At 62.0% G+C, this 102,808-nt stretch carries 88 protein-coding genes, 5 tRNA genes and 2 pseudogenes (1 of these 95 running past the window's edge); 75 read left to right on the top strand and 20 right to left on the bottom strand.

Translation table 11 applies throughout. The annotated features are described in order from the left end of the window. From VFG26_RS09285 to VFG26_RS09250, 8 genes and pseudogenes are all read left to right on the top strand, one after another. Positions 1-931, top strand: a 931-nt coding sequence (locus tag VFG26_RS09285; RefSeq protein WP_325024539.1) for a hypothetical protein, incomplete at its 5' end; no start/stop codon positions are given. After that, a complete protein-coding gene (hpnK, locus tag VFG26_RS09280; protein ID WP_325024537.1) occupies positions 928-1,794 on the top strand; it encodes a hopanoid biosynthesis-associated protein HpnK in 867 nt (288 codons plus the stop codon). The genes VFG26_RS09285 and hpnK, both read left to right, overlap by 4 nt. 94 nt (positions 1,795-1,888) lie before the next feature. After that, positions 1,889-3,100, top strand: a complete 1,212-nt coding sequence (gene hpnI, locus VFG26_RS09275; RefSeq protein ID WP_325024535.1) for a bacteriohopanetetrol glucosamine biosynthesis glycosyltransferase HpnI — start codon at positions 1,889-1,891, stop codon at positions 3,098-3,100. Next, positions 3,097-4,122, top strand: coding sequence for a lysylphosphatidylglycerol synthase domain-containing protein (locus tag VFG26_RS09270; protein ID WP_325024534.1), 1,026 nt, complete (start codon positions 3,097-3,099; stop codon positions 4,120-4,122). Before hpnI ends, VFG26_RS09270 begins: the two co-directional genes overlap by 4 nt. A gap of 210 nt (positions 4,123-4,332) precedes the next feature. Further along, positions 4,333-4,875, top strand: a complete 543-nt coding sequence (locus tag VFG26_RS09265; protein ID WP_325024532.1) for a DsbA family protein — start codon at positions 4,333-4,335, stop codon at positions 4,873-4,875. Positions 4,876-4,916: 41 nt separating this feature from the next. Then, the gene (gene selA, locus VFG26_RS09260; protein ID WP_325024529.1) at positions 4,917-6,344 is read left to right on the top strand and encodes an L-seryl-tRNA(Sec) selenium transferase; all 1,428 of its coding nucleotides are present in this window, start codon (positions 4,917-4,919) and stop codon (positions 6,342-6,344) included. After that, positions 6,341-8,173 (top strand): annotated as a pseudogene (gene selB / locus VFG26_RS09255) (selenocysteine-specific translation elongation factor); the annotation flags it as partial. The gene selA and the pseudogene selB, both read left to right, overlap by 4 nt. Positions 8,174-8,290: 117 nt before the next feature. Next, positions 8,291-8,386 (top strand) — tRNA-Sec (locus VFG26_RS09250). Between the two features lie 30 nt (positions 8,387-8,416). On the opposite strand, the gene selD is transcribed toward VFG26_RS09250, so the two are convergent. Next, positions 8,417-9,463 (bottom strand): selenide, water dikinase SelD, encoded by a 1,047-nt coding sequence (gene selD, locus VFG26_RS09245; RefSeq protein WP_325024527.1) that lies wholly within the window; start codon positions 9,461-9,463, stop codon positions 8,417-8,419. Positions 9,464-9,609: 146 nt separating this feature from the next. Between selD and VFG26_RS09240 the strand changes: the two genes are divergently transcribed. Then, complete coding sequence (locus VFG26_RS09240; protein ID WP_325024524.1) at positions 9,610-10,683, top strand: permease; 1,074 nt, start codon at positions 9,610-9,612, stop codon at positions 10,681-10,683. A gap of 7 nt (positions 10,684-10,690) precedes the next feature. On the opposite strand, the gene fdhE is transcribed toward VFG26_RS09240, so the two are convergent. From fdhE to fdnG, 4 genes are read right to left on the bottom strand one after another with little or no spacing between them, the layout of a single operon-like run. Then, complete coding sequence (gene fdhE, locus VFG26_RS09235) at positions 10,691-11,620, bottom strand: formate dehydrogenase accessory protein FdhE (protein WP_325024522.1); 930 nt, start codon at positions 11,618-11,620, stop codon at positions 10,691-10,693. Beyond that, positions 11,617-12,306, bottom strand: coding sequence for a formate dehydrogenase subunit gamma (locus VFG26_RS09230; RefSeq protein ID WP_325024520.1), 690 nt, complete (start codon positions 12,304-12,306; stop codon positions 11,617-11,619). Before VFG26_RS09230 ends, fdhE begins: the two co-directional genes overlap by 4 nt. Next, a complete protein-coding gene (fdxH, locus tag VFG26_RS09225; protein WP_325024518.1) occupies positions 12,303-13,238 on the bottom strand; it encodes a formate dehydrogenase subunit beta in 936 nt (311 codons plus the stop codon). The genes VFG26_RS09230 and fdxH overlap by 4 nt, the downstream gene beginning before the upstream one ends. 16 nt (positions 13,239-13,254) lie before the next feature. Beyond that, positions 13,255-16,332: a formate dehydrogenase-N subunit alpha gene (fdnG, locus tag VFG26_RS09220; protein WP_325024517.1), complete on the bottom strand. Its 3,078-nt coding sequence runs from the start codon at positions 16,330-16,332 to the stop codon at positions 13,255-13,257. Positions 16,333-16,800: 468 nt separating this feature from the next. Here fdnG and tig point away from each other — a divergent pair, with 468 nt between their 5' ends. The 10 genes from tig (at position 16,801) to VFG26_RS09170 (ending at position 27,234) form a co-directional block, all read left to right on the top strand. Next, on the top strand, positions 16,801-18,159 hold the full coding sequence (tig, locus tag VFG26_RS09215; RefSeq protein WP_325024516.1) for a trigger factor: 1,359 nt from the start codon (positions 16,801-16,803) through the stop codon (positions 18,157-18,159). Between the two features lie 98 nt (positions 18,160-18,257). Then, positions 18,258-18,908, top strand: a complete 651-nt coding sequence (locus tag VFG26_RS09210) for an ATP-dependent Clp protease proteolytic subunit (RefSeq protein ID WP_325024514.1) — start codon at positions 18,258-18,260, stop codon at positions 18,906-18,908. Between the two features lie 343 nt (positions 18,909-19,251). Further along, the gene (clpX, locus tag VFG26_RS09205; protein ID WP_325024512.1) at positions 19,252-20,502 is read left to right on the top strand and encodes an ATP-dependent Clp protease ATP-binding subunit ClpX; all 1,251 of its coding nucleotides are present in this window, start codon (positions 19,252-19,254) and stop codon (positions 20,500-20,502) included. A gap of 278 nt (positions 20,503-20,780) precedes the next feature. After that, the gene (lon, locus tag VFG26_RS09200; protein ID WP_325024510.1) at positions 20,781-23,207 is read left to right on the top strand and encodes an endopeptidase La; all 2,427 of its coding nucleotides are present in this window, start codon (positions 20,781-20,783) and stop codon (positions 23,205-23,207) included. A gap of 244 nt (positions 23,208-23,451) precedes the next feature. After that, positions 23,452-23,730, top strand: a complete 279-nt coding sequence (locus VFG26_RS09195; RefSeq protein ID WP_045835607.1) for an HU family DNA-binding protein — start codon at positions 23,452-23,454, stop codon at positions 23,728-23,730. A gap of 93 nt (positions 23,731-23,823) precedes the next feature. Next, positions 23,824-23,898, top strand: a tRNA-Val gene (locus VFG26_RS09190). Between the two features lie 184 nt (positions 23,899-24,082). Beyond that, on the top strand, positions 24,083-24,589 hold the full coding sequence (locus VFG26_RS09185; protein ID WP_325024507.1) for a DUF1993 domain-containing protein: 507 nt from the start codon (positions 24,083-24,085) through the stop codon (positions 24,587-24,589). 129 nt (positions 24,590-24,718) lie between these two features. Further along, positions 24,719-24,795, top strand: a tRNA-Asp gene (locus VFG26_RS09180). Between the two features lie 334 nt (positions 24,796-25,129). Next, positions 25,130-25,693 carry a hypothetical protein gene (locus VFG26_RS09175; protein ID WP_325024506.1) on the top strand — a complete coding sequence of 188 codons (564 nt, stop codon included), beginning with the start codon at positions 25,130-25,132 and terminating at the stop codon, positions 25,691-25,693. After that, positions 25,690-27,234, top strand: coding sequence for a PepSY-associated TM helix domain-containing protein (locus VFG26_RS09170; protein WP_325024504.1), 1,545 nt, complete (start codon positions 25,690-25,692; stop codon positions 27,232-27,234). The genes VFG26_RS09175 and VFG26_RS09170 overlap by 4 nt, the downstream gene beginning before the upstream one ends. Before the next feature lie 48 nt (positions 27,235-27,282). On the opposite strand, the gene VFG26_RS09165 is transcribed toward VFG26_RS09170, so the two are convergent. Continuing rightward, positions 27,283-28,179 carry a MurR/RpiR family transcriptional regulator gene (locus VFG26_RS09165; protein ID WP_325024502.1) on the bottom strand — a complete coding sequence of 299 codons (897 nt, stop codon included), beginning with the start codon at positions 28,177-28,179 and terminating at the stop codon, positions 27,283-27,285. 459 nt (positions 28,180-28,638) lie between these two features. Here VFG26_RS09165 and VFG26_RS09160 point away from each other — a divergent pair, with 459 nt between their 5' ends. Then, a complete protein-coding gene (locus tag VFG26_RS09160) occupies positions 28,639-29,397 on the top strand; it encodes a TorF family putative porin (protein WP_325024500.1) in 759 nt (252 codons plus the stop codon). A gap of 142 nt (positions 29,398-29,539) precedes the next feature. Here the strand turns inward: VFG26_RS09160 and VFG26_RS09155 are convergent, their stop codons facing one another. Then, complete coding sequence (locus tag VFG26_RS09155) at positions 29,540-30,439, bottom strand: LysR family transcriptional regulator (RefSeq protein ID WP_325024498.1); 900 nt, start codon at positions 30,437-30,439, stop codon at positions 29,540-29,542. 124 nt (positions 30,440-30,563) lie between these two features. Between VFG26_RS09155 and VFG26_RS09150 the strand changes: the two genes are divergently transcribed. Then, positions 30,564-31,430 carry an NmrA family NAD(P)-binding protein gene (locus tag VFG26_RS09150; protein ID WP_325024496.1) on the top strand — a complete coding sequence of 289 codons (867 nt, stop codon included), beginning with the start codon at positions 30,564-30,566 and terminating at the stop codon, positions 31,428-31,430. 16 nt (positions 31,431-31,446) lie between these two features. Here VFG26_RS09150 and VFG26_RS09145 read toward each other — a convergent pair whose 3' ends face one another. Continuing rightward, positions 31,447-32,565: a DUF2778 domain-containing protein gene (locus VFG26_RS09145; protein ID WP_325024494.1), complete on the bottom strand. Its 1,119-nt coding sequence runs from the start codon at positions 32,563-32,565 to the stop codon at positions 31,447-31,449. Positions 32,566-32,849: 284 nt separating this feature from the next. Between VFG26_RS09145 and VFG26_RS09140 the strand changes: the two genes are divergently transcribed. Beyond that, on the top strand, positions 32,850-33,299 hold the full coding sequence (locus VFG26_RS09140; protein WP_325024492.1) for a YaiI/YqxD family protein: 450 nt from the start codon (positions 32,850-32,852) through the stop codon (positions 33,297-33,299). 57 nt (positions 33,300-33,356) lie between these two features. Here VFG26_RS09140 and VFG26_RS09135 read toward each other — a convergent pair whose 3' ends face one another. Then, complete coding sequence (locus VFG26_RS09135; protein WP_325024490.1) at positions 33,357-33,683, bottom strand: hypothetical protein; 327 nt, start codon at positions 33,681-33,683, stop codon at positions 33,357-33,359. Positions 33,684-34,197: 514 nt separating this feature from the next. On the opposite strand from VFG26_RS09135, the gene VFG26_RS09130 reads away from it, so the two are divergent. From VFG26_RS09130 to lpxB, 40 genes are all read left to right on the top strand, one after another. Further along, positions 34,198-34,563: an NADH-quinone oxidoreductase subunit A gene (locus VFG26_RS09130; protein ID WP_325024488.1), complete on the top strand. Its 366-nt coding sequence runs from the start codon at positions 34,198-34,200 to the stop codon at positions 34,561-34,563. Then, positions 34,554-35,147, top strand: a complete 594-nt coding sequence (locus VFG26_RS09125; protein WP_325024486.1) for an NADH-quinone oxidoreductase subunit B family protein — start codon at positions 34,554-34,556, stop codon at positions 35,145-35,147. Before VFG26_RS09130 ends, VFG26_RS09125 begins: the two co-directional genes overlap by 10 nt. A gap of 29 nt (positions 35,148-35,176) precedes the next feature. Then, on the top strand, positions 35,177-35,782 hold the full coding sequence (locus tag VFG26_RS09120) for an NADH-quinone oxidoreductase subunit C (RefSeq protein ID WP_325024484.1): 606 nt from the start codon (positions 35,177-35,179) through the stop codon (positions 35,780-35,782). A 151-nt stretch (positions 35,783-35,933) separates the two neighbouring features. Beyond that, positions 35,934-36,233: a hypothetical protein gene (locus VFG26_RS09115; RefSeq protein ID WP_325024482.1), complete on the top strand. Its 300-nt coding sequence runs from the start codon at positions 35,934-35,936 to the stop codon at positions 36,231-36,233. A gap of 12 nt (positions 36,234-36,245) precedes the next feature. Further along, positions 36,246-36,695: a thioesterase family protein gene (locus VFG26_RS09110; RefSeq protein ID WP_325024480.1), complete on the top strand. Its 450-nt coding sequence runs from the start codon at positions 36,246-36,248 to the stop codon at positions 36,693-36,695. 1 nt (position 36,696) lies between these two features. After that, positions 36,697-37,887, top strand: coding sequence for an NADH-quinone oxidoreductase subunit D (locus VFG26_RS09105; protein WP_325024478.1), 1,191 nt, complete (start codon positions 36,697-36,699; stop codon positions 37,885-37,887). 129 nt (positions 37,888-38,016) lie between these two features. Further along, positions 38,017-38,496, top strand: a complete 480-nt coding sequence (locus tag VFG26_RS09100; protein WP_325024477.1) for a hypothetical protein — start codon at positions 38,017-38,019, stop codon at positions 38,494-38,496. A gap of 232 nt (positions 38,497-38,728) precedes the next feature. After that, complete coding sequence (gene nuoE / locus VFG26_RS09095) at positions 38,729-39,922, top strand: NADH-quinone oxidoreductase subunit NuoE (RefSeq protein ID WP_325024475.1); 1,194 nt, start codon at positions 38,729-38,731, stop codon at positions 39,920-39,922. Positions 39,923-39,927: 5 nt separating this feature from the next. Further along, the gene (gene nuoF / locus VFG26_RS09090) at positions 39,928-41,214 is read left to right on the top strand and encodes an NADH-quinone oxidoreductase subunit NuoF (protein ID WP_325024473.1); all 1,287 of its coding nucleotides are present in this window, start codon (positions 39,928-39,930) and stop codon (positions 41,212-41,214) included. 13 nt (positions 41,215-41,227) lie between these two features. Further along, positions 41,228-43,324, top strand: a complete 2,097-nt coding sequence (gene nuoG / locus VFG26_RS09085) for an NADH-quinone oxidoreductase subunit NuoG (RefSeq protein WP_325024471.1) — start codon at positions 41,228-41,230, stop codon at positions 43,322-43,324. 6 nt (positions 43,325-43,330) lie between these two features. Further along, the gene (gene nuoH, locus VFG26_RS09080; protein WP_325024469.1) at positions 43,331-44,401 is read left to right on the top strand and encodes an NADH-quinone oxidoreductase subunit NuoH; all 1,071 of its coding nucleotides are present in this window, start codon (positions 43,331-43,333) and stop codon (positions 44,399-44,401) included. Then, positions 44,398-44,886 carry an NADH-quinone oxidoreductase subunit NuoI gene (nuoI, locus tag VFG26_RS09075; protein WP_045835622.1) on the top strand — a complete coding sequence of 163 codons (489 nt, stop codon included), beginning with the start codon at positions 44,398-44,400 and terminating at the stop codon, positions 44,884-44,886. The genes nuoH and nuoI overlap by 4 nt, the downstream gene beginning before the upstream one ends. An 11-nt stretch (positions 44,887-44,897) precedes the next feature. Further along, positions 44,898-45,548 carry an NADH-quinone oxidoreductase subunit J gene (locus VFG26_RS09070; RefSeq protein WP_325024466.1) on the top strand — a complete coding sequence of 217 codons (651 nt, stop codon included), beginning with the start codon at positions 44,898-44,900 and terminating at the stop codon, positions 45,546-45,548. Further along, positions 45,545-45,853 (top strand): NADH-quinone oxidoreductase subunit NuoK, encoded by a 309-nt coding sequence (gene nuoK, locus VFG26_RS09065; RefSeq protein WP_092867593.1) that lies wholly within the window; start codon positions 45,545-45,547, stop codon positions 45,851-45,853. Before VFG26_RS09070 ends, nuoK begins: the two co-directional genes overlap by 4 nt. A gap of 7 nt (positions 45,854-45,860) precedes the next feature. Further along, the gene (gene nuoL, locus VFG26_RS09060; protein WP_325024462.1) at positions 45,861-47,819 is read left to right on the top strand and encodes an NADH-quinone oxidoreductase subunit L; all 1,959 of its coding nucleotides are present in this window, start codon (positions 45,861-45,863) and stop codon (positions 47,817-47,819) included. Beyond that, complete coding sequence (locus VFG26_RS09055; RefSeq protein ID WP_325024460.1) at positions 47,816-49,315, top strand: NADH-quinone oxidoreductase subunit M; 1,500 nt, start codon at positions 47,816-47,818, stop codon at positions 49,313-49,315. Before nuoL ends, VFG26_RS09055 begins: the two co-directional genes overlap by 4 nt. Beyond that, positions 49,315-50,769 carry an NADH-quinone oxidoreductase subunit NuoN gene (gene nuoN, locus VFG26_RS09050; RefSeq protein ID WP_325024458.1) on the top strand — a complete coding sequence of 485 codons (1,455 nt, stop codon included), beginning with the start codon at positions 49,315-49,317 and terminating at the stop codon, positions 50,767-50,769. Before VFG26_RS09055 ends, nuoN begins: the two co-directional genes overlap by 1 nt. 6 nt (positions 50,770-50,775) lie before the next feature. After that, positions 50,776-51,549, top strand: coding sequence for a biotin--[acetyl-CoA-carboxylase] ligase (locus VFG26_RS09045; RefSeq protein WP_325024456.1), 774 nt, complete (start codon positions 50,776-50,778; stop codon positions 51,547-51,549). Further along, entirely contained in the window at positions 51,546-53,258 is a 1,713-nt protein-coding gene (locus VFG26_RS09040) for a ribonuclease J (RefSeq protein WP_325024454.1), read from the top strand. Before VFG26_RS09045 ends, VFG26_RS09040 begins: the two co-directional genes overlap by 4 nt. A 49-nt stretch (positions 53,259-53,307) precedes the next feature. Further along, complete coding sequence (gene mce, locus VFG26_RS09035) at positions 53,308-53,712, top strand: methylmalonyl-CoA epimerase (protein ID WP_325024452.1); 405 nt, start codon at positions 53,308-53,310, stop codon at positions 53,710-53,712. 39 nt (positions 53,713-53,751) lie between these two features. Further along, the gene (locus VFG26_RS09030) at positions 53,752-53,976 is read left to right on the top strand and encodes a DUF1467 family protein (protein ID WP_325024450.1); all 225 of its coding nucleotides are present in this window, start codon (positions 53,752-53,754) and stop codon (positions 53,974-53,976) included. Positions 53,977-54,234: 258 nt separating this feature from the next. After that, complete coding sequence (gene proS / locus VFG26_RS09025) at positions 54,235-55,767, top strand: proline--tRNA ligase (RefSeq protein ID WP_325024448.1); 1,533 nt, start codon at positions 54,235-54,237, stop codon at positions 55,765-55,767. Between the two features lie 181 nt (positions 55,768-55,948). Then, positions 55,949-57,172 carry a lipoprotein-releasing ABC transporter permease subunit gene (locus VFG26_RS09020; RefSeq protein ID WP_325024548.1) on the top strand — a complete coding sequence of 408 codons (1,224 nt, stop codon included), beginning with the start codon at positions 55,949-55,951 and terminating at the stop codon, positions 57,170-57,172. A gap of 5 nt (positions 57,173-57,177) precedes the next feature. After that, the gene (locus VFG26_RS09015; RefSeq protein ID WP_325024446.1) at positions 57,178-57,888 is read left to right on the top strand and encodes an ABC transporter ATP-binding protein; all 711 of its coding nucleotides are present in this window, start codon (positions 57,178-57,180) and stop codon (positions 57,886-57,888) included. 90 nt (positions 57,889-57,978) lie between these two features. Then, positions 57,979-61,524, top strand: coding sequence for a DNA polymerase III subunit alpha (gene dnaE / locus VFG26_RS09010; protein WP_325024444.1), 3,546 nt, complete (start codon positions 57,979-57,981; stop codon positions 61,522-61,524). Between the two features lie 135 nt (positions 61,525-61,659). Then, positions 61,660-61,905: a hypothetical protein gene (locus tag VFG26_RS09005; RefSeq protein ID WP_325024442.1), complete on the top strand. Its 246-nt coding sequence runs from the start codon at positions 61,660-61,662 to the stop codon at positions 61,903-61,905. A gap of 104 nt (positions 61,906-62,009) precedes the next feature. Continuing rightward, positions 62,010-62,354, top strand: a complete 345-nt coding sequence (locus tag VFG26_RS09000) for a hypothetical protein (protein ID WP_325024440.1) — start codon at positions 62,010-62,012, stop codon at positions 62,352-62,354. Positions 62,355-62,727: 373 nt separating this feature from the next. After that, positions 62,728-63,717, top strand: coding sequence for a 30S ribosomal protein S2 (locus VFG26_RS08995; RefSeq protein ID WP_325024439.1), 990 nt, complete (start codon positions 62,728-62,730; stop codon positions 63,715-63,717). A gap of 108 nt (positions 63,718-63,825) precedes the next feature. After that, entirely contained in the window at positions 63,826-64,749 is a 924-nt protein-coding gene (gene tsf / locus VFG26_RS08990) for a translation elongation factor Ts (RefSeq protein WP_325024437.1), read from the top strand. Between the two features lie 151 nt (positions 64,750-64,900). After that, on the top strand, positions 64,901-65,632 hold the full coding sequence (pyrH, locus tag VFG26_RS08985; protein WP_414653274.1) for a UMP kinase: 732 nt from the start codon (positions 64,901-64,903) through the stop codon (positions 65,630-65,632). Between the two features lie 82 nt (positions 65,633-65,714). Further along, positions 65,715-66,278 carry a ribosome recycling factor gene (gene frr / locus VFG26_RS08980; RefSeq protein ID WP_325024433.1) on the top strand — a complete coding sequence of 188 codons (564 nt, stop codon included), beginning with the start codon at positions 65,715-65,717 and terminating at the stop codon, positions 66,276-66,278. 73 nt (positions 66,279-66,351) lie between these two features. Then, positions 66,352-67,110, top strand: a complete 759-nt coding sequence (locus VFG26_RS08975) for an isoprenyl transferase (RefSeq protein WP_325024431.1) — start codon at positions 66,352-66,354, stop codon at positions 67,108-67,110. 11 nt (positions 67,111-67,121) lie between these two features. Then, positions 67,122-67,994, top strand: a complete 873-nt coding sequence (locus tag VFG26_RS08970; RefSeq protein WP_325024429.1) for a phosphatidate cytidylyltransferase — start codon at positions 67,122-67,124, stop codon at positions 67,992-67,994. 3 nt (positions 67,995-67,997) lie between these two features. After that, complete coding sequence (dxr, locus tag VFG26_RS08965; RefSeq protein WP_414653273.1) at positions 67,998-69,248, top strand: 1-deoxy-D-xylulose-5-phosphate reductoisomerase; 1,251 nt, start codon at positions 67,998-68,000, stop codon at positions 69,246-69,248. Positions 69,249-69,308: 60 nt separating this feature from the next. Then, positions 69,309-70,451: an RIP metalloprotease RseP gene (gene rseP, locus VFG26_RS08960; RefSeq protein WP_325024426.1), complete on the top strand. Its 1,143-nt coding sequence runs from the start codon at positions 69,309-69,311 to the stop codon at positions 70,449-70,451. 269 nt (positions 70,452-70,720) lie between these two features. Next, positions 70,721-73,099: an outer membrane protein assembly factor BamA gene (gene bamA, locus VFG26_RS08955; protein WP_325024424.1), complete on the top strand. Its 2,379-nt coding sequence runs from the start codon at positions 70,721-70,723 to the stop codon at positions 73,097-73,099. 187 nt (positions 73,100-73,286) lie between these two features. Then, positions 73,287-74,348, top strand: a complete 1,062-nt coding sequence (gene lpxD / locus VFG26_RS08950) for a UDP-3-O-(3-hydroxymyristoyl)glucosamine N-acyltransferase (RefSeq protein ID WP_325024422.1) — start codon at positions 73,287-73,289, stop codon at positions 74,346-74,348. A gap of 63 nt (positions 74,349-74,411) precedes the next feature. Next, a complete protein-coding gene (gene fabZ / locus VFG26_RS08945; RefSeq protein ID WP_325024419.1) occupies positions 74,412-74,915 on the top strand; it encodes a 3-hydroxyacyl-ACP dehydratase FabZ in 504 nt (167 codons plus the stop codon). Next, positions 74,908-75,714 carry an acyl-ACP--UDP-N-acetylglucosamine O-acyltransferase gene (lpxA, locus tag VFG26_RS08940; protein WP_325024417.1) on the top strand — a complete coding sequence of 269 codons (807 nt, stop codon included), beginning with the start codon at positions 74,908-74,910 and terminating at the stop codon, positions 75,712-75,714. The genes fabZ and lpxA overlap by 8 nt, the downstream gene beginning before the upstream one ends. 20 nt (positions 75,715-75,734) lie before the next feature. Further along, positions 75,735-78,185 carry a lipid-A-disaccharide synthase gene (lpxB, locus tag VFG26_RS08935; protein WP_325024415.1) on the top strand — a complete coding sequence of 817 codons (2,451 nt, stop codon included), beginning with the start codon at positions 75,735-75,737 and terminating at the stop codon, positions 78,183-78,185. Here lpxB and gltA read toward each other — a convergent pair. Together gltA and gltX are read right to left on the bottom strand one after the other, a co-directional pair. Then, a complete protein-coding gene (gene gltA / locus VFG26_RS08930) occupies positions 78,146-79,456 on the bottom strand; it encodes a citrate synthase (protein ID WP_325024413.1) in 1,311 nt (436 codons plus the stop codon). The genes lpxB and gltA overlap by 40 nt on opposite strands. Before the next feature lie 171 nt (positions 79,457-79,627). Further along, positions 79,628-81,169: a glutamate--tRNA ligase gene (gene gltX / locus VFG26_RS08925; protein ID WP_325024411.1), complete on the bottom strand. Its 1,542-nt coding sequence runs from the start codon at positions 81,167-81,169 to the stop codon at positions 79,628-79,630. Positions 81,170-81,282: 113 nt separating this feature from the next. Here gltX and VFG26_RS08920 point away from each other — a divergent pair, with 113 nt between their 5' ends. Next, entirely contained in the window at positions 81,283-83,658 is a 2,376-nt protein-coding gene (locus VFG26_RS08920) for a ComEC/Rec2 family competence protein (RefSeq protein ID WP_325024408.1), read from the top strand. Here the strand turns inward: VFG26_RS08920 and lexA are convergent. After that, a complete protein-coding gene (lexA, locus tag VFG26_RS08915; RefSeq protein ID WP_325024406.1) occupies positions 83,652-84,410 on the bottom strand; it encodes a transcriptional repressor LexA in 759 nt (252 codons plus the stop codon). The two genes, VFG26_RS08920 and lexA, sit on opposite strands and share 7 nt — an antisense overlap. Positions 84,411-85,226: 816 nt before the next feature. On the opposite strand from lexA, the gene VFG26_RS08910 reads away from it, so the two are divergent. Further along, positions 85,227-85,358, top strand: coding sequence for a hypothetical protein (locus VFG26_RS08910; protein ID WP_325024404.1), 132 nt, complete (start codon positions 85,227-85,229; stop codon positions 85,356-85,358). 616 nt (positions 85,359-85,974) lie between these two features. After that, positions 85,975-87,045, top strand: a complete 1,071-nt coding sequence (locus VFG26_RS08905; RefSeq protein WP_325024402.1) for a hypothetical protein — start codon at positions 85,975-85,977, stop codon at positions 87,043-87,045. Here VFG26_RS08905 and VFG26_RS08900 read toward each other — a convergent pair. Both VFG26_RS08900 and VFG26_RS08895 read right to left on the bottom strand, forming a co-directional pair. Beyond that, the gene (locus VFG26_RS08900; RefSeq protein ID WP_325024400.1) at positions 87,020-87,277 is read right to left on the bottom strand and encodes a hypothetical protein; all 258 of its coding nucleotides are present in this window, start codon (positions 87,275-87,277) and stop codon (positions 87,020-87,022) included. The genes VFG26_RS08905 and VFG26_RS08900 overlap by 26 nt on opposite strands. A 252-nt stretch (positions 87,278-87,529) precedes the next feature. Then, the gene (locus VFG26_RS08895) at positions 87,530-87,970 is read right to left on the bottom strand and encodes an RT0821/Lpp0805 family surface protein (protein WP_325024398.1); all 441 of its coding nucleotides are present in this window, start codon (positions 87,968-87,970) and stop codon (positions 87,530-87,532) included. A 224-nt stretch (positions 87,971-88,194) separates the two neighbouring features. Here VFG26_RS08895 and pdxH point away from each other — a divergent pair, with 224 nt between their 5' ends. Continuing rightward, complete coding sequence (pdxH, locus tag VFG26_RS08890; protein WP_414653275.1) at positions 88,195-88,836, top strand: pyridoxamine 5'-phosphate oxidase; 642 nt, start codon at positions 88,195-88,197, stop codon at positions 88,834-88,836. A 51-nt stretch (positions 88,837-88,887) separates the two neighbouring features. Further along, a pseudogene (locus VFG26_RS08885) lies at positions 88,888-89,691 on the top strand (DUF1499 domain-containing protein); the annotation flags it as partial. Positions 89,692-89,779: 88 nt separating this feature from the next. Here VFG26_RS08885 and VFG26_RS08880 read toward each other — a convergent pair. The 3 genes from VFG26_RS08880 to VFG26_RS08870 all read right to left on the bottom strand — a co-directional run bounded on the left by VFG26_RS08880 (position 89,780) and on the right by VFG26_RS08870 (position 92,954). Continuing rightward, a complete protein-coding gene (locus VFG26_RS08880) occupies positions 89,780-90,688 on the bottom strand; it encodes an MBL fold metallo-hydrolase (RefSeq protein ID WP_325024394.1) in 909 nt (302 codons plus the stop codon). An 80-nt stretch (positions 90,689-90,768) separates the two neighbouring features. After that, positions 90,769-92,055, bottom strand: coding sequence for an FAD-dependent oxidoreductase (locus tag VFG26_RS08875; protein WP_325024392.1), 1,287 nt, complete (start codon positions 92,053-92,055; stop codon positions 90,769-90,771). Next, positions 92,052-92,954 (bottom strand): AraC family transcriptional regulator, encoded by a 903-nt coding sequence (locus VFG26_RS08870; protein WP_325024390.1) that lies wholly within the window; start codon positions 92,952-92,954, stop codon positions 92,052-92,054. Before VFG26_RS08870 ends, VFG26_RS08875 begins: the two co-directional genes overlap by 4 nt. A 178-nt stretch (positions 92,955-93,132) precedes the next feature. Here VFG26_RS08870 and VFG26_RS08865 point away from each other — a divergent pair, with 178 nt between their 5' ends. Beyond that, positions 93,133-93,909, top strand: a complete 777-nt coding sequence (locus tag VFG26_RS08865) for an SDR family NAD(P)-dependent oxidoreductase (RefSeq protein ID WP_325024388.1) — start codon at positions 93,133-93,135, stop codon at positions 93,907-93,909. 592 nt (positions 93,910-94,501) lie between these two features. Here the strand turns inward: VFG26_RS08865 and VFG26_RS08860 are convergent. After that, a complete protein-coding gene (locus VFG26_RS08860) occupies positions 94,502-95,509 on the bottom strand; it encodes an NAD-dependent epimerase (RefSeq protein WP_325024386.1) in 1,008 nt (335 codons plus the stop codon). A gap of 393 nt (positions 95,510-95,902) precedes the next feature. Beyond that, positions 95,903-95,979 (bottom strand) — tRNA-Pro (locus VFG26_RS08855). A gap of 289 nt (positions 95,980-96,268) precedes the next feature. On the opposite strand from VFG26_RS08855, the gene VFG26_RS08850 reads away from it, so the two are divergent. The 3 genes from VFG26_RS08850 to VFG26_RS08840 all read left to right on the top strand — a co-directional run bounded on the left by VFG26_RS08850 (position 96,269) and on the right by VFG26_RS08840 (position 97,559). Further along, positions 96,269-96,343, top strand: a tRNA-Gln gene (locus VFG26_RS08850). A gap of 282 nt (positions 96,344-96,625) precedes the next feature. Further along, on the top strand, positions 96,626-96,958 hold the full coding sequence (locus VFG26_RS08845; protein WP_325024384.1) for a hypothetical protein: 333 nt from the start codon (positions 96,626-96,628) through the stop codon (positions 96,956-96,958). Between the two features lie 310 nt (positions 96,959-97,268). Continuing rightward, on the top strand, positions 97,269-97,559 hold the full coding sequence (locus tag VFG26_RS08840; RefSeq protein ID WP_325024382.1) for a hypothetical protein: 291 nt from the start codon (positions 97,269-97,271) through the stop codon (positions 97,557-97,559). A gap of 38 nt (positions 97,560-97,597) precedes the next feature. Here the strand turns inward: VFG26_RS08840 and VFG26_RS08835 are convergent, their stop codons facing one another. Further along, on the bottom strand, positions 97,598-98,254 hold the full coding sequence (locus tag VFG26_RS08835) for a ParA family protein (RefSeq protein WP_325024380.1): 657 nt from the start codon (positions 98,252-98,254) through the stop codon (positions 97,598-97,600). Positions 98,255-98,529: 275 nt separating this feature from the next. Between VFG26_RS08835 and VFG26_RS08830 the strand changes: the two genes are divergently transcribed. From VFG26_RS08830 to VFG26_RS08815, 4 genes are all read left to right on the top strand, one after another. Further along, positions 98,530-99,954, top strand: a complete 1,425-nt coding sequence (locus tag VFG26_RS08830) for an aldehyde dehydrogenase family protein (protein ID WP_325024377.1) — start codon at positions 98,530-98,532, stop codon at positions 99,952-99,954. A 499-nt stretch (positions 99,955-100,453) separates the two neighbouring features. Then, positions 100,454-101,572 (top strand): NAD(P)/FAD-dependent oxidoreductase, encoded by a 1,119-nt coding sequence (locus tag VFG26_RS08825; RefSeq protein WP_325024375.1) that lies wholly within the window; start codon positions 100,454-100,456, stop codon positions 101,570-101,572. A gap of 348 nt (positions 101,573-101,920) precedes the next feature. Next, positions 101,921-102,670: a WecB/TagA/CpsF family glycosyltransferase gene (locus tag VFG26_RS08820; RefSeq protein ID WP_325024373.1), complete on the top strand. Its 750-nt coding sequence runs from the start codon at positions 101,921-101,923 to the stop codon at positions 102,668-102,670. A 135-nt stretch (positions 102,671-102,805) separates the two neighbouring features. Next, a protein-coding gene (locus VFG26_RS08815) for a glycosyltransferase family 2 protein (RefSeq protein ID WP_325024371.1) crosses the window boundary here: on the top strand, positions 102,806-102,808 show its 5' end (the start). It continues 1,194 nt past the right edge of the window; 3 of the gene's 1,197 nt are visible here — the first part of the coding sequence; the start codon lies at positions 102,806-102,808; its stop codon lies off the right edge, out of view.

Below are 102,808 nucleotides of genomic sequence, written 5' to 3'. Positions count from 1 at the left end.
CGGTGACGTCACAGGTTTTCGCGAGTTCATCGTCGCGGGCTTCGGCAACGCCGTCGCCGACCGCTTCCTCATTCCGCAAAACGAAAAGACCATGGCGACGCCGCTCAGCCGGCTGTCGATCGGCGCGGTGAAACGCTTTTTTCCGTTGCCGGACGAGAAGCGCATCCGCGCCGGCTTCGCGAATGAGGCTTTAGACACCCAAGAGTATAACAGCAAGTTCTGGTATCCCAAGCGCGGCGGGATCGACGTTCTGACCCGCGGACTTGCTCAGGGCTTGAAAAGCGTCGCGACGAACGAAGAAATAGTGGCGATCGACCTAGACCGGCGTGCGGTCACGACGAGTGCCGGCCGGACGATTGCCTGGGAAAAGATGCTGCCCAGCATTCCGCTGAAGATGCTTTGCAAGCTGACGGGTGATGGCGATCTTGTGGCCGCAGCCAATCAGCTGAGCCACAGCGCCACCGTCAGCTTCAACTTCGGCGTTCGTGGGAATTTACCGCCTGAGGTGAAAGATGCGCATTGGGTCTACGTGCCGGACCGCGCCATCCCGTTCTATCGGTTCGGCTGCTATTCCAACATCGGCCCGGCCATGGCCTCGAGCGGGTACAATTCCGTCTACGTCGAGGTCGGTGTGCCGGGCGACGATATCGACCGGACGGACATCGTCAGCAAAGTGCAGCCCGGCGTCATCGCCGCGCTCGAAAACCTCGGCTGGGTGAAAAGCGAAGATATCATCTGTACCGTCGCGCACGTAATACGCTGCGCCTATGTCCACCACACGCCCGAACGCGATCAGCTTGTGGAAGACATTCTTGCGCGCCTGAACGCGGCAGGAATTCATCCCATCGGCCGTTATGGGCTGTGGGATTATGTGGGCATGGAAGATTCGATCAGCTCGGCTTTCACAACTGTCGAGGCGTTGACCGCATGAGGGGAGACCGCCGCGCGAAAAAGTTGATCGTGACCGCCGACGATTTCGGCATGTCGATCCCCGTCAACGAAGGCATTGAAGCATCCCATAGAGACGGCATCCTCTCGGCCACGAGTTTGATGACGGGAGGCGAGGCATTCGCCGACGCCGTGGAACGCGCGAAGCGGCTGCCAAAGCTCGGCGTCGGCCTGCACATCCATCTGGTCGATAGCCGCCCCGTGCTGCCGCCAGAAAAAATTCCGCTGCTCGTCGGCCCTGACGGAAGCTTCTCGAACAACCCGGAGCGTTTCGGCTTCAATCTTTTCTTCTCGAGCGAGATGCGCAAGCAGGCGGAAGCCGAGATCGCCGCGCAATTTGAACGCTTCGCCGCGACGGGCCTTGTGATGGACCATGTCAACGGCCACCATCATTTCCACATGCATCCTGTCGTGACGGATGCGATCGCCAAATATGCGCCGCGCTACGGATCGCCGCCGGTGAGATTTCCGGTCGAGCCGTTCGGACCCTCCTGGCGAGCCGGCGCCGACAAGCCCGTTCAGCGCTTTTTCAATTGGACCTTCTACGCGGCCCTCACGCGCCGCATGCGCCGGAAGATCACGGCCGCAGGTCTGGCGCTCAATGATCAAGTATTCGGCGTGAGCGATACCGGCGCAATGACCGAACGGCGCATCCTGTCCTATCTCGATCATCTGCCGGACGGTGTGACGGAGCTTTACGCACACCCCGCAATGCGCAAGGAAGGCCAGCCGCAAACCTACGGCTCGGCCGAGGAATATCATGGGCTCGTCAGCCCCGTTGTCCGCGCCAAGGTTGCAGCCCTTGGGCTACAGCCCCTGACATTCAAAGCTGCTTTCGCGGCGTGAGGTCGTCGAAAGCGGCCGCATGTGGTAGGGCGACGAAAAACCATCATAGCCTCGCGTGAGCCCGAGGCTCGCCGCTCAAGGGAACGCCTGCCGCATGGACTTGCCGCTTCTGATCCTTAATCCGTTCGTGATCGCCGGTATCATCCTCGGCCTTGCGGCATTGGCCTATCTCGTGCTCGCGCTCTATTTCACGGCGCGCTTTCGTGAGCGGCCCGTTATTCCCGTCGAAGGATGGCGCCCGCCGGCCTCAGTGCTGAAGCCTGTCCACGGTTCGCAGCCCTTCCTATACGATTGCCTGCGCACCTTCTGCGAACAGGATTGGCCCGAGTACGAGATCATTTTTGGCGCGCATTCCGAGACGGACCCCGCCGTCGCCGTCGTCAAGCGCCTGATCGCGGAATTTCCGGATCGCAATCTGCGCCTCGTCATCGACGCCAATTTTGCCGGACCCAATCCACGCGCGTCCAACCTTGCCAACATCTACAAGGCGGCGCGCTACGACATTCTGCTCGTCGCCGATGCCGATCTGATAGTTGACCGCCACTGCATCGCCTCGATGGCCGCGCCCTTCATCAATCCGAAGGTCGGCGCGGTCGCCTCGATCTACAAAGGCAAGCCCTACGGCGGCGCTGCGGCCGCTGATTTTGGCGCGCTCAACATCAGCGATTGGTTCGCGCCCTCCGTGCTCGTCGACGTGGGCCTGCGGGGCATCGACTTCGCATTCGCCATGTGCGCGGTGCGCCGGGAAGCGCTCGACTCCTTCGGCGGCTTCAATCATCTGTCGAACTTCTTCCCCGACGATTTCGCGCTGGGCAACCTCACGGCTCAAAAGGGGTACGAGGTGGTGCTGTCGCCATACTGCTGCGACACCATCGTGGCCGAGACGAGCTTCAGCGAACTTTTCAGGCACGAGATCCTCTGGCAGCGCATGGAGCGGTTCTGCCGTCCGGGCGACCACTTCATGTCGGTCATCACCTGGCCGCTGCCGTTGCTTCTAATCCTGTTGCTTCCGTGGCCCTCCGTTATCGGTCTGGCAATCATCGCGCTCCATCTCACGCTCCGCATAGCGCTTCACTATCAAGTGCGCCGCAGCTTCCGGATGAACACGCCAGCTCAGCCGTGGCTCGTGCCGGTGCGCGAATGCGTCTGCTTCTTTGCCTGGGCTTTCGGCCTCTTCGGCAACAAAGTACGCTGGGGGAAGAATATCTTCACCTATCAAGCCTTCCGTAAGCTGCTCGCGGACGGCCGCAACGCAACGCCCATCGGCGACGGGCGAGCCGCCACCCCGGCCGGAGACAAGGGATGAGCGCGGAGCCCGCGGCCAGTTCGTCGAATTCGCGCGCCGCGTTCTTCCTTGCCGCGATGGCAGGAATTACGTTCGCGATCGGCCTTCTGTTCTATTTCGGCATCGCGGGCGTCTGGGACGCGATCGCGACGGCAGGGTGGCAGGGCATGGCGGCGATCATCGGCGCCTACCTGGCATCGCTCTTCTTCTGTGCCTGGGGCTGGCGCGTGCTCGTTGTCGAAAAGGATTCCTTGCCGCCGGGCGTGTCGTTCCTGTGGGCGCGCTGGATGCGCGACAGCATCGGCAATCTGCTCGCCATTATACCGGGCGCCGGTGAAGCGGCGGGCGCGCGCGAGTTGAGCAAAGGCGGCATGAAAGTGAGCATGGCGGCCGCCACGACGATCACCGACATGACGACCGAAATGATGAGCCAGCTCATCTACACCTTCATGGGGCTCGCGATCCTCTTCGTCTATCACCCCGACGAGGCCGCCGCCTGGTGGGCTGCAGGCGGCCTCGCCATCGCCACCATCGCTGTTGTTGGTTTCCTCATTGCGCAGAATAAAGGTCTGATCCTCTTCCTCGAAACGCTGCCAGCCAAGCTCGGCTTCACACGCGCCTGGGAGGGGCTGTCCGATGCCGACAGCATCCACGAGGCGATCCGGTCGATCTACCGGGACAAGCGAGCGGTCTTCAACTCGACGGTCCTGCATGTGTTCGGCTGGCTCGCGGGCGCCGCCGAGACCTGGATTGCGCTCTGGTTCATGAACCAGGCGCTTTCGGCGGGCGATGTGCTGTCCCTTGAAAGCCTCGTCTTCGCGCTTCGCACGGCGGCCTTCATCGTGCCATGGGCTGCGGGTGTCCAGGAGGGCGGTTACGTGGTCGTGGGCGGCCTGTTCGGACTAGGGCCCGATGTGGCGCTCGCGCTCTCCTTGCTCAAACGTGCCCGCGAGTTGATTACGGGCTTGCCTGGGCTCCTGGCATGGCACTTCTCGGAAGGCCGGCGCTTCTGGCAAAGCCGCCTCGCAGCTTCCCGCAAATAGCGCAACGATAGATCGCCAAGCTGTTTCGCCGGCACGGCCCCAAGGGGCACGCCGCAGCGTTAACACGCGTTTGCGGACGGCTCGAAGCTCCTCCAGCGAGGGGATTCGCACGAGCGATGATCTGTTGTCATCGGCCCTGTAACGCGCTTTAGTACCGAAACGGGGGTAAACGGAACGTCGCAATGCCGAATATCACCCGGAGGTAAACTGATGAGCCAATTATGGGTACCGGTTTCCCAGGCCGATCATATCGACGGCCCGCTCGATGCACCTATGACCTTGGTCGAATACGGCGATTTCGAATGCCCGTACTGCGCGGACAATTACGTGGTCATCAAGGCGCTGCAGGACACGATGGGTCAGGACCTGCGCTTCGTCTACAGGCATTTCCCTCTGACGCGTCTTCATCCCCACGCGGAGCATGCGGCAGAAATTGCGGAAGCCGCCGATACCATCGATCGCTTTTGGGACATGCACGACATTCTCTTCGAGAACCAGAGGTCGCTCGACGACAACCATCTGCTGCTCGACGCCCGCGCCATCGGCCTCGACGATGACGTCGCGCGCTTGGCATTCGAAGGCGCCTTCTCGGATCGCATCAAGCGCGATTTCCGCGGCGGCGTTCGCAGCGGCGTGAAAGGCACGCCGTGCCTGTTTGTCAACGGTCAGCTCTATAATGGCCCTCGCGATGTCGAAACCATCGCGGCAGCCCTTGAAGATACGATGCCGGACTCGTCTGAACTCGACGCATGAGCGAAACTTTGCGGCAATGAACGCCTTTCCCTGAGGTCCAGGTGGAAATCTCGAGAGCTGCTCTGCGCGATCTTCCCTCTGTCGACGCCGTTCTGAGTAGCGAGGCAGCGCCCTCTCTCATCGAGCGGTTCGGACGCGTTGCCGCCATTGACGCCATACGCGCTGTGCTCGCCGATACGCGCGCCGCTATCAAATCTGGCATGCCCGCCGTACCGGGCATCGACCACGTTGCCTTGCTGGCGCTGTCCCGCCTCGCCGAAGAGGATCGCTCAGGCCTTCGCCCGTTGTTCAATCTCACGGGCGTCGTTCTTCACACCAATCTCGGGCGCGCCGTGCTCGCGGAGGCCGCCATCGAAGCCGCAGTGGCGGCGATGCGAGACCCGGTCGCTCTCGAATTCGACTTGGAAACCGGCACACGCGGCGAGCGCGATGATCATGTCAGAGATATTCTCTGCGCGTTGACGGGCGCCGAAGACGCAACCGTCGTCAACAACAATGCTGCTGCGGTTCTCCTGTCCCTCAACACGCTCGCTGCTGGACGCGAGGCGATCGTCTCGCGCGGCGAATTGATCGAGATCGGTGGTGCGTTCCGCATGCCCGACATCATGGCGCGCGCCGGGGCAAAGCTCGTTGAAGTCGGAACGACGAACCGTACCCACACGAAGGACTATATCAACGCAATCAACGAAGCGACCGGCGTCATCCTGAAGGTTCACACCTCGAACTACCGCATCCTGGGCTTCACCTCCGAAGTTGCCGCACGCGAACTCGCGCGCATCGCGGCCGAGAGAAATATCCCGCTGATGAACGATCTGGGATCGGGCACGCTCATCGATCTCTCGCGCTATGGCTTGAAGAAAGAGCCGACCGTCCGGGACGCGGTAGCCGAAGGCGCCGATGTCGTGACCTTCTCAGGCGACAAGCTTCTGGGCGGCCCGCAGGCGGGTTTCATCGTCGGCAAGCGCGCTGCAATCGCAGCCATCAACCGCAATCCGATGAAGCGCGCGCTTCGCGTTGATAAGATCCGCTTGGCCGCGATAGAGGCCACCCTGAAGCTCTATCGCGATCCGGATCGTTTGGCCGAACGTCTGCCGACTCTGCATTGTCTCGCGCGCACACGCGACGAAATCGAGGATCAGGCCCTCCGGCTGTTGCCGGCCGTTCAGCACGCCATAGGCCGCGACTTCGCAGTGAACCTTTGCGAATGCGAAAGCCAGATTGGTTCGGGAGCGCTGCCGCTCGACACGATCCCGAGCGCGGGCCTCAGCATCACCTCGAACAGCGGCGGCATCGCGCTTGAACGATTGGCCGTCGCGCTGCGCGGACTGGGGCGCCCCATTATCGGCCGTCTCGAAGCGGGCAGTCTCATCCTCGATGTCCGATGCTTGACCGATGACGCCGCATTTCTATCTGTCTTAAGTACGCTCGATACATCGAGCGCGGGAAATCCGGCCGATAGAAACAAATGATCATCGGCACCGCTGGCCATATCGATCATGGAAAAACGGCACTGGTCAAAGCCCTGACCGGAGTCGACGCGGACCGCCTGAAGGAAGAAAAGGCACGCGGAATAACAATCGATCTCGGCTTCGCCTATCTGCCTACAGAGGACGGACAGATCCTCGGTTTCATCGATGTGCCGGGGCACGAACGCCTCGTCCACACGATGCTGGCAGGCGCAACCGGCATTGACGTTGCGCTGCTGACGGTCGCTGCCGACGACGGCGTGAAGCCGCAGACGCGCGAGCATTTGGCGATCCTCGATCTTCTCGGCATCGGCAACGGTGTCATGGTCATAACGAAGACCGATCTTGTGAGCGGCGAACGCATCGCCGAAGTCAAAGACCAAATCAAGAAAGTATCGTCAGGCACGGTGCTTAGCGAGGCCGATATCCTGACCGTCTCCGCGGTGACGGGGCAGGGCGTCGACGAACTTCGCGATTATCTAAACGTTGCCGCGTCACTCATCGAAGCGCGACCGGCGGAAGGGCGCTTTCGTCTCGCTGTCGACCGCGTCTTCACGTTGTCCGGCGTCGGCGTGGTTGTGACGGGAACAGTTCTCTCCGGATCCGTTTGCATCGGCGATCACGTGCAGCTGAGCCCATCGGGCCTCGCGGCACGCGTGCGCTCGATCCACGCGCAGAACAGGCCAGCTGAGACGGGACGAGCCGGCGACCGCTGCGCGCTCAATCTCGCCGGACCCGGTATTTCAAAAGATGCGATCCATCGCGGCGATCTCGTGCTCGATCACGAGCTGCACGCGCCAACCGCCCGCATCGATGCGCAATTGCGGATCTTGCCGTCGGAAGAGAAAGCCATAGGACAATGGTATCCGGTGCGCTTGCACCATGCGTCGGCCGAGGCCGGTGCGCGCATCGTTCTGCTCGGCGATAAATCGCTGCAACCCGGCGCCTGCGCCGACGTACAATTGGTCCTCGATCATCCGATTGCGGCGGCCGTGTCCGATCGCTTTATCCTGCGCGATATCTCCGCGCAGCGCACGATCGGCGGCGGCAAATTCATTGATCTGCGCGCGCCATCGCGAAAGCGGCGGACACCCGAGCGGCAAGCTCAACGCGCGGCAATGGCAATAGACGATCCCCACGCAGCGTTGTCGGTCTTGCTCGACACGCCGCCGTTCTGGATTGATCTGACCGCGTTCGCGCGAGATCGCACGCTCTCCGCGAAGCAGTCCGCACAACTGAAATCGAGACTTTCCCTGACGGTGCTGGACGCACGCGACGCGCGAACCGCTCTTTCGCCGCAACGATGGACGTCTTTTACGGAAAGCCTGCTTGAGCGCGTCTCCGCATTTCACGCCGAGAACCCCGATCTGCAAGGTATCGGACGCGAGCAGTTGCGGCTCACGCTCGAGCCACGCTTGAGCAAGCCGGCGTTCGTAGCCGCCCTACAGACGTTGTCCGATGACGGCAGCATCGCGCTCGAAGGCGCCTTCGTTCGCCTCGCGTCGCATCGCGTGCGTTTCGCGCCAGAGGACGAAGCCGCATGGAAGGCGATCGCCGCGCTGCTCGGCGGCAAAGAGCGATTCCGTCCTCCACGCGTTCGCGACATTGCAGCTGGCACCGGCCGCGCCGAACGCGACGTTCGCCGCATTCTGAAGCTCGCCGGCCGTCTCGGATGGGCCGATGAAGTTGCGCACGACCACTTCTTTCTTCGCGAAACCATCCGCGAGATCGTCGGCATCGCGGCCGGCATTGCCGCTCAGTCGGAAGCGAATACGTTCAACGCCGCCGATCTGCGCGATCGCCTCGACAATGGCCGCAAGGTCGCCATCCAGATCCTGGAATTTCTCGACCGGCATGGCGTAACATTGCGCAAAGGCGATCTTCGCCGCATGAATGAGCACCGGCTGGACTTGTTCGGAAGCTCCGTGCTTTCGCCGGCTGCTGCAGATGGAGGTGAATCGTCCCCGGTGGGACGTTCGGACTTCAAATCCGAGTGGGGCAGCGAGCCTGTCCCAGGTGGGTTCGACTCCCATTCGCCTCCGCCAAGCCTTCCCAAGAGACGCGCGTGACGATTGCTAGAAAATGTTGATCCGCGGCTCGCCGGTGCGCACGGAACCGATGATGCGCGCGCTCGGATATCCCGCTGCCTCGATGCTGCTGCGCACGTCTTCACCATGCTCGGGCGAGCAGGCGATCAGTAGTCCGCCAGACGTTTGCGGATCTGTGAGCAGCACGCGCCCTGTTTGCGGAATGCTACTGGGTAAAATCACGTCGTGCCCGTAGCTGGCCCAGTTGCGCCCCGATGCACCCGTCGCAAATCCGGCATCTGCGAGCGCTTCAGCGGAAGCTAGAAACGGCACGCGATCATAAGCGATGTCGATGCTGACACCGCTTGCCCGCGCCATTTCGAGCGCGTGGCCCAGAAGGCCGAAGCCCGTGACGTCAGTGATCGCGTGAACGTGTGGGCTCTCGCCGAGCGTCGCGCCGATGCGGTTGAGCAAAGTCGCGGACGCCATCATCTCGGCATACGCATCCTCAGGCAGCGAACGCTTTTTGAACGCGGCCGAATAGATGCCGACGCCAATGCCCTTCGTCAGAATGAGGTCGTCGCCCGGCTGCGCGCCGGCATTGCGGCGAATATGCTGCGGCTTCGCAAGGCCGATCACCGCAAGCCCATAAATCGGTTCCGGCGTATCGATCGAATGACCGCCTGCGACGGGAATTCCGGCTTCCGCGCACACCGCGGCGCCGCCCGCGAGGATGTCCCGCACTGTTTCGATGGGCAGCTTGTTGAGCGGCATGCCGAGGATCGCAAGCGCTAGGATCGGCCGTCCGCCCATCGCGTAGATATCGGAAATGGCGTTGGCAGCGGCGATGCGCCCGAAGTCGCGCGCGTCATCCACCATCGGCATGAAGAAGTCGGTCGTCGCAATGACGCACTGATCATTGTCGATGTGCCAGACCGCAGCGTCGTCTCCCGTTTCCGTGCCGACCAGAAGCTGCGCGAACGGGCCGGCGCCCGGCTGCCCGGCAAGCAATTGCTGCAGCACAGATGGGGCAAGCTTGCACCCGCAGCCGCCCCCATGCGCCAAATCTGTCAAACGAATAACAGGTCCAAGCATCGTTCGAAGGCCTCGTGGACGAGCCGCGTCACGCGGAGAGTGGGATAATCGTAGTACAATCCGTCGGCGGTTCTCAGCAATATAGGTGGACGATCCGCGTGCGCCATTGCAGATTGGTTTTGCCTGAGCTGCCGTTGGAGGAATGCATGAACGCTGCTCGTCCTCGTCCATCCGATGCGACGCTGAAATGGGCAGTCTTCCTGACGTTGGTGGTCGTCGGGCTCTTTTACGTGAAATGGTTTCCATATTTTAACCGCGCCTTCGTTGCGGCCGACCAGCATTCCATCGGCAATTCGATACTGATGGGCACGGCTTCAGCCCCGCCGGCGCCCTCATGGGACGCGGCGATTGGCTATGCCTGGGCGTACGGCAAGGCGATCTGGCAAGCGATGGTGCTCGGCTTGCTTGTCGGCTCAGGCGTTCAGGCGTTGCTGCCGGCTGATTGGATCGCCCGCATACTGGGCAAGACCGGCTTCGGCACGGTGGCAACCGCCGGCATACTTTCCGTGCCCAGCATGATGTGTTCGTGCTGTGCCGCTCCGGTGGTGGTCGGATTGCGTGAGCGGCAAGCGTCGCCCGGCGCGGCCATCGCCTTCTGGCTCGGCAACACCGTTCTCAATCCCGCGACGCTCGTGTTCATGGGGTTCGTACTCGGCTGGCATTGGACAGCCTTGCGCATCGCCCTTGGCGTGCCGATGGTGTTTGGCCTGGGCTATCTCGTGAATCTGATGGTGACGCCGAAGGAAGCGGCAGCAGCCGAAGCAAAAATTGCGGCGTTGACAGCTGAAACCAAAACGTCTGAAGCGACAGCGTCGAATGCGTTCATGCGCTGGATTGAGATCTTCGTTCGCATGTCGGTGCGTCTCATCCCCGAATACATCGTGCTCGTTTTGCTGCTCGGCGCCGCGCGCGCATTCCTGTTTCCCGAAATCGGCCCGGCCGTTGACAACAGCATCATCTGGATCGTCGCGTTCGCGATCGCCGGAATGCTGTTCGTGATCCCGACGGCGGGCGAGGTGCCGATCATCCAGGCGATGCTTGCGCTCGGCATGGGCGCAGGACCCGCAGGCGCGCTCTTGCTCACCTTGCCGCCCGTGAGCTTGCCGTCGCTCGTCATGGTCGGAGGATCGTTCCGCACGACAGTGCTTCTGATGGTGGCAGGTGGCGTCGTGGTGTTCGGCATCATTGCCGGACTGATGGCGGCCGGACTAGGGCTTTAGAGCTGAGCTAACCGATCATCAGCATCGGGTTGGCGGCATGCCGGGCCCAGCCGGCTTCGCCGATCATGATGTCGAGCCCGAGCGAAGCCAGATCATCGGCATAGGGATCGGCGTTTCGATCCTTAGCCTGATAGATCATCTTCGCGTAGGTTTGGCAGTCATCGCAGGTCTCGGCCTTGACGACGCCCGGTCCGCCTTCGATCTCCTTCAGCGAGACCCGCCGGGTGCTTTCGCATGTGATGCAGATGGCGCGCGTGTGGTTCCACGCGGTCGAGCACAGCGAACAATAGAGGTAGCGAATTCCTGGCGCATCGCCGGCGGCCATGATCATGCCTGAGACCGGTGTCGAGCCGCAGCACGGACAGAGCCCACGCTGCGGCAGCAGGCGCAAGGTCGACGCATCGAGAGTGCCGGCGAGCTGAGTGAAGTAAACCTGAAGCGCCGCTGCAACATAGAGGCAGGCCGCGGCATCGCCGCTGCCGGTCGATCCGCGCAGAAAGCCGTCCGCCAGATCCTCGATCTGGTCCGTCGAAGCGTCGCGCAACCGCGCGATGGCTGAGAGGGCAGGGGAGGGAAGCGTACGAGCCTCGAGCTCATCGAGGATGATGGCGAGCCCCTCGCGCCAAGCCGGATTGCGATGATGGCCATCCGCCGCAAGAGGCGGCATTCGTCCAGCCACCGATCGATCGACCAGGGACCGGTCGATTGCAGGCAAGGGCGGCGAGGTCATCGCTGCTTTGTGCTGCGCCTCCGACACGTCCGCCAGGAAAATCAGCCATTCCGATATGGGCTGATTGCTGGCAAGCGATCTCAGCCGCGCGGCGGTGTTTGAAAAGCGCGTCAACCGATCGGGCAGGAAGAGCGCTTCCGGCGCGCCGACGCCGCCTTGCGGATTGCCGATCCATTTGCCTGTCGGAGGTGCGCCGCCCTGCTTCATTCACCCGCTCTCGGTTGTTCGTCTCTCGTCTCGACGGGGTTCGGTCTCGGCCCAGGGGAACCTGTCGTCACGAGCGAGCGGAACCACTTGCGATGATGCCGCCAAGCCCAACCGGGCGTCACGTACCCTTGCGTCATCGAACGCATCGATCCCCTGATCCAAATGGCAGCATAAACGTGCGTGATCCAGACAAGGATGACGGCAATCGCGCACAACGAATGAATGAGGAGCGCGAGGCGCTGCGTCGGGATGGAAGTCCAACTCGAAAAATAATGCTGCCAAGCGATCAGTCCCGTCAGCAAGAGAATTGGAATCAAGATCACCATCGCCCACAGGACGAACTTCTGACCGGCGTTGAAGCGCCCGACCTCCGGTACGCCTTCTTCCTCATTTGCAAGCACCTGCCTGATCGACATCATCCATCTGAGATCGTCCTTGGCCCAGGGATTGTCGCGCCAAAGCTGAATGACCAAACCTGCATAGCTGACGAACAGCACGATGCCGATCCACGGATGAATTTGGGCCGCCCACTGGCCGCTGCCGAAGAAGGCAGACATCCAGTAGAGAAGCGGATGGAACATCGAGAGGCCGGAGAGTGTCAGCAGCACGAAGCACAGCGCCGTGATCCAGTGGTTGATCCGTGTTGCCAGATCGGCTCGTATGAATGTTCCGCGCGGCCGTGTCATATCGTGTGCTCCGGCGGCGATTTCGGCGCGGTCTTGCCCTCGATGAAACGCTCGGCAGCTTCGTCATCTTCCGGCTGCACTTCATTGGGACCTGCAATCATCCAATGCATGAAGCCTGCGATTGCGGCCGCCGCTATTCCAACGAGCGAAACCGGTTTGATGAGGCCCTTCCAGAAATCGACCGTCGGGCTGATCGTGGGATTCTTCGGCAGGTCCGAGTAGATCTCCGGCTTGTCGGCATGCTGCAGAACGTACATGACATGCGTACCGCCGACGCCGGGCGGATCGTAGAGGCCCGCATGTTCATACCCGCGTTCTGTTTTCAGTTCCTCGACGCGCTCGGCCGCCCAATCTGTCATGTTCTTCTTCGTGCCGAATAGGATGGCGCCGGTGGGGCAGGCCTTCACGCACGCCGGCTCCAGATTGACGGCGACGCGATCCGAGCACAGCGTGCATTTGTAGGACTTGTAATCGGCCGTGCTGATGCGTGGGATATTGAACGGGCAACCCTTCAGGCAGTAGCCGCAGCCGATGCAGTTCTGACTGATGAAATCGACGATGCCATTCTCATACTGGACGATGGCGCCGGGCGCGGGACAGGCCTTGAGGCAGCCCGGGTCCTCGCAGTGCATGCAGCCGTCCTTGCGGATCAGCCATTCAAGATCGCCTTTGTCGTCTTCGTATTCCGCAAACCTCATGAGCGTCCAAACTTCAGGATCGAGGTCCATGGGATTCTTCAAGGTGCCTTCAAACGATCCGACCGGCTGCCGGAGATTGTTCCATTCCATGCAAGCCGCCTGACACGCCTTGCAGCCGATGCACCGCGAAACATCGATCAGCTTCGCCATCGAAGCCTCATCGTTGCGCGCGGCGGGCGGCGTCAGCGTCGTGGCCGATATGCGGATGTAGTTCTGCGACTGATAATTGGTCATGGACTAGACGACTCCGTCAGACCTCGCCTTCAGGCCCGTTGCTCGGTTCGATATTGACGAGGAACGCCTTGAATTCTGGCGTTTGCGTATTGGCGTCGCCGACTGACGGCGTGAGCAGGTTCGCGCCGTAACCCTTCTTCGCCAAACCGGTGAAGCCCCAATGGATCGGAATGCCGATCACGTGTGTCGGCTTGCCCGCAACCAGCATGGACCGGACGCGCTTCGTCACCAGCGCTTTGCAGATCATGGTGCCGCGCTTCGAACTCACGCGAACCCAGCTGTCGTCTGCGATGCCTTTTTCCTTCGCCAGCGCTTCGCCGACTTCCACGAATTCCTGCGGCTGCAGGATCGCATTGATCAACGCGTGTTTGGTCCAGTAGTGGAAGTGCTCGGTCAGCCGGTACGTCGTTCCGACGTAAGGGAACTGCGCGGAGGTCCCGAAATCGGCGCGATCATCGGCGAACACGCGCACCGCCGGATTGTTCTGAACCTTTGGATGCAGCAAGTTCTCAACCGGGGATTCCATCGGCTCGTAGTGCTCGGGGAATGGTCCGTCCACCATTTGATCGAGCGCGAAGAAGCGCCCCGTGCCTTCCGAGTTCATGATGAAGGGGCCGACGCCGTCCGACGGCTTGATGGTAGGGCCATAATCGGGCACGTCGATGCCGACCCAACGGCTGCCGTCCCACTGGATGATCGGCTTGGCGGGGTTCCACGGATTGCCCTGAACGTCCGCACTGGCCCGATTGTAAAGAATGCGCCGGTTGGCGGGCCACGCCCACGCCCAATCCGGCGTGATGCCCTGGTCGCGCGGATCGTACGTTCCGCGCCGGGCCATCATGTTGCCCTTCTCAGTATAGCAACCCGTGAAGATCCAGCATCCGCTTTCGGTCGTGCCGTCATCGCGGAGCTGCCCGAAACTGTCGAGCTGCTGGCCAGCCTTAAGAACGACCGCTCCGGTCTCATCCTTGATGTCGGCGCGAGCCTTACCGTTCAGCTCTTTCGCCAACTGATCGGGACTGGGATCGACAAAGTTCGTGTAGTTCCACGTGAGATTGAGAATGGGATCAGGGAATGCCCCGCCTTCCTTCCGGTAAAGCTCGCGGATGCGATGGAAGAGACCGGACATGATCCAGATGTCCGACTTCGCCTGGGCCGGCGCTTCGGCGGCTTTCCAGTGCCATTGCAGCCAGCGTGCCGAATTGACGAGAGAGCCGTCTTCCTCGGCAAAGCACGTCGTCGGCAGCTGGAAGACTTCCGTCGGGATGTTGGCGGGATCGGACGGATTGAGCGGGCCGACATCTTCCCAGAAACGCGCAGTCTCCGTGTCGAGCGGATCCATCACGACGAGATATTTGAGCTTGCCCAAGGCGCGCCGGATTTTCACCTTCTCGGGAAAAGCCATCAACGGATTGAAGCCCTGGCAGATGTAGCCGTTGATCTCGCCGTGCACCATCATCTCGAAGGCGCGGAGGATGTCGTACATCGGTAGATTGAGCTTGGGCAGATAGTCGTAAGCCCAATTGTTTTCCGCCGTCGCGGCGTCGCCGAACATCGTCTTCTGGAAGCTGACGAAGAACTTGCGGTAGTTCTGCCAGTAGCTCATCTGGTTGGGCCGCAGCGGCTTGAACTGCCGCGTGCTCATGTACTGATCGAACGTCTGCTCCTCGTCCTTGGGCATCGTCAGATAGCCGGGCATCTGGTTCGACAGGAGCCCGACGTCCGTCAGACCTTGAATGTTGGAATGCCCGCGCAGCGCGTTCATGCCGCCGCCGGCCACGCCGATGTTGCCGAGCAGAAGCTGCACCATCGCCATGGTGCGAATGTTTTGCGAACCGATGGTGTGCTGCGTCCAGCCGAGCGCGAAGAGGCTGGTCAGCGCCTTATCGGGCGCGCTCGTGCTGGCGATCAGATTGCAGACGAACAGATACTTATCGATCGGCGTGCCGCAGATGCGGCTCACCATCTCCGGCGTGTAGCGGTCGACGTGCTGCCGCATGAGATTGATGACGCAGCGCGGGTTCTGCCACGTATCGTCGATCTTGGCGTAGCCCTGTTCGTCGAATTCGTATTGCCAATCCGTCTTGTCGTAGCTGTGGGTCTCCGGGTCGTAGCCGTTGAAGAGACCGTCCTTAAAGCTGTAGCCCTCTTTGACGATCAGGCTCGCGTTCGTGAAGGCGCGAACGTATTCGTGCTGGATCTGATCGGTTTCCAAAAGATAGCGGATCACGCCCGACAGGAACGCGATGTCCGTTCCCGGCCGGATCGGAGCGTGATAGTCCGCAACCGCGGCGGTCCGCGTGAATCGCGGATCGACAACGACGAGCTTGGCGCCGTTCTGAATCTTGGCTTCGATCGCCCACTTGAAGCCGCAGGGATGCGCTTCCGCGGCATTGCCGCCCATGACAAGGACCACATTGGCATTCTTGATATCCTGCCAAGTGTTGGTCATTGCACCGCGACCGTATGTTGGAGCCAGACTGGCTACCGTCGGCGCGTGTCAGACACGCGCCTGATTGTCGAAGACAAGCATCCCGAATGATCGGGCCACCTTCCACGTCAGCAGTGCGGTTTCATTCGATGTGGCAGATGCCGCGAGCATGCCTGTCGTCAGCCAGCGATTGACGGTTCCGCCGTGCTCGTTCTTGGCGATGAAGTTGGCGTCGCGATCGTCCTTCATCAGCCGGGCGATGCGGTCGAGCGCAAACTCCCAGGTGACTTCCTTGAACTCGTTGGTGCCGGGAGCGCGGTATTTCGGAACCTGTAGCCGTCCGGGTGAATGCACGTAGTCGAGAAGCGCCGAGCCCTTGGGGCAAAGCGTGCCGCGGTTCACCGGATGATCCGGATCGCCCTCGATATGCATGATGTTCGAGTGCGCGTTCTTCGATCCATCGCCGCTGGAGTAGATCAGGATCCCGCAGGCGACCGAGCAGTAGGTGCAAGTGTTGCGGGTCTCTTTAGCGGCGGCGAGCTTGAAAGGCCGAACCGACTCGGCAAGTGCCGCCCCGTTGCCGCCGAACCCCATCGCGCTCAAGCTCGACGATGCGAGCGTCGCGCCCGAGAGCTTGATGAACCCTCTCCGAGACAGTGTCATCGTGCAGGCCACCCCTTTCGCATTAGCGAACCGGTATATGCATGCAACAAGTATAGGCGCGGACGGTTGCCTGGGAAACTGTTAGTTTCCTCCGAGGGTTGGCTAGTCTGAATGGCCGTTGCGCCGGCCTTCGCGATGTGGAAGGCGGACCGGCAAGGGGACTGCGAGCGGCGAGGCGCCGCTCCATTTCGATGCAATCGCAACAGCGTATTGCCAATCCGCCTGAAAGGCTGTTTAAGGCCCGGTATAGGCTCCCAGGCGCGCGATGCCGGCAATCCATTCATGGTTTGTTCTAAATCGGCGACACGCGGTAGCTAAAACGTAGCAAATTCAACGCAATAGCTGCAAGGACACCTTCTGTCCGAACCGGCGGCCAGGCGGCGTTAGCGCTTTACAGACGCGCCGGCGTCTCCCCACATAGTTTGAGCGGCAAGGTGCTAAGATGGCACCGGCAATAGGAATACGGCGATGCAAGTCACGGAAACGGCAAGAGACGGATTGAAGCGCACTCTCGAGGTGGTTGTCCCTAAGGCAGAGCTCAACAAGCGCTTCACGTCTCGCCTTGATGAGCTCAAGGATCGCGTGCAGATCAAGGGCTTTCGCCGTGGCAAGGTCCCGCTGACGCACCTGAAGAAGCTGTACGGCAAGTCCGTCATGCAGGAAGTGATGGAGCAGACGCTCAACGATACGAGCGTCCAGGCCATCAAGGACCGCAATGAGCGCCCGGCGCAGCAGCCGAAAGTCGAACTCGTCGATTTCAACGAAGAAACGTTCGAGAAAATCGCCAATGGCGAAGGCGATCTCGCCTACAAAATGTCGTTCGAGGTTCTGCCGCCGATCCCCGTCGCAGACCTGAAGTCGCTGAAGCTTGAGCGGCTCGTCGCCGAAGTCGATGACGAAGCCATCACGAAGGCGCTGACGAACCTCGCCGAGCGCAACACCGCCTACGATCCGGAAGAGGGCCGCGCCGCTTCCGAAGGCGACCTCGTGACAATGAACTTCGTCGGCCGCATCGATGGCGAAGCGTTCGAAGGCGGCGCCGCCGAAGGCCAGAGCCTCGTCATCGGCAAAAAGCAGTTCATTCCGGGCTTTGAAGAAGGCTTGGTCGGACTGAAGGCCGGCGACGAGAAGGTCATCGACGCGACGTTCCCAGAAGACTACCCGATGCAGACGCTGGCCGGCAAAACGGCGCAGTTCGAAGTGAAGGTGACGGCGGTCGCAAAGCCCCGGACACCGGCCATCGACGAGGACTTCGCCAAGGGCCTCGGCACTGAAAATCTCGAGCAATTGCGCGGCTTTGTTTCCGAGCAGATCAAGCGCGAGTATGACCAAGCGTCGCGCACGAAGCTGAAGCGTGAGATCCTGGATGCGCTCGATAAGGCGCACGCCTTCGAGCTTCCCCCATCCCTTGTTGATTTCGAATTCAACAATATATGGACACAGCTCGAGAACAATCTCAAAGCCACGAACAAGACGCTCGCCGACGAAGGCAAGACCGAGGACGAGGCTCGCGCCGAGTACCGCGGTATCGCTGAACGCCGGGTTCGCCTTGGGCTCGTGATCGGCGAGATCGGTGAGAAGAACAATCTGCAGGTTTCGCAGGATGAGCTGCGCCGGGCGCTCGTTGAGCAGGCCCGCCGCTACCCCGGCCGTGAAAAGCAGGTGTACGAATATTACGAGAAGACCCCCGGCGCGCTTGCTGAGCTTCGCGCTCCGATCTTCGAAGACAAGGTCATCGACTACGTGATCGAAGAAGCAAAGCCGGAAGAGAAGAAGGTCTCGCGGGACGAATTATTGAAGGCCGTCGAAGAAGCGACCGAACGCTGATTGCCTTCATCTGCAGAGCAGTGAAAGCTAGAGACTGAAGCGTGCGAGTTGGGCCGGCGTGCTGGACCCGCCGGCCGAGATGAGGAAAGACGAAGGCGATGCGCGATCCGGTAAACACCCTGACAAACACATTCTGGCCGATGGTCGTCGAGCAGACGACCCGCGGCGAACGCGGCTATGATCTGCCTTCGCGCCTGCTGAAGGAGCGCATCATCTTCGTGACGGGTCCGGTCGAGGACCACATGGCCGCATCGATCTGCATGCAGCTCTTGTTCCTCGAGTCCGAGAACCCGAAGAAAGAGATCTCCATGTACATCAACTCGCCGGGCGGCGTGGTGACGGCGGGCATGGCGATCTACGACACGATGCAGTTCGTGAAGCCGCAGGTGGCGACGCTCTGCATCGGTCAAGCTGCGTCTATGGGCTCGCTGCTCCTCTGCGCCGGCGCTAAGGGAATGCGCTACGCGCTCCCGAACGCCCGCGTCATGGTCCACCAGCCCTCGGGCGGCTTCTCGGGCCAGGCATCCGACATCGAGCGGCACGCCGAGGACATCATCAAGATGAAGCGGCGCCTCAATGAGACCTATGTGAAGCACACAGGTCAGACATACGAGATGATCGATAAGACGCTGGACCGCGACTACTTCATGACGGCCGACCAGGCCCGCGATTTCGGCCTTATCGACAAGGTCCTCGAAACCCGCGACGAAGTGGATGCTGGCGTATTCGAGACCAAAACGTCAGGCTGACGAGTGTAAGCACAACAAATAAGGCCGTTCGCAGCGCGGGAGCACAAGCTCTGCGCCACCGCGCGCGGACGGTTCGAGAACAAACGCTGCACGTGGCGTACGTTAGGTAAATTTCGCAGTTATATCGCGGTGTTGCCTACCAATTATCGAGTGTGGCAATAGCGCCGCTTGCGACCTAAGGCTGGGTGGGCTCCATTAATCCAATCTTGATCTGCTGAACGCTAGCGTGCTCAGATTGGTTATGGAGTTCACGTCGCCGCAGTATCGGCTCCGCGCCGGACGTGAACGGCGGGCCAAAGCAAGAACATCGCTTTGATGTGGCTTGCACGGAAGGTGAGAACATATGGCTCAAGAGAAGAACACTCTCTACTGCTCTTTCTGCGGCAAGAGCCAGCATGAGGTACGCAAACTTATTGCTGGTCCGACCGTGTTCATCTGCGATGAATGCGTCGAACTCTGCATGGATATCATCCGGGAAGAGAACAAGAACACTCTGGTGAAGTCTCGTGACGGCGTGCCCACGCCGCAGGAGATCTGCAACGTGCTCGACAGCTATGTCATCGGGCAGTTCCACGCCAAGCGCGTTCTCTCCGTGGCGGTCCACAACCACTACAAGCGCCTCAACCACGCTTCGAAGAACAATGACGTCGAACTCGCGAAGTCGAACATCCTGCTGGTCGGCCCCACGGGCTCCGGCAAGACGCTGCTCGCGCAGACGCTGGCGCGCATCCTCGATGTGCCCTTCACGATGGCCGACGCGACGACTCTTACCGAAGCCGGCTATGTCGGCGAGGACGTCGAGAACATTATACTGAAGCTCCTGCAGTCGGCCGACTACAACGTCGAGCGCGCGCAGCGCGGCATCGTCTATATCGACGAGGTCGACAAGATCAGCCGCAAGTCGGACAATCCCTCGATTACCCGTGATGTATCGGGCGAGGGCGTCCAGCAGGCGCTGCTCAAGATCATGGAAGGCACGGTCGCTTCCGTACCGCCCCAGGGCGGCCGCAAGCATCCGCAACAGGAATTCCTGCAGGTCGATACGACGAACATCCTGTTCATCTGCGGCGGTGCGTTTGCCGGTCTCGAAAAGATCATCTCGCGCCGTGGCAAGGGTTCCTCGATCGGCTTCTCGGCGCGCGTCAACGGACCCGACGAGCGCCGCACGGGCGAAATCCTGCGCAACGTCGAGCCGGAAGATCTGCTGAAGTTCGGTCTCATTCCCGAGTTCATCGGCCGTCTCCCCGTCATCGCGACGCTGGAAGACCTCGATGAAACCGCACTCGTCCAGATCCTGACCGAGCCGAAGAACGCCATCGTCAAGCAGTACCAGCGCCTCTTCGAAATGGAGGACGTGAAGCTCACGATCACGCTCGATGCTTTGAAGGCGATCTCCCGCAAAGCCATCGAGCGCAAGACGGGTGCTCGCGGTCTCCGGTCGATCATGGAAGGTATCCTGCTCGACACGATGTACGATCTGCCGACGCTGAAGGGTGTCGAAGAGGTCGTCATCGGACCCGAAGTCGTGGAAGGCTCGGCAAAGCCGCTCCGGATCTACTCGGATCGTGCCGAGGAGAAGGGATCCACAGCCTAACCCATCGCGACAATAATGGCCTTCCGGGGGCTTGGTCCCGGGACTTGTTTGCGGGGCGCCGGTCCCCATTTGTTCGGAGGGAGTGGCGTCAAGCAGCCAGCCGAGGAAATCCGTGGAACCGGTGTCTTGAGCTTGGGTCTCACCCCGCGCTCGCGCTCACGAGCATGTCGACCGTCGCCACAAAAAGGGGCGGGAAACGTGGCTCTTAAGTGGAACGAGTGTGGAATGCGTCAGTAGGCTGTGACAAGCTTCCGGCGCACGGCGAATAGGTAAGTGAAATGAGCGAAGACAAAAAGTCCAAAGACAAAGCCGGCGGCAAGGAGCTGTTTCCGGTCCTGCCGCTTCGCGACATCGTTGTGTTCCCCTACATGGTCGTTCCCCTCTTCGTCGGTCGCGAGAAATCGATCGCGGCGCTCGAGGAAGTGATGCGCGCCGACAAGCAGATCTTGCTTGCCGCGCAGAAGAACGCCGGGGACGATGATCCGGCTCCCGACGCCATCTATGAGATCGGCACGCTGGCGTCCGTGCTCCAGCTTTTGAAGCTGCCCGACGGTACCGTGAAGGTTCTCGTCGAAGGCAACGCGCGCGCCAAGATCAGCCGCTACACCACGAACGCCAACTACTTCGAAGCCGAAGTCGAGCGCGTCGCGGAGGTGCCTGGCGCCAAGGACGAGCTTGAAGCCCTCGCGCGCTCCGTCGTGACGCAGTTCGAGAGCTACGTGAAGCTCAACAAGAAGGTCTCGCCCGAAGTTCTGAGCAACGTCGGCCAGATCGAAGATTATGCGAAGCTCGCCGACACCATCGCCTCGCACCTCGCAGTGAAGATCTCCGAGAAGCAGGACGTTCTCGAAACGGCCAGCATCTCCGAGCGTCTTGAGCGCGTCTACACGCTCATGGAGAGCGAGATTTCCGTTCTCCAGGTCGAGCGCAAGATCCGTTCGCGCGTGAAGCGCCAGATGGAGAAGACGCAGCGCGAGTACTATCTGAATGAGCAGATGAAGGCCATTCAGAAGGAGCTTGGCGATTCCGACGAACGCGATGACATCGCCGAGTTCGAGGAAAAGATCGAGAACACGAAGCTGTCGAAAGAGGCCAAGGACAAGGCGCTGGCTGAGCTGAAGAAGCTCAAGCAGATGTCGCCCATGTCGGCCGAAGCGACGGTCGTGCGCAACTATCTCGACTGGCTCCTGTCGATCCCGTGGGGGATCAAGGGCAAGGTCAAGAAGGACATCGCCGAAGCGCAGACGATCCTCGATCAGGAGCACTATGGCCTCGAGAAGGTCAAAGAACGCATCCTCGAGTATCTCGCGGTGCAGGCGCGTACGAACAAGCTGAAGGGCCCGATCCTTTGCCTCGTCGGACCTCCGGGCGTCGGTAAGACGTCGCTCGGCAAGTCGATCGCCAACGCGACCGGCCGTGAGTTCGTGCGCATGTCGCTCGGCGGCGTTCGCGACGAAGCAGAAATCCGCGGCCATCGCCGGACCTACATCGGCTCCATGCCGGGCAAGGTCATCCAGTCCATGAAGAAGGCGAAGCGGACCAACCCGCTCTTCCTCTTGGACGAGATCGACAAGATGGGTCAGGACTTCCGCGGCGATCCGGCAGCGGCATTGCTCGAGGTTTTGGATCCTGAGCAGAACGGCTCGTTCAACGACCACTATCTGGAGGTCGATTACGATCTCTCGAACGTGATGTTCGTGACGACGGCCAACACGCTCAATATCCCGCCGGCCCTGATGGACCGTATGGAGATCATTCGTCTCGCGGGTTACACCGAAGACGAGAAGCTCGAAATCGCCAAGCGCCACTTGATCCCCGAGCAGTACACGGCTCACGGGCTCGAGCCGGGCGAGTGGTCCGTCGAAGACGGTGCGTTGAAGGAAGTCATTCGCCGCTACACGCGCGAAGCCGGCGTCCGCTCTCTAGAGCGCGAAATTGCCAAGCTCGCCCGTAAGGCGGTGAAGGAGATCCTGACGTCGTCGAAGACCTCGATCGTCGTCACGGCCGAAAACGTCCGCGACTTCCTCGGCGTGCCGAAGTACCGCTTCGGTGAAGCCGAGCTCGAGGATCAGGTCGGCATCGTCACGGGCCTCGCATGGACCGAAGTCGGCGGCGAATTGCTGACGATCGAAGGCGTCATGATGCCGGGCAAAGGCAGAATGACGGTCACGGGCAACCTGCGCGATGTTATGAAGGAATCGATCCAGGCTGCGAACGCCTACGTGCGCTCGCACTCCATCGATTTCGGAATTCATCCCTCGCTGTTCGAGAAGCGTGACATCCACGTGCACGTGCCGGAAGGCGCAACGCCGAAGGACGGACCGTCAGCAGGCATCGCGATGACGACGGCGATCATCTCGGTTCTGACAGGCATCCCCGTTCGCAAGGACGTGGCGATGACGGGCGAGATCACGCTTCGCGGTCGCGTGCTCCCGATCGGTGGCCTCAAGGAAAAACTCCTTGCTGCCCTGCGCGGTGGCATCAAGACGGTCATCATTCCGGAAGAGAACGCCAAGGACTTGGCGGAAATTCCGGCCGAGGTGCAGACCAAGATGGAAATCATCCCGGTTTCGCGTCTTGATGAAGTCTTGAAGGTTGCGCTCGTTCGCGTACCCGAAGCCATCACCTGGGACGAAGCCGCCGAAGCCGAAGCGCTTGAGGCGAAAGAGTCCGGAAAAGCCGGTGCGCGGATTACCGCTCACTAGTTTCCTGAACGGAAAATTTAGCGAAATAGATGCCCCTGCGCAGTAACTGTGCAGGGGCATTTTCTTTTGCAACCGAAGAGCACTTTAGGAGCGATTTTGTCCGGAAATACGGGCTTTTCCGCTTGACGGAAGGGGCGATTGGGCGCTTCTACCCCAGCATGCGCGGCTGGCTACCCCCCATGTGGCCGCCCCGGGCGCCACGCCCTGGAGCTAAATCCATCTCCCACATTAGAGGAAAGACGAGATGAGCAAAAAAGATTTGATTGATGCCGTTGCCCGAGATTGCGAATTGACGAAGGAGAAGGCGAGTGGCGTGGTGGATGCCGTTCTTGCGCATATTCGTGCAGCAATGAAGGACGGCCACGAAGTCCGCATTCCCGATTTCGGCACCTTCAAAGTCGCAGCCCGCAAGGCGCGCGAAGGCCGCAACCCGGCAACCGGCAAGACCATTCAGATCCCCGCTTCGCGCGTGCCCAAGTTCACGCCGGCGAAGGGGCTGAAAGACGCACTGAACCTGAACTAAGCCGATTTCATCTGTTTTTCCGCGCGCGCTGCGAAAGTGGCGCGCGTGTTTGTTTTTGACAGCCCTTGGAAGACCGATTAGCAAGGGCGCGTCGGGCGGTTAGCTCAGTGGTAGAGCGCCTCGTTTACACCGAGGATGTCGGGAGTTCGACCCTCTCACCGCCCACCATTTTCCAATATGCACATTGAGGCCTCAGGGCCATTCGCTCGAGCCTTCAACTGCTCAGGCTCGCATGAGCCAATTCAGGGCGATGCGTGAGCACGCTCGGCCGCAGACTTCAGCGTCGCTATGGCCTAGAAGAGCGCTCGCGACCCCACGCGAACACGTCTCATTTAGCGAAGAAAGAAATCCCATGGCCGTATCGATGTACGACATCGCAATCCCGACATTTCAGAAGCAGCTGGCCGCCCTCGACGCAATTCTCGATAAGGCCGAGGCCTACGCCACGGCAAAGAAGATCGACATGGCCGTACTGCTGGCCGCGCGACTCTATCCCGATATGTTCGACCTCATGCGCCAGGTCCAGCTGGCGACTGACTTCGCCAAGGCGGCGCCGGCACGGCTTGCGGGTCTTGAAGTGCCAAGCCTTCCCGATACGGAAAAGACGCTTCCCGAACTGAAGGCGCGCATCGCGAAAGTTCAGGCGATGCTCGCGGCCTATACGCCGGAGCAGCTCGAAGGCTCTGACGCCAAGCAGCTGACGCTCAAGCTCGCAGGAAAAGATGTGGTGATCAGCGGTCGCGAATATCTTCTCCACGTCTCGCTGCCGAATTTCTATTTCCACTGCGCGACGGCCTATAACATCCTGCGACACAACGGCCTGGAAATTGGCAAGCTGGACTTTCTTGCGCGCCGTTAGTGGAGAATGCGGCCGCTGCGCGATTTTTCTTTTCGTTCCAGTGCGATCTCTGGCTTGACGACTGCGCAGCCTTCACGTATTCCCAGCGTCGTGACGGCGGGCGCTTCGGCGCCCGTCACTTTCTGAATTGCGGGAGTAGCTCAGTTGGTTAGAGCGCCGCCCTGTCACGGCGGAGGCCGCGGGTTCAAGTCCCGTCTCTCGCGCCATTCAGACCTTTGACGCACGGGGCCTGAGGGCAGCAACAAGCTGCACCTAGGCAGCGTCGCTCCTCAAGCTTCCACGACGTTTTCTACGCCATTCGGCGTATGCGCGATTGATCCGAGCGCAGCTAAGCGCTGCCCTCAGCAGCGCTTCTAAAATCCGCCTGCTACTTTACAAAAATTGTAGACTTTCTTTTATGCCCCCATGATCATCGCGGGGACGCCACAAGCGACCCGCAGCGCAGCGCTGTGCCGCGATCAAAAGGATCGAGGCACGAGGCTGGCCGCGGATTTGCGAGAAGTTCAATCGCAGGGGAACGTTCCGATTCATACGCCTTCGATGACGCTGCTCGTCATATGCGCAATCGCCTTGATCGTTGCCGGTGTCCTGCTGCTGCGCGCCAGCTGGCGAGGCGCGCGCCGGCATAACCTGATCGTCGCCTTCGGCTGGCTCTTTATCGCAGCAAGCTTTGTCGTGATGAGCCACACGATGAGCGCAGAGCGAGCCGCTGCGTATGGAATCCTGGCGGTATCGCTCGCGGCCTACGCGATCGTCGCGATATCGAGCGAAGTGCGGAAACCCAATTCAAGATCATCAGCACAGCTCTCACTTGAGCCCGAAGCGCGCCCGACGAATTGGAAACGCGCCATCGCCAAAAGCTTGCTCGCCATCGTGCTGGCCGGCGTCGCTGCCATCGGTATCGGCGTTGCCTTCGCCGTCGCGATGCCCATGGGCCCGCACGACCGCATTGTGATCGGCGCGCTGCTTGTGCCCATCCTTTGGGGAGGCGGTATGGCCTGGACGCTCGCCGACGCCAAGCTCGGCCGGGCCACACTTATCCTTCTTGCGATTTCGGCGCTGAGTTACGCCATCGCCTTTCTCCCGAAAGTTCTCGCAGCATGAACGAAATGACGTCGAGCGCCGGCCGCCAGCCATCGCAAGTGCGCAAACGCCCGCTGCTGCCGCCGAAGTTCGTCCAGGCGATGCTGGCGGGCCATTCGGCACTGGGGCTCGCGTTCGCGGCGTTGATCTACATTGTGTGCCTAACCGGCACGCTGAGCGTGTTCCTCCACGACTTCCATCGCTGGGAACAGCCAGACGCGCCCCTTGCGTCCGGCCCGATCAAGACTGAGGCAATCGCGGAAGCAACGCGCGCCGGTCACGCGCAGGCGGTTGCCGACAATGTTGCTCAGGATCTTTTTCTCTTCCTTCCGAGCGCTCTCAGTCCGCGATTCCTCGTCACGTATTTCAATGACGCGGGCAAGGAGGGCGAATGGGTCGCCGACAACGACGGCCGACTGGTAACGCGCGTAGTCTCGCCGTGGTCCGAGTTTCTGGCGCACCTCCATATGGAGCTTCATCTGCCGCGCACCTGGGGGCTTTTCATCGTCGGCTTGACCGGCGTTGCGCTGCTTTCCTCGTTGATCTCGGGCCTGCTCGCACATCCGCGCATTTTCAAAGACGCCTTCGCTCTGCGTTGGGGACGATCAAAGCGCCTCCAGCAAGCGGACCTGCATAATCGCCTCGGCGTATGGGCACTGCCCTTTCACGTCGTCGTTTCATTGACCGGCGCGTTACTCGGACTGGCGACGTTGATCATCGGCGTCCTGGCTCTTGCGGCCTACAACGGCGATTCCGAGAAAGCGTTCGCGACGATTTTGGGCCCGCGCGCCGCGGTAACCGAAGAGCCGGCGCCGGTACCCGACGTTGCGCCGATGGTTGCGAGCGTGCAGAGCAAGGCTCCAAATGCCGAACTCGTAGCGGTGCACTATCAGCGCATCGCCACAAGTGGGCAGCACGTCAATTTGACGATGCGCACACCCGGGCATCTTGCGTTTGGTAACACCTATTACTTCGACGGCAACGGCAAGCCTCTCGGCGACGGCGGCCTGGAAGTGGGCGGTATCGGCCAGCAAATTCTGGGCGTGCTGCAGCCGTTGCACTTCGGTTGGTTCGGCGGCCTTGGGACGAAGGTCATCTATGCGCTACTTGGGCTGGCGATGACGATCGTCACGCAGACCGGCGTCGCTATCTGGCTGTCGCGCCGTCGCGATAAGGGCCTCCCCGCTGAGAAATGGGAGCGCTTGTGGTCAGCCGTGACCTGGGGGCAGCCCCTGGCGCTTGCGGCGTGTGCTTTCGCGTCTCTCTTCATCGGCGAAGAACTTCTCGTAGTGGTCTATCTTGCCGTCACCCTTGCCACGCTGGTGCTGGCCGCGGGAGTGCGCGAGGCGGCAACGGTAAGGCGTGCGTTCCAGGGATTGTCGGCCGTAGCACTTGCCGCTGTCGCCGTGCTCCACTTCAATCGCTGGCATGGATTGGCGTCGGATCCGGCGTCCGCTTGGATCGATGGCAGCTTGCTTCTAGCAGCCTTGCTATTCGCCTTGCTCGCGTTCCAGCCAAACGGCGAGGCCACCCGCAATCAGGCGGCCAAGGCGGCACTTTAGCTCCCTGCTGCAGGTCAGCGTGACGGAGAACGGCTCGTAAGTTCGGCTTTAACGGCCGCCTTCGTCCAACGGAATGCCGTCGCCGCGCGGCTGCTGCGCACCGTCGATGCTCGACGCGCCGTCTTCGCGGGACGTTATCATGAACGCGATGATGGCCTCGAGAAGTGCAATCAGTCCCAGACTCGAGGGAAAAACCGGCCGCGGCCGTATGGGCACCACAAACCGGTGAATTGCGCTCGTCATGATGGGGGAGGCGGGACTGTCGGACACGCCAATGACCCTCAGTCCGCGCGCTCCGGCGAGGGACACGGCCTCTACGACTTCATGCTGATACGGCTTGAATGCCATGGCGACGAGAACGTCGTCACGGGCGGCCCTTTGCAGCCCCTCTGCAGGGGACAGGCCATCGCGCGGGATGGCTATGACCTTCGCTCCCGCCATTCCAACGAGATAGGCAAAATAGGCGGCGATGGAGTTCACCATTCCCGTTCCCAGAACGTAGGTGGCCGGCGCTTGGGCGATAGCGTCCGCTGCGGCCTTGATTGCGGGCGATGTCGTCTCCGAAAAGAGGCGTTCCAGGCTCCCCAAAGACGCGGTTGCCAGATCCGCATAAAGGCTGGATCGCGTGTCCTCTGACGGGTGCGATTGGAGCCAGCTATCCCGCACGTGGGCATCGTCCCGGCCTTTGATGACCTCTTCCCGGAAGGGCTTGCGGAAATCCTCGTAACCCTCAAAGCCGATGGCGCGCGCCATCCGCACGAGCGTGTTGGGCTTCACGTCGGCCTGCTGCGCCATCTCTCGGACGGACGTCACGCTGATGAGGTTCGAATGCTCCAGAACATGGGTGGCAGCCTTCTTCAGCTCCGGGGTCAGCGTCCCAAGACTCCGGGTCAGTAGCCCCAGAACTTCGGCCGCCGATCGGGTCCGATTGAATGAATCGCTCATCTGTTCTCTTGGCAATAAGGCCGGAGCTAATTGAGCGCGCATATGCAAGTCGCGCAACGAGACGGAAAACGAGGTCAAAGAATTCGCGAAATCAGGGAAGCGAAACGGCCCCCCGATTCTATTTATCCGTACACACTCCAACACATTGACCGAATGTCATCAAGCCGACGCTGATGATAATTCAGGCGCTTATTGCGCAGGAGCCTCAATAAACAGCGGCGCGTACGAGGCAGCGCGTTCCCACCGCCCGATCAAAGCGAACAGTATTTAGGCAGATAAGCAATGTTTGTTGCCCCCGCGCCACAGCGAGACCGGGGAGGTACAAACATATGTACAATTAGATTGAATGACACGTCCGTACCATTGCACAAAAACATTCGCCTGACGTCGCCATGGGTTGACGCGGCTGAGGGGTCAGAGGGCGCTTGGGGGCGCCGCTCTGCAAGATAGGGGATTGAAATGTTGGGACGGAAAGTTACGGGCGGCGTTTTTGCGGCAGCCCTGGCAATGTTCGCCGGCGCGAACGTAGCGACAGCAGAAGACAGACAGTTTGGCTACGCGCTGACGATCACGGGTTCGTCGGACTATCTGTTCCGCGGCATTACGATGACGGATCACAAGCCGACGGCCAACGTGTACACCGAAGTCAGCTACGGCATTTTGTATGGTGCATTGTGGACCTCGACGCTGGACACCGGTTCCCTGGGCCCGTGGGAGCAGGATATCATGGTTGGTATCCGTCCGGTCACCGGTCCGGTCAGCTGGGATCTGCAGGCACTGTGGTATGTCTTCGGTAACCGCGATCACGGCCCGTACGGCTCGGTCTCCGATACCGATTATTTCGAATTCAAGATCGGCGCGACGACCGAGATCCGCACGGGTCTGACGATCGGTGCCAACGTCTACCTGACGCCTGATCAGGGTTATGCCGCCACCGACAACATCTCGGTCGAAGGCACGATCTCCTACGATCTGCCGAAGTTCGGTATTTTCGCGCCGCAGTTCAGCGGCTTGGTCGGCTACTCGGATTCTGGCACGAACCGTTACTTCGAGACGGGCTATTGGCTCGGCGAGCAGTCCTACACGTATTGGAACGCTGGCATTAAGGTCAACGTCGACAAGTTCTTCATGGACTTCCGCTACTCGGGCACGGACCTCAACCACGCAGATGCTGACGACCGTTTCGTCTTCTCGGCTGGCGTGAACCTGCTTCCGTAATCAGAACATTCCGGCCGCCCCTCTCAGGCGGCCGGAAGACGCTGGAGTTTGATCTCTCTCAAGTTCCCAGCTGATCGGCCGCTGCACACCCCCGTGCGGCGGCTTTCGTTTGTGAAATGCCGATTGAGGTGCGCCGCAGGTTTCAGCGCACCGCATCTAAAATGAAATCCACGAACGCCCGGACCTTCGCCGCGGGATGGTGCCGCGAAGGATAGTAGGCAAAGAGCGGGAATGTCTCATCCGCCCAAGCCGGAAAGAGTTCGACGAGCTTTCCGCTCCGGATGAGATCGCCGGCCGCGACCGCGAAGACTTGGGCAATACCCGAGCCCGCCAGCGCTTCCGTCAGCATCGTCCCCGCATCGCTCAACAGCAGCCGGCTATTGGTCTTCACAGTCACGATCTTCCGGCCCTGGTGAAACTCCCACTCATAGGCCCGCCGCGTCTGCGGATCGCGCAAGTCGATGCACGTGTGCCGGACGAGATCCATCGGGCGCTTCGGCTGTCCGTGGCGCTTCAAGTAACTCGGCGCCGCTACGGTGATTATTCGCAGCTCGGCGAGCTTCCGAACGATGAGCGCGGAGGGGGGAGGCTCGCCGAATCGCACCGCTACGTCGATGCCGTCGCTGACGAGGTCGCCGATCTGCTCACGCGTCACGCAGTCGAGTTCGAGCTCCGGATAAAGTTCCAGAAAGCGGCCAAGCCGCCCCGGTAGGATGAGCTGGGAAACGACCGGATCGATATTCACCCGCAATCGCCCGCGCACGCTGTTGGCTGCGCCCGAAGCGATGATCGCCGCATCCTCGATGTCCGCGAGGCTCGGTTTGACGCGTTCGTAGAACCGGCGGCCCTCATCGGTCAGCGCAACCGACCGCGTCGTGCGGTCGAGAAGGCGCACGCCGATCCGCTCTTCCAGCCGAGACACTGCCCGGCTGACGCCAGAGGTGGTGATGCCGAGCGCCTCGGCCGCGCGCACAAAGCTTCCGCCTTCGATCACCGCCGACAGGACCGTCACGCCGGAAAGCAGTCGTCCGTCGAAAGCCATTTTCGGTACGCCGCAAACATTGAGTTTCAGTCATTAATGATTGGACAAAACGAAAATTCAGTCAACGGTACGATCTAGGCAAAGTACGCGCTGTGCAAACGTTCTGACAGCGAGGAAGACGAAATTGTATGCGATCACAGGAATAACCGGTCAGGTCGGCGGCGCCGTCGCCCGCACGCTATTGGAGGGCGGCTACCCGGTCCGCGCCGTCATGCGAAACGCCGCAAAGAGCGAGAGGTGGGCCAAGCTCGGCTGCGAGATTGCCGTCGCGGAAATGACGGATGGCGCCGCGCTCATGGAAGCCTTTTATGACGTAGACGGCGCATTCATCCTGCCGCCGCCCGAATTCGATCCGCAGCCGGGCTTCCCCGAAGCCTTGGCCGTGATCGAGGCCGTCAAAGACGCTCTCCACACCGCTCGCCCCCGCAATGTCGTTTGCCTATCGACGATCGGCGCGCAAGCAACGCAGCCCAATCTGCTGACGCAGCGAATGCTAATGGAGGAGGCGCTTCGCAAATTGCCGGTGCCGGTCACGTTCTTGCGCCCGGCCTGGTTCATGGAGAACTTCGCCTGGGATGTCGCGTCAGCCCGCGCGAAGGGTGTGATCGCGTCATTCCTCCAGCCGCTCGACAAACCCGTTCCGATGATCGCGACGGAAGACGTCGGCCGGCTCGCGGCAGAACTACTGCGTGAGAACGAGAAACGTAGCCGCGTCGTCGAGCTGGAAGCAGCTAGGCGCTATTCGCCCAATGACGTCGCAGGAACCTTTGCAAAGATACTAGACCACTCGGTGCGAGCAGAAGCCGTGCCGCGCGAGACGTGGGCGTCGCTATTCGCTTCGCAAGGGATGAAAAATCCCACACCTCGCATTCAGATGCTCGACGGCTTCAACGAAGGATGGATCGAATTTGAAGGCGCGCCAGAAACAATTGTGAAAGGCGTAACCGGGCTCGAAACCGTGCTGAAGGGCTTGGTCGAAGCTGCGCCGTAGACGCGGCCTCTTGCGGTCACTTGAACAGCGACGTCAGCGAGAATGACGACGCCACGACGACGGGCGGGTTCTCGGCCACCTGCGGATAAGGCTCATCGATATAGACGCTGACGCCCGTCGCCCTGCGATCCTTGATCAGGGAGGCGACATACGCCCAGCCCTTCGCCTCGAGCCCGAGGCAGGCTTCCGACATCTCGCCCTTCAGCCGCTCGTGAATGGCGATGTTGCCGCGCGCCAGGATCGCAGCGGTCTGTTGAGGTGTGAACCGGTCCCGGTTCCACAACTTCCGCAAATAGATACCGGCGACGTTTCTCTTCGTCTTAGGACCCCACGTGATGCGCGGTCCGCTCTCCGATCCGAAAGAGTATTCGCCCGGCGGCAGCGGTCCGACCGCGCGCGCCGCGAGGCAATCGGGATCGGGGTTGTTCCGGCAGACGTCGCGGCCGGAGATGGCCCAGGCAATCGTTTTGCCGCTGACCGAAGCGTTATCCGAAATGACGAACAGGCGGCCGGTGCGGATGGTGTAGCCGAGGCGGAACGTCGGAACCGTCAGCGGCACTTCGTAGACGACGTCGTCGTACGGATTGCAGATTTCGCCGCCCGTCAGCTTACGCGGAAAGCCGTTGAGATGAATGGTGACGTAGTCGACGCCGGGCGCGCAATCCCATTGCGGCAACGGCTTCCGGGCAGCAAGCGAAGCCGCCGACGGCAGCGGCTTGGGCGCCGGCGCTGGGCCGGCAGAGATCGTGGGCTTCTCAACGATCGGCGGCGGAACTTTGATCGCCGGTGCGATCACCTTCGGCATATGCCGGATCTGCTCGCACTTCGGAGAGACCTTCGGCGGCTGGATCTGCTTCACCGCGAGCTTGCGGGCAACGGAGCTTTCCGCGCCCGCTTTGATGTAGGCCGAAATCAGCGCCTGCTGAACCTCGATCTGCTCCTGCGAGAGTTCAAAAATGCACTCCTCATAGATCTGATCGCCAACCTGGCTGAAGAAGTCGGCGATCTGCCCGGCAGCCGCCGCGCCTGCTGCGGCCTTCGCATCGATCTTTACGGGCTGCTGCGCATGGCCGAGGTGAGCCGTGAGCAGGAGGCTCGCAACGGCCATGAAAAATGCGGAGTGCAATCGAAGCATGCGTTTTCTGAAATTGGCCGAAGAGAGGATCGGGGCCTGCGGCTCTTCGATCGCCCACACCCCGCCCAAAGGCGTGCGATGGCACAGCCTGTACATCCCTTCGTTCCCCGTCGCGCAGCCATAGCCCATGAGCCTTTCCTAACCTAAAACTCTGGGCAAGAGAGTGGCTATCTGAAAGCTGCGTTCATTTCCTCAACCAGTCACTGCGCGGGCCGGGGTAAGCTCGCGGCGTGAATAAGGAATAGCCACGCGCGAGCGGCACATGCGGGAGAGATAATTCCGAAATGCAAATCTACGTCGACGCGGACGCCTGCCCGGTGAAAGCCGAGGTCGTGCGCGTTGCCACCCGGCACGATATTCCCGTCCATATGGTCGCCAACAGTTGGATGCGGATCGACGCGAACCCGCTGGTCAAGCTCGTCATTGTCCAGGAAGGGCCTGACGCGGCAGACGATTGGATCGCCGAGCGGGTGGGCCCGTCCGACATCGCGGTGACGGCGGACATCTTGCTGGCAGCGCGGTGCTTGAAAGCCGGCGCCCAGTGCATCGGGCCCACGGGCAAAGCATTCAGTGACGCCAACATCGGCATGGCCCTCGCAATGCGCGATATGCAGCGGCATCTGCGCGAAACCGGGGAAAGCCGGGGTTTCAACCCGGTGTTTACGCCGCGCGACCGCTCGCAGTTCTTGCAGGCGCTGGAAAACGCGGTCCAGGTGTCGAAGCGAAAAGGCTAGGCCGCGATCTCCATGCCGCCCGCAACCGGCATGGAGAAAGCGAATCCGTACGAGGGATCAGCGCCAGCCGCGATGACCGCCATGGCCATGCCAGCCTCGGCCCCAGCCGCGGCCGCCGCCATACCATCCGTGGCGCCAACGAGGGCCATAGCCCCAGCGATAAGGATAGTACCCGGCGTAATAGGGATAGGGACGATAGAAGCGCGGGCGGTAATACGCAGGACCGTAATAGCGCGGGCCCTCGTAAACCGGGCCCTCGTATTCTTCCTCGATGACGGCGCCGCGACCTGCGCAGCAATCAGGACCAAGATCCGCCGCCTTGGCTGTGTGAGGCGCGAAACTCGCTGCCGCGAGAACGGGAATTGCAAATAGTAGATTACGCATGAGACGCTCCCTGCCAAACCGCATTCAAGAGACGCTTTGAGCCGTGAATGGTTGCTGAACAATCGGGACGATTCGAGCGAGTTAATCCGCACAAAGAAAATGCTCAAAGCCGAGGTAATGGAAGTCGAATTGGAGATTGCATCTCGGCATTCGCCAAAGAGCGAAATGCAGGCTTCAGCGAAGAGCAATGGGCCTTTGGAAAGGATGCCGGGCAGCTTTCTGAGGTGCGGTCGTACCACTCGATGATTCGTACCAGTCGCCTGAGCCAGACCAGCTATCGAGCAACCGCATAGTTGCGTCTCGAATTTCGCAAAGCCCTCGGCGTCGGCCCGGATGGGCCGTGTGACAGATTGCCATGCCGGGTGCAAAAGGATGCCTTGCCTCAACACTTCTTTGGGTGAGTAATTCTCGCCGGGAGCAGGGGTGTTGCGCGGGGCAACGGGCTGAGTTAACACCGGGGCTCTGGCGACAGCGTCGAGACGTTGAGCTCAGCCGTGTTAACGGATTGACGGCGATGATTGATCTTACCTCGCAGTACCTGCCGATCGCGATTTTCATCGGTGTCGCGCTGTTCATCGGCGCTTCTTTGATGATCGCGCCGTTCCTCGTGGCCGTCCGGAACCCGGACCCCGAGAAAGTCTCCGCTTACGAATGCGGCTTCAGCGCCTTCGACGACGCGCGCATGAAGTTCGATGTGCGGTTCTATCTCGTGTCGATCCTCTTCATCATTTTCGATCTCGAAATCGCCTTCCTCTTTCCCTGGGCCGCAGCCTTCCGGGACATCGGCGTGTTCGGCTTCTGGTCGATGATGGTGTTTCTCGGCGTGTTGACCGTCGGCTTCATCTACGAATGGAAGAAGGGCGCGCTGGAATGGGATTGATCCTGAACGACGAGCGTCCGGGCGGCCTGATCTTGGATCGGGCCTTTGAACGCGCACAGGAAGGCGCACCGGGCGCAGTCTCGCGTGCCGCCGACCCCTTCTTCACCGACGTTTCCAACGAGCTGGCCGACAAGGGCTTTCTCGTCACCAGCCTCGACGATCTGGTCACCTGGGCCCGCACCGGCTCGCTGATGTGGATGACCTTCGGGTTGGCCTGCTGCGCCGTCGAGATGATGCAGGCGTCGATGCCGCGTTACGACGTCGAGCGCTTTGGCTTTGCGCCACGCGCTTCGCCTCGCCAGTCCGACGTCATGATCGTCGCCGGTACGCTGACCAACAAGATGGCCCCGGCGCTCCGCAAGGTCTACGACCAGATGCCGGAGCCGCGCTACGTCATCTCGATGGGAAGCTGCGCCAACGGCGGCGGCTACTATCACTATTCATACGCCGTGGTCCGTGGCTGCGATCGCATCGTGCCGGTCGACGTCTATGTGCCCGGATGCCCGCCGACCGCCGAAGCGCTGCTGTACGGAATTTTGCTGCTGCAACGCAAGATCCGGCGCACCGGCACCATCGAACGCTAACAGAGCCGATTTTTGGAGATCGTCACGCGATGACGGAGCTGATTGCGCTGCAGGAGACCGCCAAGGCGGCAGCGGGCGATGCCCTACGGCACGCAATCATTTCCTATGATGAGCTGACGATCACCGTTGCGCGCGAGAATATCGTCCAAGTTCTGACGCGGCTCCGCGACGACCCGAAGTGCCAGTTCGAAGTCCTGATCGATATCTGCGGTGTCGATTATCCCGAGCGCGCAGAACGGTTTGACGTCGTCTATCACCTGCTGTCGATGCGCCTCAATCAGCGCCTCCGGGTCAAGATCTCGACTGACGAGGCGACCCCGGTGGCCAGCGTCAACGACGTCTACCCCGCCGCCAACTGGTACGAGCGCGAAGCCTACGATCTCTACGGCATCCGCTTCACGGGCCATCCGGACCTGCGCCGCATCCTCACCGACTACGGCTTCCAGGGCCACCCGCTGCGCAAGGACTTCCCGCTCACCGGCTACGTCGAAGTGCGCTACGACGATGAAAAGAAACGCGTCGTCTACGAGCCGGTGAAGCTCACGCAGGAATTCCGCGAGTTCGATTTCGAAAGCCCTTGGGAAGGCCCGAGTCACGTGCTTCCCGGCGATGAGAAAGCCGGCCGGACGTCGTGAAACACGGGCCTGCCGTCAACTCCGGCTTCCCGGCGCAAGGCCGTCCCCTTGAATTCCGCACGTTGGGCGGTCCTTCGCTTCCAATTGGGGCCCGCACGGTTCAATAGTCCTTTCACGGGAGACTGGCGTGATTCGTGAGGGCAGGGTTGGAATGCAGTTCGAGACCAGTGTCGCGCTAGCGGCAACTCTCATGATAGGCGCTTTCATCCTGGACTGGCCGCGCGCCGTCGCCGGCCTGATACTCGGAATGGTCTGCCGCTACCTGCCCTACGGTACGATCACGGTTCCAGCCGGCGTCGTCGTCATCTCCGCGCTGGCAGAACTGGTCTATCCCTGGTTCGGACGCTCCACAGGGCCGCACTTCTGGGGGTTTTTCTTCGGGATGTTCGCGGTCGCAGGCACAGCGTCAAGCCTCTATATTACGATACGCAACTTAAAAGACCGGCTCTGAGGGGCGAGGACCGTGAAAGACACGCTTCGCGCTGGCGAGAAAACGTCCTTTTCCTTCCGCGTGCCCGCCACGAAGACCGTGCCGCATCTCTATCCGGAAGCGCACGAGTTCCAGCTGATGCCGACCGTTTTCGCGACCGGCTTCATGGTCGGACTGATGGAATGGACGTGCCTCAACATCATCGCGCCCCACCTCGACGAGGGCGAGGGCTCGCTCGGCATTCACGTCAATGTTTCGCATGTCGCAGCCACCTTGCCCGGACAGACGGTGACCGTGGACGCCGAGTGCACGAAAGTCGCAGGCCGGCGCTTATTCTTTCATGTCAAAGCACATGATGGGATTGATTTAATCGGCGAGGGCGAGCATCAGCGTATGATCGTGAGCTGGGACAAGTTCGAGAAGAGAGTGAACCACAAGGCGAAGCTCGCCCGGGTGGCACCGATTAGCCGCGGGACCGTTTGAAATGGCCGAGACTGAGATCCGCAACTTCAACATCAATTTCGGGCCGCAGCACCCGGCCGCGCACGGCGTGCTGCGCTTGGTGCTCGAGCTCGACGGCGAGGTCGTGGAGCGCGTCGATCCGCATATTGGCCTTCTGCATCGCGGCACCGAAAAGCTCATCGAGCACAAGACGTACATGCAGGCGATCGGCTATTTCGACCGGCTCGACTACGTCGCGCCGATGAACCAGGAGCATTCCTTCTGCCTCGCGGCAGAAAAGCTGCTCGGCCTCGAAGTGCCCTACCGTGCGCAGCTCATCCGCGTGCTCTATTCCGAAATCGGCCGTTTGCTGTCGCATCTTCTGAACGTCACGACCCAGGCAATGGACGTCGGCGCGCTGACGCCGCCGCTCTGGGGCTTCGAAGAGCGCGAAAAGCTGATGGTGTTCTACGAGCGCGCCTCGGGCTCGCGCATGCACGCCAAGTATTTCCGCATGGGCGGCGTCCATCAGGATCTGCCGGAGCAGTTGATCGACGACATTTACGCCTGGTGCGATCCGTTCCTGAAAGTCGTTGACGACATCGACGGCCTGCTGACCGAAAACCGCATTTTCAAGCAGCGCAACGTCGACATCGGCGTCATTTCGCTCGATGAGGCGTTCGCCTGGGGCTTCTCCGGCGTCATGGTGCGCGGCTCGGGCGCCGCCTGGGATCTGCGCAAGTCGCAGCCCTACGAATGCTACGCCGACCTCGATTTCGATATCCCGATCGGCAAGAACGGCGACTGCTACGACCGCTACCTCATCCGCATGCAGGAGATGCGGGAGTCGGTGAAGATCATGAAGCAGTGCTGCGAACTCTTGAAGTCGCCGCGCGGGAAGGGCCCGCACGTGGCCGACAACAAAAAGGTCGTGCCGCCGAAGCGGGGTGAGATGAAGCGCTCGATGGAAGCGCTGATCCACCACTTCAAGCTCTATACCGAGGGTTTTCACGTGCCGCCCGGCGAAGTCTACGCCGCGGTCGAAGCGCCCAAGGGCGAGTTCGGCGTCTATCTCGTGTCGGACGGCTCCAACAAGCCCTACCGCTGCAAGATCCGCGCTCCGGGCTTCCCGCATCTGGCCGCGATGGATCACATGAACCGCGGCCACATGCTGGCCGACGTTTCAGCCATCCTGGGGTCTCTCGACATCGTCTTCGGCGAAATCGATCGCTGATACGCGAGACGCGTACCGGGGAGGCTGTTCTCCTGGCCCCCGAAGCCCACGAAAAAAACTTATCCCCGCGCCTCCCGGGTTGGGTACGATGCGTCGGTGAGTTGAGTAACGATGGGCAAGGAGCCGCGTATGCTTCCCGGTGCAGCGCCAACGGTGGATAACCTGTTTCTGCTTGCCGTGGCCGCGGTCGGTTGGGGCTTGAGCTTAGCGACCTACCGGCTTTTCGCCCGCTCGCGCAGCTGGCCCATGGGCACGTTGCAAACCGATGTGCCGTTCATCCCAGTTTTGATCGGGCTCGCGGGCCTGTTCGCCGGTTTGCTCTTTGCAACGGTGCGCGGCGCCGAGGATGGCGGCTGGCTGATCATCGTGCTTGGCCTCTTGTTTGCGGCGCTGTGGACGGGATTGTTGCGTGTCGCCTCGCAACTCTCACTGTTTCTCGCGCCAGTCGCCACGTTTCTGCTGCTGCTCGGATGGCTGGCTTTGCCGCTTGGATTCTCTGAACGCCGATGGGCATTGGAAACGCCCGGCGAGACGCTTCAGCGTCGCGGAATTCTCACGCCGGATGCAGCTCAGGCTGTACCGGCGGTTCCCTCGAATCGCGCGCGGTAGCCGCGAGCTTTTCGTCGCACCCGAATTCACGCGAATATCGTTGCCACACCACCCAAATGGCTAGGCAAATACTTGCCTTGTCGTCGCATTCCTCGTACTTGGACCGCGTAGCGACCGAGGGGTTGATGTCGCTCAGCGAGTCGACATTGGGGCGAGACGGGCCAAAGCGCTTTCGTGACTTTGGAGACGTTGGGAATTCGGCGCCACACGACTGAAGTTCGAGGAGCCTTGGATGGCCGTTCGCCGACTGAATCCGGTGCAGCCTGCGCACTTCGCCTTCACGCCCGAAAATCTGGCGTGGGCGAACGAGACGATCGCAAAATACCCTGAAGGCAAACAGGCATCCGCGATCATCCCGCTTCTTTGGCGCGCTCAGGAACAGGTGGGCTGGCTCCCGGAACCCGCAATCAGGCTCGTCTGCGATATGCTGGGCATGGCCTACATTCGCGGCCTGGAAGTCGCGACTTTTTACACGATGTTCCAGCTTTCACCTGTCGGCACGAAGGCCCATATACAGGTGTGTGGCACGACGCCGTGCATGCTGCGGGGTTCGGGCGAACTCATCTCCGTCTGCAAGAGCCGGATCCATGACCATTCGCATACGCCGAACGCCGACGGCACGCTGTCGTGGGAAGAGGTCGAGTGCATCGGCGTCTGCGCGAACGCTCCGGTCGTCCAGGTCGGCGCAGATACGTACGAAGATCTGACGCCCGGTGAGTTGAACAAGATTATCGATGCCTTCGTGGCAGGCCGGCAGGTGAAGCCCGGCTCGCAGATCGGCCGCGTCGCATCGTGCCCGGCAACGGGGCCGACGACGTTGAGCGATCCGGCGCTCTACGACGGCTCGACGATCGGCGCCTGGAAGAAGCGTTTCGAAGAGACGTCAGGTGGCGCTGCCGACAAGGCGCAGGAAACCGCGCCCGCATCCGCGCTTGCCTCGCCCGAACATAAGGCTGAGGTCGCCGCGGGGACGTCGCCATCTTCACCAGGTGGAGCAGGCGCCAAGGCTACGCAGCTCCATCCGGCAGCGCTGACGGCAATGGCGAACGCCGGCCTCGTGAAGGAACTCGAGGAGCGCAGCGGCGGCAAGGCGCTCACCGCCGGCGAGCTCGACAGGATCAAGGCGGACATGCTCCGCGATCGGGCGATTGCAGGCGCAGCAGGCCGGAACGTCGAGCCAGAGCTTTTGAAGAAGCCGCGCGGCGGCAAGGCCGATGATCTGACGCTGATTTCGGGCGTCGACAAGGATGCCGCCGATAAGCTCCACGCAATCGGCATCTGGCATTTCGACCAGATCGCCAAGTGGACGCCGCAGAACGTCGCTTGGTTCGAAGTCCAGGTGGATGGTTTCATGGGCCGGGTTTCGCGTGACAAATGGATCGAGCAGGCGCAGAAGCTCGCATCCGCCAAAGGGTCGAAGGGGTAGCGCACATGCTGCATGATCGCGACCGCATATTCCGCAATATTTACGGCTTCCACGATGTCGGCCTCAAAGGCGCGATCAGCCGTGGCGCGTGGGACGGCACGAAATTCTTCATCGATAAGGGTCACGACTTCATCATCGATGAGGTGAAGAAGTCGGGCCTTCGTGGCCGTGGCGGCGCCGGCTTCCCGACGGGCCTCAAGTGGTCGTTCATGCCGAAGGCCGACGTGCGGCCGAGCTATCTCGTCATCAACGCCGACGAGTCCGAGCCCGGCTCCTGCAAGGATCGCGAGATCCTGCGCCACGATCCGCATCTGATGATCGAAGGTGCGCTGCTAGCCTCGTTCGCGATGCGCGCCCACACCTGCTACGTTTACGTGCGCGGCGAATACATTCGCGAGCGCGAAGCGCTCCAGCGCGCCATCGATGAAGCCTACGCGGCCAAGCTCATCGGCAAGAACAACGTCCACGGCTGGGACTTCGACATCTACGTCCACCACGGCGCCGGCGCCTACATCTGCGGCGAAGAAACCGCGATGCTCGAAAGCCTCGAAGGCAAGAAGGGCCAGCCACGCCTGAAGCCGCCGTTCCCGGCGAACGTCGGCCTCTATGGTGCGCCGACCACGATCAACAACGTCGAAAGCATCGCGGTGGCGGGCGAAATCCTGCGTCGCGGCGCGGCCTGGTTCGCAGCACTCGGCAAGCCCAACAACACCGGCACGAAGCTCTTCCAGATCTCGGGCCACGTCGAACGCCCGTGCGTCGTCGAAGAAGAGATGGGCATTCCGCTCAAGGAACTCATTGACAAGCATTGCGGCGGCATCCGCGGCGGCTGGGATAATCTGCTCGCCGTCATTCCGGGCGGCTCGTCCGTTCGTTGCATCACGGCCGAACAAGCCGAAGCCGTGACGATGGACTTCGACGCGCTGGGCAAGCTCGGCTCGGGTCTCGGCACCGCCGCCGTGATCGTGATGGACAAGTCGACCGACATCATCGCCGCGATCCGGCGCATCGCCTACTTCTACAAGCACGAGAGCTGCGGACAGTGCACGCCGTGCCGCGAAGGCACCGGCTGGATGTGGCGCGTGCTCGAGCGTATGGAGCGCGGCGAAGCGGAGAAGCGCGAGATCGATCTGCTGTTCGACGTCACGAAGCAGGTCGAAGGCCACACCATTTGCGCGCTCGGCGACGCAGCGGCCTGGCCCGTTCAAGGTCTGATCAAGAACTTCCGTCCGGTAATCGAAGCACGTATCGACGATTACACGGCAAAGCACGCCCGCGTGGCGGCAGAGTAGGCGGCAGGAAACCATGCCCAAGCAACTGATTGTCGACGGCATACCGATCGAGGTCGAAGACGGCACGACGCTGATGCACGCCTGTGAAATGGCGGGCTCGGTCATTCCGCGCTTCTGCTATCACGAGCGCCTGTCGATCGCGGGCAACTGCCGTATGTGCCTCGTCGAGGTCGAAGGATCTCCGAAGCCCGTCGCGTCATGCGCGATGCTCGTCAACGATCTGCCGCCCAACAAGGATGGTTCGCCCAAAGTCGTGAACACCGGCTCGCCGATGGTGAAGAAGGCGCGCGAAGGGGTGATGGAGTTCCTGCTCATCAATCACCCGCTCGACTGCCCCATCTGCGATCAGGGCGGCGAATGCGATCTGCAAGATCAGGCGATGGCCTTCGGCATGGGCGGCTCGCGCTATCACGAGAACAAGCGCGCCGTCGAAGAAAAGCACATCGGCCCGCTCATCAAGACGATGATGACGCGCTGCATCCACTGCACGCGCTGCGTCCGCTACATGACGGAAGTGGCCGGCGTCGAAGAGCTGGGCCTCATCGGCCGTGGCGAAGACGCCGAAATCACGACCTATCTCGAGCGCGGCATTCTCTCTGAGATGAGTGCCAACGCCGTCGATCTTTGCCCGGTCGGCGCGCTCACCCATCGTCCGTGGGCTTTTGCTGCCCGCCCGTGGGAAATGGAAGCCTTTGAAACGATCGACGTGATGGACGCCGTCGGCTCCTCGATCAGCGCCGACGTGCGCGGCGCCGCCGTCATGCGCATTCTTCCGCGCAACAACGACGCCGTGAACGAGGAATGGATTTCCGACAAGACGCGCCACGTCGCCGACGGCCTGAAGACGCAGCGTCTAGATCAGCCCTACATCCGCAAGAGCGGCCGCTTTGAGCCGGCAAGCTGGGATGAAGCGCTGAATCTCGTCGCCGCGAAATTGAAGGCGGCATCCGCTGCTAAGATCGGTGCCGTTGCAGGCGATCTCGCGGGCGCCGAAGAAATGTTCGCGCTGAAAGATCTCTTGACGAAGCTCGGCGCAACGTCGCTCGATTGCCGCCAGGCCGGCGACAAGCTCGACCCGAAACTCGGCCGCGCCAGCTATCTCTTCAATTCCGGCATCGAAGGCATCGAGCAGGCGGACGCGATCCTCATCGTCGGCGCCAACCCGCGTCTCGAAGCGGCCGTCCTCAATGCTCGCATCCGCAAGCGCTGGCGCAACGCACCGACCAAGATCGCGCTTGTCGGCGCCAAGGTCGATCTCGCATACCCGTACGAGTATCTGGGCGCAGGTCCCGAGACGCTGGCCGACATCGCGAACGGCAAGCATCCCTTCGCCGAAGTCCTGAAGACGGCGGCAAAGCCGATGGTCATCGTGGGGCAGGGCGCATTCGCCCGCGCCGACGGTCTCGCTTCGCTGTCGCTGGCGGCACGCATCGCGCTGGCCGCCTCGGCCGGCAAAGACGCAAGCTGGAATGGCTTCAACGTCCTGCACACCGCGGCGGCCCGCGTCGCCGGTCTCGATCTGGGCTTCGTGCCGGATAAGGGCGGCAAGGACGTCGCTGGAATTCTCGGCCCCGACATGGAGTTCGTCTATCTCCTCGGCGCCGACGAATGCGATGTCTCGAAGCTGAGCTCCTCCGCGTTCGTCGTCTACCAGGGAACGCACGGCGACAAGGGCACCGAGCGCGCCGACGTCATCCTGCCGGGCGCAGCCTATACCGAGAAGAGCGCAACGTTCGTCAACACCGAAGGCCGCGCGCAGCAGACGCTCCGGGCGGTGTTCCCGCCCGGCGCCGCCAAGGAAGACTGGACGATCATTCGCGCGCTCTCCGAACGCGCCGGCGCCAAGCTGCCCTACGACACGATCGAGCAGCTTCGCGCCGCCATGTACCGCGCGAGCCCGCAGCTCGCAGCCATCGACACGATCGAGACGCGCGCCGTCTCCGGTCTCGAGACGCTGGCCAAGCTGTCGGGTCAGCCCTCATCGGAGCCCTACGCGCCGGTGATCGCAGACTTCTATATGACGAACCCGATCGCGCGCGCATCCGCCGTCATGGCGGGCATGAGCGCGCTCCGGGCCTCCCATGAACAGAAACTCAACGCAGCGGAATAGGGACACATGCTCGAGTCGCTGCAGACATTTATGAACGACTACGGCTGGAACGTGCTGATCATCGTCGGCTTCTCGCTGCTGATGCTCGTCGTGCTCCTCGTCATCATCGCCTTCCTGCTCTTGATGGATCGCAAGGTCTGGGCCGCCGTGCAGATGCGCCGCGGTCCGAACGTCGTCGGGCCCTTCGGCCTGTTGCAGTCGTTCGCCGACCTTCTGAAGTTCGTCCTGAAAGAGCCGATCATCCCGTCGGGATCCGATAAGGCCGTCTTCCTGCTGGCGCCGCTTGCCACGGCAACGTGCGCGTTGGCGTCCTGGGCCGTCATCCCGGTGAACGAGAACAGCTGGGGCCGTTGGGTGATCTCCGACATGAACGTCGGAATCCTCTACTTGCTCGCGATCTCCTCGCTCGGCGTCTACGGCATCATCATGGGCGGCTGGGCGTCGAACTCGAAATACCCGTTCATGGGCGCGCTTCGCTCCGCCGCGCAGATGGTGTCCTACGAGGTCTCGATCGGCTTCGTCATCATCTCCGTGCTGCTCTGCGTTGGCTCGCTCAACGTGACGGACGTTGTGAACGCGCAGAAGGCGGGCATCGGCACCACGGTCGGAGCTCCAAACTCGTTCCTCGATTGGTACTGGCTGCCGCTCTTCCCGATGTTCGTGATCTTCTTCATCTCAGCATTGGCTGAGACGAACCGGCCGCCGTTCGACCTCGTCGAAGCTGAATCCGAACTCGTCGCCGGCTTCATGGTCGAGTACTCCTCGACGCCGTATCTGCTCTACATGCTGGGAGAGTACGTCTCGATCGTCGCGATGTGCGCGATGACAACGATCCTCTTCCTTGGAGGCTGGCTGCCGCCGGTTGACATCTGGCCGCTCAACGCCATGCCGGGGCTCTTCTGGTTCCTGCTCAAAGTCGTGTTCGTCTTCTTCATGTTCGCCATGGTGAAGGCGATGGTGCCGCGGTTCCGCTACGATCAGTTGATGCGCCTCGGATGGAAGGTGTTCCTGCCGCTGTCGCTCGTCATGGTCGTCATCACGGCCGCCGTGCTCCAATTCGGAGGTTTCCTCTCATGAGTGTAGCGCGCGCTGCAAAGTCGCTTTTCCTCTTGGAGTTCGTCTCGGCGTTCTTCCTGACGATGCGCTACTTCTTCTCGCCGAAGAAGACGCTGAACTACCCCTACGAAAAAGGCCCGCTGTCGCCGCGCTTCCGCGGTGAGCACGCGCTGCGCCGCTATCCCAATGGCGAAGAGCGCTGCATTGCGTGCAAGCTTTGCGAAGCGATCTGCCCGGCGCAGGCGATCACGATCGAGGCCGGCCCCCGCCGCAATGACGGCACCCGCCGCACGACGCGCTACGACATCGATATGACGAAGTGCATCTATTGCGGCCTGTGCCAGGAAGCCTGCCCGGTCGATGCGATCGTCGAAGGTCCGAACTTCGAGTTCGCGACCGAGACGCGCGAAGAACTTTTCTACGACAAGGACCGGCTGCTCGCGAACGGCGACCGCTGGGAACGCGAAATCGCAAAGAACATCGCGCTCGACGCGAAGTACCGATAGAAGGCAAGGCGATGGCATCGGCGCTCTTTTTCTATCTCTTTGCAGTGCTCGCGGTGGCATCGGGCGCGGCCGTCATTCTGGCTAAGAACCCTGTCCACGCTGTCCTGTTCCTGATCCTGGCGTTCTTCAACGCGGCGGGACTCTTCGTGCTGCTCAACGCCGAGTTCCTGGCGATGCTGCTCGTCATCGTCTACGTCGGCGCCGTCGCGGTGCTCTTCCTGTTCGTTGTCATGATGCTCGACGTCGACTTCGCGCAGTTGAAGGCAGGCTTCGTCAAGAATGCGAAGATCGGCGCGCTCATCGGCGGTATCGTTCTGCTCGAGCTGATCGCGCTCTTTGGCTACCGTGGGCTGTCGCTATCGCCGGCCATGAGCCCGGCCGCACCCATTCCGGCTGCGGACTCTGGCGTTACCAACACCCAGGCGCTGGGCCAGCTGCTCTACACGCAGTACGTCTATTTCTTCCAGAGCGCGGGCCTCATCCTGCTCGTCGCGATGATCGGCGCGATCGTGCTGACGCTGAAGCACCGGTCGGCCGTCAAGCGCCAGTCGATCGCAGCGCAGGTCGCGCGCGGTCCCGCAACCGGCCTCGAAGTCATCAAGGTTCCGAGCGGCGGCTCCGTCATCCCGCCTGCCGCCAAGCATCCGGAGGTCGCCGAATGACCATTGGTCTCGGGCACTATCTCGTCGTTGCCGCGTGCCTTTTCACGCTCGGCATCTTCGGCATCTTCCTGAACCGTAAGAACGTCATCGTCATCCTGCTCTCGATCGAGCTGATGCTGCTTGCGGTGAACATCAACCTCGTCGCGTTCTCTCATTTCAACGGCGACCTCGTCGGCCAGATCTTCGCGCTCTTCGTATTGACTGTCGCCGCGGCCGAATCCGCCATCGGTCTCGCGATCATGGTCGTCTACTTCCGCAACCGCGGCTCCATCGCGGTCGAAGACATCAACATGATGAAGGGGTGAGGCGGGAATGATTTACGCCGCCATCGTTTTTCTGCCGCTTGCAGGCGCGCTGATCGCGGGCTTCTTCGGCCGTGCCATCGGCGACAGGCCGAGCGAGATCGTCACGACCGCGTTCCTGATGATCGCAGCCGTGCTGTCGTGGGTCGTCTTCGTTCAGGTCGGCTTCGGGCATGAGACGCGCGAGATCACGCTTCTGCGCTGGATCACCTCGGGCGAACTCGACGTCTCATGGTCGCTGAAGATCGACACGCTGACCTCTGTCATGCTCGTCGTGGTCACGACCGTCTCGTCGCTCGTGCATCTCTATTCCATCGGCTACATGCACGAGGATCCCTCGCGGCCGCGGTTCTTCGCCTACCTCTCGCTCTTCACCTTCGCGATGTTGATGCTGGTGACGAGCGGCAACCTCGTGCAGATGTTCTTCGGGTGGGAAGGCGTCGGTCTCGCATCCTATCTGCTCATTGGCTTCTGGTATCAGAAGCCCGAAGCCAATGCCGCGGCGATGAAGGCCTTCATCGTCAACCGCGTCGGCGACTTCGGCTTCTCGCTCGGCATTTTCGGCCTGTTCTTCGTCTTCCACACGGTGAACCTCGACGCGCTCTTCGCGGCTGCGCCGAGCGCCGTCGGCAAGAGCTTCAATTTCGCGGGCTACGAAGTCGACATCCTGACCACGCTCTCGCTCCTGCTGTTCGTCGGCGCGATGGGCAAGTCCGCACAGTTCCTCTTGCACACGTGGTTGCCGGACGCGATGGAAGGCCCGACGCCGGTCTCCGCGCTGATCCATGCCGCGACGATGGTGACGGCCGGCGTGTTCATGGTCGCCCGCCTGTCGCCGATCTTTGAACTGGCGCCGAACGCGCTCGTTGTCGTGACGTTCATCGGCGCGATCACAGCGTTCTTCGCAGCAACCGTCGGCCTCGTGCAGAACGACATCAAGCGCGTCATCGCGTATTCGACGTGCTCGCAGCTCGGCTACATGTTCGTCGCCTGCGGTATCGGCGCGTACGGCGTCGCCGTGTTCCATCTCTTCACACACGCCTTCTTCAAGGCGCTGTTGTTCTTGGGCGCGGGCTCGGTAATTCACGCCATGCATCACGAGCAGGATATGCGCGCGATGGGCGGACTGCGGAAGAAGATCCCGTACACGTTCGCGGCCATGCTGATCGGCACGCTCGCCCTGACCGGCGTCGGCATCCCGCATCTCGTGGGCTTTGCAGGCTTCTATTCAAAGGATGCCATCATCGAGGCGGCGTACGCAGCCAACACGCCCAACGGCTACGCGTTCTGGCTGCTCGTTGTCGCGGCGCTGATGACGTCGTTCTACTCCTGGCGTCTGATCTTCATGACCTTCTACGGCCAAACGCGCGCCGATCATCACACCTTTGATCACGCGCATGAAAGCCCGCCAACCATGATGGTGCCGCTCGTCGTGCTCTCGCTCGGCGCGGTCCTGGCCGGCATTCTCTTCGCGCCCTACTTCATGGGCCACGACGAGAGCGCGTTCTGGGGCGCTGCAATCTTCCGCGGCGAGCACAATCACATCCTGCACGAAATGCATCAGGTGCCGGGATGGGTCCCTTACTCGTCGCTGATCGCCATGCTCGCGGGCTTCGGCATCGCCTGGGTCTACTACATCGGAGCGCCCTGGCTGCCGGCAGCAACGGCTCGGACCTTCCGTCCGCTCTACCTGTTCCTGCTCAACAAGTGGTACTTCGATGAGCTCTACAATCTGATCTTCGTGCGGCCTGCGTTCGCGATCGGCCGCTTCCTCTGGAAGGACGGCGACGGTGCCGTCATCGACGGCGCAATCGACGGCACGGCAGCAGGCGTCGTCCGTATCACTGACCGCGTCGTCAAGATGCAGACGGGCTACATGTACCACTACGCCTTCGCGATGCTGATCGGCGTCGCGGCCATCCTGACATGGCTCACCTATAACGGGCTCTTTGGCGGGGTGCTCAAATGAGCAACATTCTCTCTGTCGTCACCTTCCTGCCGCTCGTCGGCGCGCTGCTCATTGCTACGCTCAACGCTGAAGCCAAGGGCAACGCGCGCTGGATCGCGCTCTGGACGACGCTCGTCACCTTCGCGGTATCGCTGCTGATCTGGATCAACTTCGATAACAACACCGCGGGCTTCCAGTTCGTCGAAGAGCACGCCTGGCTCGGGCCGCTGAAATACAAGATGGGCGTCGACGGCATCTCAATGCTGTTCGTCATCCTGACGACGTTCCTGATGCCGATCTGCATCCTGGCGAGCTGGGTGTCGATCGAGAACCGCGTCAAGGAATACATGATCGCGTTTCTCGTCCTGGAAACGCTGATGCTGGGCGTCTTCTGCGCGCTCGACATGGTCCTCTTCTACCTCTTCTTCGAGGGCGGCCTGATCCCGATGTTCATCATCATCGGCGTCTGGGGCGGCAAGCGGCGCGTCTACGCGAGCTTCAAGTTCTTCCTCTATACGTTGCTCGGTTCCGTGCTGATGCTGCTCGCCATGATGGCGATGTACTGGCACGCCGGCACGACCGACATCCCGACGCTGCTGCAGACGAAGTTCCCGCCTGAAATGCAGTGGTGGCTATGGATCGCGTTCTTCGCATCCTTCGCGGTGAAGATGCCGATGTGGCCGGTCCACACCTGGCTTCCCGACGCGCACGTCGAAGCGCCCACCGCCGGATCCGTCATCCTCGCCGGCATCCTCCTGAAGATGGGCGGCTACGGCTTCTTGCGCTTCTCGCTGCCGATGTTCCCGAACGCGTCCGCCGATCTGGCGCCGCTCGTCTATACGCTCTCGATCGTCGCCATCATTTACACCTCGCTCGTCGCGCTGGTGCAGGAAGACATCAAGAAGCTCATCGCTTACTCGTCCGTCGCCCACATGGGCTACGTGACGATGGGCATCTTCACGGCCTCGCAGCAGGGCATCGACGGCGCCATCTTCCAGATGCTGTCGCACGGCCTCATCTCGTCGGCGCTCTTCCTCTGCGTCGGCGTCATCTATGACCGCACGCACACGCGCGAGATCGCGGCCTACGGCGGCCTTGTCGAACGCATGCCGAAGTACGCCGTCGCCTTCATGGTGCTCACCATGGCGAACGTCGGCCTGCCTGGCACGAGCGGCTTCATCGGCGAATTCCTGACGCTGCTTGCGGCCTTCAAGGCCAACACCTGGGTCGCGATCCTGGCGACGACCGGCGTCATCCTGTCGGCCGCCTACGCGCTTTACCTCTACCGTCGCGTGGTGTTCGGCGTGCTCGATAAGCCGGCGCTCAAGAAGCTTCTCGATCTCTCCCCGCGCGAGATCGCGATCCTGGCGCCGCTGCTGATCTTGACGATTTTCTACGGTGTCTATCCCGCTCCCGTCCTCGACGTGACGGCGACATCGGTGAAGAACCTCGTCCAAAACTATCAATCCGCACAGGGGACGGCGGCCGCATCGGCGGCGCCTGAAGGAACCCAATAATGGATAGCTCGGTCCTACATGTCGTTCTGCCGGAGCTGATACTCGCGATCGGCGCCATCGCGCTGCTGATGGTCGGCGTCTTCTCGAAGGACGGCGAAGCGGCCGGCCGCACGGTGACGTGGCTGGCGATCGCCGTGTTGATCGTTGCTGCCTTCGCGGTTTTCGAAGGCAGCGGCTCGTCCGCCATCTTCGGCGGCGCCTTCGTCTCCGACGGATTCACCCGCTTCCTGAAGATCGTCATCCTGATCGGCGCGGCGTTGACGCTGCTGATGACGTTCGACACCTTCGGCCGCGCAAAGCTCTTGCTGTTCGAATATCCGGTGCTCGTGCTTCTCGCGACGCTCGGCATGCTGATGATGGTCTCGGCCAACGACCTCATCGCGCTCTATCTTGGCCTCGAGCTGCAGTCGCTCGCGCTCTACGTCGTCGCCGCCTTCAAGCGCGAAGACGTGCGATCGAGCGAAGCGGGCCTGAAGTACTTCGTCCTCGGCGCGCTGTCGTCGGGCATGCTGCTCTACGGCGCTTCCATGCTCTATGGCGTCACCGGCTCGACGAGCTACGCCACGATCGCCTCGGCCGCGAGCATGCCGGAAATGGCATCGAACATCGGCCTGACGTTCGGCCTCGTGTTCGTTCTCGTGGGATTGGCGTTCAAGGTCGCCGCCGTGCCGTTCCACATGTGGACGCCGGACGTCTATCAAGGCGCGCCGACACCCGTGACCGCCTTCTTCGCGGGAGCGCCCAAGATCGCGGCCATGGCACTTCTGTTGCGCTTTACGCAGGTGGCGCTGCCGGGCATCGCCTCGCAGTGGCAGCAGATCATCATCTTCGTCGCCATCGCCTCGATGGCGCTCGGCTCGTTCGCGGCGATCGGCCAGAACAACGTCAAGCGCCTGCTCGCCTACTCCTCGATCGGCAACGTCGGCTTCGCCCTGATCGGGCTTGCGGCCAACAACACCGAGGGCACCGCCGGCGTTCTAATTTACCTCGTGATCTACGTCGCCATGACGCTCGGCGCCTTCGCCTGCGTTCTCGCGATGCAGCGCGATGGCCGCAACGTCGAAAGCATTTCCGACCTGTCGGGACTGGCCAAAACCAACCTGACGTTCGCGACGGTCCTGGCCGTGCTGATGTTCTCGCTGGCCGGCATCCCGCCGCTCGCGGGCTTCTGGGCCAAGTGGTACGTGTTCCTGCCGGCGATCAAGGCGGGCCTTTACCCGCTCTCGGTCATCGGCGTCGTCACCAGCGTCGTCGGCGCCTACTACTATCTGCGGGTCGTGAAGATCATGTTCTTCGATGAGCCGGCAGAGCGCTTCTCGCCGACCGAAGGCCGGACCTTTGCAGTCATGGCGCTGTCGGCGGCCTTCGTCGTGGCATTCGTTCTGCCCTTCGTCGGCGGCACCGTGGTGGATGCAGCAACAGCCGCAGCTTCGGTGCTAGTGCCCGCAAAGTAGCTCTAGATGAACGGCTCTTCCGTGCCTCGCATCGTCCATCTCCCTGAGACCGGATCGACGAACGCGGACGCCATGCGGCTGGCCCTCTCCGGCGAGGAGCTGCCGCTCTGGGTCTTAGCCGACCGCCAGACCGGCGGCCGGGGCCGCTCCGGCCGGGCCTGGGCTTCGGAACCGGGTAACCTTCACGCCAGCGTCGCCTTCCGGTGCGAGGCGCCGCTGGAGAAGGCGGGCCAATTGTCACTACTCGCTGGAATTGCGGTGATAGACGCCGTTCGGGCCACAATGGACCTTGCGCCCGGAACCGATCTTCGCCTCAAATGGCCGAACGATATTTTGATAGGTCGTGCCAAGGCGGGAGGAATTCTGGTCGAAAGCACGTCCGCTCGTGCAGGCTCCGGCTTTTTAGCGGTTTTAGGTTTTGGCTTGAATTTGATCACCTCTCCCGGCGCGCTCGGCCGTGCCGTAACGGCCCTCGGCCAGTACGGCAAACCTCCAGAGCCGCTCGCTTTCACCGAGACGCTGTCAGAAAAAATCTTCTCTTGGCTTGACAGCTGGCGGGGAGGGGAGGGCTTTTCCGAAATCCGCGAAGCCTGGCTGCAACGCGCAGGCGCCGTTGGCGAGCCCATCGTCATCAATACGGCCGCCGGACCTTTATCTGCAACTTATCAGGGTCTTTCCGAAACGGGCGCTCTGCTGGCAGACGTTGACGGCGAGATCAAAGAAATCAGCTACGGCGACGTCATGCTCGTCAGCCAGGTTGCGGGTGATGAAACGTCATGAGCGATCGCATTTCGCCTTCGCAACGGACGAACTCGCGTCCCGACGAACTCGTGTTTGCCGCCCTGGGCGGGCTCGGCGAGATCGGCATGAATGTCTATCTCTACGGCTTCGGCCCGCCGAAAGCGCGCAAGTGGCTGCTCGTGGATCTCGGCGTCACGTTCCCGCATGAGAGCGAGCCGGGCGCCGATGTCGTGCTGCCCGATCTTCGCTTCATCGTCGCTGAGCGGCAAAACCTCGTTGGCCTCGTTCTGACGCACGCGCACGAAGACCACGTCGGCGCCATCATCGACCTCTGGCCGTCGCTCGAATGCCCGATCTACGCAACGCCCTTCACGGCGGGAATGCTGAAGATCAAAGCCGGCGAGTTCGGCGGCACCATCACGCTGCCGATCAAGGAAGTGCCGCTCGGAGGCCGCTTCGACGCAGGTCCCTTCAACGTCGAATTCGTTTCATTGACGCATTCGATCCCGGAGCCGAACGGGTTGGCCATCCGCACGCCCGCCGGTCTCGTCTTCCACACCGGAGACTGGAAGCTTGATCCGACGCCCGTGGTCGGCAGGCCCCACGATGCAGCGCGGCTCGCCGCGATCGGCGACGAGGGCGTCCTCGCCATCATCGGCGACTCCACGAACGCATTGCGCGAAGGTCGCTCGGCATCGGAATCGGACGTCGCCGCCACGCTGCACAAGATCATTGCCGACGCGCCGCGTTGCGTCGCCGTCACGCTCTTTGCTTCCAACGTCGCCCGTGTCGCCTCTATCATCTCCGCGTGCAATGCGGCCGGCCGCACGCTTGTCGTGGCTGGCCGCGCGCTTCATCGCATCATCGAGGTCGCGATCGAGACCGGCTACCTGCCGCAAGGCTTCACCTACCTAGATCAGCAGCGCTTCTCCGATCTGCCGCGCGACAAAGTCGTCGTCCTTTGCACCGGAAGCCAAGGCGAATCGCGCGCAGCGATGGCGCGTGTCGCCGAGGACGAACATCCCGATATCTCGCTCGACAAGGGCGATCTCGTCATCTTCTCCTCGCGCACCATCCCGGGGAACGAGCGCGCTGTAGCCCGCGTCCAGAACGGCTTGGCGCGATTGGGTGTCGACATCATCACAGACGCGGAGGCCCTCGTGCATGTCACCGGCCATCCGCGCCGTGATGAGCTCAAGGACATGTATTACTGGATCCGTCCGAAGATCGCGGTTCCGATGCACGGCGAGGCGCGCCACCTCAAGGCGCACGGCAGGCTCGCCCGCGAATGCGGCGCCAGCGAAGCCCACGTGATCGGCGACGGCGACGTCCTGAAACTTTGGCCGGGAACGGCCGGCGTCATCGACAAGATCCCGGTCGGGCGGCTTTATCGCGATGGCAATCTGATCGTCCCAGACGTCGAAGGCCCCGTTAAGAGCCGGCGCAAACTATCTTATGTCGGCATCGCCGTCGTCTCGCTCGTGCTGACGCGCCGCGGCGAAATCATCGCCGAGCCAGGCGTTGTGCTCGAAGGCATTCCGGCCGCCGATCGCGACGGGGATTCGATGCGCGAGATTGTGCTCGATGCGATTGACGGCACCCTGCGCTCAATTCCGCCCAAGCGCCGCGCCGATCACGGCATGGTGCAGGACGCGGTGCTGCGGTCCGTGCGCGCTGCCATTAACGAAGCATGGGGCAAGAAGCCGGTTGTCAAAGTGCTGGTGTCCGTGGTGGATGGCAAAACCTGAAGTTCGCCCTTAAAAAGTGGCTCGATTTGCTCCATCGGAGACGGAAAGCATGATTGGACGCCTTAACCACGTCGCCATAGCTGTCAAAGATCTCGCAAAGGCTGCCGCGGTCTACAAAAACGCGCTTGGAGCGCAGGTCGGACCGCCGCTCGCCCAGCCTGAGCATGGTGTCACGGTTGTCTTCATCGAGCTTCCCAACACCAAGATCGAGCTGCTGGAACCGCTGGGCGAAGGCTCGCCGATCGCGAAATTCCTGGAAAAGTCCCCCGACGGCGGCATCCATCATGTATGCTACGAAGTCGAAGACATCATCGCCGCGCGCGACCAGCTGAAAGGCCAGGGCGCCCGCGTTCTGGGCGACGGCACACCGAAGATTGGCGCGCACGGTAAGCCCGTGCTGTTCCTCCATCCGAAGGATTTCTGCGGCACGCTCGTCGAACTCGAGCAGGTCTGAAGCAGACCCGGCGCAGCTTGAAGAATTGAGGTCAGTGCAATGCGTACGTCAGTAGCTTTGGCAACGTTCTTCTGCCTGTGGTTCATCACGCTCTTCGCCGTGCTGCCCTTCTTCGCGAAAACGCAGGACGAGGCTGGTGAGATCGTTCCCGGCACGTCCGAAAGCGCTCCGCACAAAATGAACGTCTTCAAGCTTTTCTGGGTGAATACGCTTGTCTGCGGGGTCACCTTCGCCGGCGTCTATGCCGTGATCGCCAATCTCTGAGATCTGCTCGCGCGTTACCCACAGCCGAATGCCGCAAAGGTGCTTGGCCAAGCGAGCAAAGCCCCCGGACGGGCGGCTTTGCGCCGTTGCAACGCCAGCATGAAAAGGCTATTCGGCTGGGGCTCAATTCCTGATTTCGTAGAGACTTAAGGCGCGGCTCGCCCGCGCGGATTTAACGAGCGAGCCCGCAATGCGCATCACAGACGTCTTCCCCTGCCGCCCCGATTTCTCGCGCCATGCCGCGCCGGAGGCCGCACGATGAGCAAGCGCGCCCTCTCCGTCACCCGCGAACAGAATTTCCCCGAGTGGTACCAAGCGATTGTGCGCGACGGCGACATGGCCGAGACGAGCCCCGTCCGCGGCTGCATGATCATCAAGCCGTGGGGCTGGGGCGTCTGGGAACGCATCCAGGCCGAGCTCGACGCCCGCATCAAGGATACGGGTCACGAGAACTGCTATTTCCCGCTTTTCATCCCGATGAGCTTCCTCGCCAAAGAGGCCGAGCACGTCGAAGGCTTTGCCAAGGAAATGGCGGTCGTCACGCACCATCGTTTGAAGAACGAGGGTGGCAAGCTGGTGGTCGATCCCGACGCCAAGCTCGAAGAGCCGCTGATCGTTCGCCCGACGTCCGAGACGATCATCGGCGACGCCTTCCAGCGCTGGGTGAAGAGCTATCGCGATCTGCCGCTGCTGATCAATCAGTGGGCGAATGTCGTGCGCTGGGAAATGCGTACGCGTCTCTTTCTGCGGACGGCGGAATTTCTCTGGCAGGAAGGCCACACCGCCCACGCCGATCGCGAAGATGCGGTCGCCGAAACGCTGAAGATGCTCGAAGTCTACCGCACCTTCGCTGAGAACGTGCTGGCGATGCCGGTCATCGCGGGCGAGAAGCCGGCGAACGAGCGCTTCCCCGGCGCCGACAACACCTATTCGATCGAAGCAATGATGCAGGATGGTAAGGCCCTTCAGGCGGGGACCTCGCATTACCTCGGCACGCATTTCGCGGAAGCGCAGAACATCCAGTTCCAGAACGCCAAGGGCGAACTGACCTTCTGCCATACGACGAGCTGGGGCGTCTCCACGCGTCTTATCGGCGGCGTGATCATGACCCACGGCGATGACGACGGCTTGCGTCTGCCGCCGGCAATCGCGCCGCGTCAGATCGTGCTCGTTCCGATGCTGCGCGAAAAGCCGGAAGACGCCGAACTCATCGAATATTGCGCGTCGCTCGAGAAAGAACTGAAGGCTGCAGGCATCCGCACGCTCGTCGACGTGAAGCCCATCAAGTCGGCCGAAAAACGTTGGAACTGGGTCCGCCGTGGCGCGCCCGTCATCGTCGAAATCGGTGGCCGCGATGCGAGCGGCGGCAACGTCACCTTCATGCGCCGCGACCGCCTGCGCGACGGCGACAAGGTCGTCTCGCAGACGATGCCGCGCGCCGACTTCGTTGCAGGTGCTTCCGCGCTCCTCGCCGACATCCAGGCGAACCTCTACAACGAGGCGAAGGCGCGGCTTGATTCCAACATCATCACCAGCATCAAATCGTTCGAGGAACTCGAAGCCTACTTCGGCCCGGGCGAGGGGGACGAAGAGGCGGGCGCCTTCAAGGGCTGGGTGCGTGTGGCATGGTCGCGTCCTGAAGGGGCAGCACTCGAGAGCATTGCGGACCGGCTGAAGGCACTGAAGTTGACCATCCGCAATGCCCCGCTCGAACAGGAGAAGGCCGCAGAAGCCTGCTTCTTCACCGGGGAACCGGCGAAGGAGTACGTGCTCATCGCACGGGCATACTAAATCGGCTGAAATGCGGTCCCGTGGCCTTAACTGCGACACAGGGAGCTGCGATTCGGCGCGCGATTGGGGTAACGGGGGTGAGGCCACGATGACTGTTTCAGGGCACAGTGAAGCCTCGGCTGGGTTGGGCGGCGAACGCACGGCGTCCGGCAGCACGGCACCATTCTCCGCTTTCGAGTGGATGATCGCGGGACGCTATCTGCGCGCGCGGCGCAAGGAAGGCTTCATCTCGGTCATCGCCGGGTTCTCGTTCCTTGGCATCATGCTGGGCGTCGCGACGCTCATCATCGTCATGGCCGTGATGAACGGCTTCCGCCACGACCTCTTCTCCAAGATCATGGGCCTCAACGGCCACGTCATCGTCCAGAAACTCGGCGATCCGTTCACGGACTACAGCGAGGTCTCAGACGAGATTTCGAAAGTGCCAGGCGTCGTCATTGCCATGCCGGTCATCGAAGGCCAGGTAATGGTCTCCTCCAACACTCAGGCGCTGGGCGGCCTCGTGCGCGGCGTCAGAGAAAGCGATCTCAAATCGCTGAAGCTCGTATCGGGTAACATCCGCGCCGGCACGCTCGATGGCTTTGACCAGCAGACGGGCATCGCGATGGGCGTGCGGCTTGCCAATCAGCTGCGCGTCGGCCTCGGCGATACCGTGACGCTCGTCTCACCGCGCGGAGCAGCAACGCCGTTCGGCAACGCGCCCCGGTCCAAGGCGTATCAGATCACCTCGATCTTCGAATTGGGCATGTCCGAATACGACCGCATGATGATCTTCATGCCGCTGCCGGAAGCGCAGAAATATTTCTCGAAGAACGGCGAGGTCGACGTCGTCGAAGTCGTCGTCGATGATCCCGAAGCGGTCGATCACTACAACAGTGCCATCCGCGATGCCATCGGTCCTTCGATCACCATCAACGACTGGCGCCAGCGCAACGAGACGTTCTTCAACGTGCTCGCCGTTGAGCGGAACGTGATGTTCATCATTCTTTCGCTCATCGTGCTCGTCGCCGCATTGAACATCATCTCTGGCCTGATGATGCTCGTGAAGGACAAGGGCCGCGACATCGCCATCCTGCGAACGATGGGCGCTACCAAAGGCGCGGTGATGCGAATATTCCTGATCACCGGCGCCTCCATCGGCGTCGTCGGTACGCTCGCGGGCCTCGTCCTCGGCATCGTCTTCTGCTGGAATATCGAGACCATCAAGAACTTCGTCTCGTGGGTCTCAGGCACCACGATCTTCGATCCGAGCGTCTACTATCTGACGAAGCTGCCCGCTGAGATCGATGTTCACGAGACAGGCGGCATCGTTCTGATGGCGCTCCTGCTCTCCGTGCTGGCGACGCTCTATCCATCCTGGAAAGCGTCGAAGCTCGATCCCGTCGAAGCGTTGCGGTACGAGTGAGATCCATGGACACCACATCCGTTTCGCCGATTTTGCAGCTCGAGAACGTCACGCGCTCCTTCCGCCAGGGCGAAAAGGAGATCGTGGTTCTGCAGGGCGTCGATGCCGTGCTCTGGCCCGGCCAAGCCGTGGCGCTCGTAGGCCCATCCGGCGCCGGTAAATCGACGCTGCTCCACATCACGGGGCTGCTTGAATCTCCGACCAGCGGCCGCGTCGTCATCAACGGCCGCGACTGTGCCACGCTGGCGGAAGCCGAGCGCACGAAACTGCGGCGCAAGGAAATCGGCTTCGTCTATCAGTTCCACCAGCTGCTGCCGGAATTCAGCGCGCTCGAAAACGTCGTCATTCCGCAGCTCATCATGGGGACGAGCCGGAAGGCCGCCGAGGCGCACGCGCACAAGCTTCTGGCGAGCGTCGGCCTGGCCGGACGCGAACGCCATCGCCCTGCCGAACTGTCGGGCGGCGAACAGCAGCGCACCGCGATCTGCCGTGGCCTTGCCAACAGCCCGAGGCTTCTGCTCGCCGACGAGCCGACAGGCAACCTCGATCCTCATACGTCGGAGCATGTCTTCCGCCAGCTGATCGATGTTATTCGCGGGCAAGGCGTGGCCGCGCTGATCGCGACGCACAACATGGAACTCGCAGCCCGGATGGACCGCGTTCTGCAGGTTCATGAAGGCCGTCTCGTCGAAATCTCCCTGGCGCACGTCCGCTGAACGTTTCTGCTTCGCCACGGCTTGTGCTCGCACTTGTGCGCATCGGATCGTTTGGCTTGCGGCGGCCCGTCGCCTACATAACCTAGCGATATGGCACACCCGATTCGGCTACCCGCACGAAACCCGAAGTTCGTCCACCTCAAGGTGCATTCGGCTTACTCGCTGCTCGAAGGCGCGCTGCCGATTGCGAAGCTCGCCAAGCTTGCGACCGCGATGAACCTGCCCGCGCTCGGGCTGACCGATACGAACAATCTCTTCGGCGCGCTCGAATTTTCCGAGAAGCTCTGGGGCGCGGGTGTTCAGCCCATTTCGGGCACGACGCTCGATATCGACTTCGGCGACAATCGCGACAACGGCACCATCGCGCTCAAGGCCATGAGCAACGAGCCGCGCGTGAAGCCCGCGGGCAAGCTCGCGCTGCTTGCGATGAACGCTGAGGGTTTCGCCAACCTCATGCGCCTTTCGAAAGCGCTGAACTTCGAGTCGGCCGCAGACGAGCCTTTGCACGTCAAGATCGCGCGGTTGGAGGAGCTGTCGGGCGGCCTCATCGCGCTGACGGGCGGTCCGCAAGGCCCGATTGATGCGGCGCTCCGCGATGGCCAGCACGAGTTGGCAGTCGAGCGGTTAAAGACGCTGGAGAAGATTTTCGGGGATCGCCTCTATATCGAGCTGCAGCGCCACGGGCTTCCTGAAGAAGCAGAGGTCGAACCGCAGCTGCTTGAACTCGCCTACGCGCGCAGTCTGCCCATCGTCGCAACGAACGAATGCTATTTCGCCGTGCGCGGGGATTATGAGGCGCACGACGCGCTGCTCTGCATCGCCGACGGCCGCTACGTCGTCGAAGACAATCGCCGCCGCGCCAGCCCCGAGCACTACCTGAAGAGCGAAGACGAGATGGCGGCGCTCTTTGCCGACCTTCCCGAGGCGCTCGAAAACACCATCGAAATCGCCATTCGCTGCGCGTACCGGCCCGAAGGCCGCAAGCCCATTCTGCCGCGCTTCGTCGCCGGCGACGCCAATCTGAGCGACGCGGAAAACCTCGCCCTCGAAGCGGCCGAGCTGAAGCGGCAGGCGATCGAGGGACTGAAGCGCCGCCTCGATGCGCACGGGCCCGCGCAAGGCTTCACGGTCGAGGACTACGATAAGCGCCTCGCCTACGAGGTGGACGTCATCACACAGATGAAGTTCCCCGGCTACTTCCTCATCGTCGCCGACTTCATCAAATGGTCGAAGGCGAATGGCGTGCCGGTCGGTCCGGGCCGTGGTTCGGGTGCGGGCTCGCTCGTCGCTTACGCGCTCACGATTACGGATCTCGATCCGCTGCGCTTCGGCCTGCTGTTCGAACGCTTTCTCAATCCCGAACGCGTCTCGATGCCGGACTTCGACATCGACTTCTGCCAGGAAAAGCGCGATCGCGTGATCGACTACGTGCAGAAGAAGTACGGTGACGATCGCGTCGCGCAGATCATCACGCACGGTAAGCTGCAGGCGCGCGCCGTGTTGCGCGACGTCGGCCGCGTTCTGCAAATGCCATACGGTCAGGTCGATCGGCTGTGCAAGCTCGTGCCGAACAATCCCGCCAATCCGGTTACGCTGCGAGAGGCGATCGACGGCGAGCCCAAGCTGCAGGAAGAACGCGACAGCGAGCCGATCGTCGCCCGCCTGCTCGAAATCGCTGAGAAGCTCGAAGGTCTCTATCGCCACGCCTCGACGCACGCCGCCGGTATGGTGATTGGCGACCGGCCGCTCGAAGAGCTCGTGCCGCTTTATCGCGATCCGAAATCGCACTTCCCGATCACGCAATACAACTGGAAAATGGTCGAGGCGGCGGGCCTCGTGAAGTTCGACTTCCTTGGCTTGAAGACGCTGACGGTTCTCGCCAAGGCAGTGGAATTGATCAAGCGCGGCCGCGGCATCGATATCGATCTGGCGGCGCTCCCGCTCGACGATAAGCCCGCCTACGAGATGCTCGCCAAGGCCGACACGGCCGGCGTGTTCCAGCTCGAAAGTACGGGCATGCGGGAAAGCTTGAAGCGGCTGAAACCCGACCGCTTCGAAGACATCATCGCTATGGTGGCGCTCTATCGCCCCGGTCCGATGGACAACATCCCGACCTACATCAACCGCAAGCACGGCGAAGAGCCGGTCGACTGCCTCCATCCGATGCTCGAAGGCATTTTGAAGGAAACCTACGGCGTCATCATCTATCAGGAGCAGGTCATTCAGATCGCTCAGGTGATGGGCGGCTATACGCTCGGCCAAGCTGACTTGCTGCGCCGCGCGATGGGTAAGAAAGACAAGGCCGAAATGGCCAAGCAGCAAGCGCGCTTCGTCGAAGGCGCGCTCGCCAATGGCGTCAAGAAAGAAGACGCAATCTACATCTTCGAATTGGTCGATAAGTTCGCGGGCTACGGCTTCAACAAATCGCACGCGGCGGCCTATGCCCTCGTCAGCTATCACACGGCCTATTTAAAGGCGAATTTCCGCGAGGAATTCTTCGCCGCGTCAATGACGCTCGATATGGGCAATACCGACAAGCTCGCGATGTTTGCATCGGAAGCCCGAAAGTCCGGCATCAGAATGCTGCCACCGTGCGTCAATCAATCGGGCGTCGATTTCGGCGTCGAGCCGCCCTCAGGCAATTTCAAGACGGGCGCCATCCGCTATTCGCTTGCGGCGTTGAAGAATATCGGCGCCGGTGCCGTCGAAGCGATCGTCAGCGAGCGGACGGCGGGCGGTCTCTATAGCTCGCTGGGCGATTTCGCAGCTCGCGTCGATGCCAAGGCACTGAACAAACGCGCCGTCGAAACGATGGCCAAGGCCGGCGCATTCGATGGGCTGAATTCCAATCGCGCGCTCGTCGCCGCCAATGCCGATACAATTCTTGCGTCCGCGCAGCGGCGAACCGCCGACGCGGCGCAAGGCATTTCCGATCTTTTTGGCTCCGCTGGAAAGCCAGCCGATCTTGTGCTCCGCGCAACGCCCTCGTGGACGAGCATGGAGAAGCTGTCGGCCGAGTTCGAAGCCATCGGCTTCTACCTCTCTGGCCATCCGCTCGATCAGTATGACCGCGTGCTCGGAAAGCTCGGTGTAAAGAAGGTCGGCGAATTCGAAGCGCTCGTCATGCGCGGCGCTAGCGCGGGCCGCCTCGCCGGTATCGTCATCGCAGCGCGCGAACGGCGCTCCCAGAAGGGCAACAAGTTCGCGTTCGCAACATTTTCTGACGCGACCGGCCAGTTCGAGGCGATCATCTTCTCCGACACCTTGGCCGCGAGCCGTCATCTGCTCGAGCCCGGAACGCCCGTGATCGTCTCGGTGGAAGCCGAGCGCGACGGCGAAACAATGAAGCTGCGTGTGCAATCCATTGAAGAATTGGACAAAGCCGCCGCCGCGGTCCCGCGCAATCTCAAGTTGGTTCTCGATCGAAAGTCCGTTGTCGCAAAGGCGGCGCCGGTTTCCGACGTCGGCAAATTCCTGAAACCCAATGCGCGCGGCGGGGAAATTCGCATTGTCCTTGCACTGGATGATCGAAATCGGGAAATGGAATTTCTATTACCGGGCCGATACGATGTTTCTCCGCGTGAAGCGCTTCGCATAGAGGCACTGCCAATCGTCTCGGAAATCATCGAGATTTAAAACCGGCGGTTGCGGATCGGCGGCTGATTCTCCACGCATCAAATTTTTATTGTCATCACCGACGGCTTTTTCTCGCGATAGACGTTATGGCTGCAGACGTGAGAGACGCGTCTGATTTTCGATAGGAGCCTATCCATGAAAAAGAGCTTGATCGCTGCAGCAGTCCTCGCAGCCGTCACCCTCGGCGCTGCCGGCGGTGCAAATGCCGGAATTGCCGGTGCCGGCCTCAACGGCATTGGTGCTCACGCTGATAAAACCGTGGCTGAACAGGCCGGTTACAAGAAGCACCGTCACCACAAGCGCTTCCATCGCCACCACCGTCACGGCAAGAAGTGGATCTGCCGCTATCGTCACGGTCATCGTCACTGCTTCTGGCGCTAAGCGCCTGCAAACCGGGTGAAGGTAGCGCTCCAGCGCTGCCTTCTTCTGACACAGTTTGCGTCCATAGCTCCGCTCCTTTGAGCTAGCCAAATAAGAGGCACAACATGTCCAAATTCTACGCCGCTCTGGTCGTCGGTTTGCTGCTCGCTCCGGGCGCTCACGCTGCTGACAAAAAATTGAGCGCGGCTGAAATCAAGACCAATCTCGAGGCAGTGGCGTCCGATCCCGCGAAGGTCAAAGCCTATTGCGCAATGTCGAAGAAGATGGACGAGATCGGCGACGACGAGAAGAAAGCTGAAGCCGCTGGCGATGAAATCGACGGCTACTTCGAAACCTTGGGCGATGATTTCGCTGATGCTTGGGACTCGGCTGAGGAAGCCGCCGACAATTCGCCTGAAGCTAAAGCCATGGACGAGGCTCTCTCAACGCTCGACAGCAAGTGCCAATAAGTACGCGCACGATGCCGCTGGACCCTGCCTGAGGGTCGAGAACCAAATCTCGAATAAATCTCGGAAAAATCTGAAACGCACTGCGGGCCGAACTAAAGCACGGCAGCCGCGGTGCGTTTTCTGTTCTTCAGTGAATGTTAGGGGCAGGGGGGAAAGCCGCCGGCCGAGCGCCTGGGGCGATCTAACCTCGTCTACGGGTTGCACAATATCCCGATCCCCCGTATATAGCCGCCATCTCACACGCGAGACGCTCGCGCAATGCGGATGAAAAGCCCCGCATCGCGCTCCGGTGGAGATCAGCTAAGCTTTTGAAATGGCTGGCGGATTTCTTCTCAAGTCTCGCGGAGGTCTAACCGGAAAAGGAAAGATTACGATGGCACTTCCTGCCTTCAACATGCGTCAGCTATTGGAAGCTGGCGTTCACTTCGGCCACCAGGCTCACCGCTGGAACCCCAAGATGGCACCGTTCATCTATGGGTCGCGCAACAAAATCCACATTCTCGACCTCACGCAGACCGTGCCGCTGTTGCACCAGGCTCTGCTCAAGGTCTCCGACACGGTCGCCGGCGGCGGCCGCGTGCTCTTCGTCGCCACGAAGCGTCAGGCTTCCGACGGCATCGCTGAAGCTGCAAAGCGCAGCGCCCAGTACTTCATCAACCACCGTTGGCTCGGCGGCACGCTGACCAACTGGAAGACCGTTTCGCAGTCGATCCGCCGTCTGCGCCAGCTCGATGAGATCCTTGCCGATCCGCAGGGCCGCACGAAGAAGGAAGTCCTGAACCTCACGCGCGAGCGCGACAAGCTCAACCAGTCGCTCGGCGGCATCAAGGACATGGGCGGCACGCCCGACCTCCTCGTCGTCATCGACACGAACAAGGAAGCGATCGCGATCCAGGAAGCGCGCAAGCTCGGCATCCCGATCGTTGCGATCGTCGATACCAACTGCGATCCCGACGGCATCGATTACCCGGTTCCGGGCAACGACGACGCCGGTCGCGCGATCACGCTCTATTGCGATCTGATGGCACGCGCCGCTCTCGATGGTCTCGAGCGCTCGCAGGGTGCTTCGGGCGTTGACATCGGTGCCTCCGAGACGCCGCCTGCTGAAGATCTGCCGAAGGTCGTCTTCAAGGGCATCGAAGCGCCGCGTGGCGAAGCCGATGACCTGAAGCGCATCGCCGGCATCAACGCCAAGGTCGAGCAGCGCCTCAACGACGCTGGCGTCTACCACTTCTGGCAGATCGCCGATCTCACGCCCGACTACGCTGAGTCGCTCGATCGCCAGCTGAAGCTCAAGGGCCAGATCGCCAAGGAAGACTGGGTCGCCCAGGCCAAGAAGCTCGTCGAAGCAGCCGCCGTTTGATCGGCAGAGGCGGCGCTCGGGCATTGAACTGAGCGCTGCCACGCACGACTGTGAATGAACTGATATGAGGCGCCCGTCGTGGCGCCTCGAACCTCATAGGTGACACAAATGACGACGATCACCGCTGCAGATGTAAAGAAGCTGCGCGACATGACCGGCGCCGGCATGATGGATTGCAAAACGGCGCTGACGGAAACCAACGGTGACATCGAAGCCGCTGTCGACTGGCTCCGCAAGAAGGGCCTGTCGAAGGCTGCCAAGAAGTCGGGCCGCGTCGCCGCCGACGGCCTCATCGGCATCGTCGCGAAAGGCCGCGAAGGCGCCGTCGTCGAGGTGAACTCGGAAACCGACTTCGTTGCCCGCAACGAGCAGTTCCAGACGCTCGTCCGCGAGATCACGTCGCTTGCTCCGGCCGCGAAGGGCGACCTCAAGGCGCTTTTGGCTGCAACCTATCCCGGCAGCAAGAACACGGTCGAGACGACGATCCAGGAAGCCGTCGCAACGATCGGCGAGAACATGACCGTTCGCCGGACCGCGGCTCTCGCCGTCAAGGAAGGCGTCGTCGCCGACTACGTCCATAACCGCGTGGCTGACGGCCTCGGCAAGATCGGCGTGCTCGTCGCGCTCGAAAGCGCCGGTGATGAGCCTTCGCTGTTCGAACTCGCACGCATGATCGCGATGCACGTTGCAGCCGCGAGCCCCGTCGCACTCGACATCTCCGACGTGCCCGCCGAAGTCATCGAACGCGAGAAGGCCATTCTCGCCGACAAGAACCAGGGCAAGAAGCCCGACGTTCTCGAGAAGATCATCGCCGGTGGCGTCAAAGCGTTCGCCAAGGAGAACTGCCTGCTCGAGCAGCAGTACATCCACGACACCGGCAAGACGGTCGCGCAGGCCGTCAAGGAAGCCGAAGGCAAGGTTGGCGCCCCGATCAAGGTCGCAGGCTTCATCCGCTACGCTCTCGGCGAAGGCATCGACAAGAAGGAAGAGGACTTCGGCGAGGAAGTCCGCAAGCTCGCGAGCGGCAGCTAAGCTTCACGCCCGGCCATGCGGCCAAAGCGGCGTGGACCGGAGGCGCTGGCCGGAATCGCCAGAGCGGGTTAGGTATCAGCCGGCCGGTCCTCGCGACCGGCCGGTTTTTTCTTCGCCAATTTAGATTGTCGTGCTGATGGGAGTGATGCGGATGCCTGGAGCTCAGGGTCTCAAGTACAAGCGGCTACTGGTGAAGCTCTCGGGCGAAGCTTTGATGGGCTCCCAACCCTACGGCATCGACATGTCGGTCGCTGACCGGCTTTCAAACGACATCGCCGGCGCAGTCGCGGAGGGGGCCGAAATTGCGGTGGTCGTCGGCGGCGGCAACATCTTCCGCGGCTTGAGCGGTGCGGCCAAGGGCATGGATCGCGCGACGGCCGACTACATGGGCATGCTGGCCACGGTGATGAATGCACTCGCGCTGCAGAATTCGCTCGAACATCGTGGCGTCCAGGCACGCGTTCTGTCGGCCATTCCGATGCCGACCGTCTGCGAGAGCTACGTCCGGCCGAAGGCCCTCTCATACCTTGGCCGCGGCAACGTCGTCATCTTCGCTGCCGGTACCGGCAACCCATTCTTCACGACCGATACGGCAGCCGTCCTGCGCGGCATCGAGATGAACTGCGACGCCGTACTGAAGGCGACACAAGTCGACGGCGTCTACTCGGCGGATCCCAAGAAGCACAAAAACGCGGTCCGCTACGACACGCTGACGTATTCGGAAGTTTTGGCCAATGATCTCAAAGTGATGGATGGCGCGGCCATTGCCCTTGCCCGCGATAACGGACTTCCGCTAATTGTGGTCTCGATCGAAGAACCGGGAAATCTCTTGAAAGCTCTGCGCGGAGAAGCTCGCCAGACTCTTATCGAGGGAGCCGGCTGAAAGCCGCTGAAAGCCCGTCGTCGCGCCACTCGCTTTGCGGCGGCGATGATTTGGGGCTTCGCGCGCTTGGAGGAACAGGAAAATGGCACTAGCAGTCCACGACATCAAAGAAATCGAAAAGCGCATGCGCGCTTCCATCGACGCCCTGAAGCGCGAGTTCTCCGGCCTTCGCACCGGCCGCGCCAGCGCCAACCTTCTCGATCCTGTCCAGGTCATGGTCTACGGCTCGCGTATGCCGCTGAATCAGGTCGCAACGGTTTCAGTCCCTGAGCCGCGCATGATCACGGTTCAGGTCTGGGACCGCAGCAACGTGATCGCCGTTGATAAGGCGATCCGCGAAGCCAACCTCGGTTTGAACCCCATCACCGACGGCCAGATCCTCCGTCTCCCGATCCCGGCGCTGACGGCCGACCGCAGACAGGAGCTGGTCAAACTCGCTCACAAGTACGCCGAGCAGGCCAAGGTTTCGGTCCGCAACGTGCGCCGCGATGCCATGGATCTTCTCAAGAAGCTTGAGAAAGACGGCAAAATGAGCCAGGACGACCATCGGGGCAATTCCGAGAAGGTCCAGGAGTTGACAGATCGCCTCATCAAGGAGATCGACTCCACTCTGGTCACAAAAGAAGCGGAAATTCAGAAGGTTTGATGGGCTGGCCCTTTTCGGGGGCAGGACGTCAAAACATCAATTTTGAGATCTTGAGCCCAGGGGCCATTCGACAGTGGCGGCAGCAGCGAAGCCTACCGACGACCGATCGGCAGTCCTGGTCCCGCCGCGCCACGTCGCTATAATCATGGACGGTAACGGCCGGTGGGCCCGCGAACGGGGCCTGCCGCGCGCGCTCGGCCACCGCCAGGGCGTGGAGGCTGTCCGCCGCGCCGTCCGCGCCGCGATCGAGCTGAAGATCACATATCTGACGATCTTCAGCTTCTCGTCCGAGAACTGGAAGCGCCCGGTCGAAGAGATTGATGATCTCATGGGCCTGATGAAGCGATTCATCCGCCGCGATCTCGCCGAGCTGCACGAAGCCGGCGTCTGCATCCGCGTGATCGGCCAGCGTCAACACGTCGACAGTGAGCTGACGACGCTGATCGACGAAGCCGTCGAGCTGACGCGCAACAACGATGTTTTGACGCTCGTCATCGCCTTCAACTACGGCTCGCGGTCGGAAATCGCAGGCGCCGCCCGCAAGCTCGCCGAAGAGGTAGCGGCAGGCACGCTGGCGCCGTCCGACATCACGGTCGAACGCATCGCCAACGCGCTCGATACCTCCGGCATCCCCGATCCGGACCTGCTGATCCGCACGTCCGGCGAGATGCGCCTGTCGAACTTCCTGCTCTGGCAGACCGCCTATTCCGAGTTCGTTTTTCTCGATTGCTATTGGCCGGACTTCGACAAGGCCGCATTTGAAGTGGCCATAGACGAATTCCGCTCGCGTGAACGCCGCTTCGGCGGCCTCACCAAACGCTCGACCGCTTGAGGGCAAGACCAATGCCGCCCGAAGGTCCAGACGATCAGCGGCCGCCTCTCGGAGGCGCGCTCGATTTCATTCCGCAAGAGCTGAGGCTGCGCATCGCCTCGGGCTCCGCCATCGCCGTTGTCGCCCTGGCCATGCTCTACTGGAGCCCCGCGGCCTTCATCGTGCTGACGTTTCTCGTCGCCGTGGCAATGACATGGGAGTGGGGACACATCGTCCGGGATGAGATGCCCGACCCTGCGTTCGTTGCGCACGCCGCCGTAGTGCTCATCGCCACGGTCCTGGTGCTGAATGATATGCCGGGATGGGGCGTCGCCGCCGCCATCGCCGGTGCCGCCGCCGTTGCCGCTCTTTCAGCGAACTCGGGCCGCGCGCAACTGTCGGCCGCGGGCGTCCTTTATACGGCTCTGCCTGTGGTGGCGCTGGGCTGGCTTCGCTCGGACGAGCCCTTGGGATTTCTCGCGACGCTCTACGTCGTGCTGGCCGTCGCGGTGACCGATATCGCAGCCTACTTCAGCGGCCGCACCATTGGCGGCCCGAAGCTCTGGCCGGCCGTCTCACCGAACAAGACGTGGTCGGGCCTGATCGGCGGTGTGACTGCAGCAGCACTGGCCGGCCTGCTTTTCGCGCTTTTCACGGGGAGCGGCAGCCCCGGATGGCTCGCAAGCCTCGGTCTTGCCATAGGATTGGTTGCCCAATGCGGTGACTTGGCCGAATCAGCGCTGAAGCGGCACTTCGGATTGAAAGACTCAGGCGGCTTGATACCCGGCCACGGCGGGTTCATGGATCGCATGGATGGCCTCGTAACGGCGAGCATCCTGGCCGCCCTGGTCGCTTTCAGCATCGATGCATTTGCGCCCGCTCGCGCACTTCTCTACGGGTCATAACGAATGGCAGTGACAGCAAGCGTTCCTTCTCGGTCGACTGGGCGAGGCTTGGCCGCGCGCCCCGGGCCGGCGGACGCGTCACGGCCGATGCGCCTGACCGTGCTGGGCGCCACGGGTTCGATCGGAACGAGCACGCTCGATCTCGTCTCGCGCACGCCTGACCGCTTTGAGATCGTCGCGGTGACGGCGCAGTCCAACGCCATCGAACTTGCCGCCATCGCGCGCCGGCATAAGGCCAAGCTTGCGGTCATCGGCGATGAAAGCCGCTTGGGCGAGCTGAAGGAAGCCCTTTCCGGAACCGGCATCCGGGCCGCGGGAGGAGAGGCCGCTCTCGTCGAAGCCGCGCTCGAGCCCGCAGATTGCGTCATGGCGGCGATCGTCGGCGCAGCCGGGCTGAGACCCACGTTTGCAGCGGCGTCCCAGGGGGCCCGCGTGGCGCTCGCCAACAAGGAATGCCTCGTCTCCGCCGGGCACGTCTTCACGGCCGAGGTCGCCCGCGCAGGCGCCGAACTGCTGCCCGTCGACAGCGAACATTCGGCAGCTTTCCAGGCTCTGGCCGGCGCCGACCCGGCCTCCATCGAGAAAATCGTGCTGACCGCCTCCGGGGGCCCGTTCCGCACCTGGACCTACAAGCAAATTGAGGCCGCGACGCCCGAACAGGCGCTGAAACATCCCAACTGGTCGATGGGCGCCAAAATCACGATCGACAGCGCCAGCATGATGAACAAGGGCCTGGAGCTTATCGAGGCCTTCCACCTCTTCCCCGTCACCGTCGATGCGCTCGACTGCATCGTCCACCCTCAATCGATCGTCCATTGCCTCGTGAGCTACGTGGACGGCTCCGTCCTCGCCCAATTGGCGCCGCCCGACATGCGCACGCCCATCGCCGTCGCGCTCGCCTGGCCTGACCGGATGGTCGCACCGACCGAGAAGCTGGACCTTGCCCGACTCGCCACGCTGACGTTCGAGGAGGCCGATGAGACCCGCTTCCCCGCCCTCCGCGTCGCCCGGGCGGCGATGCGGCGAGGCGACACGGCCCCGGCCGTGCTGAACGCCGCCAACGAGGTGGCGGTCAAAGCCTTCCTCGAACGGCGCATCAAATTCCTGGATATGGCCGCCCTCGTGGAGGAAACCCTTGATGCGGCAGAGCGGCAGGGCGCGATTTGCCCCGCAGAAACCCTGGACGATATACTGGCAGTGGACGCTCGGGCTCGCTATCTCTCGGAAGAGAAACTCGGTAGTTATAGTTACTAGAGCCGCACGCGTTCAGCGGTCGGATTTTTCGCTGTTCAGTCAGCACACGAAGGATTTCAAATGGACTTCTTGACGTCGGTCGCGGGTGGGATCTGGCAATACGGGATCATGTTCCTGCTCGTGCTGACGCTCGTCGTGTTCATCCACGAGCTCGGGCATTTTCTCGTGGCGCGCTGGTGCGGCGTCACCGTCAAGGCCTTTTCGATCGGCTTTGGCCCTGAAATCTTTGGGTTTTACGACAAGCACGGCACGCGCTGGCGCTTCGCCTGGATCCCGCTCGGCGGCTACGTCAAGTTCATCGACGATGAGAATGCGGCTTCGTTTGGCGGCGAGAAGAAGCTGGCGCCGGAGCATCAGGCGGGGTCGTTCCACGGCAAGTCCGTGAGCAAGCGCGCCGCGGTCGTCGCCGCCGGTCCGATCGCCAACTTTTTGCTCGCCATCGTGATTTACGCCGGGCTCAACGCCACGGTCGGCGTGCACATTCTGCCGCCGCTCGTCGATGCCGTCATTGCCAACTCGCCTGCCGATAAGGCTGGCTTCAAGCCCGGCGACATGATCCTCGCCATCAACGGCAACAACATCTCGAAATTCGATGACCTGCAGCGGATCGTCGGCTCCAGCGCCGGCGAGGAACTCAAGTTCAAGGTCGAGCGCGGCGGCGAGACGATTGTGCTCAACGCGACGCCAAGCATCGATGAGCAGAAGGACGCCATGGGCCGGACGTTCCGGCGCGGCCTGATCGGCATCCAGCGCGCGATCTCTCCCGACAAGGTCAAGACCGTTGAGGTGAGCCTGCCTGAAGCGATCGCGCTTGGCGTGTCCGAGACTTATGTCAATCTGGCTCAGACGGTGGCCGGACTTCGCGACATCATCACCGGCCGCCAGTCGGCCGAGCAGATGGGCGGGCCCGTCATGATGGCGGAAGTGACGGCGAAGGTCGCCCAGCTCGGCATAGAACCCATGCTCCGCTGGATTGCCTTTATTTCGGCCAACATCGGATTTCTAAATTTGCTGCCGATCCCGGTTCTCGATGGCGGACACCTTATGTTCTACGCCTTCGAAGCCGTTCGCCGGAAACCCGCCAGTGAGCGCCTTCAGCAGATGGGCTTTCAGGTGGGCTTAGCGCTCTTGATGATGTTGATGGTTTTCGTGAATTTCAACGACATTTTGAACGTTTGGCGGCGTTTGACAGGTACGGGCTGAGGTCATGCCGAATCCCGTGTGAGTGACGTAAACTTACCACTTTCCGGAGGCTTTCTGAATCGTTAAAAGCGGTATGGTGCGCAGCAGGTTAGGAGTTCGAATCGGGGGGCCGAAGCGAAGTTCCAACACCCGCTGCAGGGGACCTAAGAGCCTTCAAGACCATAAGAAACGACTAAAACGACTATAAGAAACGACGCATGAGTGTGACGCTGCCGCCGACAGCTCGCATGTGAATTGGGGGTCGGCGGCACACGGGGGCAATTCCGCGTATGCAGAGATTTAGGATCATCTTGGCGGGACTGCGCCTGCTTCTGGCGCTTCTAGTCCTCTCGCCGGTGGTCGCCATGGGTGACGCAGCTTGGGTTTCAGGCCCAGCTTCCGCTCAAGGCGTGATCAAAAACATCGAGGTCGTCGGAAACCGGCGCGTCGAACCTGAAACTGTACGCTCGTACCTGCAGTTCGGGGCGGGTGATCCCTACAATGCCGCCAAGATCGACGAGTCGATCAAAGCCCTCTTTGGAACCGGCCTCTTCGCCGACGTCTCCATGGACTACAAGGGCTCGACCGTAGTCATCACGGTCAAAGAAAATCCGGTCATCAATCAGGTCGCCTTCGAGGGCAACAGCGAGGTCGATACGGCCACGCTCACCGGCGAAGTCCAGTTGAAGCCGCGTTCGGTCTTCACGCGCGCCAAGGCTCAGGCCGACGTGCAGCGCATTCTCGACGTCTACCGCCGGCAGGGCCGCTTCGCCGCCAGCGTCGAGCCGAAAATCATTCAGCTCGAGCAGGACCGCGTCAACCTCGTCTTCGAAATCGACGAAGGCCAGGCGACGAAGGTCAAGGGCATCAACTTCGTGGGCAACCACGCGTTCTCCGACAGCCAGCTTCGCGACATTATCTCGACCACGCAGGCCGGCTGGTTCGACTTCCTCAAGGGCACGTCGATCTACGATCCCGATCGTATGAACCTCGATCGCGAACTCATCCGCCAGTACTACCTCAAGAACGGCTATCCGGACGCGACCGTCACGGCGGCGAACGCCGAAATCGATCCCGATGGTTCGGGCTTCCTCATCACCTTCGCGGTGGACGAGGGCCAGCCCTACACCTTCGGCGCGGTCAACGTCGAAAGCTCGCTGCCCGGCATCGATGGCAGCACGCTCTCGGACAATCTGCTGACACAGCCCGGCACGACGTACGACGCTTCGCAGATCGACAAGACGACTGAGAAGCTGACGCTCGATATCGCCGACCAGGGTTATGCCTTCGCCCGTGTCCGCCCGCGTCCGATCCCGGATGCCGCGAGCCGCACGATCGGCATCACCTACGTCGTCGACGAAGGTCCGCGCGTTTACATCGAGCGCATCAACATCATCGGCAACACGCGCACGAAGGACTTCGTGATCCGCCGCGAATTCCGTCTGGCGGAAGGCGACGCCTTCAACACGCTGATGGTCGATCGCGCCAAGAAGCGTCTGCAGTCGCTCGGTCTCTTCAAGAACGTCGATATCAAGCGCCGTCCGGGCTCCGCGCCTGACCGTATCGTCCTCGACGTCCAGGTCGAAGAGCAGTCGACGGGCGAACTCTCCTTCGGTGCCGGCTACTCGACGAGTGAAGGCGTCATCGGCGACGTGTCGATCACCGAGCGCAACCTGTTCGGTAACGGCCAGTTCGTTCGCTTGAAGCTCGCCGGTTCGTTCGAGCGTATGCAGGTGGACTTCTCGTTCACCGAGCCGCGCTTCCTCGACCGCAACCTGTCGGCCGGCTTCGACCTCTTCTTCAAGGAAATCGACTACTCGTCGGAATCGGGCTTCGATCAGCGGAAGATGGGCGGCCAGGTCCGTCTCGGCTTCCCGATCGCCGAGAGCATGTGGATGCAGACGGCGTACTCGATCTCTCGTGACGAGATCTTCAACGTCGGAAACAACGCCTCGGCAGCCATTAAGGAAGCTTGCGGCGCGACCGACTTCACAGCGGGCACTACCCCGAATTGCCGGGACAGCGGTTATTGGACCTCGCTCGTCGGCACCACGATCAGCTACGACAAGCGCAACCATCCGACCAACCCGAACAAGGGTTACTACATCGAAGTCGCCAACGACTTCGCCGGTCTCGGTGGTGACGCTCAGTACTGGCGTGTGAACGCGGAAGGCCGCTTCTACTACCCGATCACCGACAAGATCACCTTCGTCGGCCGCGCCATCGGCGGCGTGATCCAGGGCTGGGGTGGTGAGGACGTCCGACTGCTCGACGCCTTCTTCAAGGGTGGCGAGACGGTTCGCGGTTTCGACCGCTCGGGCTACGGTCCGCGTGACATCACCGGCAACCATGACGCGCTCGGCGGCCAGAAGTACTGGGCGGCAACGGCTGAAGTTCGCTTCCCGATCCCGATGGTGCCTGACGACCTCGGCATCAGTGCCGCCGTCTTCGCCGACGCCGGCTCGCTGTGGGACGCAACAGGCGGCGCCAGAGAGGTTCTTACCAATGGCCAGCTCGCAGACAGCAACTCGGTCCGTTCGTCGGTCGGCGGCAGCTTGATGTGGAACTCGCCGGTTGGTCCGCTGCGGATGGACTTCGCAAAGGTCCTGACCAAAGAGTCCTACGACGAGACGCAGTTCTTCCGCTTCGGCGCTCAGACGAAGTTCTAAGCCTGAGCCAAACGGCCTCGCGGTCTGATAATTCAAAGAGCGGCGTCACAAGCGCCGCTCTTTTCTTGTGATTACTTGGGGCGAGCGTTGGCGATCGCCGTCAAGGACTTGCAAACATCCCTCCGGTCGTTCATTCAACGCATTCAAAAATCGACAATCTGAACGAAGGCGGCCGGAGGCAGCGTTAATGGAGCATCCCGGATTCTTTGAGCGCGCCGGGCCTTTTGCACTCTCTGAAGTGGCGGCAGCGGCCCAGGCGGAAATCGCAGCCGGCGCCGACGCGGCCTTGATGATCGAGGACGTGCGCCCGTTGCACGAAGCGGGGCCGTCGCACATCTCCTTCATCGACAATCGCAAATATCTGCCGCAGCTCGACGCTACGAAGGCCGGTGCCTGCCTCGTCGTCCCCGCGCTGGTGGACCGCGTGCCCGCCGGCACGATCGCGCTCGTCACCCGGCAGCCCTATCACGGCTTCGCCCGTGCGCTGGCGCTGTTCTATCCGGCTGCCATGCAGCCCATGGTGGCCTCCGCAGGCGCGCCGCCGATCGATCCCTCAGCCAAGCTTGAAGAGGGCGTGATCATCGAGCCGGGCGCCATCATCGGCCCTGAGGCGCAAATCGGCGCCGGAACCCGCATTGCCGCCGGTGCCGTGGTCGGTGCGCGTGTCACCATCGGCCGCGGCTGCTTCATCGGTCCTTTGGCAACTGTGACCCATGCGCTCGTGGGCGACCGCGTCATCATCCATTCCGGCGTCCGCATCGGTCAGGACGGATTCGGCTTCGCCATGGGCCGGACGGGACACCTCAAAGTGCCGCAGATCGGCCGCGTCATCGTTCAAGACGATGTGGAGATCGGCGCAAATACAACCATCGATCGCGGCGCCCTTAAGGATACGATTATCGGTGAGGGCACCAAAATTGATAATCTCGTCCAGATCGGGCACAACGTCGTCATCGGTCGCCACTGCGTGATCGTGTCGATGACCGGCATTTCAGGCTCGACCGAGCTGGGCGACTTCGTCGTCATGGGCGGTCAATCCGGAACAGTCGGTCACATCAAGATCGGCAGCGGCGCGCAAATTGCCGGGGCTTCGCATCCGACGCACGATGTGCCGGCCGGCGCGCGTTACTTCGGCACCCCGGCGAAACCCCTGCGTGAATCCGCACGTGAACAAGCCATGATCAAGCGGCTCGTCGCGCGCGATAAAGGCAGTTATGAGGACGGGACGCCGGAACCCGATCAAGGGTGAGAGCCTGAAGAAGGCTGAGAGCGGCTCGTTCGTTCGAGTATAATTTTTTTGGAGCACACGACTATGGAAGGCAAGGCAACGGCGGGCAAGACTCTCGGCACCGCGGACATTCACCGCGTGATGAAGCTGCTGCCGCATCGCTACCCGTTCCTCCTTGTCGATCGCATGTACGACATGGACGGGGACGAAAGCTGCGTTGGCGTCAAGAACGTCACGATCAACGAGCCCTTCTTCCAGGGTCACTTCCCGCAGTTCCCGGTGATGCCGGGCGTACTGATCATCGAAGGCCTCGCACAGACGGCGGGCGCGCTCTGCGTCTCCAGCATCGGCCAGGACTACAAGGCTGACCTCGTGTACTTCATGGGCATCGACAACGCCAAGTTCCGCAAGCCCGTCTTGCCCGGCGATCAGCTGCATTATCACGTGCGCAAGGTCCGCAACCGCGGCCGCGTCTGGCGCTTCAAGGGCGAGGCGAAGGTCGACGGCAAGACGGTCGCCGAAGCTGAAATCAGCGCCATGCTGGCCGACAGTGCCGACGCGCGCGCCTTTGCGAGCCAAAATGGCTGAAGTGGAAGTTCATCCGACGGCAATCGTCGAAGACGGAGCGAAGCTCGGGGCCGGCGTGAAGGTCGGGCCCTTCTGCATCGTCGGCCGCGACGTCACGCTCGGCGAGCGCGTGGAGCTTGTGAGCCACGTGGTCGTCGCCGGAACGACGGCGATCGGCGCCGGCACGCGCATCTTTCCGTTCGCCTCCATCGGCCACCAGCCGCAGGACCTGAAATACAAAGGCGAGCCGTGCTCGCTGACCATCGGCTCGGATTGCATCATCCGCGAAGGCGTGACGATGAATCCGGGCACCGCTGGCGGCGGCTCGGTCACGGTCGTGGGCGACGGCTGCGCCTTCCTGGCGAACAGCCATGTGGGTCACGACTGCCACGTCGGCAACGGCGTGATCTTCTCCAACAACGTCATGCTGGCCGGGCATTGCAACGTTGGTGACTTCGCGATCATCGGCGGCGGCGCGGCCGTCATTCAGTATGCGCGCGTCGGCCATCACGCCTTCGTCGGCGGCATGTCGGGCTTGGAGAACGATCTGATCCCGTACGGCATGGCGCTCGGCAACCGCGCCTACCTTTCGGGCCTGAACATCGTCGGCCTGCAGCGGCGCGGTTTTTCGCGCAACGACATCCACGATCTGCGCCGCGCTTACCGGCTGCTGTTTGCCGCTGAAGGCACGCTGATCGAACGCATGGACGACGTCGCGGAAGAATTTGCGGGCCACGCCTCGGTGGAGGAAATCCTGGCGTTCATCCGCAAGGGCGGCAAGCGTTCGCTGTGCACGCCCAAGAACGGCGTCGAGAGCTGAAACAGCCCATGGACGGGCCGATGAAGCGCATCGGAATCATCGCTGGCTCCGGCTCGCTTCCTCTCGAAGTCGCTGAAAGCGTCACCCGGCGCGGCGGCGAAGTCCATGTCGTCATGGTGGAGGGCGCCGCCAATCCGGCGCTCGCCGCATACCCCCATACGATCGTCAACTGGGCGCAGCCGGGCCGTGCCGCGGCCGCAATCCGCCGTGCGGGCATCAGCGACGCGCTGCTGCTCGGCGGCTACGGACGCCCGGCATTGGCGACGGCGCGCCCGGATCTGACCTTCGTTCGGCTGGTGCCGACCGTCGCAAAGCTGCTGAAGGCGGGCGGCGATGACGCCGTGCTGCGCGGACTTCTCGCGCTTTTTGAATCGCTCGGCCTCAACGTCGTCGGCGTCGAGCAGGTGGCGCCCGAGCTGCTCATCAGCGACGGCAGCCTGACGAACGCGGTGCCATCGCCTTCGAGCACCGCCGACATCGCATTGGGCTTTGATCTTGTCGCCGCGCTCGGACCCTACGATATCGGACAGGCCGCCGTCGTCAGTCGCGGCCGGATCGAAGCGATCGAAGGTGCGGAGGGCACGGACCGCATGCTGAAGCGCGTCGCCGAGGCGCGCCGCGCGCGAGGCGACAGCGAACGCTACGGCGTTCTCGTCAAGCGCCCGAAACCGGGCCAAGACCTTCGCGTCGATCTTCCCGCCATAGGCCCGAACACGGTCGAAGGCGCGAGCGCCGCCGGGCTCAGCGGCATCGCCGTCATGGCCGGCCACGTGCTCACCGCCGACCGCTCACAGATGATCGCGCGTGCCGATGAACACGCGCTTTTCATCACGGGCGTCAAAGCCGGGCAGGGCACGAGCGATAAGGCGACCATTCCGGACATTCGCACGGGCGCCCTCGGCGATCTTCGCGCCGATGCAGCAGCTGAAAAAGACATCGCACGCGCCGCCGGCGTATTGTCCGCTCTGACGCCGTTCGGCGGCGGCTCGGCTGTCGTGATCGACCGCGGCCGCATCCTCGCCGTCGGAACCTCGGAAGACCCAGCCTCGGTCGCAGATCGCGTGCGACTGCTGCGCGGAAAGAACACGCGCCGCCGCGGCGTCCTCGTTCTTGGCGAGACGTATGCGCTCGACGAAGCTCTCATGACGGCGGTGCAGAGCGCCCATCTCACCGGCATCGCGATCACCGGCACGAGCGAAACGTCGCCCAGCTTCATTCAGCTGGCAAACAAATCCACGACGTTTCTCGCCTCCGCCAACTCTGGTTCAGGACCAAAGCCCTTGAAGATTTTCCTCGTTGCAGGCGAGCACTCGGGCGACGCCTTGGGCGCGAAACTCATCGGCGCACTGAAGAAGCAGTATCCTGGCCAGATCGAATTCTCGGGTGTCGGCGGCGAGGAAATGGCGGAGCAGGGCTTCCGCTCGCTCTTTCCCATCGAAGACGTGGCCGTCATGGGCCCGATGTCGATCCTGCCGAAGCTGCCCCGCATTCTCCGCCGCGTCTATCAGACGGTCGATGAGGCAGTAGCGTTCGCGCCCGATGCGGTCGTCATCATCGACAGCCCCGAGTTCACGCACCCGATCGCGAAGCGCATCCGCAAGCGCGCACCGCATATCCCGATCGTCGATTATGTCAGCCCGAGCGTTTGGGCTTGGCGTCCCGGCCGCGCGAAACGCATGCGGCCCTACGTCGATCATATCCTGGCGCTTCTGCCGTTCGAGCCCGCGGCGCATGAACGTCTCGGCGGCCCCGCGTGCACCTATGTCGGCCATCCGCTGATCGAGAAGTTGGATGAGATCCAAAACGCCGACGCCAAGGGACTGGCGTCAAGGCTCAATCTCGCACCCGAACGCCCCGTTCTCCTCGTCCTGCCCGGAAGCAGGACTTCGGAAGTCGACCGTCTGATCGACGTGTTCGGCGAAGCGGTCACGCGCCTAGCCAACATGGGGCCGTTCGAAGTCGTCATTCCCGCCGTCCGCCACCTGCGCCAACGCATCGAGGAAAAGACGGCAAACTGGACCGTGAAGCCGCACATCCTCGATGCATCGGCGGATGACAAATACGCCGCCATGCGGCTCGCCCGAGCGGCACTCGCCGCATCAGGCACGGTGACGCTGGAACTCGCGCTCGCCGGCACGCCGTCGGTCGTCGCCTACAAAGTCGATAAGCTGATCGCGAACCTGCGCTTCCTGCTCAAGGTATCGAGCGTCGTGCTCGCGAACCTCGTCATCGGCCGGAACGTTTATCCCGAATATCTGCAGGAGGCCTGCACGGCGGAGAATCTGGCGAACGCGCTGGAGCCGCTTCTCGGCGATACGGAAGCACGCAAGGCGCAAGTCGAAGGCCTGAGGCTCGCGCCTGAAAAGCTTCGGCTCGCCGCCTCAAGTCCCAGCGAGGCGGCGGCCAATGTCGTGTTGTCGGTTGTGACCGGTCAGGCCGCAGGGAAATCGCGGCGCGGCGGGCCGACGTAGAGCTGACGCGGACGGCCGATGCGCTGCTCCGGATCCTCGATCATTTCCTTCCACTGCGCGATCCAGCCGACGGTCCGCGCGACGGCGAACAGCACCGTGAACATATCGACGGGGAAGCCCATCGCCCGCAGCGTGATGCCCGAATAGAAGTCGATGTTCGGATAGAGCTTCTTCTCGATGAAGTACTCGTCCTGAAGCGCGATGCGTTCGAGTTCCAACGCGACCTTGAGCAGCGGATCGTCCTTGTGGCCGAGCGCGTCGAGGACCTCGTGGCAGGTCTTCTGCATCACCTTGGCGCGCGGATCGTAGTTCTTGTAGACGCGGTGCCCGAAGCCCATGAGGCGGAAGCCGGAGGACTTGTCCTTCGCCTTCTTCACGTACTCGTGGACCTTATCGACGGTGCCGATCTCTTTCAGCATGTTCAGCGCAGCTTCGTTGGCGCCGCCGTGCGCGGGCCCCCAAAGGCAGGCGATACCGGCAGAGATGCACGCAAACGGATTGGCGCCCGAAGAGCCCGCCAGACGGACCGTCGAGGTCGAAGCGTTCTGCTCGTGATCGGCGTGCAGGATGAAGATACGATCGAGCGCCCGCGAGATCGTCGGATTGACGACGTAGGGCTCGCACGGAACGGCGAAGCACATCTGCAGGAAGTTCGATGTGTAATCGAGATCGTTGCGCGGATAGATGAACGGCTGCCCGAGCGAATATTTGTAAGCCATCGCCGCGATGGTCGGCATCTTGGCGATCATGCGCTGGCTGGCGACCTCGCGCTGCGCCGGATCGTTGATGTCGGTGGAGTCGTGATAGAACGAGGACAGCGCGCCGACCGTGCCGACCATCACCGCCATCGGATGCGCGTCGCGCCGGTAGCCGGTGAAAAAGCGCGTCATCTGCTCGTGAACCATCGTGTGGTTCGTGATCGTCTTGCGGAAATTGATGAACTCGCCGTTCGTCGGCAGCTCGCCATAAAGCAGCAGATAGCAGACCGCGAGGAAGTTCGTGTTCTCTGCGAGCTGGTCGATCGGATAGCCGCGATAGAGCAATTCGCCCTTGTCGCCGTCGATATACGTGATCGAGCTCTTGCAGTTCGCCGTCGACGTGAAGCCTGGATCGTACGTGAAGCAGCCGGTTTCTTTATACAGACTGCCGACGTCGATCACGTCGGGACCGATCGTGCCGGAACGAACAGACAGTTCGACCTGCTTGTTGTCGACCGTCAATGTCGCGCTGGGCTTTGATGCGCCCTTTGCAGCTTTGTCGTGGATGTTCATGCTCGCCACCTCGCCCGGAAGACAGAACCGATGCCTGAAGTTATCGCATTCCCCGCGCGACAGGCAGGATGTTGGAGGCCTGGGAACCCATGGCGGCCTTCACAAAAGCAATCGGCTATTGAAGGATTTAACGGATTTTTTGCGGTGCGGCAAGGGTTGTTAACCGCACGTTCATCCTGCAGCATCCGCAATCCGGCTCAAGCTCTCGTCCCGGCCCAGAACTTCAAGCACGTTGAACACGGGCGGCGAGACCGCTCTCCCCGTTAATGCGGCGCGAAGCGGCTGCGCGACGTTGCCGAGCTTCAACCCTTTCTCTTCCGCGTAAGCCTTGACCTTGGCTTCCAGCAAGGCGGCAGACCATTCGGCATCCGGCACTTGGGACAACAATTCGAGCACAGCCGAATTCGACGCGCGGCCTTCGGGTGAGAGCAGCTTTGCTGCCTTGTCCTCGAGCTTCAGCGGCCGCTCGGCGACGATGAACAAAGCGCCGCCAACGAGTTCCGCCAGCGTCTTCGAGCGTTCTTTGAGCGAGGGAATGGCAGCTCGGAACTTCTCCCAGCCTTTGGCCGCGAAGGCGTCAGCCAGGAGCTTGCCGGAAACAACAGCCGGAAGCTGGCGCAGAACTTCGCGCGCCAAGGCAATGTCTGGACGCACCGGTGCTTTGGGATCGGCGGGGATTTCAGCAAGCGCCTGGAAGTTCAAATGCGGCAGCATTCCCCGCACGTGCTCTTCAAGTTCCGCGTCCTGAGAGGCGCGGATGTAATGACCGTTCAAATCGTCGAGCTTCTTGAAGTCCAAGCGCGCCGGGCTCTTGTTGATGCCGTCGATGTCGAACCAAGAGATGAGATTTTCCGGCGAAATGATTTCATCGTCGCCGTGGCTCCAGCCGAGACGCACGAGGTAATTGCGCAAGGCGATGGGCAGATAGCCCATGTCGCGATATTCCTCGACGCCTTGCGCGCCGTGACGCTTCGACAGCTTCGCACCGTCCGCGCCGTGAATGAGCGGCACATGCGCGAACTCGGGAACGTGCCAGCCCATGCCGAGGTAGATCTGCGTCTGCCGCGCGGCGTTCGTCAGATGGTCGGCGCCGCGAATGACGTGCGTGATCTCCATGTCATGATCGTCGACGACGACAGCGAGATTGTACGTCGGGTTGCCGTCGGATCGCAGGATGATCAGATCGTCGAGATCTTTGTTCGGAAATGCGACGCGGCCCTGCACGTGATCGTTGACGATCGTCTCGCCCTCGCGCGGGGCCTTGAGCCGGATGACCGGCTTCACGTCTTCCGGCGCGTCATTGGGATCGCGATCGCGCCAGGGCGATAGGAAGATCTGCGGCCGGCCCTCGGCCTTCGCCTTCTCGCGCGCAGCCTCGATCTCGGCGGGCGAGGAATAGCAGTAGTAGGCAGCGCCGCGGGCGAGAAGTTCGTTGGCAACCTCGCGATGCCGGTCGGCGCGCGAAAACTGCGACACGACCTCGCCGTCCCAGTCGAGCCCAAGCCACTTCACGCCATCGAGAATGGCCGCAACCGCCGCCTCGTTGTTGCGCTCCCGGTCCGTATCCTCGATGCGCAAGAGGAAGCGTCCGCCGCGGCCGCGCGCATAAAGCCAGTTGAAGAGCGCCGTGCGTGCGCCTCCGATATGCAGATAGCCCGTCGGGGAGGGTGCAAATCGAACGATGGGCGCACTCGGTGTAACGGTCTCGGACATTGACCTTTTTGCTCGCCTGCCATTGAGGGAATGAGGCTCCGCTCGTAGCATGTGAGGTGGGACAAGTTAAGGGGGCGGAAAAGCCGCCCTTCGGCTTGTAATGGGCGAGGGGCATGTCGGTCGAAGCGGCGGACCTGGAGACGGAATTTGCCGCACAGCCGCAAAGTGGGCTGAGCCGCGCGGCTCTTTTGTTCGACGCCGAACGCGAAAGCTTCTTCCTGTGGGCGCCCGTTTGTCTCGGCGCCGGCATCGCGGCTTATTTTGCGCTTCCCGCCGAACCCGCGACGATCATGGCGTTCGCGCCATTCGTGCTGGCGCTCATCTGGCGCTTGACGGTGCGCTCAGGAACGCTGACCGCAATCATGATCACCGCACTCGTCCTCGCCGGAGCAGGCTTTGCCATTGCCAAGCTGCGCGTCGAGGCCGTGCGCGCGCCGGTACTGACGAAGGCGCTTCATAACGCCGAGATCACCGGTACCGTAACGATGGTCGAAGCCAAGACCCCGCGTGGCCAGCGCCTCACGATCAGCAAGCCCAGTATTACGGGCCTCACCGCTGAAAAGACGCCGGCTGTCATTCGCGTCCGTACGATGTCCGCGCGCTCAATCGCAGCGCCCGGAGATCGCATACGGATCAAGGCGAACCTGTCGCCGCCCGCGAAGCCGCCGCTGCCGGGCGGTTTCGATTATGCGCGCACGGCGTGGTTCGATTCCGTCGGCGGCGTCGGCTACGCGTTCGCAGCGCCCGTCATCGAGGGCCGCGAAGACTCGGGCACATTGAAGGAATGGTATCGCCGCGGCATCGAAAATGTGCGCCAAGCCATCGCCGCGCGCATTCGCCAAGCACTGCCGGGAGAGACCGGCGAGATCGCGATCGCACTCATCACCGGCGAACGCGGCGGCATCACCGCGGCAACGAACGATGCTTTCAAGAATTCCGGCCTCTTTCACATCCTGTCGATCTCGGGCCTGCACATGGTGATCGCTGCGGGCGCCGTGTTCTATTCGGTGCGCCTGATATTGGCGGCAATTCCGCTGATCGCGCTGACGCTGCCGATCAAGAAGATCGCGGCCGTCGCGGGAATCCTGAGCGCGATCGCCTATCTCGCGATTTCCGGCGGCCAGTTCGCGACGGTGCGCTCTGCGCTGATGATCCTGATCATCTTCGGCGCCGTGCTGCTCGATCGCCCCGCGCTGGCATTGCGAAACGTTGCGCTCGCCGCGCTTCTGATCCTGCTCGTCTTTCCCGAAAGCCTGCTTGATGCGGGCTTTCAGATGTCGTTTGCCGCCGTCACCGCACTCATCGCCTCGCATGAGCTGTTGATGCGTTTCGTGCGCCGGCAGTCGCGGCCCAATCCGATTATGAGGATCATCCAGTTCTTCGGCGAAATCATCGCCTCGACGCTGATCGCCAGCGCCGCCGTGGCGCCGTTCGCCGCCTACAACTTCCACCAGAGCCAGCAATATGCCGTGCTCGGCAACATGATCGCCATTCCCATTTGCAACGTCGTCGTCATGCCGTCGGCGCTGCTGGCGATGGTGCTGATGCCGTTCGGGCTCGAAGGCATTGGCCTGACGCCGATGGGCTGGGGAATTGAAGGCATGGTGTGGTGCGCGAACAAAGTCGGCGCGTTGCCCGGCGCTGTCGGACACATTCCCGAAATTCCCGCGCTCGCATTCATGCTCATGCTCGCAGGCGGCATGTGGCTCACGCTTTGGCAGACGCGCATACGATTGCTCGGCGCAGCATTCGTGCTTCTCGGCGTGCTTCTCGCGCCGTGGATGCCGCGGCCCGATATCCTGGTCGGCCAAAAAGGTCTCGTCGCCGTGCGCGATGCCTCGGGCAAGCTCTCCGCGCTGCCTGGAAAAGGCTCGAAATACGATCTCGATCGCTGGCTTGAATACGACGGCGATGGCCGCTCAGCGCGCGAGGCGCAAAAGGGTGATGCCTTCACGTGCGACGCGGCCGGATGCATCGCCCGCGTCAAAGGCGCGACCGTCGCCGTCGCGAACCATCCAGCCGCCGTCACCGACGATTGCCTCAACGCCGACGTGCTCGTGATCAACGATCCAAAGCCGGAAGAGTGCGCTGTCCCGAAAACCGTCATCGACGTCTTTGACCGCTGGCGCAACGGCGCCTACGCGCTTTACGTCGAGGCGAGCGACGACAGCCCGGAACCGAACGTGCGCCTGACCACCGTGGCGAGCCATCGCGGCGAGCGGCCGTGGAGCGTCATGCCGGAACGAAGGACGCCGCTGCCGAAGCCGCGCATCCTGGAAAAGCCGGGGGCAGCGCCAGGGACCGGGGGAGGGGCGAGGGGAGCGTCCGGCCCAGCCACAAACGCACAGGCAGGCTTGATGCCGGAGACGGAGGCAGAGGCGGAACCCAGGACGCTCGCCGAGGAGGACCCCGGCGAGGGGGCAGAGTTCGCCACAGATTGGCCGGACGACGCGCCCGCGGGAGGGGAGGCCCCAGCCGACGCTCAGTAGCGCCGCAGAAGCCCGACGAGCCGGCCCTGGATATCCACCTGATCCGGCCCGAAAATGCGCGTCTTGAACTCGGGATTGGCCGCCTCGAGCGCGATCGTCGAGCCCTTCTTGCGCAACCGCTTCAACGTCGCTTCCTCGCCCTCGACGAGCGCCACGACGATGTCGCCGTTCTCGGCGTTGTTGCAGCGGCGGATGATGACCGTGTCGCCGTCGTGAATGCCGGCCTCGATCATCGAGTCGCCCTTCACCTCGAGCGCGAAATGCTCGCCATTCGTCAGAATGTCGGGTGGCACGGCGATGTCGTGGGTGTGGTTCTGAATGGCGCTGATCGGCGTGCCGGCAGCGATGCGGCCCATGACCGGGATCGACACCGTGCGCGCGTCGATGACGTGCGAGGGCGGCGGCTGCGGGGCGCTGGCGCGCGGGCCCGAGCCTTCGATGACGCTCGGCTGGAAGCCGCGCTGGGGCGCGATGGAGGCAACGGACGCACCGGCGCCGTTCCCGGCACTCGAGCTGGCGCTTGCGCCGAGGGTCTGATTATCGGGAAGCTTGATCACCTCGATGGCCCGCGCCCGGTGCGGCAGCCGGCGGATAAACCCGCGCTCGACCAGCGCCGTGATGAGGCGGTGAATGCCGGACTTCGACCTCAGATCCAGCGCATCCTTCATTTCATCGAAGGAGGGCGGCACGCCGCGTTCTTGCATGCGCGCGTGGATGAAGAGCAGGAGGTCTTTCTGTTTCTCGGTGAGCATCGCGTTTCGTCTTGAGCCTTTCTGGCTGTGCGCGCGCCGACGGCCGAAACGCTGACCACCGATCGGACACCCGCAAATGACGGTACAAATCGTGTATGTACGCTACACGTTCTCGTCCCGTTCCGCAAGCGCCCCTCCGCATATGCACCCCAGGTTGCGCAAATGAAGCGCTGCCGTGGCAAGAATGCCGCGCTCACGGTACGGCACTCGCTCGACGGCATTGCGAAGCGTCGCGGTGCTTTGGATCCAACAGCGATGTCATCCTCGGGCTTGTCCCGAGGATCCATCGGGCAGCAGGCGCCAGCGGAACCATGGATCCTCGGCATGAAGCCGAGGATGACAGCGGCTGGTGCCGTCTTCGCTGCCCCAGAGACGTCATCCCCGCGCAGGCGGGGATCTGCCCAAGCGTACGTTTCATCGCAATCATCCTGCCTGGACGGATCCCGGCCTTCGCCGGGATGACGTTGGGAGAGAGATGGGCTCACAGCTGCCATCCGATACCGGCCTGGGTCCCGGCTCTGCGCTGCGCTCCGGCCGGGATGACAAGCGGGAGGCGCGGGTCTTTCCAGCCAGCCGCAATGTCATCCTCGGGCTTGTCCCGAGGATCCATCGGGCAGCAGGCGCCAGCGGAACCATGGATCCTCGGCATGGAGCCGAGGATGACAGTTTTGAAGGAGCGGGGAGCGCCCGAATTCCGCCGCGCGGGATCCGCGCAAAAGAGCGGGCGGCGTGCGAGGGAAGGCTGAGCGCAGCCGGTTCAAGTCCGGGGCGGCGAAAGAGACATCGGCTGTTGTTGGAGCGGGGTATCGTCGGGCCATGCAGGGTTGGTTCTCGCAGATCGTCATTGGCGTCATCGTCACCGTGTTGGGCACGCTCATCGCCAACGCTGTCACGGGCGGACGCGGCGGCCATCATTTCGTCTCCGGCTATCACGGCTCTCGCCGCTGAAAATTCCCCCAATCTCTTCCGCACCGGCGGCCGGCTCCGCGCCAGCGGTGTTGCCGGTGCGAACTCCAATGGAGAATCCCGGACGCAGCAACACGCCCGCGCACGGCGGCCGGCTCCCCGGAGGGGAGTCGCCGTGCGCCAAGCAAAAAACCCGCCTCCGCGGAAGCGGAGTCGTTGGCACCATCAATAAAGCACGGAGCGGACGGGTTCCGCGGCTGGGTCGTACAGCAATGAAGTCTCGGAACCGATCCGCTCCGTGACAGACCGAGAACAGGGTCTCGAGCAGGGTCACTTTACGTCAGCGGGATGCTCCGCACACAGGCTTCTCACCCTGTGCGAACCTTGCCGATCGCCTTGTCCGGAAGCGCGCGTTACGCCCCGGGTCGGGCTGCCCCACCCGAGCCCGGCGCAACGCCTTGCGCACGAGCCCTTCACCGGATGGGCGATGTGATTATGCGAGCGGTTGCGAGCGCGGGGATAAGTTTTTTTGAGTGGGGGGAAATGGCTGCGAAATAGAAAAGCGGCAAAAGCATGAAGAGAGGGCTGTACAGATGATCCGCTCTGCGCAAAATTAACGAAAAGGTGGGTTGCGTTTGTTGCGTTGCGGGGGCGTCGCATGTTCGAAGAACTCGTGCATTCGGTTTTGGAGCAATGGTCACACGTCGCTGAGACGTTCTTCCATGGAATTCAAGCTCCAAAAATATTGAGCGTTCTCATTCCAATTGTTCCTGCCGCTTACGGGGTTTTCATTAAGTGGCGCAGTTCGGGATATCGTCTTCTCGATAGGATCGAAGAGTTTTTGGGGCGCCAGGAAAAGCGCTTGGAGGAATCGAGAGAGTCGGTTGCGAGTCTTTTCCGTTGTCCATCACCGGCTAGATCGCTCGAGGAGCCCACTTTTGATGCTCGCGCCGTTAGCAGGTCGCTTCGCAAAATGGATTGGGGCTTCGGGGCCGCAGCGGTCAACGACTTGCACGGCGCTATAGCAATAAGTTCCAATCAGGTTCTGCTGGCGCAGAAACAGATGGAAGAATTCAAAAGACGGCAAGCCTTAGCCCACCTGCTGCTCGGCGCAAAGCACGCGTCGAGAAACATTCAAGACCCCGAAGAACGGCGGGCTTCGCGTGAGGCTGCACTTGAGCATTTCAACGCTGCAATCGAAATCGACCCCAATGACGTTGATGCGATTGAATACGCCGGGATGATGCTGCTTGAACTGGCAAATCCTGCGGGCGCGCTGGAGCGGTTCAACCAGCTGATCTCACTTCGACTTGCTGCGGGTGGAACTCCACTTGCTCGTGCATACCGTTTGCAGGCTACCACCTTCGAAACTTTACCATCGCCCGCCCTTGCCAATGCAAGTGCGGCTCTCGGAAATGCACTTTCGGTGCTTCCTCCGTCGGAAGCAATGGAACGGGCTCTGACCTTCGAGCATCGCGGAAACGTTAGAGTGAAGCAGGGCTTCCTTCCGGCGGCAAATACCTGCTTTCAGCATGCCTTGACGATCTATCAGGGTTTCAGATCGACGCCCGCAGGTAGCGCAGGGCTAGAGCGAGTAAACGCAGCGATAGCAAAAATAAATCGCTCGCAGAACGCGGCTGCTGACGGTGCAGCGCAGCCGCAGGAACCGCCGCCTCCTGTCGGTCCCTCCAGCAACTGGATTGCTAAACTAGCAAGGCCCAACGGCTAGCGACGCCTATCGCGAAAGCCGCGCCACTCGCGATGATCGCATGGCCAGCACTTTGCCAGTGCGCCATTGTCAGCATTTGCGATGCGCCGATGTTCGAGAAGCGGGCGGTAAACTTGCGGTGCTCACGGAATGAAATCGAAAAGAGTACAGCCGCGCCGATCAGCCCGAACCATATCGGTGCGCCAGCAAAGGCAGCGAGCGCGGTAACGAGTATCGATGTGAATGCCAGCATTGGTTCCCCCGGTCGGGGTAATGAGCAGTGATTCCCAAAGTCCGCGCCACAGTTGGTCTGTGAACGGACTAGGATAACCTGTTGATAAGAAGCCAACGCCAAAGCTTCGCTTAAGTTGCGATCACCGCGCTCCGATCCGGCGCACGAACGCGTCCTCCAAATCGCCTAAACAAAAAAAGGCAGCTTGCGCTGCCTTTTTCAGTTTGGTCTGGAAGGGATCGGTAAGCGAAGCTCGGGGGAAGCCGAGGGGAATTACGATGAGAGCTGCCAGATGCCGGTGGGCAGGCGGCAGGCGACGATTTCGGTTTCTTTCGTCGTATCGACGCCGGTCAGCGTGACGACGGCATGGCGGCAGACGCTGCCGCGCGTGTCCTTGAACGAGGCGAGGGGTTTGACGACGCCGGAGAGCCGTCCGTGCGCGCGGTGCCAGACATAGCTCGAACCGTCGGCGACTTCGGTCAGCGCCAATTGCACGCTTTCGAGCGCCGCGTATTCGTCGTCCTGGTCGAGGGTGGGCTTGATGCCGGTGAGCTGGGTTTTGTCTTGAACCGCACTCGTTCCCGGGCAGGTGACCGACGCGAGGGGCTGGCCGTCAGCCCAGGCGAGGCCGTAAGGTAGGAAAATGGCCGCAACCAGCGCAAAAGCTGTTGCGCCGGCCGCGGCAGTCGAGAATAGGGTCGAATTTGAGGACATAAACGCAACTTTCACTCAGGCGCATCGCGACGCGCGCCACACAAAACCATACGGTGAGTCTGCCTCAGTATGGTTAAAAGGCCCTGAACATATGTCGCGCTGTGTCCTAAGGGGTTCGCGTCCGCCAACGTCCTGGAGCACCTTGGAAAAGCGTTCCGAACGCGCGACTCTGCACTTTGAACCGAACTTCAGCGTTGGGTACGCAACTCATGAGTGACACCGAAATCGCCTCGACCTCGGCTCCAGAAACGGCGCCGGATTTCTCCATGGCGGAGGATCCGTTCCTGCTGTTTGAGACCTGGATGACGGAGGCGGAGAAGTACGAACCGAACGATCCCAACGCCATGGCGCTGGCGACCGTCGATGCCGGCGGCATGCCCAACGTCCGCACCGTGCTGCTGAAAGGACTCGATAAGCCGGGGAGCGAAGATCGCGGCTTCGTCTTCTATACGAACTTCGAAAGCGCCAAGGGCCGCGAGCTGCTCGCCAATCCGAAGGCGGCGCTCTTGTTCCACTGGAAGAGCCTGGAACGGCAGGTGCGCATCCGCGGGCCCGTATCGCTCGTCTCGCACGGCGAGGCGGATGCCTATTACGCCTCGCGTCCGCGACTGAGCCGCATCGGCGCCTGGGCCTCGCAGCAGTCGCGGCCGCTCTCCTCGCGCGACGTGCTGGAGGCGAAGGTGCATCATTACGAAGCCAAGTTCCCAGAAGAGGCGATACCGCGTCCGGCCTATTGGTCGGGGTTCCGCGTGCTTCCCGTCGAGATCGAGTTCTGGATGAGCAGGCCGTACCGGCTGCACGACCGCGTCGTCTTCCGCCGCGACGCGCCGCGCGAAGCCTGGCACAAATCCCGTCTTTACCCGTGATGTGCAACGTGAAGGCCCGGAGAGTGAGAGGGACAGGGACGTGAGGCTCGCATGGTAACGGATCGCATCGACGAACGCCGCGCACGGCGCCGCCTGCGCGACCGCTATCAGTCGACGCGCATCTACTACGCGGCGGGGCGCCCGCCCTCGTTCCTCGCCAAGTGGACGAGCCGCATTGCGATCTTCTCGGCTGTTGCCGCGCTGGTGACGGCGGTGCTGCACCGGCTGCATCTGCTGCCCACGCCCGTCGCCATGACGATCGCCTACATCGTCATTTTCGCCGCCGGGTTATCGCTGCTGATGGCGCTGGTGGCGGGCCTCGACATCTGGGTGACGGGACGCCAGGGCGCGGCACGCGTGTTCTGCGGTACGCTGGTGGCGCTGGGACTGCTCGCCATTCCGGCGGGCGTCTGGTTCGTGAGTTTCAATTGGCCGCCGATCAACGACGTCTCGACCGATCTCGATGAGCCGCCCGAGTTTACGGAGGCGAAGGAAGGCCGCACGGCCGATGCCAACCCGGTGGAGTATCCGGGCGACGAGTTTGCCGAGCTGCAGCGCGCCAACTATCCGGATCTGAAGAGCCTGGTGCTGCCGAGACCGACGGAGGAAACGTTCGAGCTGGTGCTGCAGGCGCTCGCCAAGCTGAAGCTGAAGACGACGCTTGAAGTGCCGCCCGAGGATGAAGAGGACGCGCCGGGCTTCATCGAGCTGTCCGACAATTCGCAGATTTTAGGGCTGGTGGACGACATCGTCATCCGCGTGCTGGGCGAGGATGGATCGTCCCGCATCGATGTGCGGGCGGCCGCTCGCTACGGCGGTGTCGACTTCGGCCGCAACGCCGCGCACGTTCGCGCGATTTTGAAGGAGGTCGCGAGCCGCTTCGAGGCGTCCGTTCCCGATGTCGATAAGGATACGCGTGCGATCGTCGAAAGGCGCAACAAGCTCAAGACAGAGAAAGCGCACGGTCGGGCGTCAAAGGCAGATCGGAAGCGACCAAACCCCTCTCGATTAGATACTCAACGTGGGCCTGCACGGAAAGCATCGCCGCCGGGAGGAGCTGGGGGGCAAGGCCGCGATAGACCTCGGGCACAATCCGTCGAATAGTCGTGGCGCCCGCGACAAGCGCATCGAGCACGGATTTTTCCCGCCACGTGCGGTGGAGCAGATAGGCTTTGACCGTGCGCTGCGGATCGTTGAGGCGGCCGCCGTGGCCCGGCAGGAAAACATCGTCGTTGCGGTCGAGCAGAATTTCGAGCGAGGCGACGTAATCGGCCATGCGCCCTTCCGGTGGCGCGATGACGGTCGTGTTCCACGCCATCACGTGATCGCCCGAGAAGACGAGGCGGCGGCCTTCGAGCGCGAAGCAGAGATGATCGGGCGCATGGCCCGGCGTGTGGATCGCGGTCAACGCCCAGTCTTCGCCCGTGACGGTGTCGCCGCCCTTGAGCGCGATGTCGGGCACGAAATCATAATCGACGAAGTAGCTGCCCGACGGGCTGTTCTCGAGCGCGATTTTCCCGGCGGAGGGATCGCGCGCATAGGCGGCGGTAAGCGCCCCGGTTTCGGCTTTGAGCTTGGCGAGGCCATCGACGTGATCGCGATGCGCGTGCGTCGTGAAGATGTGGGTGATCGGTCGCCCGGCCGCCGCTTTCAAAATGGCGGCGCGATGCGCGTCGCTGTCAGGTCCGGCATCGATGACGGCAAGCGACGTGGAGCCGACGAGATAAGTGTTGGTGCCCTTAAACGTGAACGGGCTCGGATTATCCGCGACGAGGCGAACGACGCCCGGTCCCATCGGAGAAGGCGTGCCGTAATCGAACGCCATCTCGGTCTTGAAATTGAGAGAATCCAAACCCCGTCAGCCCTCGTTGCAACGTGTCGCGCTTATAGGGAATTCCGCGCGACTCCGAATATCCCGAAATTCGCCGCAGGTTAAGGACGCGTGCGGTAGCGCACATGTTCCGGGCGGAAGCCAAAGCCGATGAGACGGCCGGCCAGATGCGCGAGAATGGGCCATTTGGCGATGCCGAGAACAAAGCCCGGCGGCCCGGAGCGTTCCTGAGGCACGCCAGCGTCGCGCTTTTTCCGGTCGCGGCGCATCATCAGCTGCAGCTTTTGCGTCGCCCGCGTCGGAAATGAACGCCGGGTTTCGACTGCCGCGAGATGCGCGTTGGACAAACGGCCCTCTTTCAGCGGCCCGGTCAAGATGTTGGCGGTCGCGACAGCATCCTGGATCGCGAGATTGACGCCGACACCGCCGATCGGCGACATCGCGTGCGCAGCGTCGCCGATGCACAGAAGGCCCGGACGCCACCACCGCTTCAAGCGGTCGATGCGCACGGCGAGCAGATGCACATCGTCGAACGAACGGATTTCCTGCACCCGTTCGCGCGGCAGCGGCGAGACGGCAGCGACCATCTCGCGGAAGGCATCGATGCCACCGTCCTTGATCTCGGCGTACGTGCTTTTGCGGACGACAAATCCGCATTGCCAGTAGTCGCCGCGATCGATCATGACGAAGCCTTGCCGTGGACCGGCATGACCCATCGTCTGCTCCGGATCCTCCGGCGCATGCGAAAGCTTCATCCAGAGTACTTCGCTGGGGTTCCCGAAGCTCTCGACTTCGAGCCCCGCGAGATCACGCACCACCGAGTTGCGGCCATCGGCGCCCACGATGAGCGTCGTGTGGATCGTCAACGGTCCGTCTGCCGTCATGGCGCGAAGCCCGGTGACGCGGTCGCCCTGTGTGATGAGATCCGTCACCTCGGTCCGCATCAGCAAGCGGAAATTCGGATGGCGCTTCGCCTCGCGCGCGAGGAAATCGAGAAAATCCCATTGCGGCATGAAGGCGATGAAACGGTTCTTCGCCGGCAGCCACGAGAAGTCCGCGATGGTGATGTTCTTGCCGCCGACTTCCGCATTGAGCGTGCGCGCCTCCGTATGCGGAAGCTTCAGAAGTTCGTCAGCGAGCCCAAGCTCCTCCATGACCTGCAACGTCGAGGGATGAATGGTGTCGCCGCGGAAATCGCGCAGGAAATCGCCGTGCTTCTCGATGACGGTCACATCGATACCGGCCCGCGCCAGCATGAGGCCAAGCATGAGCCCGGCCGGTCCCGCGCCGACGATCGCGCACGTCGTGGTGATCTCGCCCGGCCCCCGGGCACGGCTCTCGTGGTCCCCCTCAGGGCGATGATCCCGCCCGTCGGATTCTAAATTCATACCGGGCTCCCGAGTGCCAACGACTTGAGATCGACGACGTCGCGTTTGGGTGGCGTGCCGAACATGCGCGTGTATTCGCGGCTGAACTGCGAGGCACTCTCGTAGCCGACTTGATACGCAGCACCCGCAACGTTGATCTCGCCGGCCGCCATCAGACGCCGCGCTTCCAGAAGCCGTAACTGCTTTTGATACTGCAGCGGTGTCATCGACGTCAGCGACTTGAAGTGCGCGTGGAACGACGATGGGCTCATACGGGCGACGGACGCGAGCTGTTCGATGCGGATGGGCCGCGCGAAATCCTGGCGCAGAACCTGGATCGCCTCGGCAAGCCGCCGCGTCCGGCTGTTGGGCAAGATGAGCTTGCAGAATTCTCCGCCGTGCTGTCCCGTCAAAAGCCAGAATGTGATCTCGCGCATGATCGTGGGATAGAGAACGGGTATGGCGTTGGGCGTCGAGAGCAGGCGCGAGAGCCGGGCGAGACAATCGGCAAGCGGAGCTTCAAGGTCGCCGACGAACACGCCGACACCGCTGTAGCCATTGGGCGCGGGCGGGTTCGGAAGTTCCTCCATCACCTCGCGCATGATGCCGAGATCGAGTTCGAGGATGAGACCGAGAAGCGGCCGCTCGGGCGACGCCCGCGAGACGCGTCCGACCACGGGAATTTCAACGCTGACGATCAGCGCCTGCATCTCGCCATAGCTGAACGTATGTTCGCCGAAGAGCACCTGCTTTTCGCCTTGGGCAACGATGCACAGCGACGGCCGGTAAACAGCGTGGCGCGGAATTGTGGCGTGGCTCGTGCGCATGAAAGTGAAGCCCGGGATAGGCGTCTCGAAAAGTCCTTCGCCGCCCCCGTTCGCGTCGGCATACTTACCAAGCGCGGTTTTCAAATCGAGCATATGGATCTCTCGTCTAAATCGGCATTTTCGTGATCTCGTGGGCATTATCATAGGGCCTGAATTCAAGCCGCCCAACCCCTGTTGTAGGATTAGGCAAGAAATTAGAGGGATCCGGCATTCAAGCCAAAGGCCTTGTGACCTAGATGTTCCGCCAACGCAGCAACAAGGAGACAGCGCAATGGCAAAGGCAAACGGATCGCTCCCCAAGATCGCCATCGTAACCGGCGGAAGCCGCGGATTAGGGAAAAACACAGTGCTGAGCCTCGCGGAGCGCGGCGTCGATGTGATCTTCACCTATCACTCCAATCGCGCTGAAGCCGAGAAGACCGTGTCGGAAGTCGAGAAGCACGGCCGCAAGGCAGTAGCCCTGCAACTCGACGTCGGCAACGTTGGCTCGTTCGATGCGTTCGCAGCCGAGGTTGGGAAAGTCCTGAAGGCCGATTGGGGCCGCGACACATTCGATTATCTCGTGAACAACGCCGGCCAGGGTCTGATCGGATCGATCGCTGAAATGAAGGAAGCCGAATTCGACGAACTCTATAACGTTCACCTGAAGGGCGTGTTCTTCCTGACGCAGAAGCTGCTGCCGCTGATCGCGGACAACGGCCGCATCGTCAATCTGTCGTCGGGCCTTGCGCGCTTCACGATGCCGGGCTTTGCAGCCTACGCGGCGATGAAGGGCGCAATCGAAGTCCTGACGCGCTTCATGGCGAAGGAGTTCGGACCGCGCGGCATCGCCGTCAACGTGGTGGCGCCGGGTGCGATCGAAACCGATTTCGGCGGTGGCCTCGTGCGCGACAACGCCGAGATCAACAAGCACATAGCGGCTGCGACGGCGCTGGGACGCGTCGGCGTTCCCGACGACATCGGCCCGATGATCGCGCTGCTGCTGGCCGACGAGAACCGCTGGATGACCGCGCAGCGCCTCGAAGTCTCGGGCGGCGTGAACCTGTAAGAACACGCGCCGGCGGCAGGCTCGCCGCACGCGAGGCGCCGGCGCCAACCACTGTCATCCTCGGCTTCATGCGCATATCCATGGCCAGCGTCCCCCCGGCTGCCCGATGGGTTCCCCATGCCATGCCCGAGGATGACAGTTGGCTGGTGTGGAGCTGACAGCCGTCGGCCCGGTTCCATCCACGACTGTCATCCCGGCCGAAGCGAAGCGCAGAGCCGGGACCCAGGTCCCGGGTCTCGCAAGGTGCTCGCCCAGGATGACGACGGTGGTGTCGCGACCGCATCGCGTTCGAAAGGTGGTTGGGATGAACGTTATGCTCCCACTGTCATCCTCGGCTTTATGCCGAGGATCCATGGTTCAACTCGTTGCCGCTGCATGATGGATCCTCGGGACAAGCCCGAGGATGACACTTGATGGGACGAGGGATGAACGTGTCAGCCCGTCTCACGCACCACTGTCATCCCGGCCGAAGCGAAGCGCAGAGCCGGGACCCAGGACTGCATCGAAGGTGGGTCCCGGGTCTCGCAAGGTGCTCGCCCGGGATGACAACGGTGGTGCTGTCGCGACCGCGCATTCGCGTTAGAGAGATGTCTCACACGCCGTAGTAGGAGCGGTACCAATCGACGAAGCGGCCGATGCCTTCGGCGAGCGGGGTCGAAGGACGGAAGCCGGCATCGCGGGCAAGATCGTCAATATCAGCGTAAGTCTTCGCCACGTCGCCGGGCTGCGGCGGAAGAAAGATCTTCTTCGCCTCGCGGCCGGTCGCCTTTTCGATCGTCGCGATGAAGTCCATCAGCTCGACCGAATTGTTGTTGCCGATATTGTAAAGCCTGAACGGCGCGTTCGAGGTGGCGGGATCGGGCGCGGCGCTGTTCCAGTTGGGATCGGGCGCAGCAATCCGGTCGGCCGTGCGCACGACGCCTTCGACGATGTCGTCGATGTAGGTGAAGTCGCGCGCGTGATGGCCGTTGCTGAAAACCTCGATCGGCTCGCCCGCCAGAATTTTCCGTGTGAAGCTGAAATACGCCATGTCCGGCCGCCCGAACGGGCCATAGACCGTGAAGAAGCGCAAGCCCGTGACGGGAAGCCCGTAGAGATGGGCGTAGGCATGCGCCGCAAGCTCGTTAGCTTTCTTCGTCGCCGCATAAAGGCTGATGGGATGATCGACGTTGTCGTGCGTGCTGAACGGCATTTTGGTGTTGGCGCCGTAGACCGAACTCGATGAGGCGAAGACGAGATGCTTCACGCCGTTATGCCGGCATCCCTCGAGAACGTTCTGCGTGCCAACGATGTTGGAATCGATATAGGCGCCGGGATTTTCGCTGCCGTAGCGCACGCCCGCCTGCGCGGCGAGATGAATGACCTTGTCGAAACGCTGGACGCGGAACAACTCGTTCATCGGCGCGCGGTCGGCAATGTCCATGTGCAGGAACGAAAAGCCTTTCCGAGGGCCGAGCTTGGCGAGACGCGCTTTCTTCAGCGCAGGATCGTAATAGCCGTTGACGTTGTCGATGCCGACGACCTCGTCACCGCGATCGAGAAGCCGCGCCGCCGTGTAATAGCCGATGAAGCCGGCGGCGCCGGTGACCAGAAATTTCATGGGCGGGAGCTTCCTGTCGCGATGCCTGCGCGCGAGATCCCGGCAGGCGGTAAGTGACGGCTGGGTTTAGTGGGTTCCCCAATACTGTCAATCTGCGCCGCTTTTGGCGTTGGCGACTCCCCCCTTGCGGTGAGCCGGCTGATCACAATGCCTGACGGAGGCCCTGCAATATCCGGCCGTGAGCGAGGTCGGCGTCGCGTCTCAGAACGGTAGCGGCGGCGGCCCAAGGTGGTGGCGGAGCACCGGGCGAAACTTGCTGCGGCATCGCCGCCGGAGCTTAAGGCGGCGTCGTTCTCTTGATGCCGTCCGCTACTGCACCCTGCGAAAGGCGCACTTCATGAGCGGTTTCTTGGGCGCCGTTACAGATGGGATTTTGGAAGGAACTGAAAAGACTGGTCGGAGCGAGAGGATTCGAACCTCCGACCCCTTGCTCCCGAAGCAAGTGCGCTACCAGGCTGCGCTACGCTCCGCCCGACCGTCGGCCTAAATTTAGGCTGTCCCCGGCGCCCGGTGGGCGTCGAAGAGAGGGGGGTTATAGCGGCCTCGTTCGGGTCCCGCAAGCGGCTTGAACCAGCAATTTCGCAGGTTCCTCATGCAACAATCGCCGCGGGTTGCGATTTGCCGTTCGGATGCGCCACGAAGCGGCGGATGGATGTGGAAGAGGGGGTGAGCGCATTGCCGCGTGCCATTGCCGGGCGGCGAACGACTGACTATGGTGCCGCCAACATCGCTAAGGCGGTGATTCTCCTCACGTGCTGGTGGGATGTAGCCAAGTGGTAAGGCAGCGGATTTTGATTCCGCCATTCCCAGGTTCGAATCCTGGCATCCCAGCCAAATGTGCGATTTCCCTTTTCTAGATCCTAGCGGCCGCTCGCGCCCGACGCACTAGGCCGCTTCACCCTAAGACCTACTCTCATTGCTGCCGACGAATCCGCAGCGAAGCCCGGTCAGTCTCGCCGGGATGTTCTCCAACGATAGCAAAGGCATCGTGGCCAAAGCGGCACGCGTTCCCGTTCCTTGCGTGTTGGCCGCGTTGCCGCGGGCCGATTCCGTTGTCGCGGTCTCAGCGCTCAACTAGCTTCCGGTCCGGGGATGACCATTCATTTGGAGGGGCAGATGCGTTCTCTGAAATTGGGTTTGGCCGCAACGGCCGTGATGTGCTCCCTGTCGGCGACGGCTCATGCGGGCGATTGCGTCAAGGTTCGCGCCGTCGGCGAAGCCGTGACGCACGACATCGCCAAGCTCTTCGCGACGAACGGCCTCGCAAACATCATTTATGGGCAGGGGCGCGAGGGCAAGGGCCCCGTTCAAGTAATGCGAAGACGGCTCAACGACAACGACGTGCCACTCCTCGCAGATGGCCTGCAAGGTGACGACGCCCAAAACCTGCCTGGGCGCCTGGCTGTGCTTCCCCGCCTGATCGGGCCGCTCAGCGCAATAAGAACATAGGGCGCCTTTCAAGAAAGGCGCAGCTCCGTTTGTGGCCCGGCTGTCCCTGGCCCGGAAGACTGCGGGCCAGCGATGGCGCTCACCGCCTTGCCCGCCCTGAACGCAGCAACCCGCCCTTTATCGGCAGATGCCCTGCGCCATAGGCGTGAGCCGGGCATCCTCAATTCCCAGGTCAAGGTTTCTTAGGGCTATCAAGGAAATTGCGGCGACGGGCCGCCGGTTCTCTGCTGATGTGGCGTCCGGCCTGGCGAGCGCTCGAGGCGGAAGCGGAACTCCCGGCTGTGTATTGCGGCCCTCGAGGAGACTTTCCATGGATATCCCCTCATTGATCGTGCAGCTCATCAGCGGAGCACTCGGCGGCAATGCCGCGGGATCGCTGTCCGAGAAGACGAACCTGGGCACCGTTGGAAACTCGATTGCCGGCGCCATCGGCGGTGGAGTCGGCGGGCAGATTTTGAACGCGCTGCTAGGCCTCGGCGGCACGGCGGCGACATCCGGGCTCGACATCGGCACGATCATCTCCGGCTTCCTCACCGGCGGCTTCAGCGGCGGCGTGACGGCACTCGTGATCGGCTTGCTGAAGTCGCGGTTTGCCCACTAGCCGCGAAGCTGTTCCCGGGGCCAAGCGATCGCGTCGCTTTACCCCTTCCGCTTGCCGGCAGCCGACTGGGCAGCGATTTTTCGGAGCAGACCCTCGATCAGCAGGTTCGTGGGGTCATCGTCGGCGGCATCGACAGCCTCGGTCAGCGCTTGCCCGCGGTTCTGCGCGCTGCGGTACGTCGCGCGTTCGGGGATGAACCCCGGCAAAAGCTCGTAGCCAGCAGCATCGACGTAATCCCGCGCGGTCTTCTCCTCGCCAGGCTCCAGCACGCGGCAGAGCGCGATGGCGAGGCGATTGCGGGAAATCCCGATTTCCTCCAGCGCATGCAGCAGAAGCACGGTCGGATATAAATCGTCGATGGTCGCGCTCGTCGGCACGACGACGACGTGCGATGCCCGCGCGACCGTGCCCGTCGCGGCGCTCGTGTGGCCCGGCGTATCGACGATGATGAGATCGAACGCGTCGCTGTCTTCGAGCGCGTCCTCGAAGCTGCGAAAGGCTCCGATCTCGATCGGCAAGGCGGACACGCGCTGTTTGCGCGCCTTCCCCCATCGGACGGCGGTCTGCTGCTGGACGTCGAGATCGGCGAGCTTCACTCGCAAATGGCCCGTCGAGCTGACGGCGGCAAGCGCCCGGGCGAGCGTGCTTTTGCCGACGCCCCCCTTCTGGCTGAGGAATGACACGATCAAAGGCATTCGCACTCCCTGGCGTGCGCTTTTATTATCGGTTTTTGTCCGACGTGTGCTGAATCCTACAGCAAGAGGTGCACGAAGTGTTAGCAATCCGCGGCTCGCCCGGAGCCTGGAGTTTGCAGCCTACGGCCAAATACGCAAATCGCACGAATATTGTGCTGCGGCCGTTGGGGCGGAAATGCCGAGGGAGAAATAATCCTTCGTGATCGAGGCCCGCCGTCTGGCCGCCTGAGGGCTGGTCGGCTACACGTACGCGCGCGCAGATGCTGAGGACCGACATGAAGAACGCAACGAAATTCTATATCGACGGCCGCTGGGTGGACCCCGTCACGCCAGCTTATCTCGACGTCATCGATCCCGCGACAGAGCAGCCCTTCGAGAAGATCGCCATGGGCTCGAAGGCCGATGTCGATGCGGCGGTGAAAGCGGCAAGGCGCGCATTTCCGAAGTTTTCGACGACGAGCGTGGAGTCGCGGATTGCGCTTTTTGAGAAGACCCTGGAGATCTTCCGCCGCCGCCAACGCGAGATTGCCGAAATCGTGACGCGCGAAATGGGCTCGCCCATGTCCTTCAGCATGAATGCGCAGACGGCAACGTGCATCGCGCATTTGGAATCGATCATCAAAATTTTGAAGCACTATGAATTCCGCGAAACGATCGGCACGACGGTCGTCGTCAAGGAAGCGATCGGCGTCGTCGGCCTGATCACGCCGTGGAACTGGCCGATCAATCAGGTGCTCTGCAAGGTGCTGCCGGCGCTGGCCGCGGGCTGCACGATTGTGCTGAAGCCGAGCGAAGTCGCGCCGCTGGACGCGATCGTCTTCGCAGAAATTCTCGACGAAGCGGGATTGCCGGCCGGCGTCTTCAACCTCGTCAACGGCGACGGCCCGGGCGTGGGTGAGGCGATTTCGAGCCATCCCGATATCGATATGGTGTCGTTCACGGGTTCGACGCGTGCCGGCATCCGTGTCGCCAAGGCCGCCGCCGACACGGTGAAGCGCGTCGCCCAGGAACTCGGCGGCAAGTCTGCCAACATCATCCTCGATGACGCTGATCTGGCGGCGGCCGTGCGCGACGGCGTCAACGCCTGCTTCGCCAACAGCGGCCAGTCCTGCGACGCGCCGACCCGGATGCTCGTGCCGCGCAATCGCTATGAAGAAGCCGCGAAGGTCGCGGGCGAGCAGGCGGGGAAAGCCATAGTCGGTCCGCCCGATAAGGATACGACGGAACTCGGCCCGGTCGTCAGTAAGGTTCAATTCGACAAGATCCAGTTGCTCATCAAGGTTGGCATCGACGAGGGCGCGAAGTTGGAAGCGGGCGGCCTCGGCCGTCCCAACGGGCTCAACGTCGGCTACTACGTCCGCCCGACGGTGTTCTCGAACGTTACGAACGACATGACGATCGCGCGCGAAGAGATCTTCGGACCCGTGCTCTGCATCATCCCCTACGACAGCGAAGAGCAGGCGATCGAGATCGCCAACGACACGCCGTACGGCTTGGCGGCCTACGTGCAGTCAGGCGACATCGAACGGGCGCGCCGCGTCGCAGCCCAGCTGCGGGCGGGGACGATCTACGTGAACTATCCCGACTGGGATCCGATGGCGCCGTTCGGCGGCTACAAGCAATCGGGCAACGGCCGCGAAGCCGGACACCATGCGGTGGCCGACTTCCTCGAGATCAAGAGCATCGTCGGCCACGGCTGAGCGGTCCCGGTCTTCTGGGATTCCCCTCCCCCTTGCGGGGAGGGGTCCGCGGCTATCGAATACTTCTCGCGCGCTCCTTCCCGCGGAGGCGGCCGCGGGCGTCAAGGCGTTGATCCCGGCCGCGACGGCGGTCCCCGGCCGGCTCATCAACCCGCGCCTTCTCGCTTGAACGCGCGCGCTTGGTCTGCCTGCGGGTGCTGTGCCGTTCGGAATCGAACGGATGCCATCTCATTTTCTCAGCCATTGCGGATCCTCTGCCTAAAGTCTGACCTGCTGCGAAGCTTCGCCGGATGGGCCGGGAATGTAGAAGCGCAGCCGCATCTCGCAGCGCAACCAGCGAATGGGATCAACGTTCCGCCGCCGCGATTTGCACGTTCAATTGAAATGCAAGCGGCGAAACATGTTCATCTTATCGGCGAAATGCATTCACCATCGCGCAAGCGCGGGGTAGTTGAGATGGCGCCAAGCGGGGAAGGCATTTGCGGCGATGCCCAGCGGAATGGAACTCGAAATAGAAACAATCGTCGTCGGAGCCGGAGCCGTCGGTCTCGCCATAGCGGCCGAGCTGGCCAATCTCGGACACGACGTGCTCGTTATCGAGCGGTACGGCGCGTTCGGCACGGAAACGTCATCGCGCAACTCGGAAGTGATCCACGCCGGACTTTATTATCCGCAAGGCTCGCTGCGCGCCAAACTCTGCGTCGAAGGCCGCAAGCGTCTTTACGCGTTCGCTGAAGACTATCACGTGCCCGTCAATCGCTGCGGCAAGCTCCTCGTCGCGACGAACGAGGCCGAAATCGATCAGCTTGCGATCATCGAAGGCAAAGCGATCCGCAACGGCGTCGATGATCTGCAGCGGTTGACGGCCGAGGAAGCGCGACGCCTCGAGCCGCAGATCCGGTGCGTCGCTGCAACCTTGTCGCCTTCGACGGGGATCATGGACAGCCACCGCTTGATGGCGGCGTTCGAGACGCGGCTTCTGGAGGCGGGCGGCCAGATCGTATTCAATTCCGAGGTGACGGGCATAGCGGCGGTCTCAAAAGGCGAATTCCGCGTCTCGATCACGTCAGGGGGAGAAGTCACGAGCCTCACCTGCGCGAACGTCGTTAATGCGGCGGGCCTGGGCGCCTCCAAGATCGGACGCATGCTTGCCGCCGCTAAACCGGATTACGCCGTGCCCGGCCTTTACCCAGCGAAAGGCCACTATTTCGCGCTGCAGTCTCGAAGTCCCTTCAAGCACCTCGTCTATCCGATGCCGTCGCCCGATGCGCTGGGCATTCACCTGACGCTCGATATGTCGGGCGCGGCGAAGTTCGGCCCCGACATCCATTGGCAGGACGATATCGACTACACCTTCGTCGACACGGACGCGCGGCGCGAGGTGTTCGCCAGGGAGATCAGGCGCTACTGGCCGGCCCTTCCCGAAGGCGCACTCATTCCCGCCTATACCGGCATCCGGCCGAAGATCTACCCGCAAGGCGCAGCCCCCGCCGACTTCGCAATCCATGGCGAACAGGAGCACGGGGTGCGCGGCTTCATCGGCCTCTACGGCATTGAAAGCCCAGGGCTAACCGCCTCCCTCGCGATTGCCGGGTATGTTGCCGCCTTGCTGAATTGAAACCGCCGGCTGGCGCAACCTGCGCGATCGGCGGCGCTCAATCCTGCTCATTCCCGGATCTGACGGCGTGATGAAGACCTCGCCTCCAAAATCCTGCTCTCAAATTGCAACGCACGCGGATTGAGCGGCGCGCCGTCGTTGCGTGCAAGGCCAAGTCGCCCGCGCGCCCATGCACACGCATTTTAGATACGTACAGTGAGCAACAGATGAGCACTGTGCTGACCGATTGCAGCCCGGAATGCCGTTCACATTAACCTGGTGCGCGATTTATAAAATTAAAATCAAATTTCCTATTGCTTTTATTTATCGGCCGTAAAAGAGATACGCAGTGTACGGTGGATCTCTTGTATGCGTGCCAGCAGGGTGGAATTTCTCGGCCTCAAATTCGACGGCGGCTCCCTTGAGACCGCGATCGAGGACATGTTGAGCGGCGCCGGACATCCGTTCAGATACGTCGTCACTCCGAACGTGCAGCACGTCGTCCATATCCACGAGCAGGGGGACAAACTCAGGGACAAATACGCGGCCGCATGGCGCATATATTGCGACAGCCGCGTGCTGAAGGGATTGGCGAGACTGTGCGGATCGAAGCTCGACGTCGTAACGGGCAGCGATCTTACCGCCGGTCTTCTGGAACGGGCATCAAGCCTTGGATTGAAAGTCGCGATCGTCGGGCCGAGCGCCTCTGACAGCGTCATCCTCGGCAAGCGATATCCCGGCCTTGCGATTGCCTCCTACACGCCGCCGATGAACTTCATCTCATCGGAAGCCGAGGTGCAAAGCTGCATCGCATTCATCTGTGGTGCGGGCGCAGACATCATTTTCTTGGCCGTTGGTTCGCCGCAGCAAGAGACCCTAGCGCATCGTCTTCTTGAATATCCCGACGCCAAGGGCGTGCTCCTTTGTATTGGCGCTTCGATCGACTTTCTCACCGGCAGGCAGCAGCGGGCTCCGCGGTGGATGCAGCATTCAGGGTTGGAATGGCTGCACCGGCTGGTGTCGGATCCCAAGAGACTGGCGCAGCGATACCTCCTGAAGTGCCCAAAAATTTTTGGCTTGGTCGTCGCCCAGATGTGGCAACCGCGACTGCGCGCCTGACCGGAAGTATGAAATTGGCACCTCGATAACGCGATGTAGACTGACGAAAAATAGCGCAGTGACGCTCGCGTTAGGGACGTGCCGCACTTTGGAGCATCTCGGCCGTGTAAATGAGTAGAAGTGGGGTTTCACGAAATG

This window comes from Hyphomicrobium sp., from assembly GCF_035687085.1.
Taxonomy (GTDB): domain Bacteria; phylum Pseudomonadota; class Alphaproteobacteria; order Rhizobiales; family Hyphomicrobiaceae; genus Hyphomicrobium_B.
The sequence above is the reverse complement of the archived record's forward strand: the minus strand, read 5'-3'. Positions and strand labels throughout refer to the sequence as shown.

Coding starts and splice junctions, on each gene's coding strand:
- bamA (WP_325024424.1), top strand. CDS start 70,721: ATGCAGAGATTTAGGATCATCTTGGCGGGACTGCGCCTGCTTCTGGCG.
- selD (WP_325024527.1), bottom strand. CDS start 9,463: ATGCTTGGACCTGTTATTCGTTTGACAGATTTGGCGCATGGGGGCGGC.
- VFG26_RS09240 (WP_325024524.1), top strand. CDS start 9,610: ATGAACGCTGCTCGTCCTCGTCCATCCGATGCGACGCTGAAATGGGCA.
- gltA (WP_325024413.1), bottom strand. CDS start 79,456: ATGAACATCCACGACAAAGCTGCAAAGGGCGCATCAAAGCCCAGCGCG.
- nuoF (WP_325024473.1), top strand. CDS start 39,928: ATGCTGCATGATCGCGACCGCATATTCCGCAATATTTACGGCTTCCAC.
- lon (WP_325024510.1), top strand. CDS start 20,781: ATGAGCGAAGACAAAAAGTCCAAAGACAAAGCCGGCGGCAAGGAGCTG.
- VFG26_RS08835 (WP_325024380.1), bottom strand. CDS start 98,254: ATGCCTTTGATCGTGTCATTCCTCAGCCAGAAGGGGGGCGTCGGCAAA.
- nuoE (WP_325024475.1), top strand. CDS start 38,729: ATGGCCGTTCGCCGACTGAATCCGGTGCAGCCTGCGCACTTCGCCTTC.
- VFG26_RS09230 (WP_325024520.1), bottom strand. CDS start 12,306: ATGACACGGCCGCGCGGAACATTCATACGAGCCGATCTGGCAACACGG.
- VFG26_RS08920 (WP_325024408.1), top strand. CDS start 81,283: ATGTCGGTCGAAGCGGCGGACCTGGAGACGGAATTTGCCGCACAGCCG.
- VFG26_RS09165 (WP_325024502.1), bottom strand. CDS start 28,179: ATGAGCGATTCATTCAATCGGACCCGATCGGCGGCCGAAGTTCTGGGG.
- hpnK (WP_325024537.1), top strand. CDS start 928: ATGAGGGGAGACCGCCGCGCGAAAAAGTTGATCGTGACCGCCGACGAT.
- VFG26_RS09055 (WP_325024460.1), top strand. CDS start 47,816: ATGAGCAACATTCTCTCTGTCGTCACCTTCCTGCCGCTCGTCGGCGCG.
- lpxD (WP_325024422.1), top strand. CDS start 73,287: ATGGAGCATCCCGGATTCTTTGAGCGCGCCGGGCCTTTTGCACTCTCT.
- VFG26_RS08895 (WP_325024398.1), bottom strand. CDS start 87,970: ATGTCCTCAAATTCGACCCTATTCTCGACTGCCGCGGCCGGCGCAACA.
- VFG26_RS08840 (WP_325024382.1), top strand. CDS start 97,269: ATGGATATCCCCTCATTGATCGTGCAGCTCATCAGCGGAGCACTCGGC.
- VFG26_RS08905 (WP_325024402.1), top strand. CDS start 85,975: ATGTTCGAAGAACTCGTGCATTCGGTTTTGGAGCAATGGTCACACGTC.
- VFG26_RS08995 (WP_325024439.1), top strand. CDS start 62,728: ATGGCACTTCCTGCCTTCAACATGCGTCAGCTATTGGAAGCTGGCGTT.
- VFG26_RS09005 (WP_325024442.1), top strand. CDS start 61,660: ATGAAAAAGAGCTTGATCGCTGCAGCAGTCCTCGCAGCCGTCACCCTC.
- rseP (WP_325024426.1), top strand. CDS start 69,309: ATGGACTTCTTGACGTCGGTCGCGGGTGGGATCTGGCAATACGGGATC.
- VFG26_RS08845 (WP_325024384.1), top strand. CDS start 96,626: ATGCGTTCTCTGAAATTGGGTTTGGCCGCAACGGCCGTGATGTGCTCC.
- VFG26_RS09100 (WP_325024477.1), top strand. CDS start 38,017: ATGCTTCCCGGTGCAGCGCCAACGGTGGATAACCTGTTTCTGCTTGCC.
- VFG26_RS09120 (WP_325024484.1), top strand. CDS start 35,177: ATGACGGAGCTGATTGCGCTGCAGGAGACCGCCAAGGCGGCAGCGGGC.
- VFG26_RS09045 (WP_325024456.1), top strand. CDS start 50,776: ATGAACGGCTCTTCCGTGCCTCGCATCGTCCATCTCCCTGAGACCGGA.
- pyrH (WP_414653274.1), top strand. CDS start 64,901: ATGCCTGGAGCTCAGGGTCTCAAGTACAAGCGGCTACTGGTGAAGCTC.
- VFG26_RS09070 (WP_325024466.1), top strand. CDS start 44,898: ATGGCATCGGCGCTCTTTTTCTATCTCTTTGCAGTGCTCGCGGTGGCA.
- dnaE (WP_325024444.1), top strand. CDS start 57,979: ATGGCACACCCGATTCGGCTACCCGCACGAAACCCGAAGTTCGTCCAC.
- mce (WP_325024452.1), top strand. CDS start 53,308: ATGATTGGACGCCTTAACCACGTCGCCATAGCTGTCAAAGATCTCGCA.
- VFG26_RS09040 (WP_325024454.1), top strand. CDS start 51,546: ATGAGCGATCGCATTTCGCCTTCGCAACGGACGAACTCGCGTCCCGAC.
- lpxB (WP_325024415.1), top strand. CDS start 75,735: ATGAAGCGCATCGGAATCATCGCTGGCTCCGGCTCGCTTCCTCTCGAA.
- VFG26_RS09000 (WP_325024440.1), top strand. CDS start 62,010: ATGTCCAAATTCTACGCCGCTCTGGTCGTCGGTTTGCTGCTCGCTCCG.
- VFG26_RS09175 (WP_325024506.1), top strand. CDS start 25,130: ATGACGCTGCTCGTCATATGCGCAATCGCCTTGATCGTTGCCGGTGTC.
- VFG26_RS09105 (WP_325024478.1), top strand. CDS start 36,697: ATGGCCGAGACTGAGATCCGCAACTTCAACATCAATTTCGGGCCGCAG.
- nuoN (WP_325024458.1), top strand. CDS start 49,315: ATGGATAGCTCGGTCCTACATGTCGTTCTGCCGGAGCTGATACTCGCG.
- VFG26_RS09020 (WP_325024548.1), top strand. CDS start 55,949: ATGATCGCGGGACGCTATCTGCGCGCGCGGCGCAAGGAAGGCTTCATC.
- VFG26_RS08970 (WP_325024429.1), top strand. CDS start 67,122: ATGCCGCCCGAAGGTCCAGACGATCAGCGGCCGCCTCTCGGAGGCGCG.
- VFG26_RS09270 (WP_325024534.1), top strand. CDS start 3,097: ATGAGCGCGGAGCCCGCGGCCAGTTCGTCGAATTCGCGCGCCGCGTTC.
- VFG26_RS08875 (WP_325024392.1), bottom strand. CDS start 92,055: ATGAATTTAGAATCCGACGGGCGGGATCATCGCCCTGAGGGGGACCAC.
- clpX (WP_325024512.1), top strand. CDS start 19,252: ATGGCTCAAGAGAAGAACACTCTCTACTGCTCTTTCTGCGGCAAGAGC.
- lpxA (WP_325024417.1), top strand. CDS start 74,908: ATGGCTGAAGTGGAAGTTCATCCGACGGCAATCGTCGAAGACGGAGCG.
- gltX (WP_325024411.1), bottom strand. CDS start 81,169: ATGTCCGAGACCGTTACACCGAGTGCGCCCATCGTTCGATTTGCACCC.
- VFG26_RS09265 (WP_325024532.1), top strand. CDS start 4,333: ATGAGCCAATTATGGGTACCGGTTTCCCAGGCCGATCATATCGACGGC.
- VFG26_RS09130 (WP_325024488.1), top strand. CDS start 34,198: ATGATTGATCTTACCTCGCAGTACCTGCCGATCGCGATTTTCATCGGT.
- nuoK (WP_092867593.1), top strand. CDS start 45,545: ATGACCATTGGTCTCGGGCACTATCTCGTCGTTGCCGCGTGCCTTTTC.
- VFG26_RS09015 (WP_325024446.1), top strand. CDS start 57,178: ATGGACACCACATCCGTTTCGCCGATTTTGCAGCTCGAGAACGTCACG.
- VFG26_RS09125 (WP_325024486.1), top strand. CDS start 34,554: ATGGGATTGATCCTGAACGACGAGCGTCCGGGCGGCCTGATCTTGGAT.
- VFG26_RS08825 (WP_325024375.1), top strand. CDS start 100,454: ATGGAACTCGAAATAGAAACAATCGTCGTCGGAGCCGGAGCCGTCGGT.
- VFG26_RS08830 (WP_325024377.1), top strand. CDS start 98,530: ATGAAGAACGCAACGAAATTCTATATCGACGGCCGCTGGGTGGACCCC.
- dxr (WP_414653273.1), top strand. CDS start 67,998: ATGGCAGTGACAGCAAGCGTTCCTTCTCGGTCGACTGGGCGAGGCTTG.
- VFG26_RS09140 (WP_325024492.1), top strand. CDS start 32,850: ATGCAAATCTACGTCGACGCGGACGCCTGCCCGGTGAAAGCCGAGGTC.
- tig (WP_325024516.1), top strand. CDS start 16,801: ATGCAAGTCACGGAAACGGCAAGAGACGGATTGAAGCGCACTCTCGAG.
- nuoG (WP_325024471.1), top strand. CDS start 41,228: ATGCCCAAGCAACTGATTGTCGACGGCATACCGATCGAGGTCGAAGAC.
- VFG26_RS08910 (WP_325024404.1), top strand. CDS start 85,227: ATGCAGGGTTGGTTCTCGCAGATCGTCATTGGCGTCATCGTCACCGTG.
- lexA (WP_325024406.1), bottom strand. CDS start 84,410: ATGCTCACCGAGAAACAGAAAGACCTCCTGCTCTTCATCCACGCGCGC.
- VFG26_RS09145 (WP_325024494.1), bottom strand. CDS start 32,565: ATGCTTCGATTGCACTCCGCATTTTTCATGGCCGTTGCGAGCCTCCTG.
- fdhE (WP_325024522.1), bottom strand. CDS start 11,620: ATGAAGCAGGGCGGCGCACCTCCGACAGGCAAATGGATCGGCAATCCG.
- VFG26_RS08865 (WP_325024388.1), top strand. CDS start 93,133: ATGGCAAAGGCAAACGGATCGCTCCCCAAGATCGCCATCGTAACCGGC.
- nuoI (WP_045835622.1), top strand. CDS start 44,398: ATGAGTGTAGCGCGCGCTGCAAAGTCGCTTTTCCTCTTGGAGTTCGTC.
- VFG26_RS09135 (WP_325024490.1), bottom strand. CDS start 33,683: ATGCGTAATCTACTATTTGCAATTCCCGTTCTCGCGGCAGCGAGTTTC.
- tsf (WP_325024437.1), top strand. CDS start 63,826: ATGACGACGATCACCGCTGCAGATGTAAAGAAGCTGCGCGACATGACC.
- proS (WP_325024448.1), top strand. CDS start 54,235: ATGAGCAAGCGCGCCCTCTCCGTCACCCGCGAACAGAATTTCCCCGAG.
- frr (WP_325024433.1), top strand. CDS start 65,715: ATGGCACTAGCAGTCCACGACATCAAAGAAATCGAAAAGCGCATGCGC.
- VFG26_RS09185 (WP_325024507.1), top strand. CDS start 24,083: ATGGCCGTATCGATGTACGACATCGCAATCCCGACATTTCAGAAGCAG.
- VFG26_RS09155 (WP_325024498.1), bottom strand. CDS start 30,439: ATGGCTTTCGACGGACGACTGCTTTCCGGCGTGACGGTCCTGTCGGCG.
- VFG26_RS09210 (WP_325024514.1), top strand. CDS start 18,258: ATGCGCGATCCGGTAAACACCCTGACAAACACATTCTGGCCGATGGTC.
- VFG26_RS09170 (WP_325024504.1), top strand. CDS start 25,690: ATGAACGAAATGACGTCGAGCGCCGGCCGCCAGCCATCGCAAGTGCGC.
- VFG26_RS09115 (WP_325024482.1), top strand. CDS start 35,934: ATGCAGTTCGAGACCAGTGTCGCGCTAGCGGCAACTCTCATGATAGGC.
- fdxH (WP_325024518.1), bottom strand. CDS start 13,238: ATGACCAATTATCAGTCGCAGAACTACATCCGCATATCGGCCACGACG.
- VFG26_RS08900 (WP_325024400.1), bottom strand. CDS start 87,277: ATGCTGGCATTCACATCGATACTCGTTACCGCGCTCGCTGCCTTTGCT.
- VFG26_RS08820 (WP_325024373.1), top strand. CDS start 101,921: ATGCGTGCCAGCAGGGTGGAATTTCTCGGCCTCAAATTCGACGGCGGC.
- nuoH (WP_325024469.1), top strand. CDS start 43,331: ATGCTCGAGTCGCTGCAGACATTTATGAACGACTACGGCTGGAACGTG.
- fabZ (WP_325024419.1), top strand. CDS start 74,412: ATGGAAGGCAAGGCAACGGCGGGCAAGACTCTCGGCACCGCGGACATT.
- VFG26_RS08870 (WP_325024390.1), bottom strand. CDS start 92,954: ATGCTCGATTTGAAAACCGCGCTTGGTAAGTATGCCGACGCGAACGGG.
- hpnI (WP_325024535.1), top strand. CDS start 1,889: ATGGACTTGCCGCTTCTGATCCTTAATCCGTTCGTGATCGCCGGTATC.
- VFG26_RS09160 (WP_325024500.1), top strand. CDS start 28,639: ATGTTGGGACGGAAAGTTACGGGCGGCGTTTTTGCGGCAGCCCTGGCA.
- VFG26_RS09195 (WP_045835607.1), top strand. CDS start 23,452: ATGAGCAAAAAAGATTTGATTGATGCCGTTGCCCGAGATTGCGAATTG.
- VFG26_RS08860 (WP_325024386.1), bottom strand. CDS start 95,509: ATGAAATTTCTGGTCACCGGCGCCGCCGGCTTCATCGGCTATTACACG.
- nuoL (WP_325024462.1), top strand. CDS start 45,861: ATGATTTACGCCGCCATCGTTTTTCTGCCGCTTGCAGGCGCGCTGATC.
- VFG26_RS09030 (WP_325024450.1), top strand. CDS start 53,752: ATGCGTACGTCAGTAGCTTTGGCAACGTTCTTCTGCCTGTGGTTCATC.